The organism is Namhaeicola litoreus, from assembly GCF_042679565.1.
GTDB classification, from domain to species: Bacteria; Bacteroidota; Bacteroidia; order Flavobacteriales; family Flavobacteriaceae; genus Namhaeicola; species Namhaeicola litoreus.
Genome location: NZ_JBHTMY010000003.1, coordinates 173,015 through 288,357, shown reverse-complemented (window position 1 = coordinate 288,357; position 115,343 = coordinate 173,015). Strand labels below are relative to the sequence as shown.

At 35.2% G+C, this 115,343-nt stretch carries 107 protein-coding genes and 1 other RNA gene (1 of these 108 cut by a window edge); 43 read left to right on the top strand and 65 right to left on the bottom strand.

The window, feature by feature from the left end:
• Positions 1 to 319: the 3' portion of an NUDIX domain-containing protein gene (locus ACFQ39_RS08600; protein WP_377178064.1), read on the top strand. The gene continues 113 nt to the left of window position 1, outside the view; only the last 319 of its 432 coding nucleotides appear in the window; its start codon lies beyond the left edge, outside the window; the stop codon is at positions 317 to 319.
• Here ACFQ39_RS08600 and bshC read toward each other — a convergent pair.
• The 7 genes from bshC to ACFQ39_RS08565 all read right to left on the bottom strand — a co-directional run bounded on the left by bshC (position 311) and on the right by ACFQ39_RS08565 (position 6,365).
• Positions 311 to 1,906 carry a bacillithiol biosynthesis cysteine-adding enzyme BshC gene (bshC, locus tag ACFQ39_RS08595; RefSeq protein WP_377178062.1) on the bottom strand — a complete coding sequence of 532 codons (1,596 nt, stop codon included), beginning with the start codon at positions 1,904 to 1,906 and terminating at the stop codon, positions 311 to 313. The two genes, ACFQ39_RS08600 and bshC, sit on opposite strands and share 9 nt — an antisense overlap.
• A gap of 78 nt (positions 1,907 to 1,984) precedes the next feature.
• A complete protein-coding gene (gene rimO / locus ACFQ39_RS08590; protein ID WP_377178060.1) occupies positions 1,985 to 3,301 on the bottom strand; it encodes a 30S ribosomal protein S12 methylthiotransferase RimO in 1,317 nt (438 codons plus the stop codon).
• A gap of 52 nt (positions 3,302 to 3,353) precedes the next feature.
• Positions 3,354 to 4,304 (bottom strand): signal recognition particle-docking protein FtsY, encoded by a 951-nt coding sequence (ftsY, locus tag ACFQ39_RS08585; RefSeq protein ID WP_377178058.1) that lies wholly within the window; start codon positions 4,302 to 4,304, stop codon positions 3,354 to 3,356.
• A 145-nt stretch (positions 4,305 to 4,449) separates the two neighbouring features.
• Complete coding sequence (locus ACFQ39_RS08580; RefSeq protein WP_377178056.1) at positions 4,450 to 4,602, bottom strand: DUF4295 domain-containing protein; 153 nt, start codon at positions 4,600 to 4,602, stop codon at positions 4,450 to 4,452.
• Between the two features lie 7 nt (positions 4,603 to 4,609).
• A complete protein-coding gene (gene rpmG / locus ACFQ39_RS08575; protein ID WP_377178054.1) occupies positions 4,610 to 4,798 on the bottom strand; it encodes a 50S ribosomal protein L33 in 189 nt (62 codons plus the stop codon).
• A 6-nt stretch (positions 4,799 to 4,804) separates the two neighbouring features.
• Positions 4,805 to 5,044 carry a 50S ribosomal protein L28 gene (gene rpmB, locus ACFQ39_RS08570; protein WP_377178052.1) on the bottom strand — a complete coding sequence of 80 codons (240 nt, stop codon included), beginning with the start codon at positions 5,042 to 5,044 and terminating at the stop codon, positions 4,805 to 4,807.
• Between the two features lie 73 nt (positions 5,045 to 5,117).
• Positions 5,118 to 6,365, bottom strand: a complete 1,248-nt coding sequence (locus ACFQ39_RS08565; protein ID WP_377178050.1) for a competence/damage-inducible protein A — start codon at positions 6,363 to 6,365, stop codon at positions 5,118 to 5,120.
• A 131-nt stretch (positions 6,366 to 6,496) separates the two neighbouring features.
• On the opposite strand from ACFQ39_RS08565, the gene ACFQ39_RS08560 reads away from it, so the two are divergent.
• Positions 6,497 to 7,972, top strand: a complete 1,476-nt coding sequence (locus ACFQ39_RS08560; protein WP_377178048.1) for a M28 family peptidase — start codon at positions 6,497 to 6,499, stop codon at positions 7,970 to 7,972.
• Here the strand turns inward: ACFQ39_RS08560 and ACFQ39_RS08555 are convergent.
• The 6 genes from ACFQ39_RS08555 to ACFQ39_RS08530 all read right to left on the bottom strand — a co-directional run bounded on the left by ACFQ39_RS08555 (position 7,969) and on the right by ACFQ39_RS08530 (position 13,276).
• Positions 7,969 to 8,448: a CYTH domain-containing protein gene (locus ACFQ39_RS08555; protein ID WP_377178046.1), complete on the bottom strand. Its 480-nt coding sequence runs from the start codon at positions 8,446 to 8,448 to the stop codon at positions 7,969 to 7,971. The genes ACFQ39_RS08560 and ACFQ39_RS08555 overlap by 4 nt on opposite strands.
• A 4-nt stretch (positions 8,449 to 8,452) precedes the next feature.
• Positions 8,453 to 10,195, bottom strand: a complete 1,743-nt coding sequence (locus ACFQ39_RS08550) for an inorganic phosphate transporter (RefSeq protein ID WP_377178044.1) — start codon at positions 10,193 to 10,195, stop codon at positions 8,453 to 8,455.
• Between the two features lie 12 nt (positions 10,196 to 10,207).
• Positions 10,208 to 10,858: a DUF47 domain-containing protein gene (locus ACFQ39_RS08545; protein WP_377178042.1), complete on the bottom strand. Its 651-nt coding sequence runs from the start codon at positions 10,856 to 10,858 to the stop codon at positions 10,208 to 10,210.
• A gap of 75 nt (positions 10,859 to 10,933) precedes the next feature.
• Positions 10,934 to 11,542 (bottom strand): fumarylacetoacetate hydrolase family protein, encoded by a 609-nt coding sequence (locus ACFQ39_RS08540; protein WP_377178040.1) that lies wholly within the window; start codon positions 11,540 to 11,542, stop codon positions 10,934 to 10,936.
• 11 nt (positions 11,543 to 11,553) lie between these two features.
• A complete protein-coding gene (gene purU / locus ACFQ39_RS08535) occupies positions 11,554 to 12,423 on the bottom strand; it encodes a formyltetrahydrofolate deformylase (protein ID WP_377178038.1) in 870 nt (289 codons plus the stop codon).
• 13 nt (positions 12,424 to 12,436) lie between these two features.
• Positions 12,437 to 13,276, bottom strand: coding sequence for a 1,4-dihydroxy-2-naphthoyl-CoA synthase (locus tag ACFQ39_RS08530; RefSeq protein ID WP_377178036.1), 840 nt, complete (start codon positions 13,274 to 13,276; stop codon positions 12,437 to 12,439).
• Positions 13,277 to 13,397: 121 nt separating this feature from the next.
• Here ACFQ39_RS08530 and ACFQ39_RS08525 point away from each other — a divergent pair, with 121 nt between their 5' ends.
• The gene (locus ACFQ39_RS08525) at positions 13,398 to 14,633 is read left to right on the top strand and encodes an alpha/beta hydrolase (RefSeq protein ID WP_377178034.1); all 1,236 of its coding nucleotides are present in this window, start codon (positions 13,398 to 13,400) and stop codon (positions 14,631 to 14,633) included.
• A gap of 29 nt (positions 14,634 to 14,662) precedes the next feature.
• On the opposite strand, the gene ACFQ39_RS08520 is transcribed toward ACFQ39_RS08525, so the two are convergent.
• The 5 genes from ACFQ39_RS08520 to ACFQ39_RS08500 form a co-directional block, all read right to left on the bottom strand.
• A complete protein-coding gene (locus tag ACFQ39_RS08520; protein WP_377178032.1) occupies positions 14,663 to 14,995 on the bottom strand; it encodes a DUF2853 family protein in 333 nt (110 codons plus the stop codon).
• A gap of 73 nt (positions 14,996 to 15,068) precedes the next feature.
• Positions 15,069 to 16,766 (bottom strand): 2-succinyl-5-enolpyruvyl-6-hydroxy-3-cyclohexene-1-carboxylic-acid synthase, encoded by a 1,698-nt coding sequence (menD, locus tag ACFQ39_RS08515; RefSeq protein ID WP_377178030.1) that lies wholly within the window; start codon positions 16,764 to 16,766, stop codon positions 15,069 to 15,071.
• 21 nt (positions 16,767 to 16,787) lie between these two features.
• Complete coding sequence (locus ACFQ39_RS08510) at positions 16,788 to 17,756, bottom strand: chorismate-binding protein (RefSeq protein WP_377178028.1); 969 nt, start codon at positions 17,754 to 17,756, stop codon at positions 16,788 to 16,790.
• A 104-nt stretch (positions 17,757 to 17,860) separates the two neighbouring features.
• Positions 17,861 to 18,733: an alpha/beta fold hydrolase gene (locus ACFQ39_RS08505; protein WP_377178026.1), complete on the bottom strand. Its 873-nt coding sequence runs from the start codon at positions 18,731 to 18,733 to the stop codon at positions 17,861 to 17,863.
• Positions 18,734 to 19,099: a PaaI family thioesterase gene (locus tag ACFQ39_RS08500; protein WP_377178025.1), complete on the bottom strand. Its 366-nt coding sequence runs from the start codon at positions 19,097 to 19,099 to the stop codon at positions 18,734 to 18,736. It lies immediately after the preceding gene.
• A 130-nt stretch (positions 19,100 to 19,229) separates the two neighbouring features.
• On the opposite strand from ACFQ39_RS08500, the gene ACFQ39_RS08495 reads away from it, so the two are divergent.
• A complete protein-coding gene (locus ACFQ39_RS08495; RefSeq protein WP_377179982.1) occupies positions 19,230 to 19,739 on the top strand; it encodes an IS1096 element passenger TnpR family protein in 510 nt (169 codons plus the stop codon).
• Between the two features lie 5 nt (positions 19,740 to 19,744).
• Here the strand turns inward: ACFQ39_RS08495 and ACFQ39_RS08490 are convergent, their stop codons facing one another.
• Positions 19,745 to 20,806 carry a hypothetical protein gene (locus ACFQ39_RS08490; protein WP_377178023.1) on the bottom strand — a complete coding sequence of 354 codons (1,062 nt, stop codon included), beginning with the start codon at positions 20,804 to 20,806 and terminating at the stop codon, positions 19,745 to 19,747.
• A 110-nt stretch (positions 20,807 to 20,916) separates the two neighbouring features.
• Here ACFQ39_RS08490 and ACFQ39_RS08485 point away from each other — a divergent pair, with 110 nt between their 5' ends.
• From ACFQ39_RS08485 to ACFQ39_RS08470, 4 genes are read left to right on the top strand one after another with little or no spacing between them, the layout of a single operon-like run.
• On the top strand, positions 20,917 to 21,813 hold the full coding sequence (locus ACFQ39_RS08485) for an ABC transporter ATP-binding protein (RefSeq protein ID WP_377178021.1): 897 nt from the start codon (positions 20,917 to 20,919) through the stop codon (positions 21,811 to 21,813).
• Positions 21,813 to 22,652 carry an ABC transporter permease gene (locus ACFQ39_RS08480; RefSeq protein ID WP_377178019.1) on the top strand — a complete coding sequence of 280 codons (840 nt, stop codon included), beginning with the start codon at positions 21,813 to 21,815 and terminating at the stop codon, positions 22,650 to 22,652. Before ACFQ39_RS08485 ends, ACFQ39_RS08480 begins: the two co-directional genes overlap by 1 nt.
• A gap of 57 nt (positions 22,653 to 22,709) precedes the next feature.
• Positions 22,710 to 24,623, top strand: coding sequence for a DUF294 nucleotidyltransferase-like domain-containing protein (locus ACFQ39_RS08475; protein ID WP_377178017.1), 1,914 nt, complete (start codon positions 22,710 to 22,712; stop codon positions 24,621 to 24,623).
• Between the two features lies 1 nt (position 24,624).
• Positions 24,625 to 25,299: a 3'-5' exonuclease gene (locus ACFQ39_RS08470; RefSeq protein WP_377178015.1), complete on the top strand. Its 675-nt coding sequence runs from the start codon at positions 24,625 to 24,627 to the stop codon at positions 25,297 to 25,299.
• 9 nt (positions 25,300 to 25,308) lie between these two features.
• Here ACFQ39_RS08470 and acs read toward each other — a convergent pair whose 3' ends face one another.
• The 4 genes from acs to ACFQ39_RS08450 form a co-directional block, all read right to left on the bottom strand.
• Entirely contained in the window at positions 25,309 to 27,219 is a 1,911-nt protein-coding gene (gene acs, locus ACFQ39_RS08465; RefSeq protein ID WP_377178013.1) for an acetate--CoA ligase, read from the bottom strand.
• A 119-nt stretch (positions 27,220 to 27,338) separates the two neighbouring features.
• On the bottom strand, positions 27,339 to 29,117 hold the full coding sequence (locus ACFQ39_RS08460) for a sodium:solute symporter family protein (protein WP_377178011.1): 1,779 nt from the start codon (positions 29,115 to 29,117) through the stop codon (positions 27,339 to 27,341).
• Between the two features lie 24 nt (positions 29,118 to 29,141).
• Complete coding sequence (locus ACFQ39_RS08455; RefSeq protein WP_377178009.1) at positions 29,142 to 29,402, bottom strand: DUF4212 domain-containing protein; 261 nt, start codon at positions 29,400 to 29,402, stop codon at positions 29,142 to 29,144.
• A 9-nt stretch (positions 29,403 to 29,411) separates the two neighbouring features.
• Positions 29,412 to 30,629 (bottom strand): hypothetical protein, encoded by a 1,218-nt coding sequence (locus tag ACFQ39_RS08450; RefSeq protein WP_377178007.1) that lies wholly within the window; start codon positions 30,627 to 30,629, stop codon positions 29,412 to 29,414.
• A gap of 243 nt (positions 30,630 to 30,872) precedes the next feature.
• On the opposite strand from ACFQ39_RS08450, the gene uvrB reads away from it, so the two are divergent.
• A complete protein-coding gene (gene uvrB / locus ACFQ39_RS08445) occupies positions 30,873 to 32,861 on the top strand; it encodes an excinuclease ABC subunit UvrB (RefSeq protein WP_377178005.1) in 1,989 nt (662 codons plus the stop codon).
• Here the strand turns inward: uvrB and ACFQ39_RS08440 are convergent.
• From ACFQ39_RS08440 to ACFQ39_RS08430, 3 genes are all read right to left on the bottom strand, one after another.
• Positions 32,858 to 33,778 (bottom strand): mechanosensitive ion channel family protein, encoded by a 921-nt coding sequence (locus ACFQ39_RS08440; RefSeq protein WP_377178003.1) that lies wholly within the window; start codon positions 33,776 to 33,778, stop codon positions 32,858 to 32,860. The genes uvrB and ACFQ39_RS08440 overlap by 4 nt on opposite strands.
• 117 nt (positions 33,779 to 33,895) lie before the next feature.
• Positions 33,896 to 34,735 (bottom strand): sulfurtransferase, encoded by an 840-nt coding sequence (locus tag ACFQ39_RS08435; RefSeq protein WP_377178001.1) that lies wholly within the window; start codon positions 34,733 to 34,735, stop codon positions 33,896 to 33,898.
• Between the two features lie 3 nt (positions 34,736 to 34,738).
• The gene (locus ACFQ39_RS08430) at positions 34,739 to 35,692 is read right to left on the bottom strand and encodes a carbon-nitrogen hydrolase family protein (RefSeq protein ID WP_377177999.1); all 954 of its coding nucleotides are present in this window, start codon (positions 35,690 to 35,692) and stop codon (positions 34,739 to 34,741) included.
• A gap of 243 nt (positions 35,693 to 35,935) precedes the next feature.
• On the opposite strand from ACFQ39_RS08430, the gene ACFQ39_RS08425 reads away from it, so the two are divergent.
• Positions 35,936 to 36,808 (top strand): carbon-nitrogen hydrolase, encoded by an 873-nt coding sequence (locus ACFQ39_RS08425; protein WP_377177997.1) that lies wholly within the window; start codon positions 35,936 to 35,938, stop codon positions 36,806 to 36,808.
• A 15-nt stretch (positions 36,809 to 36,823) separates the two neighbouring features.
• Positions 36,824 to 38,119, top strand: coding sequence for an agmatine deiminase family protein (locus tag ACFQ39_RS08420; RefSeq protein WP_377177995.1), 1,296 nt, complete (start codon positions 36,824 to 36,826; stop codon positions 38,117 to 38,119).
• An 8-nt stretch (positions 38,120 to 38,127) separates the two neighbouring features.
• On the opposite strand, the gene ACFQ39_RS08415 is transcribed toward ACFQ39_RS08420, so the two are convergent.
• The 8 genes from ACFQ39_RS08415 to ACFQ39_RS08380 are packed head-to-tail and all read right to left on the bottom strand — an operon-like array spanning position 38,128 to position 47,749.
• The gene (locus ACFQ39_RS08415; RefSeq protein ID WP_377177993.1) at positions 38,128 to 39,681 is read right to left on the bottom strand and encodes an amidohydrolase; all 1,554 of its coding nucleotides are present in this window, start codon (positions 39,679 to 39,681) and stop codon (positions 38,128 to 38,130) included.
• 15 nt (positions 39,682 to 39,696) lie between these two features.
• A complete protein-coding gene (locus ACFQ39_RS08410) occupies positions 39,697 to 41,034 on the bottom strand; it encodes an aspartate aminotransferase family protein (protein ID WP_377177991.1) in 1,338 nt (445 codons plus the stop codon).
• A gap of 6 nt (positions 41,035 to 41,040) precedes the next feature.
• Positions 41,041 to 42,393: an NAD-dependent succinate-semialdehyde dehydrogenase gene (locus ACFQ39_RS08405; protein WP_377177989.1), complete on the bottom strand. Its 1,353-nt coding sequence runs from the start codon at positions 42,391 to 42,393 to the stop codon at positions 41,041 to 41,043.
• A 7-nt stretch (positions 42,394 to 42,400) separates the two neighbouring features.
• Entirely contained in the window at positions 42,401 to 43,051 is a 651-nt protein-coding gene (locus ACFQ39_RS08400; RefSeq protein WP_377177987.1) for a GNAT family N-acetyltransferase, read from the bottom strand.
• Between the two features lie 6 nt (positions 43,052 to 43,057).
• Positions 43,058 to 44,536, bottom strand: a complete 1,479-nt coding sequence (locus ACFQ39_RS08395) for a Na+/H+ antiporter NhaC family protein (protein ID WP_377177985.1) — start codon at positions 44,534 to 44,536, stop codon at positions 43,058 to 43,060.
• 13 nt (positions 44,537 to 44,549) lie between these two features.
• Positions 44,550 to 45,974 carry an aldehyde dehydrogenase family protein gene (locus ACFQ39_RS08390; protein ID WP_377177983.1) on the bottom strand — a complete coding sequence of 475 codons (1,425 nt, stop codon included), beginning with the start codon at positions 45,972 to 45,974 and terminating at the stop codon, positions 44,550 to 44,552.
• Complete coding sequence (locus tag ACFQ39_RS08385; RefSeq protein ID WP_377177981.1) at positions 45,967 to 47,274, bottom strand: aspartate aminotransferase family protein; 1,308 nt, start codon at positions 47,272 to 47,274, stop codon at positions 45,967 to 45,969. Before ACFQ39_RS08385 ends, ACFQ39_RS08390 begins: the two co-directional genes overlap by 8 nt.
• Position 47,275: 1 nt before the next feature.
• Positions 47,276 to 47,749, bottom strand: coding sequence for an Lrp/AsnC family transcriptional regulator (locus ACFQ39_RS08380; protein WP_377177979.1), 474 nt, complete (start codon positions 47,747 to 47,749; stop codon positions 47,276 to 47,278).
• A gap of 246 nt (positions 47,750 to 47,995) precedes the next feature.
• Here ACFQ39_RS08380 and ACFQ39_RS08375 point away from each other — a divergent pair, with 246 nt between their 5' ends.
• From ACFQ39_RS08375 to ACFQ39_RS08360, 4 genes are all read left to right on the top strand, one after another.
• Positions 47,996 to 49,699 carry a glycoside hydrolase family 9 protein gene (locus ACFQ39_RS08375; protein WP_377177977.1) on the top strand — a complete coding sequence of 568 codons (1,704 nt, stop codon included), beginning with the start codon at positions 47,996 to 47,998 and terminating at the stop codon, positions 49,697 to 49,699.
• A 161-nt stretch (positions 49,700 to 49,860) separates the two neighbouring features.
• Entirely contained in the window at positions 49,861 to 50,943 is a 1,083-nt protein-coding gene (locus tag ACFQ39_RS08370) for a hypothetical protein (RefSeq protein WP_377177975.1), read from the top strand.
• A gap of 10 nt (positions 50,944 to 50,953) precedes the next feature.
• On the top strand, positions 50,954 to 51,862 hold the full coding sequence (locus ACFQ39_RS08365) for a TolB family protein (protein WP_377177973.1): 909 nt from the start codon (positions 50,954 to 50,956) through the stop codon (positions 51,860 to 51,862).
• A gap of 6 nt (positions 51,863 to 51,868) precedes the next feature.
• The gene (locus ACFQ39_RS08360) at positions 51,869 to 52,291 is read left to right on the top strand and encodes a hypothetical protein (protein WP_377177971.1); all 423 of its coding nucleotides are present in this window, start codon (positions 51,869 to 51,871) and stop codon (positions 52,289 to 52,291) included.
• A 5-nt stretch (positions 52,292 to 52,296) separates the two neighbouring features.
• On the opposite strand, the gene ACFQ39_RS08355 is transcribed toward ACFQ39_RS08360, so the two are convergent.
• The 4 genes from ACFQ39_RS08355 to fsa form a co-directional block, all read right to left on the bottom strand.
• Complete coding sequence (locus ACFQ39_RS08355) at positions 52,297 to 52,968, bottom strand: NAD(P)H-binding protein (RefSeq protein WP_377177969.1); 672 nt, start codon at positions 52,966 to 52,968, stop codon at positions 52,297 to 52,299.
• A gap of 6 nt (positions 52,969 to 52,974) precedes the next feature.
• Positions 52,975 to 54,213 carry a DEAD/DEAH box helicase gene (locus ACFQ39_RS08350; protein ID WP_377177967.1) on the bottom strand — a complete coding sequence of 413 codons (1,239 nt, stop codon included), beginning with the start codon at positions 54,211 to 54,213 and terminating at the stop codon, positions 52,975 to 52,977.
• Between the two features lie 72 nt (positions 54,214 to 54,285).
• Positions 54,286 to 56,532, bottom strand: a complete 2,247-nt coding sequence (locus tag ACFQ39_RS08345; protein ID WP_377177965.1) for an FUSC family protein — start codon at positions 56,530 to 56,532, stop codon at positions 54,286 to 54,288.
• A 117-nt stretch (positions 56,533 to 56,649) separates the two neighbouring features.
• A complete protein-coding gene (gene fsa, locus ACFQ39_RS08340) occupies positions 56,650 to 57,303 on the bottom strand; it encodes a fructose-6-phosphate aldolase (protein ID WP_377177963.1) in 654 nt (217 codons plus the stop codon).
• A 148-nt stretch (positions 57,304 to 57,451) separates the two neighbouring features.
• Between fsa and ACFQ39_RS08335 the strand changes: the two genes are divergently transcribed.
• Complete coding sequence (locus ACFQ39_RS08335; RefSeq protein ID WP_377177961.1) at positions 57,452 to 58,141, top strand: nitroreductase family protein; 690 nt, start codon at positions 57,452 to 57,454, stop codon at positions 58,139 to 58,141.
• Positions 58,142 to 58,149: 8 nt separating this feature from the next.
• Here the strand turns inward: ACFQ39_RS08335 and ACFQ39_RS08330 are convergent, their stop codons facing one another.
• Together ACFQ39_RS08330 and ffs are read right to left on the bottom strand one after the other, a co-directional pair.
• The gene (locus ACFQ39_RS08330) at positions 58,150 to 58,950 is read right to left on the bottom strand and encodes an SDR family oxidoreductase (protein WP_377177959.1); all 801 of its coding nucleotides are present in this window, start codon (positions 58,948 to 58,950) and stop codon (positions 58,150 to 58,152) included.
• Between the two features lie 52 nt (positions 58,951 to 59,002).
• Positions 59,003 to 59,101, bottom strand: an RNA gene (ffs, locus tag ACFQ39_RS08325) — signal recognition particle sRNA small type.
• A gap of 125 nt (positions 59,102 to 59,226) precedes the next feature.
• Here ffs and ACFQ39_RS08320 point away from each other — a divergent pair.
• From ACFQ39_RS08320 to ACFQ39_RS08285, 8 genes are all read left to right on the top strand, one after another.
• Positions 59,227 to 59,754, top strand: a complete 528-nt coding sequence (locus tag ACFQ39_RS08320) for a DUF4199 domain-containing protein (RefSeq protein WP_377177957.1) — start codon at positions 59,227 to 59,229, stop codon at positions 59,752 to 59,754.
• Positions 59,755 to 59,763: 9 nt separating this feature from the next.
• Positions 59,764 to 60,720 (top strand): glycosyltransferase family 2 protein, encoded by a 957-nt coding sequence (locus ACFQ39_RS08315; protein ID WP_377177955.1) that lies wholly within the window; start codon positions 59,764 to 59,766, stop codon positions 60,718 to 60,720.
• 29 nt (positions 60,721 to 60,749) lie between these two features.
• Positions 60,750 to 62,471: a phospho-sugar mutase gene (locus ACFQ39_RS08310; RefSeq protein ID WP_377177953.1), complete on the top strand. Its 1,722-nt coding sequence runs from the start codon at positions 60,750 to 60,752 to the stop codon at positions 62,469 to 62,471.
• 41 nt (positions 62,472 to 62,512) lie between these two features.
• The gene (locus tag ACFQ39_RS08305; RefSeq protein WP_377177951.1) at positions 62,513 to 64,342 is read left to right on the top strand and encodes an ABC transporter ATP-binding protein; all 1,830 of its coding nucleotides are present in this window, start codon (positions 62,513 to 62,515) and stop codon (positions 64,340 to 64,342) included.
• Positions 64,343 to 64,351: 9 nt separating this feature from the next.
• Positions 64,352 to 64,996, top strand: coding sequence for an NAD(P)H-dependent oxidoreductase (locus tag ACFQ39_RS08300; protein ID WP_377177949.1), 645 nt, complete (start codon positions 64,352 to 64,354; stop codon positions 64,994 to 64,996).
• A 94-nt stretch (positions 64,997 to 65,090) separates the two neighbouring features.
• On the top strand, positions 65,091 to 66,539 hold the full coding sequence (locus ACFQ39_RS08295; protein WP_377177947.1) for an aminoacyl-histidine dipeptidase: 1,449 nt from the start codon (positions 65,091 to 65,093) through the stop codon (positions 66,537 to 66,539).
• Positions 66,540 to 66,658: 119 nt separating this feature from the next.
• Positions 66,659 to 67,333, top strand: coding sequence for a hypothetical protein (locus tag ACFQ39_RS08290; protein ID WP_377177945.1), 675 nt, complete (start codon positions 66,659 to 66,661; stop codon positions 67,331 to 67,333).
• A 94-nt stretch (positions 67,334 to 67,427) separates the two neighbouring features.
• Positions 67,428 to 68,249, top strand: a complete 822-nt coding sequence (locus ACFQ39_RS08285) for a hypothetical protein (protein ID WP_377177943.1) — start codon at positions 67,428 to 67,430, stop codon at positions 68,247 to 68,249.
• Here the strand turns inward: ACFQ39_RS08285 and ACFQ39_RS08280 are convergent, their stop codons facing one another.
• Positions 68,250 to 68,915, bottom strand: coding sequence for a uracil-DNA glycosylase (locus ACFQ39_RS08280; RefSeq protein ID WP_377177941.1), 666 nt, complete (start codon positions 68,913 to 68,915; stop codon positions 68,250 to 68,252).
• Positions 68,916 to 68,985: 70 nt separating this feature from the next.
• Here ACFQ39_RS08280 and ACFQ39_RS08275 point away from each other — a divergent pair, with 70 nt between their 5' ends.
• The 6 genes from ACFQ39_RS08275 (at position 68,986) to cobA (ending at position 75,616) form a co-directional block, all read left to right on the top strand.
• The gene (locus ACFQ39_RS08275) at positions 68,986 to 71,244 is read left to right on the top strand and encodes an endonuclease MutS2 (protein WP_377179980.1); all 2,259 of its coding nucleotides are present in this window, start codon (positions 68,986 to 68,988) and stop codon (positions 71,242 to 71,244) included.
• 61 nt (positions 71,245 to 71,305) lie between these two features.
• Positions 71,306 to 71,710 (top strand): RrF2 family transcriptional regulator, encoded by a 405-nt coding sequence (locus tag ACFQ39_RS08270; RefSeq protein ID WP_377177939.1) that lies wholly within the window; start codon positions 71,306 to 71,308, stop codon positions 71,708 to 71,710.
• Positions 71,711 to 71,813: 103 nt separating this feature from the next.
• The gene (locus ACFQ39_RS08265; protein ID WP_377177937.1) at positions 71,814 to 72,077 is read left to right on the top strand and encodes a DUF2061 domain-containing protein; all 264 of its coding nucleotides are present in this window, start codon (positions 71,814 to 71,816) and stop codon (positions 72,075 to 72,077) included.
• Positions 72,067 to 72,696 carry a phosphoadenosine phosphosulfate reductase domain-containing protein gene (locus ACFQ39_RS08260; RefSeq protein ID WP_377177935.1) on the top strand — a complete coding sequence of 210 codons (630 nt, stop codon included), beginning with the start codon at positions 72,067 to 72,069 and terminating at the stop codon, positions 72,694 to 72,696. Before ACFQ39_RS08265 ends, ACFQ39_RS08260 begins: the two co-directional genes overlap by 11 nt.
• 48 nt (positions 72,697 to 72,744) lie before the next feature.
• Positions 72,745 to 74,850 (top strand): HEPN domain-containing protein, encoded by a 2,106-nt coding sequence (locus ACFQ39_RS08255; protein ID WP_377177933.1) that lies wholly within the window; start codon positions 72,745 to 72,747, stop codon positions 74,848 to 74,850.
• Positions 74,843 to 75,616 carry a uroporphyrinogen-III C-methyltransferase gene (gene cobA / locus ACFQ39_RS08250; RefSeq protein ID WP_377177931.1) on the top strand — a complete coding sequence of 258 codons (774 nt, stop codon included), beginning with the start codon at positions 74,843 to 74,845 and terminating at the stop codon, positions 75,614 to 75,616. Before ACFQ39_RS08255 ends, cobA begins: the two co-directional genes overlap by 8 nt.
• A gap of 4 nt (positions 75,617 to 75,620) precedes the next feature.
• Here cobA and ACFQ39_RS08245 read toward each other — a convergent pair whose 3' ends face one another.
• The gene (locus tag ACFQ39_RS08245) at positions 75,621 to 75,845 is read right to left on the bottom strand and encodes a hypothetical protein (protein WP_377177929.1); all 225 of its coding nucleotides are present in this window, start codon (positions 75,843 to 75,845) and stop codon (positions 75,621 to 75,623) included.
• Positions 75,846 to 75,983: 138 nt separating this feature from the next.
• On the opposite strand from ACFQ39_RS08245, the gene ACFQ39_RS08240 reads away from it, so the two are divergent.
• The gene (locus tag ACFQ39_RS08240) at positions 75,984 to 77,921 is read left to right on the top strand and encodes an AMP-dependent synthetase/ligase (RefSeq protein ID WP_377177928.1); all 1,938 of its coding nucleotides are present in this window, start codon (positions 75,984 to 75,986) and stop codon (positions 77,919 to 77,921) included.
• A 31-nt stretch (positions 77,922 to 77,952) separates the two neighbouring features.
• Here ACFQ39_RS08240 and asnB read toward each other — a convergent pair whose 3' ends face one another.
• On the bottom strand, positions 77,953 to 79,626 hold the full coding sequence (gene asnB / locus ACFQ39_RS08235) for an asparagine synthase B (protein ID WP_377177926.1): 1,674 nt from the start codon (positions 79,624 to 79,626) through the stop codon (positions 77,953 to 77,955).
• Between the two features lie 243 nt (positions 79,627 to 79,869).
• Between asnB and ACFQ39_RS08230 the strand changes: the two genes are divergently transcribed.
• Complete coding sequence (locus tag ACFQ39_RS08230) at positions 79,870 to 80,487, top strand: hypothetical protein (RefSeq protein ID WP_377177924.1); 618 nt, start codon at positions 79,870 to 79,872, stop codon at positions 80,485 to 80,487.
• Here ACFQ39_RS08230 and wecB read toward each other — a convergent pair.
• Genes wecB through ACFQ39_RS08200 form a run of 6 tightly spaced genes read right to left on the bottom strand, consistent with a single transcriptional unit; the run spans position 80,484 to position 87,300 of the window.
• A complete protein-coding gene (gene wecB / locus ACFQ39_RS08225; protein WP_377177922.1) occupies positions 80,484 to 81,572 on the bottom strand; it encodes a non-hydrolyzing UDP-N-acetylglucosamine 2-epimerase in 1,089 nt (362 codons plus the stop codon). The genes ACFQ39_RS08230 and wecB overlap by 4 nt on opposite strands.
• Positions 81,569 to 82,849, bottom strand: coding sequence for a glycosyltransferase family 4 protein (locus tag ACFQ39_RS08220; protein ID WP_377177920.1), 1,281 nt, complete (start codon positions 82,847 to 82,849; stop codon positions 81,569 to 81,571). Before ACFQ39_RS08220 ends, wecB begins: the two co-directional genes overlap by 4 nt.
• On the bottom strand, positions 82,846 to 84,042 hold the full coding sequence (locus ACFQ39_RS08215) for a glycosyltransferase family 4 protein (protein WP_377177918.1): 1,197 nt from the start codon (positions 84,040 to 84,042) through the stop codon (positions 82,846 to 82,848). Before ACFQ39_RS08215 ends, ACFQ39_RS08220 begins: the two co-directional genes overlap by 4 nt.
• Positions 84,039 to 84,560, bottom strand: a complete 522-nt coding sequence (locus ACFQ39_RS08210) for a methyltransferase (RefSeq protein WP_377177916.1) — start codon at positions 84,558 to 84,560, stop codon at positions 84,039 to 84,041. Before ACFQ39_RS08210 ends, ACFQ39_RS08215 begins: the two co-directional genes overlap by 4 nt.
• A 6-nt stretch (positions 84,561 to 84,566) precedes the next feature.
• Positions 84,567 to 86,978, bottom strand: a complete 2,412-nt coding sequence (locus ACFQ39_RS08205) for a YfhO family protein (RefSeq protein ID WP_377177914.1) — start codon at positions 86,976 to 86,978, stop codon at positions 84,567 to 84,569.
• 55 nt (positions 86,979 to 87,033) lie between these two features.
• The gene (locus ACFQ39_RS08200; protein ID WP_377177912.1) at positions 87,034 to 87,300 is read right to left on the bottom strand and encodes a DUF4834 family protein; all 267 of its coding nucleotides are present in this window, start codon (positions 87,298 to 87,300) and stop codon (positions 87,034 to 87,036) included.
• A gap of 96 nt (positions 87,301 to 87,396) precedes the next feature.
• On the opposite strand from ACFQ39_RS08200, the gene ACFQ39_RS08195 reads away from it, so the two are divergent.
• From ACFQ39_RS08195 to ACFQ39_RS08170, 6 genes are read left to right on the top strand one after another with little or no spacing between them, the layout of a single operon-like run.
• On the top strand, positions 87,397 to 88,578 hold the full coding sequence (locus tag ACFQ39_RS08195; protein ID WP_377177910.1) for a transporter: 1,182 nt from the start codon (positions 87,397 to 87,399) through the stop codon (positions 88,576 to 88,578).
• 9 nt (positions 88,579 to 88,587) lie between these two features.
• Complete coding sequence (locus tag ACFQ39_RS08190; protein WP_377177908.1) at positions 88,588 to 89,709, top strand: GNAT family N-acetyltransferase; 1,122 nt, start codon at positions 88,588 to 88,590, stop codon at positions 89,707 to 89,709.
• Positions 89,710 to 89,727: 18 nt separating this feature from the next.
• Positions 89,728 to 90,432, top strand: a complete 705-nt coding sequence (locus ACFQ39_RS08185) for a 16S rRNA (uracil(1498)-N(3))-methyltransferase (RefSeq protein WP_377177906.1) — start codon at positions 89,728 to 89,730, stop codon at positions 90,430 to 90,432.
• Between the two features lie 19 nt (positions 90,433 to 90,451).
• Positions 90,452 to 91,105, top strand: a complete 654-nt coding sequence (locus ACFQ39_RS08180) for a DUF4159 domain-containing protein (protein WP_377177904.1) — start codon at positions 90,452 to 90,454, stop codon at positions 91,103 to 91,105.
• 17 nt (positions 91,106 to 91,122) lie between these two features.
• Positions 91,123 to 92,031 carry a bile acid:sodium symporter family protein gene (locus ACFQ39_RS08175; protein ID WP_377177902.1) on the top strand — a complete coding sequence of 303 codons (909 nt, stop codon included), beginning with the start codon at positions 91,123 to 91,125 and terminating at the stop codon, positions 92,029 to 92,031.
• Entirely contained in the window at positions 92,028 to 93,041 is a 1,014-nt protein-coding gene (locus tag ACFQ39_RS08170; RefSeq protein ID WP_377177900.1) for a 1-acyl-sn-glycerol-3-phosphate acyltransferase, read from the top strand. The genes ACFQ39_RS08175 and ACFQ39_RS08170 overlap by 4 nt, the downstream gene beginning before the upstream one ends.
• Before the next feature lie 2 nt (positions 93,042 to 93,043).
• Here the strand turns inward: ACFQ39_RS08170 and ACFQ39_RS08165 are convergent, their stop codons facing one another.
• The 11 genes from ACFQ39_RS08165 to hemA form a co-directional block, all read right to left on the bottom strand.
• Entirely contained in the window at positions 93,044 to 95,959 is a 2,916-nt protein-coding gene (locus ACFQ39_RS08165) for a glycoside hydrolase family 3 N-terminal domain-containing protein (protein ID WP_377177898.1), read from the bottom strand.
• A gap of 72 nt (positions 95,960 to 96,031) precedes the next feature.
• A complete protein-coding gene (locus ACFQ39_RS08160; RefSeq protein ID WP_377177896.1) occupies positions 96,032 to 96,517 on the bottom strand; it encodes an ABC transporter ATPase in 486 nt (161 codons plus the stop codon).
• A 1-nt stretch (position 96,518) separates the two neighbouring features.
• The gene (locus tag ACFQ39_RS08155; protein ID WP_377177894.1) at positions 96,519 to 97,334 is read right to left on the bottom strand and encodes an exonuclease domain-containing protein; all 816 of its coding nucleotides are present in this window, start codon (positions 97,332 to 97,334) and stop codon (positions 96,519 to 96,521) included.
• Between the two features lie 10 nt (positions 97,335 to 97,344).
• The gene (locus tag ACFQ39_RS08150; protein ID WP_377177892.1) at positions 97,345 to 98,673 is read right to left on the bottom strand and encodes a dihydrolipoamide acetyltransferase family protein; all 1,329 of its coding nucleotides are present in this window, start codon (positions 98,671 to 98,673) and stop codon (positions 97,345 to 97,347) included.
• Between the two features lie 107 nt (positions 98,674 to 98,780).
• The gene (gene hemN, locus ACFQ39_RS08145; RefSeq protein WP_377179978.1) at positions 98,781 to 100,142 is read right to left on the bottom strand and encodes an oxygen-independent coproporphyrinogen III oxidase; all 1,362 of its coding nucleotides are present in this window, start codon (positions 100,140 to 100,142) and stop codon (positions 98,781 to 98,783) included.
• On the bottom strand, positions 100,142 to 101,161 hold the full coding sequence (gene hemE, locus ACFQ39_RS08140; RefSeq protein WP_377179975.1) for a uroporphyrinogen decarboxylase: 1,020 nt from the start codon (positions 101,159 to 101,161) through the stop codon (positions 100,142 to 100,144). Before hemE ends, hemN begins: the two co-directional genes overlap by 1 nt.
• Positions 101,162 to 101,186: 25 nt before the next feature.
• A complete protein-coding gene (gene hemL / locus ACFQ39_RS08135; protein WP_377177890.1) occupies positions 101,187 to 102,500 on the bottom strand; it encodes a glutamate-1-semialdehyde 2,1-aminomutase in 1,314 nt (437 codons plus the stop codon).
• Between the two features lie 3 nt (positions 102,501 to 102,503).
• Positions 102,504 to 103,472: a porphobilinogen synthase gene (hemB, locus tag ACFQ39_RS08130; protein WP_377177888.1), complete on the bottom strand. Its 969-nt coding sequence runs from the start codon at positions 103,470 to 103,472 to the stop codon at positions 102,504 to 102,506.
• Positions 103,465 to 104,127, bottom strand: coding sequence for a uroporphyrinogen-III synthase (locus ACFQ39_RS08125; protein ID WP_377177886.1), 663 nt, complete (start codon positions 104,125 to 104,127; stop codon positions 103,465 to 103,467). Before ACFQ39_RS08125 ends, hemB begins: the two co-directional genes overlap by 8 nt.
• A 3-nt stretch (positions 104,128 to 104,130) precedes the next feature.
• A complete protein-coding gene (gene hemC, locus ACFQ39_RS08120) occupies positions 104,131 to 105,054 on the bottom strand; it encodes a hydroxymethylbilane synthase (RefSeq protein ID WP_377177884.1) in 924 nt (307 codons plus the stop codon).
• 17 nt (positions 105,055 to 105,071) lie between these two features.
• Complete coding sequence (hemA, locus tag ACFQ39_RS08115; RefSeq protein WP_377177882.1) at positions 105,072 to 106,304, bottom strand: glutamyl-tRNA reductase; 1,233 nt, start codon at positions 106,302 to 106,304, stop codon at positions 105,072 to 105,074.
• 239 nt (positions 106,305 to 106,543) lie between these two features.
• Here hemA and hemH point away from each other — a divergent pair, with 239 nt between their 5' ends.
• Positions 106,544 to 107,563, top strand: coding sequence for a ferrochelatase (hemH, locus tag ACFQ39_RS08110; RefSeq protein WP_377177880.1), 1,020 nt, complete (start codon positions 106,544 to 106,546; stop codon positions 107,561 to 107,563).
• Between the two features lie 6 nt (positions 107,564 to 107,569).
• Complete coding sequence (locus tag ACFQ39_RS08105) at positions 107,570 to 108,130, top strand: CopD family protein (protein ID WP_377177878.1); 561 nt, start codon at positions 107,570 to 107,572, stop codon at positions 108,128 to 108,130.
• A 3-nt stretch (positions 108,131 to 108,133) separates the two neighbouring features.
• Here ACFQ39_RS08105 and ACFQ39_RS08100 read toward each other — a convergent pair whose 3' ends face one another.
• A complete protein-coding gene (locus tag ACFQ39_RS08100; RefSeq protein ID WP_377177876.1) occupies positions 108,134 to 108,892 on the bottom strand; it encodes an SDR family NAD(P)-dependent oxidoreductase in 759 nt (252 codons plus the stop codon).
• A gap of 289 nt (positions 108,893 to 109,181) precedes the next feature.
• Between ACFQ39_RS08100 and ACFQ39_RS08095 the strand changes: the two genes are divergently transcribed.
• Positions 109,182 to 109,778, top strand: a complete 597-nt coding sequence (locus ACFQ39_RS08095; protein WP_377177874.1) for a 2-oxoacid:acceptor oxidoreductase family protein — start codon at positions 109,182 to 109,184, stop codon at positions 109,776 to 109,778.
• On the opposite strand, the gene ACFQ39_RS08090 is transcribed toward ACFQ39_RS08095, so the two are convergent.
• The 4 genes from ACFQ39_RS08090 to ACFQ39_RS08075 are packed head-to-tail and all read right to left on the bottom strand — an operon-like array spanning position 109,770 to position 113,103.
• Positions 109,770 to 110,897 (bottom strand): glycosyltransferase family 2 protein, encoded by a 1,128-nt coding sequence (locus ACFQ39_RS08090; RefSeq protein WP_377177872.1) that lies wholly within the window; start codon positions 110,895 to 110,897, stop codon positions 109,770 to 109,772. The two genes, ACFQ39_RS08095 and ACFQ39_RS08090, sit on opposite strands and share 9 nt — an antisense overlap.
• Positions 110,898 to 110,935: 38 nt before the next feature.
• The gene (locus ACFQ39_RS08085) at positions 110,936 to 111,343 is read right to left on the bottom strand and encodes a hypothetical protein (RefSeq protein WP_377177870.1); all 408 of its coding nucleotides are present in this window, start codon (positions 111,341 to 111,343) and stop codon (positions 110,936 to 110,938) included.
• Positions 111,344 to 111,349: 6 nt separating this feature from the next.
• A complete protein-coding gene (recR, locus tag ACFQ39_RS08080; RefSeq protein WP_377177868.1) occupies positions 111,350 to 111,973 on the bottom strand; it encodes a recombination mediator RecR in 624 nt (207 codons plus the stop codon).
• A gap of 17 nt (positions 111,974 to 111,990) precedes the next feature.
• Positions 111,991 to 113,103: an acyltransferase family protein gene (locus ACFQ39_RS08075; protein ID WP_377177866.1), complete on the bottom strand. Its 1,113-nt coding sequence runs from the start codon at positions 113,101 to 113,103 to the stop codon at positions 111,991 to 111,993.
• Between the two features lie 91 nt (positions 113,104 to 113,194).
• Between ACFQ39_RS08075 and ACFQ39_RS08070 the strand changes: the two genes are divergently transcribed.
• Both ACFQ39_RS08070 and pdxH read left to right on the top strand, forming a co-directional pair.
• Positions 113,195 to 114,658 (top strand): sodium:solute symporter, encoded by a 1,464-nt coding sequence (locus ACFQ39_RS08070; protein ID WP_377177864.1) that lies wholly within the window; start codon positions 113,195 to 113,197, stop codon positions 114,656 to 114,658.
• Between the two features lie 7 nt (positions 114,659 to 114,665).
• Entirely contained in the window at positions 114,666 to 115,313 is a 648-nt protein-coding gene (gene pdxH / locus ACFQ39_RS08065; protein ID WP_377177862.1) for a pyridoxamine 5'-phosphate oxidase, read from the top strand.
• Positions 115,314 to 115,343 lie beyond the last annotated feature (30 nt).

Below are 115,343 nucleotides of genomic sequence, written 5' to 3'. Positions count from 1 at the left end.
GGAACCAAAAGAAGATTTAATATGTGGTATTAAACGAGAATTACGTGAAGAATTAGATTATCATCTCGATGAGCAATATATCCTTTCCATCTATGAAGAAAAAATTAATTATCCATTTCCTCCCGATTGTCATCCTGTATGGATGGGGCAAGAATTGTCAATTGTAAAGATAAGGTTTGACCATACTACAAATATAATTCCACAGGATGATGAATTTGATGAACTGCATTGGATTTTACCTCATGAACTTCCTAATTTTGAGACAGAATACAGAGCACAAGCCTATTGGAGGGCTTTAGAAATCGCAGGACTAATCTAGCTCAATAATATAAAACTCCTGTAAAAGTGGATCAAATGTTTCTAGCAATAATTGCACAAAAGCTTGCCCACTTTCTTCGTAAAAAGTAGAAAAATTAGTTATTCTTTCTTGCAAAGAACCTTTCGGGAAAAGTTCGCTTTTAATCAACTCTATTCTATTTACAAGATCTTTATGCTTACGAGCTTCGGCTCTGAGTAGTTTCTTTTCTAAATTAGCTAAGCCATTCAATTGCTTTTTATGTTGGGCTCTCACTGCTCCTGAAAAAGATCTGTCGGTTTTATTAGATAGTTCTTCTAATGTAGAAAACATCTGTTCCAATAATGCCCTTTGTTCAGAAAAATCAATTTCTATGCTAGATTCTTCTTTGATCTTCGTTTGAATCAATTTATGCGTTGGAAAAAAGAGTTCCTCCATAGAAATATCTAATTTCCTTAGTTTTTCACTTTGCTTTTTATTGAGGATTAATGCTGAATTTCTTAATAATAAAATGGGAAATGGAACTTTTTGCGATTCAAAAAAATCTTTTAACTGTAACCAGTAAGCCAACTCACCTCCTCCTCCAATGTAACAAAGATTAGGTAAAATAACCTCTTGGTACAAGGGTCTCACTAAAACGTTTGGACTGAACTTCTGAGGGAAATTTTCGAGCTCTGTTCGAATTTCTTCTTTAGTAAAAACTAAATTCGTTTCATTTACTTTAAAAAGTCCATTTTCTTCTACAATGCGCTCTCTAAGCCCATCTTCGATATAAAAAAGATTAATTTCTCTTGGGTTTACCTGAGTATCGTACTGTTCACTCAACCTCTCGGATGTATCCAAAACCCTTTCCGCACAAATGTTTTCGAACAACTCATTTGCCATATAAGGTTGAAAAAGTCTTTTGAGATTTTTATCGTCGCCATCAACAATCACTAAACCTTCTTCACCAAAGAGCTCATTTGCCAAAAAACGAGTAGCCATAGCTAAATTTTCATGATCTAAATATGCCATTTTGAACATCCCTTTTAACTTTTTGGCATGACTACTTTTACCCAAAAGCTCAGAAAACTCATTCAATACAATATCTAATCCATCATTTTTAAATCGACCCACAGGCCCACCTGCCGCTCTTTTCCATTCAATTTTTTCATTCTTATATCTGAAATAATTTATCTCTTCAAAATCATGATCCTCTGTTGCCATCCAATATACAGGTACAAAATTAAAATCTGTGTATTCCTTTTTCAATTTCTTACACAAGTTAATTGTTGAGGTAATTTTATACAAAAAATATAGAGGTCCTGTGAACAAGTTTAATTGATGTCCGGTAACTACCGTAAACGTATTATCCTCTGACAATAAATTTATATGATGCATGGTCAATTCTGAAACCGGTGTTTCAAGATATTGAGCCTTCACACTTTTTACGAGTACTTCTCTGTTTTGGTTGGGATATGAACTAAGCTTTTCCTCTATTTGACCCTTAAAATCTTCTATGGTTTGGAAACGATTATAAAATGACCTGATATTTTCGTCTTGATTAAGATAATCGCGAATGATTTTAGTTGAATAGCCCGTTTTATGATGAGGTAAAGTTGAAAAAGTCAAATCTATAGTGATAAAAATTTGACGTAAAAATACGGTTTTATCTTCAAAAATTTCTAACCTTATAAACTCTGAGGAACCTTATTTACGTACAGGTATTCCGTAAAGGTCAAAATCACTAGCCTCTGTTATCTCTATATCGATAAATTGACCTATTTGAATATAATGATTCTTGGCATCTACCAATACTTCATTATCTACATCGGGACTATCAAACTCGGTTCGGCCAATAAAAAAATCTCCTTCTTTTCTATCAAATATACATTTAAATACTTTCCCTACTTTTTCCTGATTAAGATCAAAAGAAATTTGACTTTGAATTTCCATCAATTCATTTACTCTTCTTTCTTTTACTTTTTCAGGCACATTATCTTCCAATAAATAGGCCGAAGTATTCTCCTCATGTGAATAAGCAAAACAACCCATTCTATCAAATTTTGAATCGATAACAAACTGTTTAAGTTCATTGAATTGCTCTTCAGTTTCTCCAGGATACCCGACTATCAAAGTCGTTCGCACAGCCATATTGGGCACTTTTTCTCTAAAACTGGTCAATAACTGTTTTGTTTTTTCTGCTGTTGTTCCTCTCTTCATTGATTTCAATATTTCTGTATTGACGTGTTGGAGAGGAATATCTATGTAATTACATACCTTTGGCTCATTTTTCATTACATCCAATACATCTATCGGAAATCCGGTTGGGAAGGCATAATGCAACCTGATCCATTCAATACCATCAACTTTTACCAATGCCAAAAGCAATTCTGCCAAAGCTCTTTTTTTGTAGATATCTAGTCCATAATAGGTTAAATCTTGGGCAATTAAAATCAATTCTTTGATCCCCTTTTGTGCGAGTTTTTCAGCCTCCGTTACTAAATCCTCAATGGGTGTAGATACATGTTTTCCACGCATCAAAGGAATTGCGCAAAAAGAACACGGCCTGTCACAACCTTCTGCTATTTTTAAATAGGCATAATGCTTCGGTGTAGTTGTTAATCGCTCTCCTACTAATTCATGCTTGTAATCTGCCCCAAGCGCTTTTAGTAAATTGGGCAAATCGTGTGTTCCAAAATAACTATCAACATCCGGAATTTCCTTTTCTAAGTCGGGCTTGTACCGTTCACTTAAACAACCTGTAACAAATACCTTATCTATTTCACCCAACTCCTTTTTTTGAGCATAATGCAAAATTGTATTGACAGATTCTTCTTTGGCTTTTCCTATGAATCCACAGGTGTTGATCACAACAATATTCCCTTCATCATTTTCATCTTCATGCACTACTTCTTTGTTATTCGCTTTTAATTGACCCATTAAAACCTCACTGTCGTAAACATTTTTAGAGCAACCTAAAGTAACTACATTGATCTTATTCTTCTTCGTGGATTTTGTCCTCATACTACTATAAATTATGTGATTACTTTGTTTTAAGTCAAAGCTTACTTATTGATTATTTAAAAAATGAATCCACAAATTCTACTTTATCAAACATCTGGAGATCATCAATTCCTTCTCCAACCCCAATATACTTCACAGGTATTTGAAATTGATCTGAAATACCAATGACCACACCACCTTTTGCAGTACCGTCCAATTTAGTGATCGCCAAGGCAGTCACCTCTGTTGCTTTGGTAAATTGTTTGGCTTGTTCAAAAGCGTTTTGACCTGTAGATCCGTCTAAAACCAGGAGCACCTCATTGGGCAAATCAGGTTTAATCTTTTGCATAACTCTCTTGATCTTCGACAATTCATTCATTAAATTGACCTTATTATGCAATCGACCTGCCGTATCTATGATAACTACATCTGCATTTTGCTTTACAGCAGATTGAACAGTATCATAGGCTACCGAAGCAGGGTCACTTCCCATATTTTGTCTTATCAATGTAACACCGACACGATCTGCCCATATTTGTAACTGATCTATTGCAGCTGCTCTAAAAGTATCTCCAGCACCAAGAACAACAGATTTTCCTTCTTTTTTGAATTGGGCCGCAAGTTTACCTATTGTTGTAGTTTTCCCAACACCATTTACCCCAACAACCATGATTACATATGGTTTTGGCAAACTATCAACAGAGTCGATATTTCCACCTTTTTCAGATTCAATTAAAAGTGTTGTTATTTCTTCTCGCAATATTTTGTTGAGTTCGTCAGTGCCAAAATACTTATCTTGCGCTACCCGTTTTTCAATTCTCTCAACTATTTTTAAAGTAGTATCAACACCAACATCAGAAGCGATTAAGATTTCTTCTAGATCATCTAAAACCTCATCATCAACTTTAGATTTGCCAACAATAGCCTTTGATAATTTATTTAAAAAGGAACTACTGCTTTTTTCTAAACCTTTGTCTAAAGTCTCTTTTTTTTCTTTTGAAAAAAACTTTTTAAATAAACTCATTTGGATCGTATTTTGGGGTAAAACGAATAAAAAATGGGGCCATTCCCATAGTCATCTTTTTTATTTCAAAAAGATTACAAATATAAAAAAGAAAAAGCTACTTCCTTGATGGAAAGTAGCTTTGTTATATTTTTAAAGTAAGAGATTATTTCTTATTTAAGAAGTCATTTACTTTGTCAGGATCCATAATGCTCTCTTCGAAAGTGTAAGCTCCTGATTTAGGCGACTTCACCATTTTGACAACTTTTGTCAATCTTTTCGAACCTGTTTGTAACGATGCTACTGCTTTCTTTGCCATGATCTAATTATTTTATCTCTTTGTGAACAGTTACTTTCTTCAAAATTGGATTGAATTTTTTCAATTCCATTCTGTCTGGAGTATTTTTCTTGTTTTTTGTAGTGATATACCTAGAAGTTCCAGGCTGTCCAGAAGTTTTGTGTTCTGTACATTCTAATATCACTTGGATTCTATTTCCTTTGCTCTTCTTTGCCATTTCTTTTTATTTTTTCAAATAACCGTTAGCTTTTGCTTCTTTGAGCACAGCATCAATTCCTTTTTTGTTAATTGTTTTTAAAGCATTGGCAGAAATTTTTAATACAACCCATCTATCTTCTTCAGGAAGATAAAAACGCTTTTTCAGCAAATTAACCTTAAATTTTCTCTTCGTACGATTTAACGCATGCGACACATTGTTTCCAACCATCGCTCTTTTTCCTGTAAGCTCACAAACTCTTGACATCTCTAACTTATTTAATGTAGATTCAAAACGAGGTGCAAAAATAACATTTATTTTGGATGTAGCAAACTATTTTTTAATAGTTTTTTCTTATTTCATTTTTTAAAATTTCCAAGGCTTTATTGGCGGCTTTATTTATGACTTTTTCTCTAGGTTTTCCAAAATTAAATTCTTCGACCAAAACACCATTTTGTGAAGCCAGCGCGATAAACACGGTACCGACAGATTGATCTGTATCATCTTTCCCCGGACCGGCATTTCCCGTTGTGGCCAGGGCAAAATCTGACTGAAAAATTTTTTTGCACTTCAAAGCCATTTCTTTAGCTACCTCAGCACTTACCACAGAAAATTCTTCTATGATATCCGGCTGAACCCCTAAAACTTGCTCCTTTATTTCTTTTGAATAAGCAATAACGGATCCTTTATAAAAATTTGATGCACCAGGAATTGCCGTAATCATTTGAGCAATTTTACCTCCTGTACAACTCTCAGCTGAACTTAAAGTCAATGTATTATCTATACAAAGCTTATGTACAATTTGCTCAATATTTTCAGATTCCTCATAACCGACAAAAATATCTTCAAGTAATTCTTCCAGTTTTGTCATTTGATCATCTATAGATTTTTTGAGCTCTAATTGATCAAACCCTTTCCCACTCAATCGCAAACGCAACTTACCAAATGAAGGCAAATAAGCCATTTTAATGTGCTTTGGCAATGAACCTTCCCAATCTTCAAGTCTTTCGGCCACTCTACTCTCACCCAATCCATAGGTCTGCATTGTCTTGTGGATAATAAATGGGAGTTTTAAAGATGCCTGCAATTTTGGAATTACAGTTTCAGACATCAAACCTTTCATTTCAAATGGAACTCCTGGTAGCGAAACAACTATTTTCCCGTTTTCGTTGAACCACATGCCACTAGCCGTTCCGTATTGATTTTTAAGTACTACCGATTTTGAGGGCAACATTGCTTGATGATCGTCTAAATGTGTAACCCGAATTCTAATTTTTGAAAAAAGTTGCCTGATATGCTCAGCAACATCAGGTCTATAAATCAACTCATCCTGAAAATATTCTGCTAGCGTATTTTTCGTAATATCGTCTTTTGTTGGACCCAACCCCCCCGTTATGATGATTAAATCAACATTTTTCTCTGCTTCTTTTAAGGTTTTTAAAATATGCTCCTTATCGTCTTGAATTGAAGTGATTTGATATACAGAAATACCAATTTCATTTAATCTTTCAGCTATCCATTTAGAGTTAGTATCAGTAATTTGACCGATTAAAATTTCGTCTCCTATTGTAATGATTTCTGCTAACAAGGTCTTGATTTTTAAGTTATCGCAAAGATACACTTGTATTTTCAGAAAAAGAAAACAATCATCATCTGCAAATTATCAACAGAATTCAATTAAAGGTTTTTACTACATTCGCAATATTCTAAAATTAGTATATGAAAATAGTATTTCTAAGTCTTTCACTTTTAATTACCCTACTTTGTTCTTCACAAACCGAAAAAGAACTTGTAGAAAGCACAGTAAATAAGTTTAAAATTGAGGGGCAAATATATTTTTTAGCTTCAGACGAATTAAGAGGTAGAAAAACCGGGACCCCAGAAATTGATATTGCAGCAGCCTATTTGGCAAATGCTTTTAGAAGTTATGGCGTCGAACCGGGTGATAAAGAAAATGGTTATTATCAAAACGTCCCTTTTGAAAAAACAAGTCGTGCAAAAAGTCAGTCTATCAATTTAAATGATGAAATATTAAATGACCTCATCCTATTTGATAAAACAAATATAAACTTTAAAGGTGAGGCCATTTATGTGGGTTTTGGTTTGAGCGATGATTATAAAAATAAAAATGTCAACGGAAAAATAGTTTTGTTGGAGGCCGGATCATCAGAAAAGAATGAAGTGAGATCGGCTTTGAGGTTTAGAAAAGAAAAAACAAAACTAGCCAAAGAGAATGGGGCTTTAGGAATTATTGAACTGATCTCTGCGGAAGATGAAATGTGGTCTAGGTTAGATCATAACTTTAATGATGAACAACTGGTTATGAAAAGCGACCTACCCAATGATGACCTATTGTATATTTGGTTAAGAAAACCTGAAGGAAAAAATGTTTTTTACGATAATCAAAAAGCAAATCCTGTCCATATTAAAATGGATGGAATTAGTAAAGAAATTATTCATTCTAAGAATGTTATTGGAATCGTAAAAGGAACTGATGAAAAATTAAAAAATGAATTTGTTATCTATTCTGCTCATTATGACCATAATGGCGTTGGAAAACCAAACGGTACAAAGGATTCTATTTACAACGGTGCCCGTGACAATGCCGTAGGAACTGTGACAGTGCTGAGTGCAGCAGAAAATATCGCCAAATTTCCCACAAAAAGATCGGCTCTTTTTATCCTTTTTACTGGTGAAGAAATGGGCCTGTTGGGAAGCAAATGGTATGTTGAACACCCTGTCGTTCCGCTCAATCAAAGTGTATTTTGTTTTAATAGTGATAATGGGGGTTATAACGACATTTCAAAGGCAACTATTATTGGATTAAACAGAACATCTTCTGCTAAACATATCGTGGGTGCTGCAAAAACTTTTGGCTTAACAGCTATTGATGATCCAGCGGCTGAACAAGGATTGTTTGACAGGTCTGACAATGTAAGTTTTGCTGCGAAAGGAATTCCAGCACCTACTTATAGTATGGGCTTTACGTCTTTTGATGAAGAAATAAATAAATACTACCATCAGGTTACAGATCATCCTGAAAGTCTAAACTACGATTATCTGGAAAAGTTTTTTAAATCTTATGTTTTGTCCTGTAGATTGATTGCCAACGACCCCGAAACGCCATTTTGGATAAAAGGAGACAAATACTATGAAGCGGGTGTAAAATTATTTGAAAAGAAACTAGCAAATTAAATGCTCTTCCAGTTTTTATAAGGGTTTCTAAGGAGTTCGGAATTGTAATACTTAACTTCTCCTGTCACTTCTTTATCAACCCAATCGGGCTTTTCAAAAGATTCATCTTCACTACTAAGTTCTAGTTCTGCGATGACTAATCCCAGATTTTCATTCAAGAACTCATCTACTTCATACACATGCTCTCCATACTTAACGATATACCTTTTCTTTTCAATTTTACCCGGTTCACAAATATCTAATAGTGCTTTCGCTTCTTCAACGGATATTTCCTTTTCCCATTCGAACCTTGTAACTCCGGTTTCATTTCCTAATCCTTTAACAGTAATAATTCCTTTATTGCCATTAATTCTTATTCGCACATTTCTTTCGGGGACAGATGACAAATATCCTTGTCTGATTTCAACCATCTCCTCTGCGTGATTTTTGTAACTATCATTTTTTACCAAAAATTTTCGCTCAATTTCCTGTCCCATGGATTTAAATATTTTTCAAAACTTTATTCAATTTCTCACCCTTCAAAACATTCATTCTTTTCTTCAATATCTTAATTACCTCTTTTACTTCTTCTCTCGTAGAATTGACAATAGTCGCGATATCAGCTAGTTTATAATTTGAACGAATTAATGAAGCAATCCGTTTTTCAAATTCCGTTAATCCGGAATATTTTTGATCCAATTTCTGGTAAAACTCATCCTCCGTTTCTGTCAAATATTTCTGAAGCAAAGCCCTGTCTTGTTTAGAATCTAGAACCTTATGAATGATTTCATCCATTTTTTCAATTTTTATTTTGCTCTGCTCTGAAAGCATGTCCTTGTCAATATCCAACAAAATTGATTTAAGTTTTTTTAACAAATCATTTTTTTTAACAATATTTAAGGCTAAACTTCGCTGGGCAACATTTTTTCTTTCATTCTCTTTAATAAGATCTTCAGTAACAAGTTCTTTTAATCTAATTTCATTTTCTAAAGTTTTTTGTTGTAAATCGTATTTTTCCATTTGACGAATAAAATTCTCTTCTTTTACTTTATTATTCTGTCTTATCAACCTAATGAATAAATAGACGACTAAAATTATAAGAACCGTAGTGATGATCCAAAATATAGGTTGAGATAAATCTACCTTATCAAAATTTTGCTGAAAAGCAGATAATTCTTTATTCGATAAATTTTCTAACCGAACACCTGAAGTCACTTGGATTTTAAAAACATTGCTCATGACAAACAAGGCAACAAAGGTTAAAAAACCAGCTATTAGAGGGGTAAGAATCCATCCAACAAATATTTTACCAATAACATTTGCCTGAATATTTCTTCCTCCTTTGAGTAAACCAATCCCTATAATGGCGCCCACTATAGCTTGTGAGCTAGAAACCGGAACCAGTGGTATTGGTGGCAGGCCAATATACGTTACGAGTTGCGACAACCAAGGGGAAGAAAAAACAAAAAGGACAAGCGAATGGGCAAGGACAACAATTAAAGCCGTTTCGGAGTTTAACTTCATCAGAGAACTGCCCACCGTTTGCATAACTTTTTTTGAATATGTAATTATTCCTGCAGCAATTGACAAGCCTCCCAATAAAAATAATACTTGAATAGAATTCAAAGTAAAAAAACCAAAGTCAAACGTGAGTTTTGGCAAAGATGGGACAAACACCCCAACAACATTGGCAATATTATTTGCTCCCAAACTAAAAGAACCGAACGCACCTACGATGAATAGACCAAATTTGATAAAAGCATCTAACCGTATAATGTGAATCTTACTTTTTTGCAATACTTTTTTGGTGATCAAATACAATAAGACAGCAAAAATACCACCTAAAATAGGGGCTGTAAACCAAGTACTCACAATCTTTATCAATTCACTCGTCTCTATTGGATTATGCGTATAATAGTTCCAACCAATGATTCCTCCTACGATAGCCTGTGATGTGGAGACAGGTAATTTTGCCTTGGTCATCCAGTAAACGGTCAGTCCTGCACAAAGCGACACTGTAAAAGCTCCACCGATAGCATCAACAGCACCTAGTTTTCCCAAAGTTTCAGCACCTCCAAATCCTTGCAAGACAGAGCCAAGTACAACAAAGATCGACGCAACAATAGCGGCATCTCTAAATTTGATCATTTTTGAACCAACGGCAGAACCAAATACATTTGAGGCATCATTCGCACCCAATGTCCAACCCAAGAAAAGACCGCTTGTTAAAAAAAATAAAAACATAAAAGAGTTCGTTTACATTTTTATTTTTATTACTAATGAAGATAATTGATGTGCCAAGATTTTAGCCTTATCAGACATTGACTCAATATTATTTACAAAATACCTGAGGTGAACTTTTTCGGCCAATTGTAGTGAATTCATTTCCTGAAAGATCTTTTTCTTCGTTTTATTGCCATAGGCAGTACATTCACGGTTATAAAACAATACTTTTTGAACCCTGTCTTTAACCTCGTTGGGTGAAGTAAAGAAAATTCTTGCCGCCGGAATAACATCTTTCACAGAATTTGAAGCCAAATTATTTAATTCTATAAAATCGTTTTGCAGGCTTTGAGGAATATGAGGATTTTCAACATCAAATTGGGTAAGTACATTGTTGGCAATATCAATTAGATCATCTGCATTCTCTAAAAGTAATACAATATCGCCTGCATAATTAGGCATAAGCGCATGCTGATAAAAATCGTTTTCTATTTTTCTCTGAATGGCATCTGCCTCCTTTTCAAGTTGATTCAGTGTCTGTAAGTTTTGACTGAATTGATCCAGATCATTTCTCAAATAGTAGGCAATTCCCGAAGAAAAATTAAGTGAAGCGGTTTCTATTTTATCAAAAAACTCATCAATATTAAATGCCACTTTTTTGGAGCGCTTTAGGATTTTAATCATGACCTTTTTTTGGTTAAGGTATGAAAAAATAAGAAATGGAGGTTTGAAAATTGGTATCCTAAAACAAAATATTGTCTATCTCACTTTAATTGAAAAAAGCATTTTTTGATCTAATTTTCCCTCTAACATATCACCTGTATTTACCTGTGCAACTCCCTCCGGTGTACCTGTAAAAATAATATCTCCTTTTTTTAGGGTAAAGAACTGTGAGACATAGGCTATAATGTCATCTATTTTCCACAGCATATGTTTGGTATTTCCATCTTGAACTATTGCTCCATTTTTATAGAGTTGAAAAGAGAGATCATCAAGATCAAAGTCTTTTTTATCGATAAATTCTCCTAAAACAGCACTTCCATCAAAACCCTTAGCCTTCTCCCACGGTAAGCCTTTTGATTTTAATTCATCTTGAATATCTCTGGCCGTAAAATCAATTCCCAAGGAGATCTCATTGTAATATTTATGTGCAAATTTTGGTTCGATAAATTTACCAACCCGATTAATCTTTACGAGTACCTCTATTTCATGATGTACATTTTGAGAAAATGCAGGTATCACAAAAGGTTGCTTTGGCTGAAGAATAGCCGAATCTGGCTTTAAAAAAATAACAGGATTCGCTGGTTTTTCGTTTTTTAATTCTTCTATGTGTTTAACATAATTTCTTCCGATACAAATGATTTTCATAACTATTATTTTTATTCTCCGGCTTCGGGAAAAACAATCGCCCGATTATCAGCCACTATAATTTGATTTTGTAAATGACATTTTACTGCTTTGGCTAAAACCAACCTTTCTATATCTGCTCCAATTCTTTTTAAAGTAGCTGGAGTACTTTCATGCGTAACTCTTTCAACACCTTGCTCAATAATTGGACCTTCATCTAAATCAGTGGTCGCATAATGCGCAGTAGCACCAATCAATTTAACACCGCGCTCATAAGCTCTCTGGTAAGGATTTGCTCCCTGAAAGGCTGGCAAAAAAGAATGATGAATATTAATGATCCTTTCAGGGTATTTCTCTATGAATTGAGAAGAAAGAATCTGCATATAGCGCGCCATGACAATGAGGTCTATATCATTTTTCTCTATTAGCTCAATCATTTGCTGCTCCTGCTCACCTTTTGTCTTTTTTGATACGGGTAAATAATGATAAGGCAAGCCAAACATATCGGCAATAGGTTTCAATTTTTGATGGTTACTGATGACCAATCTAATATCACAATCCAAATCTCCCTCTTTATTTCTTTCAAGAAGATCGTATAAACAATGACTGGTGTGTGAAACGAGAATTGCCATTCTCTGCTTTCTCTCACCATAATGAACAGACCATGTCATGTGTAAAGGATTTGCCAAATAAGCAAATCTCTCCTCTAATTCTTTTTTGGTGATACCTGTCCCATCTGCATTCAAACGAATACGCATAAAATAAGTATTCTGTACCGAGTTTACATATTGCTGACAACTTAAAATATTGAATTCATTCAGATAAAAGAAATTAGTCACTTTTGCCACTAACCCTTTTGCGTCGGGACATTTGATTAAAAACGTTACTGTTTGCGAAATCATAAAAAATAAATAGCTAGGGAATCCATTTGATATTTTTAAAATTTGGTTTCCGCTTTTCAATAAAAGCATTCCTACCCTCCTTGGCTTCTTCTGTCATGTAAACTAACCTCGTTGCTTCACCGGCAAAAACCTGTTGTCCAACCATACCGTCGTCTGTCAAGTTCATAGCAAATTTGAGCATTTTTATAGAAGTTGGAGATTTTTCTAAAATTTCCTGAGCCCATTCATAAGCCGTATTTTCAAGTTCTGCATGTGGGATCACTGCATTGACCATTCCCATTTCCATCGCTTCCTGTGCGGAATAATTTCTCCCTAAAAAGAATATTTCTCTGGCCTTTTTCTGACCCACCATTTTAGCTAAATAGGCAGATCCATATCCGCCATCGAAACTTGTGACATCTGCATCTGTCTGTTTGAATATGGCATGTTCTTTACTGGCTAAAGTGAGGTCGCAAACCACGTGTAAACTGTGGCCACCACCAACGGCCCAACCCGGGACAACAGCTATAACAACCTTTGGCATAAAACGAATCAAACGTTGAACTTCGAGTATGTTTAATCGATGCATACCATCATCTCCAACATAACCCTGATGTCCTCTTGTTTTTTGATCGCCTCCGCTACAAAAAGAATAGACACCATCTTTTGGAGAGGGACCTTCCGCAGAAAGAAGCACAACTCCAATACTTGTATCTTCCTGAGCATCGTAAAAAGCCTGGTATAATTCTGCTGTTGTTTTTGGCCTAAAAGCATTTCTAACTTCTGGTCGGTTAAATGCAATTCTTGCAACTCCACTTGATTTTTTATAGGTTATATCTTCAAATTCTTTAACTGTTTGCCAATTCACTTTCATAAAAGATTTCTTTGAGATAATAATTCAAACAAATTTTCGTTGAATCATTGAGTTTCTGCGACGAAAATAAACATTTTTACGCAAGAAAGATTTAATTTGTACGGTACAAATCAATTGAAACATGAAGAAAATCGCCTTGTTTTTACTTCTGACATGCTTTTTTGCGAAGGGTCAGGAAAACATTTCTATTAAAAAATTCAATTCTGCTCTACTCAACACAGAGCGATACCTGAAAATTTACATCCCTGATTCCTACGAATCTAATCCAAAGAATACCTATCCCGTTGCTATTGTTTTAGATGCAGAGTATCTTTTTGATATCTATGTAGCCAATTCAAAAGTTTTTGCTGCGGAACAAAATGCCCCTGAGCAGATTGTTGTGGGTATCTTTCAAAATCAAGAAGGTGAAAGAGCCAATGATTGTGATTTTAGTGTTGATACAGGTTTACCCACAGAAGAGAGTACAAAATTTTATGGTTTTATTAGGCAAGAACTTATCAATTTTATCGATGACAATTATCGAACGTCACTTTTTAAAACCATTGTTGGAAATACATTAACAGCCAATTTTGCTAACTATTTTTTCTTAGAACCCAATCATATATTCAATGCATATATCTTAATCAATCCGACTACACATGCAAGTATGCCAGAAAAACTTGAAGCGAAGTCGCAAAGCTTATCGGATCAAGTTTTTTATTATTTATGCAACAGCAATAACAACCGAGCAGATAATAAAAAAGAGATTAACAATATCAACAATCTTTTAAAACTTTCTGAGGTAGAGTCTTTTCACTACAAGTTTGAAAATTTTGAAAACGATTCAAAGCCAGCCGTTATTGGGCAGGCGATTCCGAGTGCCATGGACATGATTTTCGCACTATTTTCTTCCATCTCTAAAGAAGAATTTGATGAGCAGATTGCTGATTTATCGCCGCCAGAAGCCATTGCATATTTAGAGAAAAAATATGTCGAAATAGAATATTTGTTTGGTTCAAATATGAAAATTCGAGAATCTGATATATTTAGGGTAGAACCAGTGGTCATTGACAAAGAAAATGGTGATTATTTAGAAGAATTTGGAAAGATGATTTTGAGGTTGTATCCAGAATCTCCTATTGGTGACTATTACATTGGTTTGTATTATGAAACAGGCTATGATTATAAAAAAGCATTGAAATATTATAAAAACGGATATGCCAAAATTGGTTCAGATAATCCGAATGCCGATGCGTATTATGGAAATATTGAAAGGGTACTTGAAAAGCAAAGAGCTCAAAAACTAGGTTTACCGGTTGACGGTGAAAACAACGACGAACCTATTGATGATGGCAATGAAGAGGATCAAGGTAATTAAAAAAAACTCCGCGGATGCGGAGTTTTTGCTTAAAGGGAGTTAATCCCAAATTCTTTACAAAGTAAATAATAGAATGCAGCTCTTCGTTTCAAAGGATTAGATGAACCGAGTGCATCACAAGCTTTCTTTATGGCAGCATCTAAACTAGCACCATCCTTTAAGCCTAATTTTTTGAACAAAAAACTTTCTTTGATTGTTTTTAATTCAGATTCCTGTTCGCAGGAAACCAAAGAAGCGTCACCACCCATGGCTGCAATACCTAAATGCTTTACTATTCCTTCCATCAGCGCTGCATCTGCGTCTATGTTACACTTTTCTTTTAATTGCTTTGTGCTCAATGCAATATATTCTTCTTTACTCATCTTAAAATATTTATGGTTTGTATTAATTTTCTCAAATTTAAGGAATAAACCATATTTTGCCAAAGATGATAGACTACAATTGTTCAAAATATTTTGTTAATACTTGATCATTATGCTCTGTCGGAGTAAAAACCTCCAATAATTTTGGTTTTGCCGATTGATCAAAAAAAGATGTCAACACCTTATTTAAATCAACTTTGTTTTTCGCTACAAGGTATTCCATACCATGCATTTTACACAATTGCTCTGCTGTAAGTTGATGTGGCGTTTCAAAAAAAGATAGGGCTTTTGTATTTTTGGGCCCGGGTAAAATTCTAAAAATTCCCCCACCTCCATTATTGATTAAGACAATTCTAAAACTATTCGGAACATAATTATTCCACAGTGCATTGCTATCATAAAAAAAGCTTATATCACCAGTTATAAACACAGTTTGACCTTTGTAGACCGTGGCTGCACCGACTGCTGTTGAAGTGCTTCCATCAATACCACTAGTTCCTCTATTGCAATAAACCCGAACCGTTTCATTTAGTTGAAAAAGCTGTGCGTAGCGCACAACCGAACTATTTGCCAATTGTAAATGACTGTTGATCGGCAAACTGTCCAGTAAGGTATCAAAAACAGACAAATCAGAATAAGGAACTAAATCCATATAGTTCTGGTGCTTTTGCAATCTTTTGCTTTTTACATCCAACCATGTCTTTTGATAGGTGGAAGTCTTTTGCTTCGTTAAAAAGAAAAACTGACTAAAAAACAATTGTGGCGTAACCTTGAAATGATGATCTAGACAAAAATAAGTGTTCGGCGCATTCCATTTATCGATATGCCAATGATACTCTGGCTTAAACTCTCTAATGAATTGTTTAATTCTTTTTGAGACAACCATGCCACCAAAAGTGAGTAATATTTCCGGTCTCAATTTTTCGAATTCCATCTCATTTAGCGGCGTAATCAACTGGTCTATAGAACAGATCAATTTTTCGTGATGAAGATTAGAGATAGTTTCTGTCATAATCAACACAGAAGGATCTTTTATTAAATGATCAATCTGTTTTTGAATTAATTCATCGGGAAAGCTTGAACCGATTAACACTAATTTTCTATCTGCTTTATTCCAAATATTTGCAAAAACTTGTAATTCTTCAACTTTCAGAGGAGTTTCACCCTGCAGTGGATCATTTGAAATGGGCAAGGATGATGCTAAATCAAAATCGATTAATTTTTCAGTTAATTTATACAACGGCTCATCAAATGGTATATTAATATGAACCGGACCGGATTGTTGAATTACTAAATCCAGAGCCTTTTTAAGTAATCTTTTATTCTCCTTTTCATAAGTAGTCTCATCTAGGCCTTCAAATTCCTTCAAATTTGCAGAAAAAAGAATATGATTGTGAAATACATTTTCTTGCCTTATAGTTTGTCCGTCACCAATATCAATCATTTTTGCCGGCCGATCTGTTGATAGAATGACCAAAGGAATGTGGCTGTAAAATGCTTCAGCAATGGCAGGATAATAATTTAATAATGCAGACCCCGAAGTGCACAATAAGGCCACGGGTTTTTGTTTTTGCTGTGCTATGCCCAAAGCAAAAAAACCAGCAGACCTTTCATCTACAATTTGATAAGTCTCAAAATCTGGATGATTAACAAATCCTATAATGAGCGGGGCATTTCTTGAACCCGGTGATATAACAACATCAGTAATCTGATTAACTAAACAAGTCTGAAGCACTAGTTGTGCCAACTTTTTTTCCGGATATAGAATCATTAAGAAATTTCTTTAAAAAATTTATGACAATACACTGCGCATGGTCATCGTTTTTGCTACAGTTTCCTCCCATTCCTTTTTGGCACTGCTTTTAGAAGTTATACCTCCACCAACATAAATAGCAACCTGTTCTGGAAAAATCTGCATGCACCGCAAATTTACAAAGAGTTCTGCAGAACACTTCCCTGCTCCCATATTTAGTTCACCTAAAAATCCGGAATAAAATTCTCGATCATATCCTTCATATTTATGAAGAAAATCTAAAGCCAAATCCTTAGGTAAACCGCAAACTGCAGGCGTAGGATGAAGTCGTTCAATCAATAGTTTTAGATCATTCATGTCATCCATTTCCCCTCTAATCATCGAACAAATATGCAGTAAACCTCCTGCTTTCGATGTAAAAGGCTGGCTAACAGATGTCACTAGAGATCCCAAAACATCTACAATATAATCTGTTACTAATTGTTGCTCCTCTCTCTCTTTCTCCTGCCATTTTACCCGCATACTTCCTTTAAACTTTTGGGTTCCTGCTAGGGACATGGTTTCAAATAGATTGTTTTCAGTTTTAATTAACTTTTCCGGACTTGCACCCATCCAACAACCAATTTCCGGATGAAACCACAAATAACAAAATGCCGATGGATATTTAAAAATGAGTTTATTAAAAACAGTGAACACCTCTTCTCTTTTAAAATGAACCATCTGTTTTCTCGACAGCACAATCTTGTTACATGCGCTCTCCTTGATGTAATTAATACAATGCTCAACACGACGCTCATAAACTTGTTTATCCGAAAATAATTGCTCTGAAGATACTTTAGAAATGACATCTGTTTCAATGAACTCAATTTCATTTTTCCAATCAAATTCTAAAAAATTTGAATTCTCTGTTGAAAAAAGAACTTTTTTACCATTCACTTCAAATGGCACAAAAACAAATCCGGCTTCATCAAAATTTTCAATTAAATCGAGCTGATCATTATTTTGCAAAAAACAACTCAACTTTTGCTCTAGAGGTTTTTTATATAAAACAAAAGGCAAATTATTTCGAAAGTGTTGTTTCGGTAGTTCTATGAAATTTTCAAAATTCATATCTAGTTTTCATCTATAAAATTGATTATCTCTTTTTTTATCAAATCAAAATTTGTCCATAGCAGAGCATGGCCGGTATCACTTAAGGTTATTAATTTCACTCTTTCATCTCCTAATTTATCCTTTAAAAAAACAGAATTTTGATAAGGAACAATATCATCCTCTATACCATGAATCAATAAAAATGATGCATTATCCAAACCCCAAATATCCTCAAATAAAGGCAGTTCATCAACATGATGCAGCTTTTCTTCCGCAGCATGTTTAAAGACTACAGGAATAAGATTTCTGGTTGGTTTCCAATTATAAAAACCAAGTATCCAAAACATCGGTTCTAATTCACCTTTTAAAGCTGGAGCTAGCAATATTTTCTTTTTTACAGATCCATTCAAAGCAGCAGTAATCGTACCTCCGTAAGAATAACCCACCAAATTTACTTTTTTTAGTGCTTTTGATTTTATTAAATAATGAATTAAAGAAGTTTCCTTTTTAAGGTCGTTTAGAACATCTTGATCCTGAGATTTTCCATAACCCGGTCGATCATAGGTCACCAAATTAAATCGATGATTCAATTCACTATCAGCAAGGTATTTTTTAAAATCTAACGCAGAACCAGGGGAACCGTGTACAAAAAGTAGTGTTTGTTTGGTCGAATCTAACTCTTCATTCATTTGAAGTATTCTGATCTTATATCCATCATAATTTAGGTAAGAAATAAAAACATTGCTGTTTGAAGAATTAAAATCCTCTATTATTTTTTTATCTGATTTTGGTTTAAGAAACTGAAAAACTAGGAACAATGCCACTATGAACAGAACACCAATAGAAATTATAATTCCCTTAATCCAACGTCTTATTCGACCTTTATTTGGCATCTATTTCCGTTTGGGTAGAACAATATTGGTGAGTTTACAAAGGCTGATTAAATCATCTTGTTCGTCAACAATTCGAATCTCCCATAAATGAGTCGTTTTACCTTTATGAATATTTTTGGCTATGGCACGAATAACTCCCTCTTTTTTACTTTTTAAATGATTAGCCGAAATTTCGATGCCACGAACTTCAAAGTTTTCAGCATCTATGGACAACAGAGATGCAAAACTACCCACACTTTCTGCCAAAGCGACACTGGCGCCTCCATGCAACAAACCCATAGGCTGATGAACCCTTGAATTAACCGGCATCGATGCAACCACCTGATTTTCTGATATTTCTATAAACTCAATATCTAATGTCTCCATCAGAGTATTTCGACATTTTTCGTTTATTCTTTTTAAAAGGTTTTCAGATTCCATAGCTTAAATAAAGTGCCTGTAAAAATAAGACTTTTCAAATTAAATGATAATTTTGCAGCTCAATATTACCGTACAAATGAGTTATAAGATTAGAGTCATTTTAGATGCAGAGGAAAATGTAGTTAGAGATATTATTATTTCTAAATCTTTGCTTTTAGAGGATTTACACAACGCCATTACCAACGCTTTTGGATTTAATGGTGCGGAAATGGCATCATTTTATCTAGCAGATAAGGATTGGAATGAGGGTGAAGAATTTCCTCTTTTTGACATGAGTGAAAAGCCTGGACAGATCACTCAAATGAGCGAAATTTCAATTTCTGATGTCATGACAGAGGTTGGTGACAAATTGATCTATGTTTACGATTACTTGAATATGTGGACATTCTTTGTAGAGGTAATGGAAATTACTCAAGATTTTTTAGCCGAGAACTACGCAAAAGTTGCTTTTTCCTTAGGGCACTTGCCACAAAACGCTCCTGAGAAACAATTTGAAGCAGATGATTTTAGCGAATTTGATATGGATGAGGATGAAGATGAGTTAGATGATGATTTTGACCCGGACGGTTTTTCAATCTATGAATAATTTTTCTACTTGATCAAATAAAGGTTTACACTTTCATAGTTTCTTACCACAAAATCAAAAACCACCTGCAGAATTTCTCCCATTGATTTACACTTTTTAAACTCCTTGTCTTTGGTATATTTTACCAAATCCATTTTCAGGTTTTCTATATTCTCATCGGTAGATATTTTATCATTTTTCATGACCGTCATCAAATCTTCGATACGTTCTTTATAACCAATTAATTTTTTCGCCAAAATAGACCTTTCCTCTTTTTTATATTGATCAATAGATTCAGGGCGTAAATGCTTTTGAACCATTTCTACATAGTCAAAATTGTCTTTAAAGAATTGAGGTCGGTATACTTTTAAATTCCCTTCATAACTCTGTTGGTCAAAATCCATCGAACGAATTCTATATTGTACCTGATCAAAATCATAGGTTGGAGCAATGACATAATTATATGCTCTCATATCACCCAACAAGCGCAAAGTGCAGCGTTCATTAAATTTTACAAACTCTTTTGAAAGTCTTTGCATATCTTCTTTGCTGAGCAACTTTAAGTTCTGCTCTATAAAGACATCTCCCGGAATACCAATCACATGTTCTTCTATTAAAGTATCTTTATGCACCAAAAAATTGATGTGATTTGGCGATAAAATATCTTCCAATTCCAAACCGTAAACCCTTGAAGCATCCGCCTTCTTTACATACAAATAGGTGTAATTATCATTCAAAATATTCCTCACCTTAACTCTAAAAGGTTTTGAATTTCCAAAAGTACAGAAGTCAATTTCATCAATACTTAAATAATCAAAATTATCTTCACTACCATCCGCATGAAGAATGGTGTACATTCTTTTTAAACTGAGGTGAATTTCTTCTTGCTCAAAAGTTGGATAGTAAACCCTGATCCAAAGAGTATCATTGCCTTGTTTATCATACACATTGACAGAACCGGCAAAGCGCAATAGATCATCATAAAACACCGGAATTTTAATAATTCTATTGTACTCTGTCAAGTACTGGTATAACTCTGAGGTAATAGGAAATGAGGGTTTTCGTTTTGAAATTAAATTATCTTTCATGCCGTTCTATCTTGGCTTAAATTTACAAACAAAATTTTAGTCGGTTCTTATTTTGTTTTAAGCTTCGTAACAAATTTGATTTTCACTCGTCATATCTAAAAATTCAGCTTTTGGACACGCTCTTGACCATTGAACATTTACACAAAAAATTTGGAAGTTTACATGCGGTAAACGATGTTTCTTTTACCATAAATAAAGGATCTGTCTATGGCATCCTTGGTCCGAATGGAAGTGGGAAATCTACTACGCTCGGGATTATTTTAAATGTTGTGAATAAAACTTCGGGTAACTTTTTTTGGTTTGATGGAAATATATCTACCCATGAAGCACTTAAAAAAGTAGGGGCCATCATAGAAAGACCAAATTTTTACCCGTACATGACTGCTGTCGATAATCTTAAATTAGTCTGTAAAATAAAAAATATTTCTTACGAGAATATTGAAAAAAGACTAGAGCAAGTAAATCTTTTGGAACGAAAAGATAGTAAATTCTCAACTTTTTCTTTGGGAATGAAACAGCGCTTAGCCATAGCATCTGCCCTATTGAATGATCCTGAAATTTTAATTCTAGATGAACCTACCAATGGATTAGACCCAAAGGGAATTCATGAAATTAGACAAATTATACAGCAAATTTCTAAAACAGGTACAACCATCTTATTGGCTTCACATTTATTAGATGAAGTCGAAAAAGTTTGTGATCATGTAATTGTTTTACAGAAAGGGAAAATGCTCTATTCCGGCCCGGTTGATGAAATGGGAATTCATAGTGATACGATTATCATAGAAACTGCTGAAAAAGATGAAAGAGTTTCTAAATTACTATCACAGATCAACGGAGTTTCTAAATTCGAAAAGGATCAAGAAAAATGGGTGCTTGATGTAGATAAAGACATAGAAACAAAATTCATCAATCAATTTTTTATTGATCATGATATTATTTTATCTCATTTGGAAAAAAGAAAAACCAAATTAGAGGAAAAATTCCTTCACTTAACCGACAAATAATGTTCAGATTACTCGATATAGAATTACACAAACTTAAAAAAAGTAGAGCGAGCAAATGGCTTATCATCATTTACTTTGTGCTGTTACTATCTATTGCATTAATCGCTTCGATAAAGTTTGATATTGGCCCTATTCAATTCCACTTGGCAGAACAAGGAATTTTTAATTTTCCATATATCTGGCACTTTAACACCTTTATTGCGGCTTTTTTTAAAGTTTTTTTATTATTGATTATTGTTTCAATGATCTCTAATGAATACAGCAATAAAACGCTCAAACAAAATCTGATAGATGGTTTGAGTAAAAAAGAATTTATTCTGAGTAAATTCTATACAGTCGTATTTCTTTCGGCAATTTCAACCCTATTCGTGTTTGTAATTTCTCTGGTGCTAGGATTAGTTTATTCGGATTATAACGAATTTTCGATCATTTTTTCAGACCTCGAATTCCTATTGGCATATTTTGTAAAACTACTTGGCTTCTTTTCTTTTGGATTATTTCTAGGAATGCTCATCAAAAGATCAGCCTTTGCTGTAGGAACGATGATTATTTGGTTTTTTGCAGAAATCATTTCTTTCAATACCTTAAAGTGGAATATTTTAGATGGTAAAAGTGAATTGGCAGATCAGATTTATCAGTTTGCGCCTCTCATGTCTATGTGGAATTTGATCAATGAACCATTTAGTCGTTTGAATGCAGTAAGAACTTTAGCCGACCAAGTAGGTGAAAATGTTAAATTCGACTACCACGTTCATATCTACGAAATCCTTATTGTTTTGGGTTGGACGTTTATCTTTATTTACGGATCATATTTGTTGTTAAAAAAACGCGATTTATAATTCTGCATACCTCTAATCATCTCATTTTCTTGCTGTTTTTTTGGTAACTTCGTTACAATGAAAAATACAATATCAGAGCGGATTTTTGATTTTATTAAAAATATCCCCCCCTTTTCCTATTTAAAAACTGAGGATATTTTTACTATTTCTGAGCATATTATTGTTTATTATTTCCCGGAAAACCAAATTATTTTTAAACAGAATGATCCTGTTCACGATGTGTTTTATGTCATTAAGGAAGGTGCAATTCTATTAATTGATGAATTAAATCCTATACCTGTTGACCAATGTGACGAGGGAGATATATTTGGGTTAAGGGCAGTGATCAGAAAGAAAAATTATTTGTTAAAAGCAACTGCGTTTGAAGAAAGTATTGTGTATGGTATTCCTTCGACTTATTACGAAGAATTCATTCAACCCAATAAACTTGCTAACAACTATTTGTTGAGCACTTTTGCAGGTAATTTACCTTCGAACTCTTCAAAAGAAGATCATGAACTTTTAGAAAAAGCTCCTTTACTGCAAAATATCAATCCTTATGTTCATCAATTTATTCCAGTCCAATATTCAAAAAACCCTTTGACCTGTTATGCCAATTTAGCCATACGTGAAGCAGCAAAAAAAATGTCTGATTGCAATGTAGGATCTATGATAATTTCTGATAAAAAAAATAAACCTATCGGCATAGTAACAGACAAAGATTTACGTAAAAAAATCGCAACAGGCCTTGTCGATATTAATGAAAGTGTGAATAAAATCATGTCCTCACCAGTGATTACAGTTTCTCCAAATTTGAACCAATCAGAAGCTCAAATTAAGATGCTCTCAAATAAAATCAAGCATTTATGCGTAACTGAAAGTGGCAGTCAAGACGCCCCAATTGTAGGTGTTATCTCTGAACATGACATTTTACTGAATTTGGCAAACAACCCTTTATCAATTCATAAGAGCATCAAAAGAGCAAAATCTGTTTCTGAATTAAAGGAAATTAGAAAAAAAACAAGTTTTTTATTAGAAAATTACATTCAGCAAAAAGTACCGATTGATTTTATAACCTCCATAATTTCTCTGGTGAATGAGGGCATCACTGCAAAAATTATCGACTTTTCAATTGAGGAAATGAGAGAAAAACCTCCCGTTGCTTTCGCTTGGATTTCATTGGGAAGCCAAGGAAGGAGAGAGCAAATTTTACTATCTGATCAGGACAATGCTATTATTTATGCTAATAGGACATCTGAGGAAAATGCAATCAATAAAAATTACTTTTTGTCTTTGGCGAATAAAATTAATATTGGCTTGCATGAAATCGGCTTTGAATATTGTCCTGCAGAAATGATGGCAAACAATCCCAAATGGTGTTTGACTTTAGAAGAATGGAAGGCTAAATTTCATGATTGGATTACACTTCCCGACCAAGAAAAAATGATGCTTTGTACCATATTTTTTGATTTTCAAACCATATATGGCGATGAGAATTTGACCTCAGAGCTCTCAGAAAGTATTCTTAAATCATTAGACGAATATCCAATTTTTTTGAATCATTTTGCGCTGAACGCATTAAAAAATCCTCCGCCTCTCAGTTTTTTTAGACAATTCTTAGTGGAACAATCCGGTGAACACAAAGATCAATTCGATATAAAACTAAAAGCCATTATGCCTTTGGTAGACGCTGCACGAGTGCTAATTTTCTCGAATAAAATCACTGCAATAAATAACACACTTAAAAGATTTGCCCATTTGATAGAATGTGAACCTCAAAATTCAGAAATATATGATCATTGTATGGAGTCTTATACAACCCTACTTTCTTTTAGAGCAATACAAGGTATGATGTATAACAATACCGGCCGGTATATAGATATCCAACAATTGAATAAAGCCGACCGCCTTAAATTAAAGAACTGTTTCAAGGCGATTAGTGAGGTTCAAAAATTAATGCAAACTCGTTTTCAGCTTGCTCAATTGATGTAAGATGATAAAAAATTGGTTTAAAAAACATACATATCCCGAACAATGGAATGATTATAGTAAGACTTTTACATTCTCTCATTCATCTATCATAGACGAAGTGAGTTTCGTAGTGCTCGATACCGAAACAACGGGTCTTCAAATCGCTAAGGACAGAATTCTCTCTCTTGGTGCGGTTAACTTAAAAAATAATAGAATTATCGTCAAAAATGCGCTTGAAATATATGTAAAACAAGAAAAATTTAATCCAGAAACTGTACCAATTCACGGGCTATTGAAAAGCGGTAAAAAGGAAAAAATCGACGAAACTAGTGCTGTTTTTCAATTTTTAGCATTTGTGAAAAATAGCATTATTGTTGGGCACCATATTGGATTTGATATAGCTATGATTAATCAGGCATTACTTAGAATAGGACTGCCTAAATTGAAAAACAAAACGATAGATACAGCTGATCTCATTGAAAAGATGACAGACTACGAAAATTATGGTAAGCCCAAATCTTTGGACGATTTATGTAATCAATATGGAATAAAAATGGATGACCGACATACTGCTTTGGGAGATGCTTATTTAACCGCTATTTTATTTCTAAAAATCATTCAGAAAATAAAAAAAGTAAATCCTTCGGTTGAATTGAAGGACTTACTTTTTAAAAAACCTCGAAGAGGGCTTATATAAAAACATTTTTTAATCGATTTTATTGTCGATTATTTCTTGTACCACTTCCGGATTTAACAATGTACTTGTATCACCTAAGTTTCCTATTTCATCACATGCTATTTTTCTCAAAATTCGACGCATAATTTTACCTGATCTTGTTTTGGGAAGGCCAACGGTGAATTGGATTTTATCCAATTTCGCAATAGGACCGATATGCTCTGTAATGATTTGATTGATTTCCTTTCTCAGGTTGGTATGATCCCTGTATTCTCCAGTTTCCTTTAAAATCACAAATCCATAAAGTGCATTTCCTTTTACATCATGTGGGAATCCAACAATAGCAGATTCGGCCACTGCAGGATGTTCATTTACAGCATCCTCAATAGGAGCGGTGCCTAAATTATGCCCTGATACGATGATAACATCATCTACTCTGCCCGTTATTCTGTAATATCCAACTTCATCGCGTAAAGCACCATCCCCTGTAAAATACATGTTTTCAAAAGCTGAAAAATAAGTTTCTCGATACCTATCATGGTTACCCCAAATTGTTCTCGCCATAGAAGGCCAGGGAAATTTAATACACAACCTTCCATCAACTTGATTACCTGTAATTTCCTTACCGTTTTCATCTAACAATGTTGGTTGAATTCCTGGCATGGGTAAAGTAGCATAGGTAGGCTTCGTTGGTGTAACAAATGGAATCGGCGAAATCATAATTCCACCTGTTTCGGTTTGCCACCAAGTATCCACAATCGGGCATTTTTTCTTGCCAATATTATCATTGTACCAATGCCACGCTTCTTCATTGATGGGTTCGCCAACAGAACCTAAGGTTTTTAATGACGAGAGGTCATATTTTTCAACAAAGTCTACACTTTCCTTTCCTAAAGCTCTGATGGCTGTTGGGGCAGTATAGAACTGAGAAACTTTATGTTTATCGACGATCTCCCAAAAACGACCAAAATCTGGATAACTTGGCACTCCTTCAAACATCACTGTTGTAGCTCCATTCAACAAAGGTCCATAGACAATATAACTGTGTCCTGTAATCCATCCGATATCTGCCGTACACCAAAAAATATCATTCTCTCTGTACTGAAATACATTCTTAAAGGTAAAAGCTGTGTAAACCATATATCCGCCCGTAGTATGCATCATTCCCTTTGGCATACCAGTTGATCCTGAAGTGTATAAAATAAACAACGGATCTTCTGCGTCCATCACTTCAATTTCGCACTCCTCATCAGCTTTGTCTAACAAAGGTTGTAACCATACATCACGACCTTCTTTCATTTCGATTGTTGATTTGATCCTTTTTGCTACCAAAACAGTTTCAACACAAGGAGTTTTAAGAAGCGCCTCGTCGACAATGCTTTTTAGATTAATAGTCTTATTTCCTCTAAACCCACCGTCTGATGTGATGACCATTTTACAAGATGAATCATTAATTCTCGTCGCTAAAGCGGAAGAAGAAAATCCGGCAAAAACTACAGAGTGAATAGCGCCTATTCGGGCACAAGCCAGCACAGAAATGGCCAATTCCGGGATCATAGGTAAATATATACATACCCGATCACCCTTTTTAATACCTTGGCTTTTTAATACATTCGCAAATTTATTGACTCTTTTGTATAGTTCTTTGTAAGATATGTGTTCAGCAGCTTCCTTAGGATCATTAGGTTCAAATAAAATGGCAGTTTTATCTCCGCGAATACGCAAGTGTCTATCAATACAGTTTTCGGTAATATTGAGCTTACCTCCCTCAAACCATTTGACTTCAGGTTTTTTAAAATCCCAAGACAATACATTATCCCAGCGTTTTCGCCATAAAAAATGCTCTTCGGCTACCTCTTCCCAAAAATTCTCAGGATTTCTAATTGACTTTCTATAGACGTGAAAATATTCTTCAAAATTTTTGATGTGATAGTTACTCATAATATAAATTCATTTTTATTCTTCTGTTCAATTTTAAGAAAAGTTTCCCGAAGTTCAACAAATAGTTTTATTTATTCTATGTTCACTAAATATTTTCTTAGAAAAAAAATAAAAAAGATCTATGAATGATGAGTGGCGTCTCCTGCTCCGCTTGGAATTCTTATGTTTTCTACAATTTCCTGTACACTTGCGGGTGGTTTTGCAGTTAAACGGGAAACAACAATAGAAACAAAAACGTTGAAAAGCATAGCAATCGTACCAAAACCTTCTGGTGATGTGCCTAACCACCATTCAGAAGAAGGCCTGGGTTCCATGACACCAACAAGCCCTGTTTTATAACGAATCATATAAAAGAGCATGAATGTAATCCCCACAATCATACCTGCTATCGCCCCTTCTTTATTCATTCGTTTGTCGAAAATACCTAAAATGATCGCTGGAAAAAATGAGGCTGCTGCTAACCCAAATGCCAGTGCCACCACAGCAGCAACAAATCCTGGCGGATAAATACCAAACAAACCTGCTATAATTATCGCAATTAAAATACTGATTCGTGCAGCTAACAATTCATTTTTTTCAGAGATATTGGGGTTAATCTGTTTTTTGATGAGATCATGTGAAATAGAAGTAGAGATTACGAGTAACAAACCTGCGGCAGTAGACAGCGCGGCAGCTAGACCTCCTGCGGCTACAAGGGCTATCACCCAATTGGGCAATTTTGCTATTTCCGGATTGGCCAAGACCATAATATCGCGGTCAACATAAAGTTCATTTTTGTCTTGACTGGGATTACTAATTTCTCTTTCGCCATATTCACCTCTTGTTTCTTTATACAAGGGTTTGGCTCCCTCTAGAGCATTTCCTGCTACATATTGAATTTTTCCGTCTTTGTTTTTATCTGTCCAGGAAATTAAACCTGTATTTTCCCAGTTTTTAAACCAAGCAGGAATATCCTTATAGGACTGATTGTTGACGGTTTCGATTAAATTTGTTCTTGCAAAAACAGCAATTGCTGGTGCGGTTGTATAGAGTATCGCAATAAAAACCAATGCATAACCCGCAGATTTTCTGGCATCTTTTACTTTCGGAACAGTAAAAAATCTCACGATAACATGTGGTAATCCTGCTGTACCTGCCATGAGTGCTAAGGTAATCGCAAAAACATCCCAAGTCGATTTTGTTCCGTTGGTATATTCATTAAAACCCAATTGTGTATGGAGTTTATCCAGATTATCCAACAAATATGCACCATCTTCAATTCGGCTTCCCATTCCTATTTGAGGTATTGGATTTCCCGTCATTTGAATTGAGATGAAGATGGCTGGAACCATAAAAGCAAATATCAATACGCAGTACTGAGCCACTTGCGTGTAGGTGATTCCTTTCATTCCACCTAAAAAAGCAAAGACAAGCACAACTGCCATGCCTATAATAACACCTAAGGAAATATCGACTTGTAAAAATTGAGAAAAAACAATGCCCACACCGCGCATCTGACCAGCGACATAGGTAAAGGAGACAATTAAAGCACAGATGACTGCCACAGTTCTTGCGGTATTTGAATAGTAGCGATCTCCAATAAAATCGGGAACCGTAAATTTACCGAATTTTCTAAGATAAGGGGCTAATAATAAAGCAAGTAACACATATCCTCCTGTCCAACCCATCAAAAAAACCGAGCCATCATAACCCATAAACGAGATCAATCCTGCCATGGAAATAAAAGAAGCTGCACTCATCCAGTCTGCGGCTGTTGCCATACCATTTGCTAAGGGTGAAACACCTCCTCCGGCAACGTAAAACTCCTTCGTAGAACCAGCCCTAGCCCAAATAGCTATTCCAAAATAAATAGCAAAAGTAATACCCACTAAAATCCAAGTCCACAACTGAACACTCATAGTAATTAATTAATAATGAAATGCTTATTCGTTAAATCCGTATTTTTTATCTAGCTTATTCATCAATCTCACATAAACAAAAATCAAGATGACAAAAACATATATTGATCCTTGCTGAGCAAACCAGAATCCTAATTTAAATCCCCCTAAACGAAATTGATCGAGAAAATCCTTAAAAAATATACCGGCACCATAGGAAACAAGAAACCAAATTGATAGCAATATAATTAAGTACCTCAAGTTCTCTTTCCAATAGGCACTTGCCAGTTTTTGCTTTTCATTCATGAATAAATTTTATAATGCGATTTGTGCTTGTAATGTAACAAAATCATTTGAATTTATCCAATCTTCATGAAGGTATTCTAAAGTGAATTTTAAATTTTTCCCGCTGAGTAATGCATTGATACCGATGCCATATTTGTTCCTGTCTTCAGGTGTAGCATCAACTTTATTGATAGCTAGATGGACATAGGGTTGAAAACGCAATTGATGTTCTTTACCAGGAATGAGATAACCCCAATGGGTATAAAACATACTACCAGTAGCATAGGCCAGATATAGATAGTCTCTTCCGTAATCTTGAAATTGCAGAACTGCGTAAGCTGTAAGGGCAGCACCATTTTGCCCAAGAGGTTTGTCGTAAAATACATCTACCGCATAAATATTGACATCTTCCCCGCTATAAAGTCCAGGTTCATCGGATACAACGGATCCATTGGGATGTAAGTAGAATCCTGCTCCTATGTTAAACACTTCTTTACTACCCAAATATGTACCTGTTTTAAAGGCAAGCATACTATTTTCCATTTCTTTAAAACAGTATTCAAAATATCCTCCATATGAAAAACCAGCTTCTTTAGATCCCAAAATCCTTCTTCCTCCATAAACGGCAGGTCCATTTAGTTCTGGCGTTCGATCATCAAGACCATTTTTTTCTACATCATTGATAGATACACGGTAGGTAAATTTTCCAAAATTTCCCTTTGCATAAATACCTAAATGTCTACCAATTTGATCAGACAAACCCAAAGTAGCCCATGATTGTCTGTTGTTATCTAGCGCAAGAGAACTTGTTGCGCTAAAACTGTTCAACCGGGTAATTCCATTAAAAAAATGAAGTCCAGCCCCTATGGAATGTTCTTTATTCAAATTGTATTGCCCATAAAAATCGTGTAACCTGATCTGAGACCCGTCTCCTTCGCCTAGAGGACTTAAATTTTGAGAATTTAAATTATTTAATCCGATTTGTGTCACGATGAGAAAGTCATCATTTATCTTAAAATAACTGTTAAAGCGTGCACGTCTTAAGTTAAATGTAAATTGATTTACATCTTCCGGCACATCGTTGGTATAAATAGTTTGAAATTGCCCCCAGGTCGAAATTCCCATTACTTTTTTACCCTCATCATCTAATTTAAAGACAAATCCCCCTTTATAATCAGGAGACAATTGTGCATGAATTATGTGGGTCAATATAAATAAACTTAAAAAGAAATAGAATTTATGTCTCATTTAAACTAAATTTTGCAATTAAAATTTGCCAAAAGTATTATTTAAAAAAAAAGTAATGACTGATATTTAACATAAAAAGTAAATTTTTTAAAGTTTTACAACATTTGAAAAAGTTTACCTAACGTTAAAAATGGCAGAAATTTGGTTGCTTGGTTTTTTTACAAAACCGAACAGTCTTTTGAATTAAACCTTTTTCTAACCCCTCTTTCTTCAAATGAATTCAATTTAGGTTATTTTTGTACCATGCAATTTAAAATCGAATCAGACTATAAACCTACAGGTGATCAGCCCCAAGCCATAGAAGAATTATACCAGGGTTTGCTAGATGGAGAGCGATATCAAGTTTTATTGGGAGTAACAGGTTCTGGAAAAACATTTACGGTAGCCAACGTGATTGAAAAAATAGAAAAACCTACCTTAGTTTTAGCCCACAACAAAACCTTGGCTGCACAACTTTATTCAGAATTTAAACAGTTTTTTCCTAAAAATGCGGTTGAGTATTTTGTTTCTTATTACGACTATTATCAGCCTGAAGCCTATATTCCAACAAGCGGATTGTACATTGAAAAGGATCTTTCTATCAATGATGAAATAGAAAGGTTGAGATTAAGTGCTACCTCTTCTTTGCTGTCCGGAAGGAGAGATGTGTTGGTCGTCGCTTCGGTTTCCTGTTTATATGGAATAGGTAATCCGGTCGAGTTCAAAAAAAATGTCATCAGTATAGAGATCGATCAACAAATTCCAAGAACAAAATTCTTGCACCAATTGGTAACCAGCTTATACGCCAGAACAGATGCCGAAGTGAAAAGTGGTACTTTTAAAGTTAAAGGAGATACTGTATCAATTTATCCTTCTTATGGTGAAATTGGTTATCGCGTACATTTTTTTGGTGATGAAATTGAGGAAATTGAGAGTTTTGATTTGATCAGCAATCAAACTTTAGACAGATATGAGCAGCTGAATATTTATCCTGCAAATTTATTTGTTACCTCACCAAATGTACTCCAAAATGCCATCAAAGAAATACAGGATGATCTCGTAAAACAAGTGGATTATTTTAAGGAAATAGGAAAGCATCTGGAGGCCAAGCGCTTATTGGAAAGAACTGAATTTGATCTCGAAATGATACGTGAGCTCGGTTATTGCAGTGGTATCGAGAATTATTCTAGATATTTAGACGGAAGAGCCCCTGGAACGCGTCCATTCTGTCTATTGGATTATTTTCCTTCAGATTATTTGATGGTTGTAGATGAAAGTCATGTGACAATTCCTCAGGTTCATGCGATGTACGGCGGAGATAGATCAAGAAAAGAAAATTTAGTAGAATACGGATTCAGATTGCCTTCTGCCATGGACAACAGACCTTTGAAGTTTGAAGAATTCGAGGTATTACAGAATCAGGTGATTTATGTAAGTGCCACTCCGGCAGATTATGAGTTAAAATTAACCGAAGGTCTTTTTGTCGAACAGGTAATTCGCCCTACAGGTTTGCTAGATCCGGTCATAGAAGTTCGTCCAAGTTTAAATCAAATCGATGATTTGATGGAAGAAATCCATCGAAGAGTTGAAAAAGACGAGCGTGTTTTGGTCACAACTTTGACCAAAAGAATGGCAGAAGAACTTACGAAATATTTAACTCGAGTTCAGATCAGGTGCAGATATATCCATTCTGATGTCGACACCTTGGAGAGAGTAGAAATAATGCAGGATCTACGTAAAGGACTTTTTGATGTACTTATAGGTGTTAATTTATTGCGAGAAGGCCTAGACCTTCCGGAGGTGAGTTTGGTCGCTATATTAGATGCTGATAAAGAAGGTTTTTTGCGGAGTCATAGATCTTTGACCCAAACTGTTGGGCGCGCAGCAAGAAATTTAAACGGAACTGCCATAATGTACGCGGATAAGGTGACGAGAAGTATGCAATTAACCATTGACGAAACGAACAGAAGAAGAGAAAAACAAATCAAATACAATACAGAGAATAACCTCATACCAACACAAATCAATAAGAGTATTGATGGGTCTCTCACCAAAAATCAGATTGCATCTTACCAATATGACCAAGCCAACCAAAAGGCAGCTGAGGTTGATCTGGATTATCTTTCTAAACCCGAAATTGAAAAGCGAATTCGTGAAAAAAGAAAAATGATGGAAGAAGCAGCTAAAGCATTAGATTTTCTTGTTGCTGCAAAATTTAGAGATGAAATCAAAGAATTACAAACACATCTTTAATAATTTTTAAGATTCACATTCAAATCAGGCATATCTACCATAGAAAATGTCGCAGACGCTAATTTAACTTTTGGTTCATTGATTTTAAACTGCTTGTAAATTTCTTTATACAACTGATCTTTGGTTATTCTCCTTTTTTTATAATCTACAACATACCTAAAATTAAATTCTATCCAATTATCGGTAAGTTTTAAAGTCAAAGTAGGTTCTACATTGGCGTTTTCTATCAGGTAGTTTTTAACTAAATGCTTCCATTCCTCTTTTGCAATTTCGGTGTAATCCATCAAATTCTCTTGAGCAGTTTGTCGAATAATTTTATCTACCAACACTAAATCTGAATCATATTGCACCGGTAAATTGATCTCATCCCAGACAAATGGAAAATCTGTGGAATAATTATGAACAGTGCCCTTAAAAACAAAAGCGTTGCTCACCTGTACAATCCTGCCGCTGTAATTATCACTGCTCACCCAAACACCAATTTCCATCAAAGTTGTTCTTGTCATTCCAATATCGATTACATCTCCTTTGATCTGGTTGATCTCAATTCTATCACCTGTTTTGTATATATTGGATGTAAGTATAGCAATCCACCCGGCAAAACTTAAAATTACTTCTTGCAATGCCAAAGCAACACCTGCGCTCATAATACCAATGGCGATAGTAAAGTACTTTATCTCGCCAACAAAGGTGAAAATGGCTAATAAAAAAATCAAAAAATAACTCAGATAACGCGTAATTTTTCTTGAACGATATAGTAAAATTTGATCGGTAGTAGTTCTTTGAATCATTTTCCTCGCAAACCAGCCTAGAAATAAGATAAAAACCGACCAAAGTATAAAACGTATGAGATCAGAAAACCAAGAATCCAGATTTTCACTATCGATAGAACCAAAGAAATCTGTTATACTTTGCATCGATTTTTGACTTTAATGTAACTACTATAAATATACAAAAACTAAAGTCAATTCTCATGAAAAGCCAACCTTGATTTTTAATCAAAAAACTGATTCACAGGTTATTTATCTTGCAATTTACTTTATTTTATCAATAGGTCTTTCATCATTGTGTGCCCATTCGGTCCAGGACCCGTCATAAACGGATTTTTTAACTTTCGCTGCAAGTTCATTTGCTAAGTATAAAATACAAGCTGTCACTCCCGAACCGCATGAAAAAATCATCGGATTATTCTCCGGATTTAACTTTTCAAATAAATGTTGTAATTCTTCTTTAGGCTTAAATTTACCGTCTTTTAAAACTTCTGTATAGGGCAAATTCACAGAACCTGGAATATGCCCGCTAGACAATCCTTCTCTCGGCTCGGGGGCAGTCCCTTTGAACCTGCCTTCAGACCTGGCATCGACAATCAACTCGTCTTTGGATTTGATCTGTGCTAAAATATCCTTTGTGCCTTTTACTTCATCAAAATGTAGATCCGCTTTAAAGTTTCCTCTTTCATAGGTTTTAACAACAAAGGGTTCAACCTCAAAATTCTTTATTAACCATTCTGGCAATCCGCCATCTAGAACAGCTACTTGGCTATGTCCCATCGCTTTAAACATCCACCAAACTCTAGGGCTCGTATAAGCTCCCAGATTATCATAAACAACAATTTTACTTTTATTATTTATGCCCAATGATTGTGCGGCAGATTCAAAAATTGTGACATCCGGAAAGGTATTCGGAAAACTAGAATTCACATCGCTAAATACATTTTTCAGATCAACCCATCGCGCTCCTGGTATTTGGAGTTTGTATAATTCTTCATTTTCCACATTCTTATTTTCTGGCTGACTTGCATTTAAAATAATCAAATCAGGATTTTTCAAATTTTCTTGCAACCAATCTACAGTTACGAGTGGTGTATTTTTCATAATTTAAAATTTTTCGAATGAAACCGATGTTTGTCTTTCTCTGTTGACTAAAAGTTTGGTCACATCTGGTCTAGAATAATGTCCTACCGGATCAAAATTTTGACGCTCTTCCAACACTCTATCAAAAACGAGCGTTTGTGTGATTAAACCTTCTTTTTCAATTATTATAGGAATAATCCATTCTCCATCTGGTCCGGCAATACAAGAACCACCATTAGCAGCTATTGTTGGAAAATTTTTGATGATCTTGTCATAATGAGGAATGTCTTTTGGTATATCTTTTTTAAACATCAAACTTGAAACCGACACAACAAAAGACCTCGATTCTCTTGCGATAAACCGTGTAATATCTTTAGTATTAGCTTCAGAACCGGGCCAAACGGCGATATGTAAATCTTCGCCCAAACCGTACAATGCAGTTCGTGTTAATGGCATCCAGTTTTCCCAACAATTCAATCCTCCGACGGTAAATTGTTTTAAAAGATGAACCTGCAAACCATGACCATCACCGGGCGACCAGGTTAGTCTTTCCTCATAAGTAGGTTGTAATTTTCTGTGAACAGATTGAATAATTCCTTTTTGATCGATATAAACCAAAGAACAATACAAACTATGTCCCCCTCTATTTTTAGCTCTTTCGATGACCCCAATATACAATGCCATGTGACCTTCTTTCGCAGCTTTGCAGAAAACTGTTAAATCTCCCGTTTCAATGTTTACCGCATTTTTGACATAATGCGCATGAATTTCTTTTTGAATTGGATCATCAAAGGAAGCCCCGTTCGTATAAGACAACCAAAAAGGATAACCAGGTAGTAAACCTTCTCCAAAAACTAACAATTCACAAGACTTTTCTTGCGCCTCTTTAACGGTTTGCAACATTTTGTTTATGGTTGCTTCCTTATTGAGCCATACTGGTGAAATTTGAGCAAGTCCAATTTTTAATTTATTTTCCATTAAATCGGTTTAGATCTTAAAATTACTAATTGCTTTTGAATGTTTAACCGAAAAAACAAGTTGGTTTTATGAAATAAACATTTTGAGTATGTCTTTCTTATAATATTCTAAAAATTAGATTAGCCTATCTTGGATTTTTATTATTTGCACAAAAAACCACTTCTTTAAATATATTTATTCGTAACAAGCTTTTATTTTTTCTTTTTTTACATAAATTTGGTTTTTTATCAAAAATTATATTTTATGTCAGAAGTAAAGGTTGGATTTGTTCAAATGTCCTGTACCGAGAATGTTCAAGAAAACATTAAAAAAGCGAAAGAAAAAATAGTTGAATTAGCCAGAGATGGTGCTCAAATTATTTGTTTACAAGAACTCTTTGCATCACTTTACTTTTGTGATATCGAAGATTATAGCAATTTTGACTTGGCAGAAACTGTTCCAGGCAAAAACACTGATGATTTCGGTAAAATTGCAATGGAACTAAATGTGGTTTTAATCTTATCTCTTTTTGAAAAAAGGGCACAAGGTTTATACCACAATACGACTGCTGTGATTGATGCAGATGGAGCTTATTTGGGAAAGTACAGAAAAATGCACATACCGGATGATCCGGGATTTTACGAAAAATTTTACTTTACTCCCGGTGACCTAGGCTATAAAATGTTTAAAACGAAGTATGCCAAGATTGGTGTTTTGATTTGTTGGGATCAATGGTATCCGGAAGGAGCTAGAATCACTGCTTTGATGGGAGCTGAAATTCTATTTATTCCGACTGCGATTGGTTGGCACGAACATCAAGACGAACAAACCAACAAAGACCAATATGACGCTTGGCAAACTATTCAAAAATCGCATGCCGTAGCCAATGGCGTTTCTGTGGTTAGCGTGAACCGAGTGGGTAAAGAAGCTGGTGTGCATTTTTGGGGTGGTTCTTTTGTTACGAATCAATATGGACGAGTGTTGCATCAGGCCTCCCACACAAAAGAAGAAACACATATTGAAACAATCGATTTAAATCTTTCTGATCATTACAGAAAATACTGGCCTTTTTTAAGAGATCGCAGGATTGATTCCTACGCGCCTATTACAAAAAGATTTATTGATACAGAAGAATAAAACTTAATTTAGCTCATGTCTTCAAAAATAAAATCACCTCTTTTCTATGTATTCTTATTCGTCGGGATTTCCATTTTTTCTTGTAAATCTTTAGAACAAAAAGAAACAATCTCCAGTGTTCGATTTCCCGGTGAATTCGAAAAACAGGAATCAATTTGGTTAATATGGCCCACTGAAGACCACATAAAAGGTATGTCGAATGAAGAAGTCTCTGCACAAATCATTCTAGCGCTTCATAAAAGTCAAAAAGTAAATATAGCTGTTGCAGATGAAGAAGTAGAAAAAAATGCAAAAACCTATCTCGCTAACAAATCCATTCAAAGTGAGAATATCAGCTTTAAAATCATACCTTCTATTCAAATGTGGATCAGAGATATGGGACCGAATTTTGTGATCAGCCAGAAAGGAGAAAAAGAAATCGTTGATTTTAATTTTAATTCTTGGGGATATGCTGAGGTAAAGGACCCGGATAATCAAGTGGAAGAAAAATTTGACGAAATGGTTGCCAAAAAGACTAATTTAAAGTTGATATCTAGCGAATTAATCAGTGAAGGAGGCAACAGAGAGTCAAATGGGGAAGGAGTGCTCATGACAACAGAAAGTGTGGAGTTAGGCAGAAATCCGGGGTGGACAAAAAAGCAAATTGAAGCCGAATTTCAAAGAACCCTCGGAATTAATAAAGTGATTTGGCTTAAAGAAGGTGTTAAGGAAGATGACCATACCTTTAAAGGACCAATTGTAACAAAATCAGGTGAAAAGGCCTATACCGTAGTAACGACTAACGGGCACATAGATGAATTTGCAAGATTTGTGAATGACCATACAATTCTTTTAGCAGAAGTAGATTCAGAAGAATTAGATGATCCTATTGCTCTTGAAAACCACAGAAGATTAGAAGAAAATTACAAGATTCTAAAAGAGGCGACGGATCAAGATGGAAAACCATTTGAAATCATAAGAATACCCATGCCAAAAACTATTTTGGGCATCATGAAACCAGGCGATCCTGTTTACGATTATATTGCTACTTTGGATTATCAAGATGGCTCTTCTTTTCCAACTGGTGAACCTATAAAAGTGATTATGGCGGCCAGTTATTTGAATTTTCTTATAGCAAATGAGGTTGTTTTAATGCAAAAATACTACAGTTACGAAGAAGATTTATCATTAAAAGAAACCGATGAAAAAGCAAAAAAAATATTGGAATCTCTGTTTCCAATGAAAAAAGTGATTGCCATAGATGCAAGCGCAATTAATTTCGGTGGAGGAGGAATTCATTGCATCACTATGCAAGAACCTGCTGCGAATTAGGTGAAATTTTATATTACCTTTTCGCCACCCACAAAAACGGCATCAGGTCGAATAGCTTTCCCATGCTGCACAACTTCCTCGAGGGTTTTTCCTGAATAAACAATAAAATCGGCCAAAAATCCCTTTTCAATTTTGCCTTTTTTGAAATTCTTATCGCCATATTCCAAATCATGGGTATAGGCTAAAATACTCTCTCTAAATCCAATTTTTTCATTTTCTCCAATTACCTGATTTCCGGTTGTCTTTCTTCCCATGGCCGAAAAAATATTTATCCAAGGATTAATTTCTTTGACAACAGGAGCATCCGTAGAAAAATAAACCGGAATGTCATTTTGTAAAACTGTCTTAATCGGATAGACTTCCGCCAGTTTATCTGGGCTCAAGGCATTTATAAAATTCGCTCCCAATTCTCGGACAAAAATTGGCTGCATCACAGCTACCGTTCCCAAGTTTTTCATTCTACTTAAATTTTTAGAAGAAATAAAACCCAAATGCTCTATTCTATGATTGAAAGGTTTGCTTTGAATGGCTTCATAAACGTCCAATGTAAGCTCGATTGCTCGATCTCCAATGGCATGTGTGGCAATTCTTAAACCCGCATCGATACTTTCTTTTGCTAAGGCATAAAATTGCTCAAAATTCAAGCGTAAAATTCCGTGGGTATCAGAATCTTTATACGGAAATGAAACAGCTGCCGTTTTTCCACTTAGACCGCCATCTGCAAAAAATTTTACTGTATCAATACATAACTTTTCTGAATTATATTTTTGCGGTAACCCTTGGGCTTTTTTTGCGCCATCCGGTAGTCGAATAGCAATAGCATTTATCCTGATTTTTAATTCTCCCTTTTGCTCCATCTCTCTGTATACTTCTAGTAATTCTGCATGAACAGCAGGATCAGTTGCAGAAGTAATTCCTTCGTAAAGCAACAATTCTTGCGCTGCCAAGATCATTGTCTTGTATTCTTCCTTTGAATATGGAGGTAAATGCCTCTGGACTAACCCCAGTGCGGTTTCACAAAAAACTCCATTCGGATTGCCGTTTTTATCAAACCTCATTTCTCCGCCATCCGGCACAACGGTAGTCTTATCAATATTTGCCAACTTCATAGCTAAAGTACTGGCAATACCAATATGGGCGCAGCTTCTTATAACAAAAATAGGTCTGTTAATACCTAATCCATCGAGGTCTTTTGCTGTTGGCAATTCTTTGTCGTTAAAATTAATCTCATTAAATCCACGTGCCAAAACCCAAGAAGTATTTCGGTTTTTGATAGAAAAATGCTCGATTTTTTTTAACATTTCATCTTTGGAACTCACTCCTCTCAGATCGAGCATCATGGTCGTTAAATTGCCAACTTTCCAAATATGAATATGATGATCGTTGAATCCCGGTAAAATAAGAGATTCGCGCAAATCTAAAATTTGGGCGTGTTTATACTTTATCAAAAAATGGTCGAAACTACCGGTGTCAATGATATATTTTCCCTCGATTACAAAAGAATCAAAAGAATCGTTTATATCCGAAAAAATCCGATTCGAACGAACAATAGTAATGCTCATAGGATAAATAATTCCTTATATATTATATTTAGCGATAGCATTTTCAAGTACATCTAAACCTTCTTTAAGTTGTTCTTCCGTCATAACAATAGGCGGCAACAATCGAATACAATTGCTGTATAAACCAGCTCGAATCATGATCAAACCATTACTTACACAATCCTTAATAATAGATAAAGTTCTGTCTCCATCGGGTAATTTAGTATCGCGATCTTTTACAAATTCCACAATTTGCATGGCACCTAAGCCTCTTACGTCTCCTATGATCTCATATTTTTCTTTCCAAGTGGTCAGGGTAGAAGAAATAATTTCTCCCATTTTCACAGCTTTATGTTTAAATTCGTCCGAATTCAAAATTTTGATCGTTTCAATAGCTGCTGCGCAAGCTACAGGACTTCCTCCATAAGTACCCCCTATTCCACCTAAATGTACAACATCCAGAATTTCTGCTTTACCGGTTACTGCACTAATGGGGAACCCGGAACCAATAGATTTTGCCAAACAAACAAGATCAGGAACAACTTCAGCATGCTCAATAGATAAAAATTTGCCAGTTCTACTTGATCCTGCTTGTATTTCGTCAGCAATAAAAACAATCCCATGTGTATCACAAATACTGCGAAGTTTTTCCAGATATCTTTTAGGTACAGGAATAAACCCTCCCTCGCCAAGAACTGGTTCAATGATAATTGCCGCAACAGCACTTGGATCTACCTGTGCGATAAATGCATGATCTAATTGCTCAATACAATAATCAATAAACGCTTCTTCTGTCATTTGAGCCGGACGACGATATACATTTGGAAATGGCAATCGATAAACATCTGAAACATAAGATCCAAATCCTTTTTTAAACAAACCGTATTTAGATGTGAGGGATAGGGTTAGTGTACTCCGACCGTGATAAGCTCCTTCAAAGCATATAACCGCATTTCTTTTGGTGTAATATTTGGCAATATTTACTGCATTTTCTACAGCCTCTGTTCCGGAGTTAGCTAAAACCGTCTTTTTAGGAAAATTGCCGGGTACAATGCTATTTAACAATTCAGCCAACTCTACATACGGCACAATTGATGTAACAATATTACAAGAATGAATATACTCATCTAACTGTTTTTTAACTGCATTCACGACTTTATCGGGACAGTGACCTAAATTGAGCATACCAATCCCACCGGCAAAATCGAGGAATTGATTGCCATCTACGTCTGTAACCAAAGCGTCTTTTGCAGAAGCTACCACAACATCTGTTGCTCTGGCAAGACCATTTGCTAATGCATCACTTCTTCTTTCCAATATTGCTTGGGCCTTTGGTCCCGGAATAGCTGTTTTAATTTTGATAAATTTTCCCATAATTTTTTATTCGATTACCACTGTTTTCATGTTCATAAATTCTCTAATACCTATACCACCTAACTCTCTGCCGTATCCCGATTTTTTTATACCTCCAAATGGTATTCTGGAATCTGAGCGCACCAGTGAATTAACAAAAACACTACCTGCTTCTATATGTCTTGCGAGCTTAAAAGCTCTTTCTCTATCCTTTGTCCAGATTGAAGATGCTAATCCATATCTGTGTGAATTAGCTAATTCTATGGCGTGGGATTCATTTTTAGCACGAATCAAAGTTGCCAAAGGTCCAAAAGTTTCTTCCCTAAAGGTGATGTTCTCTGGACTTACTCGATCTAGTAGAGTAGGCTGAAAATTACATCCTTCTACTCCTCCGCCAACAATCAATTTTGCACCCTGATCTAATCCCTTTTTTATTTGATTATCTAATTTATTCGCTAAGTCTAATCTAGCCAATGGCCCTATATTAACGCCATCCAACATGGGATTGCCTTGAATCAGTTCTCTTATATTATTACTAAAAATTTCCAAAAACTCATCGGCTATTTTTTCGGTAACAATAAACCGCTTGGCGCTGATGCATACCTGACCAGCATTTAACATGCGAGATTGTGTTGCCACTTTGGCGGCTGCTGCTAGATCAGCATCATCCAAAACAATAAAGGCATCCGATCCCCCTAGCTCCAATACAGATTTTTTTATATGTTTCCCTGCAATTGCTGCCACAGAAGACCCTGCAAATTCGCTTCCTGTAAGGGTAACTCCTTGAACAATATCCGAGGCGATTACCTTTTCTACTTGCGGAATATCAATGGTCAGTTCTTGAAAAACACCTTCCGGAAAACCTGCTTCCAAAAACACTTTTTCTATGGCTTTTGCACAACCAATTGTATTAGGAGCATGTTTGAGCAAGGTCACATTTCCTGCCATGATAGCCGGTGCTGAGTACCTTAACACTTGCCAAAATGGAAAGTTCCATGGCATAATCGCGAAAATAGCACCCACAGGATCATACACCGCAAAACTTTTAAAGGGTGTATCTAGCTGCTCATCCGCCAAATATTTTTTGGCGTATTGTGCATAATGCCTGCAGTTCCCCGCCGATTTTTCTATTTCTGCTCGACTTTCAGCCAGAACCTTTCCCATTTCTGAAGTGATCAATGTGGCTAATTCATCTTTCTTTTCGATTAAAATTGAGGCCACTCTATTCATTTTTTCAGCCCTTTCTTCAAAGGAAGTCTTTCTCCAATTTTTATAAGCACTGGCTGACATGCTTAATTTTTCATCTAACTGCTTATCACTTAAAACTATGTGTTCTAAAAATATATTACCATTAAAAGGATTGATAGATTGAAAGATCATACTATACTTATTTTAATTTTGTTTGAGGATCTATAGGCCTATACATAAGAATTGAGGCATTTCCACTTCTCGGATCATCTAAGTAATCAAATAATGGTTCTACCAAAGTAAAGCCACACTTTACTTGTGCCGTTACAGTCGGATCTGTTAAATCACCTCTAATCAGGGCATCACAATAATCCGCAATTGTCATTTCTTTTCTAAAACGATCATAACCGATAGGCATTCCCGCTGTCAATTGTCCTTTACAACCCAAGTTTTGGGCAATTTCCTGACGAGCGTTATATATAGCTCGCCCAAATCCTTTTCCGCGATAATCTGGATGAACAGAGACATCTAATCCATATAACCAATTTCCACCTGGATCGTGCGTACCCATCCACAAATTATCAGAGATCTCTAAAAAAGTATGATGACCCTCATGATAATTTTGTCGCATGGTGGTTGAAGAAGCGATCACCTTTTCTCCATCCAGAATGATCAACTGACCTTCAGGAAAAATTTCTAAATGCCTTTTGTACTGTTCCGCTGTCATTAATTCTTCTTCAGACAAAGTAGGAAAAACAATTCTCTGTAATTCAGCCTGACTATTAGCGTGTTTTTTTAAAGGTGTTCTTAAGATATAATGATTGGATAGTTCTTGAAAATAATTTATCATGGCTTTTTAAAAAATAAATCCTAAAATGAGAAATAATAAGGCTGAGATACCCCCCGCAATCATCACATAAGGAAATTGAGATTGAGCCTGTGCAGTCATATTACTTTCTGTGGAAGCTGCAATTAAAATCCGTTGATCAGAATAAAAGCAAGAATTCACTCCCCAAACCCCCGCACTGATTAAGGCTCCCATCAACAATAAAGTATTTGCACCGGTTTCTTCTCCCAAAGCAAAAACAATTGGTGTTATGATGGCATAAACCCCCCAAGCAGATCCTGTTGCGATGGAAATGGGCCCAATAAACAGAAACAACATTACTGGTAAATATTCTTTCGGAAACGACCTCACACCGGCTACAACAAAATCTGTTAAACCGAGTTCATCACAACATTGTTTAAACAAATAAGTGATAACCAAAACGGTAAGTACGAAGGTCATGCTTTTAAATCCTGTTTCGAACAATTCAACAATTTTACTGAATGGCAGAATTTTCGCAAGCCAGTAATACAATAACAAAAAGGTCAGTGCCAATGAAATACCCATATAAACATCAAAATCGAAAAATACAGTGGCTAAAACCAATACGAACATGGGTAATATAAAAGCCCAAATAGAAGCATTTTCATCACTCACTTCTTGTTTTACTTCCATAGTCAAAGATTCAGAATCTGGCGCTATTGTTTCATTGGTTTCTACAACTCTTTCATTAGCTTTTCTCATTTGTTTAAAAATGGGGAGCCAACCCAATGCGAAGAACAGCCCTAATACAAGAGCCACCCATGCATAAATATTATAGGGAATTGTTCCGAGAAAAATTTTAAGTGCAGAAGCGTCTTCTGGGTAATTACCGTATTCTTTCATCAAACCACCCACGTAAACTGTCCAGGTAGAAATAGGAACAACAACGGTTAGAGGTACGGATACAGCTCCTATGATATATCCTAAATATTCTCTTGGAATTTTATTTTGATCTGTAATATTTCTCATGGTTGCGCCAACTGATAGAGCACTTAAATAATCATCCACAAAAAATATTATACCTAAAAAATAGGTCGCGAGCAATGAATCTTTCTTAGTTTTTAAAAACCTTGTCGCTTTTTGTCTTAGGGCAAAAACACCCCCAGACGCGATCAATAGTTGGATAAAGGGTCCAAATAAAGCACATACGATCAATACCCAAAGTAAACTGTTAAAATAAGTACCATCTGATCTTTCATTTGTCATTAACACCTTGTAAAGACCATTTATAAAGTTTTCTGGAAATGTCAGAAGTGTTTCTTTGATCCGTGTTGATGTTGGTTCACCTTCCAAATTCTGTATTTCTTCTATGCCAAAACTTATTGCCCCCGTGACCTCATCCACATGCATAAAAGCCAACATGATATATCCAATCACACAACCGGCCAAAAGAGGAATCAAAGAGGATTTAGTTCTGATGGCTAAAATAACAACAATAAGTGGTGGTATCAATGAATAAATTCCCATAACATATTATATTTTAGGCATCAATTCCACCAATACTAATTAATTTAAGCTCTAAATATTCTTTCAATCCTTCTGCTCCAGATTCATGACCCAACCCGCTTTGGTTCCAACCTGAGAAAGGAAGTTCTGTACCATGGGGTGCCCATTCATTAATTCCAACAATTCCAAAACGAATATTTTCTGCAAAAAAATAGGCTCGGTTGAGATTGTTAGTGAAAATATAGGCCGCGAGACCATAAGAAGTTTCATTTGCCCATTGCACCACTTCTTCTTTAGATGAAAATGAAATTACTGGTAAAACAGGTCCAAATATTTCTTCTTTTATAAAATCTTGGGCTTGAGTTGCTTTTATTAAAGTAGGTTCTATAAAAAAGCCTTTTTCACTTACAGTTCCTCCGGAAATAATTTTCGCACCCTGATTTTGTGCCGCTTCAATTATGCCCTTTACATGCACTTGTTGTTTTTTATTAATAAGAGGGCCTAAGCAAAGTTCATCTCCTGTATTTATTCCGGTTTTTATTTCTTTCATGGTTTTTGTGGCCTCTTCTAAAAAGTTATCAATAATCTCTTTATGCACATAATATCTTTGAGGTGCCACACAAACTTGCCCACAATTTCTAAGTTTTGCTATGACAGCCATTTTTGCCATCTCAGCAACATTTATATCCTTATCAATAATAACAGGTGCATTTCCTCCTAATTCCAAAGAAAGTTTTGTATGAGTTTTTGATGCGCCATCCATCAATATCTTACCAACACGTGTACTACCGGTAAAGCTTATTTTTTTTAACTCAGGTGAATCTAACATCGCTTCGCCTATTCTAACAGCATCTCCGTTGATTACGTTGACCACGCCATCGGGAATACCTGATGCTTTCATGGCACTTGCCAAATTAAAACTGGTCAGTGGTGTAAACTCAGAACCTTTTAAAACAACTGTGCAGCCAGCCGCTAGCGCTGCAGCTACTGCCCTTGCCGGATTATAAGCAGGAAAATTCCATGCGGTGATCACGCCTACAACCCCCATGGCTTGGTATATCACTTGTGACCGTTTATCTTTTCGGGTAGATGGAATTACTCTACCGTAATTTCGTTTTCCCTCTTCCGCAAACCATTCAAATAAATTTGCAGCTACTAACCACTCACCCTCTGCTTCATTCCTCGGTTTGCCCGTTTCCAAAATTGTATCCGTCCCGAACTGTTTTACATTTATTCTAATATATTCTGCGGTTTTCTTTAAAAAGTCTGCTCGAAAATAGGGCGTTTCTCTACTCCACTGATCAAAAGCCAGATCTGCAGCCTTTAGCGCAAGTTTAAAATCCTTATCATCACCATATGGTACTTCTTTAACCACTTCTTCCAATGCGGGATTAATGACTTCCCAAACTCCTTTAGATACTGCATCAACCCAATGTCCATTAATTAATTGTTTATGCATTTCCGATAATTTTTGTTATTGAATTCTTTAAAATCGCTAATCCTTTTAAAAGAACTTCATCCTCAATCACCAGCGGACTCAGCACACGAATACAATTGCCATGTGTTCCTGCAGTTATAATAATTAACCCGTTTTCTAGACAATCTAACATGATTCTTTTTGTGATTTCTCCATCAGGATTTCCTGATTTTGGTTGAACAAATTCTATGGCTAACATGGCCCCTAGACCTCTGATATCTTTTATATGATCCGGAAATGTTATTTGGAGTTCTTCAAAAACATTTCTCACCATTCTACCCACATATAATCCTCTTTCATTAATTCTTTCTTCTTGCATGTATTGAATCGTGGCTAAAGAAGCTGCACAAGCAACTGGATTTCCTAAATAAGTACCTCCAATGGTTCCCGGGAGTGCTTTGTCCATTATTTCTGCCTTACCCATTACTGCACCGATTGGCATTCCACCGCCCATTGATTTTGCCCAAGTTGATAAATCAGGAAATACATCGTAGTGATGAAAAGCAGCCCATTTACCCGTTCTGCCAAAACCAGACTGCACTTCATCAATAATCAATAGAATACCGTGGTTATCACAGATTTTTCTAAGATTTTGAATATAGCTTTTAGGGGCAACGGTAAAGCCACCTTCACCCTGCACCAATTCAATTATAATAGCTGCTACCTGTTTTGCAGGCACATAACTGGCAAAAAAATCCTCTAACTTTTTTATATGAACATCAGAAAATTCTTCTTCCGACATTCCTTCTGATTTGTTTTCTGTATAATAAGGAAAATCCAAACGATAGACCTCAGGAGCGTAGGGCCCGCATTGCTGTTTGTACTTCACATTTGACGTCAAAGTCATAGCCATTAAAGTTCTGCCATGAAAAGCACCGGAGTAACAAATAACAGCAGATCTACCTGTGGCTTGTCTGGCAATTTTAATACTATTTTCAACAGATTCTGCTCCAGAACCCGTGAGCATTACCTTTGTATGTTCACCATGTGGAATTAACTCAACTAATTTTTCGGCAAGATCGAGATACTCTTTGTATATTGAAACATTAAATCCTACATGCGTAAACCTACTGGCTTGTGCTTGGATGGCCTTTACAACCGCTTCAGGACTATGCCCTGCATTCATCACCCCGATACCTCCGGCAAAATCAATCAATTCTCTACCATCTGCATCTATAATGATGGCACCTTTCGCCGATCTAACACTTGATGGATTAAAAATCCCAAGGGCATTTGGGACCAATTTCTTTCTTCTTTCGTATAATTCTTCGGTATTTGTCATGTTACTGGTGATGTTTTGCCAAATCGAGATCTAAATGAGTAAACTTGTGTACTTTTAAATAGAAGTTGATAACGGTATGATCTACTCCTTCCAAATTATTTATATAATCGTGCATCATCTGGGTTAAATGATTGGTGTCTTTGCACATTACGTTTACTTCTAAGTCAAATTCACCCGAAACTGAAGCCATAAAACTGATTTCCCTCAGTTCTTTTAACTTTTCAATGACCTCGGTAATTTTATTTTTAGGTCGAACACAAATCGAAATTCTGGCATAAGCATTAAGTCCCACCTTTTCCGGATTTATTCTTCCGTAGATCTTTAAAATATCCTGACTGATAAAATTATTATAACGATTTCTTACCGTACTCACAGCGACATCTAATTCTTTAGCAATGTCTGTAAAAGACACCCTACCGTCTTGTTGAAGTATTTTTAGTATTTTTAAATCGAGTTCATCGTCTAGTACACTCATAATGACATTTTTTACACATGCGAATATAATTTTTTTTATCTATTTTTAATTATAATTGAAAAATATTTATTCCAAAATGATTATTTAGTACTAAAAAATGCATTTTAAAATAGTCTACTTCAATTTCAGTTATTTCGATTTTCACATAAACTTGATGCATTATTTAGAAATTGACCCATCTCATTTTCTTTTATTTTGAGTAATTTTGAACATATTGGTTTATTAATATCAATCCATTTACACAAGATGAAAAACTGCGCCTTACTACTCTTCCTTATTTCAACACTTTTTTATGCTCAAAATCCATCAGAACAAATTCGCATCAATCAAGTTGGTTATTTAGAAAAAGGTGAAAAGATATTTGTGGTATCAGACCTACCAGATAAGATATTCGAGCTATTAGACGAAAGTAAAAAAGTTGTTTTCAAAAGAAATTTAGAAGAAAAAGGAGTTTGGGATAAATCTGGAGAAAAAGTGACATTGGGTAATTTTTCAACGTACAGCAAGCCTGGAAAATATACAATAAAAGTTGGCAACCACGTTTCATATGCATTTGAAATAGGCAACGATATTTATAGAGGAGTTAAGAATGCTGCATTAAAATCCTATTATCTCCAGCGTATTTCGATGCCCATTGAAGAACAATACGCAGGTATATTTAAACGAGAAAAAGGCCATGATGATATAGGTCTTTTATTTCATTCCTCTGCCAATAAAAGTGGATCTTTGGATACTCCAGGAGGTTGGTATGATGCAGGTGATTATGGAAAATATATGATTAATGCTGGAATTGCCACAGGAATTATGCTTTCTCTTGCAGAAAATTACCCCGATGCTTTTCCTGATAACAGTTTAAACATTCCTGAAAGTGGAAACAATATTCCGGACATCCTAGACGAATTAAAATATGAAATAGATTGGATGCTCACGATGCAAGATGAAGATGGCGGAGCTTTTGTAAAAGTTACAACACTAAATTTTTGCGGTATGGTGATGCCCAGTGAAGCTCCCAAGGACAGATTGGTGATTGGCAAATCTACAGCCGCAGCATTACATTTGGCGGCAATTGGAGCTATGGCCTCAAGAATTTACACTCCCTATTTGCCCGAATATGCTAATAAATGTTTGCTGGCCGCAGAAAAAGCTTGGGAATGGGCAAACAAGAATCCTACGAAATATTACGCTCAAAATCCTGAAGATGTAAAAACGGGTCCATATAATGATACCGATTTAAATGAAGAGTTTTTTTGGGCGAACTCAGAATTATACGCCACAACGAAAAAAGGGATTTATTACAATAAAATTAAGTCAAAACTGAGTCATTTTACTTTAAGATTAGAAGAGAATTGGAGAAATTATAACGATAATATTGGTTATTATTCTTTGGTCAACAAAAAAAGTCCTTTACCGGAAAATGATAAAAAAGTAATTGAAAACCGACTTGTTTTTGTAGCAGATTCTTTAGCGTCTGTTCAAAAATCAATTCCTTATCAAATTCCAATAGATCATTTTGTTTGGGGATCAAATAGCGATGTACTTGATGCCGCAATTATTTTTGCTCAAGCCTATGAACTGACGAAGAGGCCAAAGTACCTAAAAGCAGTGAACGAATGTTCGGACTATGTTTTAGGGAAAAATGCAACGGGTTATTCATTTGTCACTGGATTCGGAAGTAAACAGGCCATGCGTATTCATCATCGACCATCTGTAGCTGATGGAATTGACGCACCTTATCCTGGGTTTTTAGTGGGTGGACCCAATTTTCACATGCAAGATAAAGGAAGTCTAGCTGCTTCGGGTTTTAGCTATGCGTCTGAATTACCGGCAAAATCATATATTGATGAAATCCCGAGTTTTGCTTCTAACGAGATTTGTATCAATTGGAATGCTCCTTTGGTTTACGTATCTGGATTTTTAGATCATTATAATGATCAAAACCAATCTCCCTAATCCAAGCCCTTAATTAAAGCTCAATTCAATTCATCGATTAAATTTTAATTGCTTATTTGAGCAGGAATACAAGCGAAGTTTTAATTAAGATCTTTAGTTTTTTGCCATAATTAAATTCCGTTGTAATTTATTTCATACTTTTAAGGTAGATTACAGAATAAATGAGAGTTTTGCTAATTATTTTGCTACTTACCGTTGGGGTGATATTTTCATCTCATGGGCAAAACATCGATGACAAAAAGATTGATAGTGTGACAGAAGTGAACGACACTATTATTAAGAAGCCAAAGAAAAAAACAAATTTACTTCCTATCGCCATCCCAATCACAGAACCTGCAGTAGGTATTGGTATAGTTTTAAGTGGGTTATATTTTGTCCCTAATAAAGATACGACCGAAACTCAAGATCTTGCGGTGCTCGCAGCCGGATATACATCTAACAAAAGTTGGTTGGCCGGTGGGCAATACCAGGGTTATTGGAAGCATGATCATATCAGATATACAGGTACCATTGGATATGGCGTGGCCAATCTAGAATATTATGCATTTGGGGAAAAACCCATTAATTTTCAACAAAGATTTGCCATAATTATGCAACAGTTGCTTTTTAGATTAGGCGACAGTAATTTTTTTCTTGGAGGGAACTTAAAATTTTCAAAAGTGACTATACCAATTGTACTTGGCGATTTTGATTTTGACGATTTCGAATTTTATAATAACGGAATTAGTGCTGTGGTACAATATGATGATCTCGACAACTATTTATCGCCAACGGATGGAAAAAAAATTCATCTGGGCTATACACAGTTCATGGAAGTTTTGGGTACGAAGCGCAATTGGGGCAAAATGTCATTTTACGCGTGGTATTACAAAACAATCTCTGAAAAATGGATACCTGGCTATCGTTTTGAATCCTTCTATGCCACAGGGAAACCACCTTTTTATGCCAAACCATACATCAGGATGAGAGGGATTCCTGCATTGCGTTATCAGGGAAATCTCACAGCCTTATTAGAGACAGAGCAATTGTATCATTTTAAACCAAGATGGGGAGCACTTGTATTTGCAGGGGTTGGAGGGGTTTTTGAAGCAGCGAATGAGGAAATTCAAAATGAATTTGTCTGGGCCTTTGGTTTTGGTGGACGTTATCTCGCCTTAAAATCTATGGGTGTAAAGTTGGGCATTGACATCGCACGCGGTCCGGAAGAATGGGCCTATTATGCAACTGTAGGGAAAGCCTGGTAAAGTAAAGTTTATGAAGAAAATATCTATAATATTTATTTTTAGCCTTGTATTGACAAATGTTTTCGGACAATATGAAAAAGACATGAATAGTATTTTAATAGATTTGGAAATCACATCAGGGAAACAGAGGATCGTTCTTACAGAAAACAGACATTTTGAAGCCCCAAACTGGTCAAGAGACGGAGCGTATTTCATCATTAATTCAAATGGCAAACTTGAAAAAATTAGTTTAAACGGAGACAACTTAGGCCTTATACCAACGGGTTTTGCTGAAAATTGCAACAATGATCATGGACTAACTTTCGATGGAAAAACGCTGATCATTAGCCACAACGACAAAACTGTGAGTGATGGCGCTAATTCAAGAATCTTTATTTTACCAGAAAAAGGAGGTACTCCAACCTTGGTAACAAATAATTTTCCGAGCTATTGGCACGGGGTTAGTCCTGATGGTAAAAAATTGGTCTATTGCGCTGAAAGAAATGGAAACTGGGATGTCTATCAAATAGATAGAGATGGGAAAAATGAAACCCAATTGACAAATTCTGAAGGCTTAGATGACGGTCCCGAATACAGTTATGATGGACAGTGGATTTATTTTAATTCTCATAGAACAGGCAGAATGCATATTTATCGGATGAAACCTGATGGTACCCATCAAGAACAACTCACTTTTGATGATTTTGACAATTGGTTTCCCCATCCTTCACCAGATAACAAAACAGTTGCTTACATATCCTATTTAAAAGATCAAAAAGGCGCGCATCCTTTTGGAAAAGATGTAAAAATTAGGTTATTGGAAATAGAAACCGGAGAAACCAAAGATTTGACCGATGTTTTCTTTGGCGGACAAGGCTCCTTGAATGTGCACAGTTGGTCGCCAGATGGTAAACATCTGGCTTTTGTAAAATATAAATAAGAATAAATGAAAGTTTACTTAACTATTTTGATGGCAATTATGCTCACCACTTGCGACAACAATAAAGAGGAAAAAATAGATTGTACAGATACCATTTGCACGATGGATTTTAGAACGATTGCAGTTTCTTTAAAAGATAACAACGGAAATCCTATTTCTCTTGATAAATTCAAGGTCACTTCACTTGATAATCAGAAAGATATTACAAGAGATCTAGATAATTTCAATTTGGAGGAAGCTAGAAAGTCTGGGGCTTATCCTGTTTTTGGAGATGAGCTTAGGGAAAAGTATCAAAGCAAAGAAGTAGAGGTACTTTTTGAAGGTTATATAGAAAATAAAAAAGTAGCCAATCTAACATTTTTAGTTGGCGCAGATTGTTGTCATGTGTTCCTAATTGAAGGTCAGTTAGAGGTTGTGCTGAATATTTAACTCTCTTAATTATCATAGCCTAATTCTGCTACCTCGTTAATCTCTTCAGCAAATATTATTTTCGAAGGAGGTCTGTTCTGTGCTAATTGCCTCATTTTTTGTGCGATATTCTCAGCAGGATTTGGTCGATATTTTTTTAACGGACCCATAAATATAAAACTCAGTTCTTCAAACAAAGTCTTTGCCCAAGATTCAGCCAATCTTTTTTCATTTCTCTTTCCTAAGATTAAAGAAGGTCTTAAGATATAAGTAAATGGAATGTTGACTTTTAAAACTTCTTGTTCCATTTCTCCTTTGGTCTTATTATAAAATATGTTGCTTTTTGCATTGGCACCCATAGCCGATACAACGGCAAAGAAATTTATATCATTAAGCTTAGCTAGCGATGCCGCGTTTACTGGAATTCCATAGTCGATGGCTTTGTATATGGTTTTATCAGGTGTTTTTTTTGCAGTTGTTCCAATGCAGCAAAAAACTTCATCCGCTTTAAAACTTTGTGAAAATTCTTCTAACTTGAATAAATCACCAATAAATTGCTCTAGTTTAGGATGGTTCTCTTCGAGTCTACTCCTGCCAAAAACTTTTACTTTCGTATAACTCTCGTCTTCTAAAAGAATTTTCAGTAGTTCAGATCCTGTTAGTCCACTAGCTCCTAAAATAATTGCTGTTTTATCCATAAAAAATTATTGATACCAGCGCTTTTTATTTTTTTTAGATGCGGCTGATTTTCGACCTTTTTTATGCGCGCTACCCTTTTTTTTATGGACCTCAGGTTTTGCCTTTGGATGAAGTGGATAAGGATGACTCTCGTCTACCTGAATCTTCTCACCTAACATTTTCTCAATATCTGCGAGATACATCTTTTCATCTGCCGAACAAAAGGAATACGCAACTCCTTGTTTATCAGCCCTTCCGGTTCTACCTATCCTATGCACATAGGTTTCAGGAACATTTGGAATGTCAAAGTTGATGACTGCATCCAATCCGCTAATATCAATCCCTCGTGAAGCAACATCTGTAGCAATTAAAATATTTACTTGTCCGTCTTTAAATTTCTGTAATGCCTCCTGACGAGTATTTTGAGACTTATCTCCATGAATACTATCGACGAGGTAACCATTCTTTTTTAAGGTTTTTTCTAACTTATCTACACCGTATTTAGTACGTCTAAATATGAGAATATTACCCTTGATGGTATTTCTAAGTAAGTGTAAAGCGAGTTCAATTTTCTTTGGTTTTGGCGTAAAATATAAGACTTGCTCTATTGCCTCTGCGGCTTTAGAATGTGGAGTGATCTCAATCCTTTCGGGATGATTCAAAATGTCTTTGGCTAATTCTGTAACTTTTAAGGGCATGGTTGCAGAAAAAAGTAAGTTCTGCTTTTCTCGAGTGCACAATCGTTCAATCTTTCGCACATCATCAATAAATCCCATATCCAACATCAAATCGGCTTCGTCTAAAACCAACACTTCCACATAGTCTAAATTAACCTCATCTTGTTTATGTAAATCAAGTAATCTACCAGGTGTAGCGATTAAAATATCGACACCTTTATTCAGTCTTTCTATTTGAGGCTCTATGGGAATGCCTCCATAAACTACTGTTGTTCTGAGATTTGTATGTTTACCGTATTTTTTAAAATTTTCTTCAATTTGAATGGCCAATTCTCGTGTTGGACTAATCACCAATGCTTTAATTTTTTTACCTTTCTTTGGCGCATCTTGTCTATCAAATAATATTTGTAGAATAGGTAGGGCAAAAGCAGCAGTTTTCCCTGTGCCGGTTTGAGCAGAAACAATGACATCTTTCTTTTCGAGAACCAAAGGAATTGTTCTTAACTGAACAGGCGTAGGGTTTTCATACTTATTTTCTGCCAGTGCTTTTAAAATTGGCTTGTTTAGTTGAAGATCTTTAAAAGACATAAAAATTATTTTTATGCAAAGGTATACTTTAAATGTCTTTCTGTGTAAAATTGAAAAAACACAAATGAATCGCTATTCATTATTAACATATTCCGCTGTGACATTTAACAAATCTTGAGACAAATTTTTCAACCAGACCAATTGGTTATGCATCAAATGAGCCTCTTGTAAATTAATGAGCATTTCTTGTTTCACATCGCGCATCCCTCGTTCAATTTCTTCATCACGAGCCCTTTCCAGTCCTTTATAATGTTTGAGTAATTCTTCTTCCGCCAGATGTGCTTTCTGATTGTAAAATAACTCGTCTTGCAAACCACTCTCCAAAATTTCTTGTGATTTGCGCAGAAGGTCTTCAACATTGTCAATTAAAACATCAAAATCATTGAGCACATAAGATCCCTTTTTGTTTTGGATAAAACTACCTAAAGAAGCAATGGCCGAAAGAATTGTGTTGTTTAATGTTACCATTTCATAGACCCATTCGAACTCCTTCTGTTTAGATTTTGGATCCTGGGTCATACGTTCAAAGCTGGCATTTAAATTACTCATTGCTAAAAAAGCTTCTTTTCTTGGCTTTCTATAACCGAGCTGGCTTATTTTTTTAGAATGATAGAGCTGATGGACGGCTTCTAAATAACCTCTGTTTTTCTTTAGAGTATCACTCAAATATTGCTTCATAGATAGATACTCCCAATTTGGGAGGATAAAATAATTTGCCAGCATAGCAATAAATGCACCAATCATGGTGTCGAGTAATCTGAATTCTATGACATGAAATGCATCCTTTTCTATAATGGCAAATACAAAAATGACATGTATGGTTATAAAGGCTGCTGCAGTGCGATAATTTTTTTTTACCATAGCAAACCCAATGGTTAAGGCACTGATGGCGAAAAATAAATAGACATATGTATTTTGGGTAAAATAAATAATCAACAAAGAAAACAAACCCCCAATAATTGTTCCGATAAATCTATTGATGGATCGTTGTTTTGTCAGGCCATAATTTGGCCGCATAATAACAATGATGGTTAAAATTATCCAATGCATGTGTTGTATACCAAAGAAACTCCCCAATAAAAAACCAATGATCACAGCGATGGTAATTCTAAGAGCATGCCTGAAAATAGGTGATTTTAAGCTGAAATTTTCTAAAACGATAGACCATCTATATTCTTGATGCGTAATAAACTGACTTGCCTCTTCCCTTTTAAGCACTATTCTTGAAGAATTTTTTACATTCGCTAGCGCTCTTCTAATAGATCTGATTTCGTTAACTTGACTCTCTTGATAGGTTAAAATATTTCTCAAAAGAAGGGCTCCATCTCTAGCTTTTGGAAGGCCTACTTCGTGGACATATTTTTCTACAGCAGCATCTGCCTTTGTCAAGGCATTGAGTAATACTGATTTATCTGGAATGGGATCTTTTTCAGCAAAAACCTTGGCCAAAACTTTAAGATGATTCCCGAGAATCTGATTGAGTTCTGCAAAAGGTTCAAGTGTTTTTTGATGTTCCTTGAATAATAGATCTACCTTATTATAATCTAAAGTATTTGCCAAAGAATATTCTAAAATATCAACCAGAGATATAAAAATAAGTAGCCTTTTCTCATCAAAATGTGATCGACCTGAACTTTTTCGAGTTGTCAAAAGGATCTCACGCAATACCTCATGCTTATCACTAATTTGCGTTTGTAATTTTAATTGATCAAGTTGAATTTCCTTTCTGTCTTTTTTTTCAGATAGAAGTCCTGCTCTTAATTTGAGATAATCTCCTGTTAGATTTAATAGCTCGGTCAACAATTCGTCCTCATCCTTTTTGGGTGTCACTACAAACAAAAAAGAAGAAAATATTAAATACCAGACCCCACCCAAACCCAATAAAAGAATATGAGTTAAAGGAGGTATTCCTGCGGAATTATTATATGCCAAGGCTAAAACAATCGCAAAAAGTCCTGAAAAAGCGAGCAATGAGCCCCTAAAACCATACACCGCAAAAAGTGAACACAGAAAAGTAAGAAGGGTAATTGTAAGAGCCAGCGATATAAAATATGGTTTCACTAAAATTACCAAGGTCGATACAATAAGGGTAAGGCCTATTGAAAATAAAATTCCGTAGACCTTCCTTTTCCTACTTCCTTGAATATCATTGGGTGCACTTAACAAAACACCAAAGGCGACTGGCAAAGCATAATAGATATTCCCAGCATAATAGAAGAAAATAATGGGAATTAGTATGGCAGCTGTAAGTATAAATCCCCTGTAAAAATCAGCGCTTTTAAAAAACTTTACAAGAGTCTTTAAATAGTCCAATATCATCTCATCAATTATTTAAAAACAATTTAACTAATAGTACAGCTAAAAAAAAGAGTTGGCACTGTAATGCCAACTCTTCAAAATTTAATATAAAATTGAACTTTTAAATAAATAATTCAATTAATTTCCCTTATTATGATCTGCCAAAAAAGTAGCCAAACCAATATCAGTTAATGGGTGCTTTAACAAACCTTTAATGGCACTTAAAGGACCTGTCATGACATCAGAACCAATTTTTGCACAATCAATAATATGCATGGTATGACGAATAGAAGCAGACAAAATCTGAGTGTCAAAACCATAATTGTCATAAATCAATCGTATTTCTGAGATTAAGTTTAAACCATCAGTTGAAATGTCATCCAGTCTTCCTAAAAATGGAGAAACATAAGTTGCCCCCGCTTTTGCGGCCAAAAGGGCTTGTCCTGCAGAAAAAACAAGCGTGACATTAGTCTTAATACCTTTCTCTGAAAAATACTTACAAGCTTTTACGCCATCCGCAATCATTGGTAATTTTACTACGATCTGTGGGTGAAGAGCTGCCAGCATTTCACCTTCTTTTACCATTCCCTCAAAATCAGTTGCTATTACTTCAGCACTTACATCACCATCAACTATGTCACAAATAGCTTTGTAGTGATTTAAAATATTTTGTTCTCCGGTGATTCCTTCTTTAGCCATTAAAGACGGATTTGTAGTAACACCGTCTAAAATACCCATAGCCTGTGCTTCTTTAATTTGATCTAAGTTTGCTGTGTCGATAAAAAACTTCATAATTGTAAATTTATTTTCGTGCAAATATAATCCAACTTAAGCTTTATCAAATTTATTTATACAATGATTATGAAGATTTAACAATAATTAGGTCCTAAGTAATCTTTTTAACTTTCGTAACTTTGTAGTTGTTATCAATTTTAAGTTTATGAGTTCCCCCAACATAATAAAACTTTACGGACATGAACATGTTCTCTACACTCCCCAAAATTATACCGAAAGGGAAATTGCTGAATTGAGCAAAGCCAATTTTGAGCTTATGGATAAACGAAGGTCAATCAGGTCCTTTTCTGATAAGCCCGTTGATAAAAAAATAATTGAAAATATTATTAAAACAGCTTCAACCGCGCCTTCAGGTGCCCATAAACAGCCTTGGACGTTTTGTGCTATTTCTGACCCTGGAATTAAAACGAAAATAAGGATTGCTGCAGAGGCAGAAGAAAAAGAGTCTTATGAAAGGCGGATGAGCGAAACTTGGCTTAACGATTTAAAACCGATGGGAACCAATATGTACAAACCTTTTTTAGAAATTGCACCATGGTTAATTGTGGTTTTTAAAAGGGTGTATGAACTTGGTAAAGATAGAGATACTAAAAGCAATTACTACGTAAGCGAATCAGTAGGAATTGCATGCGGAATGCTAATTACTGCCATTCACCAAGCTGGCCTGGTTACTTTAACACATACACCTAGCCCTATGCAGTTTCTTCATACCATTTTAGAGAGACCAGAAAATGAAAGACCCTTTTTATTATTGCCAGTAGGTTACCCCGCAAGTCCTTGTTATGTGCCTAATCTCAAAAGAAAAGAGTTAAAAGATGTCGCCGTTTTTTATTGAAGAAATCATCATAAATTAAAATGATTCATCAGCATTTTTTCATACCATTTATCTGGTAGCACACGTTTAAGGATAATCGAGAATTTCTGTAAAAAATCACCTACTTTATAGTGTATTGCGGGATTTTTTTTGCAGATGATCTTTTCAATTGCTTTCGCAAAGATAATTGGATCGTCCCCTTTATCCACGTGAGTATTCATTAAATCCAGACTCTTTTTATAAGAATGTGCATAGGCAGACATTGACTCTACCGGGGTCGTTACTCTACCCGAAGCAATGTTTGTAGCAAAATCCCCGGGGGCTACATTTGTAATCTGAATACCGAAAGACTTTACCTCCATTCTCAATGACTCAGTAACCAATTCTAAGGCTCCTTTGGAAGCCGAGTAAATTCCCCGAAAGGGCAAACCCATATATCCTGCAATAGACGTAACGTTAATAATAAGACCGGATTTTTGTTTTCTCATCTGAGGCAAAACTGCCTTCATTGTCTCAATTGCACCAAAAAAATTAGTTTCAAAAACATCCCGCATACCATTTGTAGACGTTTCTTCAATAGGTCCGGTTATTCCAATCCCGGCGTTATTGATGAGTATGTCGATTGATTTTTCCTTGGAAAGCACAAAGGAGATGGCATTTTCAATAGACTTTTTGTCTCGAACATCCATTTTGACTAGTTCAAAGGACTGATTACTTTTCGGATTCCTACCTGTACCATAAACCTTAAAACCAATACCTTGCAGGTGTTTAGCCGTAGACAGACCCAGTCCCGAAGAAGCTCCGGTAATAAATACAACTTTCTTTTGCATAAATGCAAAGATGTAAAAAACCAATAAATACTTTGAAATAAAATAGAAGAAAAAATGGCAAGCTACCTGCATCACACCGCTACGACCTAATACCTTTGCTGCGTTCCCGCCCTGGAGGATTCAAAGGGAGCTGGTTGTGCAGGACTTGCCGCTGCAAATTTACAACCCTTTTACAATATTGCAACTATTTTTTTGTAACTTTTTTAAACCTTATTTTACTAATCCTTTAACAATTCATTTTAAGTATTATATTTGTTATCATTAAAACCAAAAACCATGGAAAACCAAAGTGCCCAACCCAAAAATGTAATGATTACTTACGGAGTAATTTTAGGTGTTTTATCTGTTATTTTTGCTCTTGTTTATTATGTTTTAGGTAAAACTTACGAACAAGATTCACTTCGATCTATTTTATCTTTTGTACTTTCTGCTGTTGTTATTTTTCTTGGCTTAAAAAAGTTCAAAGAACTGAACAACGGATATTTAACAATTGGACAAGCCATAAAAACCGGATTAGGCATCGCCATGATATCCGGATTGATCTCTGTAATTTACACAATTTTATTCATGACAGTAATAGAGCCTGAGTACGTAAATAATGTAGTTGAAGTATCAAGACAAGCAATTTTAGAAAAGTACCCGGATTTCTCTGATGAACAATTAGAACAGGCCTTGGATATGACAAGAAAATTCTCTTCACCCGGAATGATGGCTGGTATCATCTTACTTTTCTCTGCTATATTTGGCTTTATTATTTCTCTAATTGAAGGATTAATTTTAAAAAACAATCCGGAAACAGTATAAAATTTCTAAATGGATCTATCCATAGTAATACCTTTATTAAACGAGGAAGAGTCTTTACAAGAACTATATGATTGGATTTCAAAAGTGATGGAATCCAATCATTTTAGTTATGAAATAGTTTTTATTGATGACGGTAGCACTGACCGTTCTTGGGATTTAATTGAATCATTGGGATTAAAAGACCCGAGAGTTAAAGGAATTAAATTTCCGAGAAATTATGGAAAATCTCAAGCGCTGAACGCTGGCTTTAAGCAGGTGAATGGTGATGTTGTTATCACAATGGATGCTGACCTTCAAGATAGTCCTGAGGAAATTCCTGAACTTTTTAAGCTTATCAAAGAAGAAAATTTCGACCTGATATCTGGTTGGAAAAAAGTGCGTCACGATTCTAAAATAAAAAAGAACTTACCCTCTAAATTATTTAATGCTGCAGCTAGGAAAACTTCAGGTTTATCATTGCACGATTTTAATTGTGGCCTAAAAGCTTATAAAAACGAGGTTGTGAAAAGTATTGATGTGTATGGAGAAATGCACAGATATATTCCTGTTCTCGCTAAAAATGCAGGCTTTAGTAACATCGATGAAAAAGTTGTAGCCCACCAAGCGCGAAAATATGGAAAAACTAAATTTGGCATGAATAGATTTGTCAATGGTTTTTTGGATCTCCTCACCATCAATTTTTTATCTCGATTTGGGAAAAGACCCATGCATTTATTTGGCTTACTTGGGACATTGATGTTTGCAATAGGTTTTTTTGCATCACTCTACATCGGGATTACCAAACTGATCAAATTATATCACCATGAACCAACCATTTTGGTAACGGACAACCCTTGGTTCTATATTGCTTTGACAGCTATGATGATCGGTTCTCAATTGTTCCTTGCCGGATTTCTCGGAGAGCTTATTACTCGCTCAAAAAATCAGGAAAAACGCTATTCTGTGAGCAAACAAATTAATTTTTAAAAGTATATTTGTCTAACAAACTGAATACCATGAATCAAGACGAAATTCTTCAAAAAGCCAAAACTTGGCTTACTGTTACATTTGATCAATCTACTCAAAAAGAAATTAAAGATTTAATTGACAATAAACCTTCTGAATTAATGGATCGTTTTTACAAAGATCTAGAATTTGGAACAGGTGGAATGCGCGGTACCATGGGTGCCGGAACGAATCGCATCAACAAATATACGCTCGGAAAGAATACACAAGGACTTTCAAATTATTTGCTCGAACACAGTAAAAAAGATCAGCCAAAAGTTGTCATCGCATACGATTGTAGAAACAACAGTGAATTATTTGCTAAAGAAGTGGCCAATGTTTTCTCTGCAAATGGTATTTACACGTATTTATTTGAATCTTTAAGACCCACACCAGAACTATCTTTTGCTGTTAGAGAATTAAATTGCGATGTAGGAATAGTCTTGACTGCTTCGCATAATCCCCCGGAATACAATGGTTATAAAGTTTACTATGACGATGGAGGACAAATTGTACCTCCGCAGGATAAGGCTATTGTAGATGAAATAAATTCATTAAAATTTTCAGATATCAAATTTAACGGAAATGAAGATTTGATTGAAATTATTGGTGAAAAAGTGGATGAAAAATTCATAGAAGCCTCAGTTAAAAACTCCACTTTTGCTTCGACAAAAGGTAGAGAAAATCTAAAAATAGTTTTCACGCCACTACACGGAACTTCCATAACGATTATACCCCAAGCCCTCAAACAAGCAGGTTTTTCTGATGTACACATCGTCGAAGAACAAAGAGAACCAAACGGAAATTTTCCTACCGTAAAATCTCCAAATCCCGAAGAACCGGAAGCCCTAAAAATGGCAACCGAGCTAGCCAATAAAATAGGAGCGGATATTCTGATTGGTACGGATCCTGATTGCGATAGATTAGGGATCGCTGTTCGAAATAATGAAAATGAACTCGTCCTATTAAACGGAAATCAGACTTTCTGCATTTTAGTTTCTTTTTTGATGAAAAAATGGCATGAAGAAGGAAAAATCAATGGAAAACAGTTTATTGGGTCGACCATTGTGACAACAGATCTGGTTAAAAAAATAGCTGATCATTACGGTGTTGAAACCAAAACCGGGTTAACAGGCTTTAAGTGGATTGCAAAAATGATTCGAGATGTAGAAGGTGTTGAAGATTTTATTGGAGGCGGCGAAGAGAGTTTCGGATTTATGGTTGGTGATTTTGTAAGAGATAAAGACGCAGTATCTTCAACCTTATTAGCTTGCGAAATAGCTGCTGAGGCTAAAAGTAAAGGAAGTACCCTTTATGATGAGTTAATGAATTTATATGTTGACCATGGTCTTTATAAAGAACATTTAATTTCGGTGGTAAAAAAAGGAATGGAAGGCGCAAAAGAAATAAATCAAATGATGGTGAATATGCGCCAAAACCCATTACTAGAAATAGATGGAGAAAAAGTAAAAACCTTGAATGATTACCAAAAATCAACTTCAAAAAACTTTATCAAGGGTACGCAAAGCAATATAGACCTGCCAAAATCTGATGTATTGATCTATGAAACAGAAAACGGAACCAGAATTGCAGCTAGACCCAGCGGTACTGAGCCAAAAATTAAATTTTATTTTAGTGTAAATACTGAGGTGAAAAATAGAGAGGAAATTGCCTCAGCTGAAAAACGACTGGACGAAAAAATCAAAAGAATTATTAAAGAACTATCTTTGTAGGCATTTTTGAAAAAATCAATCTTGCCATTTAAAAGACTTAGATGAATTATTTTTTAAAAACACTTCGTTTTGCCAAACCTTATACCAAGTATGCATGGCTCAATGTTTTGTTTAATGCACTTTACGCGGTTTTTAATGTCCTTTCGGTTCTCGCTTTTATTCCTGTTCTAGGTATTCTTTTTGGCAGCGAAGAAAAAGTGACGGAAAAACCTGTTTTCAAAGGTATTTCCGGAATTTATGATTACGTTCAAAACAGTCTGAATTATTTAGTGTCACATACGATAGAAACTAGCGGAGTGGAAAAAGCACTTTTAATTATTTGCTTGATAAGTTTTGCTCTATTCTTCCTAAAGAATCTCTTTCGCTATTTGGCAGAATTTGTTTTGGCCTATTTCAATAGCGGTATTGTAAAAGACCTGCGAGATGCGCTCTACGATAAGATTTTGGAGCTGCCTATCGCCTATTTTTCCGAAAAGAAAAAAGGTGATACCATTGCCAGAATGACAAGTGATGTACAAGAAATCGAAAACTCTTTTCTGAACTCTTTGGAAGCCATTGTAAGAGAGCCGCTTACCATTGTATTTACGTTAATTTCTATGTTTGCCATTAGTGCAAAATTGACTCTTTTTGCTTTTGTTTTACTTCCTGTTTCAGGGTTTTTGATTTCATCAGTAAGCAAAAAATTAAAGGCAAAATCGTTACTCGCCCAGCAAGAAACAGGGAATTTTCTTTCCTTTATTGAAGAAACTTTAAGTGGATTAAAAATCATCAAAGGATTTACTGCAGAAGATAAGATGAAAAGTAAATTTCACAACTCTACAGCCAGATTTAAAAAATTGATGATCAGTGTTTTCCAAAGAAAAAGTTTAGCTTCTCCAATGAGTGAATTTTTAGGATCTGCAACGATTATTGCGATTTTATGGTTTGGTGGACGATTGGTTTTAAGAGGTGAAGACGGCATGAAGCCTCAGGAATTTTTAGGTTATATCGGTTTGTTTTACCTCATTTTAAATCCTGCTAAAGCCATTTCTAAAGCTATTTTTTCTGTACAAAAAGGAAACGCTTCAGCAGAAAGAATTTTGTCAATTTTAGAAACAGAAAATACGATTGCCGACAAACCAGATGCCCTCGTTAAAACTTCTTTTGAGGATACAATAGAACTCAAAAATATCTCTTTTAAATACAAGGATGAATACGTTTTAAAGGATTTTTCTCTCAAAATCCCAAAAGGTACAACCGTGGCATTAGTTGGACAATCCGGAAGCGGAAAATCCACGATTGCAAATTTGGTTCCAAGGTTCTATGATGTTAATATTGGAGAAATTCTCATTGATGGCATCAATATAAAAGACCTCAAAAAGGAATCGCTAAGAGACTTGATCGGCTTGGTAACACAAGAATCAATTTTGTTTCATGACTCCGTTAAAAATAATATTCAACTGGGCGTCAATAAGGCTACAGAGGAAGAAACAATCGAAGCAGCTAAAATTGCCAATGCACACGAGTTTATTGTTGATCTACCCCAAAAATACGATACAAACATAGGTGATAGTGGCAATACCTTATCAGGCGGGCAAAGACAACGACTTTCGATCGCGAGGGCCGTATTAAAGAATCCTCCTATCATGATTTTGGACGAGGCTACTTCAGCTTTAGATACAGAGTCTGAACAACTGGTGCAATCGGCATTGGAAAAAATGATGCAAAACAGAACTTCACTTGTGATTGCACATAGATTATCGACCATCCAAAAGGCAGACCTTATCGTCGTGATGCAAAAAGGAAAAATAGTAGAACAAGGCAGACATGAGGAATTGTTAAGCAAAGAAGCGGCTTATTACAATTTAGTGAACATGCAATCTTTACAATAAATGGTGAAAATGGATATTATTGACAGTTTAGAATGGCGCTATGCGTGCAAAAAATTTGATGAAAAATTAAAGCTTAGCGATGACCAGTTGAATACATTAAAAAAAGCTTTTAACCTAACGGCAACATCTTTTGGTTTACAACCCGTAAAAATGTTGATCATTACTGACAATGAGACCAAGGGAAATATCTTTAAATACAGTTATTTTCAGAAACAGATAACCACCTGTTCTCATCTATTCGTTTTGTGTATTAACACAGTAATGGATGACGAAACAATTGACAGTTATTTTGAATTAGAAAAAGAAATTCGTGGTACTTCAGAAGAAATAATTTCCAAATTCAGAAATCAACTCAAGCAAATTTATAAGGGGAAAAGCCAAAATGAAATTGAGCAATCTGCCATCAATCAAGCCTATATAATTTTAGGAAATTTAATGACCGTCTGTGCCGTTGAAGGAATAGATTCTTGCCCTATGGAAGGTTTTATTCCTGAAAAAGTGGATGAAATATTAGGTCTGGCTGATAAGAATTTAAAATCTATACTGATGCTTCCTGTTGGCTTTAGAGCCGAAGACGATTTTATGAAAAGTTTAAAAAAAGTTAGAAAACCGATCGAAAATCTCATTTTTGAGGATGTATTGATCAAATCATAGCCTTACAGGATTAGAATTATAAGATAACCAGCAAAGAATCAAATTTTTTGTTGGTTTTTTTATTCCCTAACTTTGTTCTTTAAAAAATGTTCAAATGAATATAGAACAATTAGAGCCAAAATCAATCTGGAAAAATTTTTCTTTCATCAATGCCATCCCGAGGGCATCAAAAAAAGAAGACAAAATTGTTCAATTTATGATCGATTTTGGTAAGAAGCTCGGCTTAGAAACACAAACAGATGCTATAGGTAACGTACTTATCAGAAAGCCGGCAACACCGGGAATGGAGAACCGTAAAACAGTGGTACTGCAATCACATCTCGATATGGTTCATCAAAAAAATAATTCGACAGAATTTGACTTTGACAAACAGGGTATCGAAATGTATATTGATGGCGATTGGGTAAAAGCGAATGGGACCACTTTAGGTGCTGATAATGGTTTAGGTGTAGCGGCGATCATGGGGGTTTTGGAAAGCAAAGAGATTGAACATCCTGCATTAGAAGCGCTCTTTACCATTGACGAAGAAACAGGAATGACGGGTGCCAAAGGTCTGAAAGGCGGGTTTTTAAAGGGCGATATTTTACTTAATCTCGATACTGAAGAGGATGATGAAATTGATATTGGTTGTGCCGGAGGAATTGATGTAACAGCAACAAAAACCATCAAAAAAGTGAAAAACAATTCTGATTCTGTTTCTTATGAATTAACCTTAGGCGGATTAATGGGGGGGCATTCAGGGATGGATATTCACAAAGGTTTAGGAAACGCAAATAAACTTATGAATGAAATGCTACTTACTGTTGAAAATTTCATTCAGCTTTCAACATTAAAAGGAGGTAGTTTAAGAAATGCCATTCCAAGAGAAAGTGTTGCTGTGTTTTCATGTAAGCAAAAAGATAAAGAAATTGTCATTTCTACCCTAGAAAAATCATTTGCAAAACTTAAAAATCAATTTAAGAAAATTGATTCAAAATTAAATTATACCTTAAAAACGCTAAGTTCTATTGAAGATGTTCTCACTAAAGAAGACCAAAAACAATTATTTACCTCAATAAAAAATGCGCATAACGGTGTTTTTAAAATGAGTGAGTTTATGGATGACTTAGTAGAAGCATCCAATAACATTGCCAAGGTGACAGTCGATAATGATCAAATGACCATTGAATGTTTAACAAGGTCTTCTGTAGAAGAAAGTAAAATGGAAGTGGCAAACCAATTAAAAAGCACCTTTGAAGATCAAGGTTTCAAAGTCAATTTTTCGGGAGACTATCCGGGATGGAGTCCGAATCCCGATTCGGCTATTTTATCCGTATTAGAAAATTTATATGTTGAAATCTTTGACAGAAAACCAAAAGTAGTAGCTTGTCATGCCGGTTTGGAATGTGGAATTTTAGGTAGCCATTATCCTGAACTAGATATGATTTCATTTGGACCTACTATTCGTGGGGCACACTCACCTGATGAAAAAGCTAGTATTTCATCTTCTCAAAAATTTTGGAAATACCTAATTTCTATTTTGAAGAATATACCGAACAAGTGAAATTTTTAGCTTTTTATAAGGTTTGATCCGATGAAATTTATGAATTCTTTAATAAGAAATTTTTGTTCAAATCTGTCTTTTGCACAATATTTGCTATCGCAGATTTACAGCTTATACCGATGAAGAAAAGTTTATTTTTTTTAATTCTTTTGATTCCAATACTATTCTATGCTCAAATAGACCAGGGCAAATCAATTAAGCTGGAGGGTTTTAACTATTCAAATATACAATCGGACAATGAAACCCCTGCTGTAGAAAATCAATTTGATATCAAAATACCCCAAAACTATAATTTTAGCCCTGATTATAATCCGAATTTTGATCCAAATAAAACTGAATTCGACTTTTTAAAAAGTAATACCAAGAAGTTACCAAATTTTATGGCACAATCTGAAACAGAAAAGGATGTCTTAAAATTAAGATACTTTAATGGTAAAGACATGAGTAATCCTACCATGAGAACGAATCAAGAATTGGGTAAACTCAGTACAACCTCAAAAAAGATCAGAATAGAATGCCGTGACCACAGTTATGTAGATGGAGATCGGGTGCGCGTTTATCTCAACGAAAAGGTTTTGTATAAAAATGTAGGTTTAGAGGGCCGTTATTTCGTTATCAATATTGATTTGGAGGAAGGCTTTAATCGCATAGATATTGAAGCACTAAATCAAGGTTCTTCGGGACCAAATACCGCAGCATTTCTCGTCTTTGACAGAAATGGGTACAAGCTCGCCGATAAAGAATGGAACATGGGAACCGGGCAAATTGCAACGCTTGTTGTGATGAAAAATTAATGTATACGCATTCGTAATATTAATTTCTTGAAATTTGATTTACTTTTTTAGCCTTATAAAGATGTAAGTTTTATCTTCGTATAAAACTTATTTCATGAAGGAGAAATTTTACTTACTATCATTTTTTGTCCTGTTCTCTTTTTTTGCTCAAGCTCAAGATGAGGTGGGGTATGCAGAATCTGAATTTACCGAATCATCTGCGCGAAGAGATTGGCGCTTTAAACTCGCGCCTTACGCTTGGTTGGCAGGGCAGGCGACTGATGTAAATGATGAACGACTCAGACAGTCATTCAATGACTTAACTTCTTTGACAAATTTTGGTATGCAATTAGCGGGAAAGATATACTATAAAAAATGGTTCGTAAGTTCCAATCTTACCTATGCAAAGTTAGGAGATGATGGTCAGGAAAGTTTTGTGCAATACGACCTCGGTATCAATCAAATTATTCTTGATAACAAGATTGGCTATGTCTTAATAGACCATCTCGATTATGATAATAACGATATCATCGATGGATGGGCAATGGAAGTTACATTAGGAGCCATTTATTGGTTGAATGATATTAACTTCAAGTATACCATTCCCATAGGTGATATCCTCCCCCCTATCACAGGAAATTTAAGTGAAACTCAAAAATGGTGGGATCCGGTAGTTGGTACAAGTTTTAGATTAATATTAAGTAAAAGCGTATTAATGAGCTTACAAACAAATATAGGTGGATTTGGTCTGGGTAATGCTTCTGATTTTTACTATGATCTGAGTTATCTCAATACATTCAAAGTTTCGAAATTACTCACCGTTACTGCCGGTTATAAAACGTTCCAGTATAAAAGAATTGAAGGTTCTGGAGAGGAAAGAATCAAAACAAATGTAACAACATTTGGTCCACTGCTAGGTGTAACAATGAATTTTTAATTACCAAGTTATGGGCGTTTTTCCAATCTGAATGAGGTAATCGTTAGCCTTACTAAAATGCTTATTACCAAACCAATAACCCCTATTAGCACTTAATGGGGAGGGATGACCCGAAGTAAGAATTAAATGTTTATTTCTATCTATTTTAGAACCCTTTTGTTTGGCAAAACCACCCCATAGCAGAAAAACGATGTTTTGCTGGTTTTCAGATAAAGAAGCAATTACAGCATCAGTAAATCTTTCCCATCCTTTTTTCTGATGAGATCCTGCTTGACCTGATCTCACTGTTAATGTTGCATTTAGCAATAATACACCTTGTTCTGCCCAAGATGATAGATCTCCGTTATCGGGATAAGATTTTTGGACATCGTTTTCGAGTTCCTTAAAAATATTAATGAGAGAAGGCGGATGTTGTATTCCCTTATGAACAGAGAAGCATAAACCATTGGCTTGGTTTGGTCCATGGTAGGGATCTTGACCGATAATGACAACCTTTACTTTGTCAAATGGGCATGCGTCAAAGGCTTTGAAGATTTCCTTTCCTTTGGGATAACAAGTATTTTCTCTGTACTCATTTTTAACAAATTCAATTAAAGAAATAAAATAATCCTCCTCAAATTCATCTTTTAAAATTTTATACCAACTTCGTTCAATTTTTATATCCATTTGATTCGTTATAATCGATATTTGCTCTGATTAGATTTTTATATTTTTGCACATAAAATAGCCCACTTTGATAAGCAAAATAACGCAAAATACTTTAAACGATCTCGAATTTGAACAGGTTCTGAAAATTATTTCAGGGTTTTGTCTTACTGATTTAGGAAAAGAGCAGGTATTGCATATTAAACCGTTTGCTAATATCAAAAAACTGCTTACGGAATTGGCTATCACCAATGAATACCTCAGTTCATTTCAAAACAATAATAGAATTCCAAATCACTACTTTGAAGAAATAAGCAAGGAATTATTGTATGTAAGGATTGTTGATAGCTATTTGGAAGGCAAAGCTTTGTTAAAATTATCTGCAGTCTCCAAAACAGTCCTCATTCTAAAACAATTCTTTGAAAAGTTCAAGGAGATTTATCCCAATTTACATGAACAATCGCTTGAAGTAGCATACGAGCCTGCAGTCTCAAAACTAATCGAAAAATATATTACCAATTTTGGCGAAGTAAAGGACGATTCAAGCATTGAGTTAAGCGTTATAAGAAGGCGGATCAATCATGCCCGGGGTCAAATTAGTGCTAGTTTTAACAAGTCTTTAGGTCATTATTCTAGTCTTGGCTATTTAGATGACATCAAAGAATCTGTAGTAGAAAATCAAAGAGTTTTGGCAGTTCAGGCCATGAATCGTAAGAAAGTAAAAGGTTCTATTCTGGGTAGCTCAAAAACCGGGAGCATTGTTTATATCGCTCCAGAATCTACTTTGAAATTTACTCGAGAGCTAAATATTCTTGAGTACGAAGAAAAAGAAGAGCTCATTAAGATACTGAGAAAACTAACGGATGAATTACGCCCTTTTGAAGATATTTTAAGAAATCAACAGACTTATTTAACAGCTCTTGATGTTTCTGGGTCCAAAGCAAAGTATGCACATGATATAAATGCCTGTCTTCCAAAAATATCTAAGGAAAAAATTATCGACCTACAAAATGCCTACCATCCGTTATTATGGGCGGAAAATAAAAAAAAGAAGGTTAAAACCATACCACAAAGTATTCGATTAGACGCCGAACAGAGAATCATTGTCATTTCGGGTCCAAATGCGGGTGGTAAAAGTATTACCTTAAAAACGGTTGGTCTTTTACAGGTGATGCTGCAAAGTGCCATTTTGATACCTGTAAATGAAAAAAGTAGGGCTACGTTTTTCGATAAAATTCTGACGGATATTGGAGATAATCAATCCATTGAAAATCATTTGAGCACCTATAGTTATCGTTTAAAAAATATGCGCCAATTCCTCGAAAAATGCAACAAAAATACTTTGTTTTTAATCGATGAATTTGGAACAGGAAGTGACCCCGAGTTAGGTGGTGCATTAGCCGAAGTATTTTTAGAAGAATTCTATGAAAACGGATCATATGGGATAATAACAACGCACTATGCCAATTTAAAAGTATTGGCCGATGAACTCCCAGAAGTCCTAAATGCCAATATGCAGTTCGACCAAAAAACTCTAGAACCTCTATACAAATTAATTACAGGTCAGGCAGGAAGCTCTTTTACTTTTGAGGTGGCACAGAAAAATGGGATTCCCTTTCGCTTAATCAACCGAGCAAAAAAGAAAGTAGAAAGAGAGAAAATTAGATTAGATAAAACGATTGCAAAATTACAAACCGAAAGAAATGTTTTGAGAAAAACTTCGGAAGAACTTGAAAAAGAAAAAGCCTTGGCAGAAGAGAGTTCGCAAATTTTAGCAGAAAAACAGGCAAAGATTCAGGCAAAAGTCAACCAGTTTCAGGAACTCTATGATCAGAATCAAAAAATGTTGATGTATGGGCGACAGTTAAACCAAATTCTTCACAAATTCTTTCAAAGTGAAAATAAAAAAGAATTGAAAGATCAATTGATGAAATGGGTGGGAATGGAGCATGCCAAACACAAAAAACAAATAGAAGAAAAAAAATCAAAAGTAATTGATAAAGTTGATCTCTCTCAGGCAAAACCGATTTCAAAACGAGAGCGAAAAAAAATTAACGAACAGGTACGAAAAGAAGAAAAGATTAAAAAGGATGCCCTTTTAAAAGTAGAACAGGAAATTTTGGAGGAAGTAAAAAAAGTGCGCAAAATAAAAATAGCCAAAGAGAAAAAAATTGCGAGAGAGCAAAGTGATTATGAGTTCAAAGTAAATGATAGGGTGAGAATGATAGAAGGTACAGCCAAAGGCACCATAGAAAAAATTGAAAAGAATGTGGCTACAATTAATTATGGTATGTTTACCGCCAAAACAAATGTAGATCAATTGGAATTGGTTGAGTCGGGAAAAAAGTAGTTCACACCAATTATTGACAAAGATCATCGAAATAAATATGCACATTCCTTATATTTAAGCTATGATATCGAAAAAGACCAAATACGGACTAAAAGCCTTGGCCTACATAGCCAGACAAGAAAACAAAATGGTTCAGATCGCAACTATAGCTGAACAAGAAAACATTCCTCATAAATTTTTGGAGAGTATTCTATTATCCTTGAGGAAGACGGGCTTTTTGGGTTCAAAAAAAGGTAAGGGCGGCGGATATTACTTACTAAAAAAACCTTCCGAAATCCCAATGACCGACGTGATTAGAATCTTAGAAGGACCTATTGCCATGCTACCCTGCGTTAGCTTGAACTACTACGAGCGATGTGAAGATTGTCCTGATGAAAATGCATGTGGCGTTCACAAGCTAATGATTCAAGTAAGAGACAGTACACTTAACATCTTCAAAAACAATACGTTAGAAGATATTAAATAATTTTTTTATTTTTTTTATCGCTTTTTATTTGCTCATCAAAATATTATTTCTTTATATTTGCTTTATTATCCTATTATTCCGATAGACTTATAGTATTTAAGAAATGATTTTAGATAAAGTACTTGATGTAGATCACAGAGAAGCGAGTCAGAATTCTCCTTTGGAGAAAACATCCCGCAGCATAGCCAAATCTATCAGTTGGCGAATTGTAGGCACGCTAGATACCATTGTCATCTCATACCTAATTACCGGAACCTTATCATTGGCCTTGTCTATCGGTGCAGTAGAAACAATTACAAAAATTCTTTTATACTTTTTTCACGAAAGAGCTTGGAACTTTATAAAATGGGGAAAAAATGAAGCCTAATTTTTCATACATAGATTTGTCAATTTTAAACGCAGAATTAAGGGAAAAGGATCCTTTTGAGATTATCAAATGGGCTATTGATTCAGCAAAAAGACCGATACTGACAACCAACTTTGGACCTTATTCGGCTTCATTAATTCATGCAGTTAATTCAATTAAAAAAGACATTGAAGTGGTTTGGGTGGATACAGGTTACAACACACCTCAGACCTACAAATATGCCAATAAATTGATTAATCGATTTAATTTGAATATGCAGATTTTTGTACCCAAAACTACCACTGCATTTAGAGATGTAGTCTATGGAATACCTGAAGTAGGTACAGAGGCTCATAAGCAGTTTACAAAGGAAGTAAAATTAGAACCTTTTAAAAGAGCTCTATCTCAAATTGCACCAGATGTTTGGTTTACAAATATCCGTAAAGGGCAAACTGAACATAGAGATTCATTAGATATTGTTACTATGACAAAAGATGGTATTCTTAAAGTAAGTCCATTTTTTTATTGGAATGATACGGAAATAGAATTGTATTTAAAAGCAAACGAATTACCTAACGAATTAAAATACTTCGATCCGACAAAAGTTTTTTTAAACAGAGAATGTGGGATTCACCTATAGTGCTACAAAGGTTTCCCCCTTCTATAATTTCTAATAAATCCATACATCATGCAAAGTTTCAGAACTGAAATAGAGAATCCTATTGTCCAAAAAGATATCATCGATCTAGAAAAAAAGATTCGATTATTTAAAGAAGGAAAAATTGATGAAGAGCGTTTTAGAAGCCTTCGTCTAGCCAGAGGTGTTTATGGGCAAAGACAAGAAGGCGTTCAAATGATTCGGATTAAATTACCTTTTGGTAAATTAACTGCTGAGCAATTGAAACGTATTTGTGATGTTTCGGAAGAATATTCAACAGGTAGGTTACATATCACTACTCGTCAGGACATACAAATTCATTATGTCAGTTTAGATAGAACTCCCGAGTTATGGGCTGAATTGGAAAAAGATGAAATCACATTGCGTGAAGCCTGTGGAAATACTGTGAGAAATATAACGGCTTCAGAAACGGCAGGTATAAATCCAGAGGAGCCATTTGATGTTTCTCCCTATGCAGATGCCATGTTCCGCTTTTTCTTAAGAAATCCAATTTGTCAGGAAATGGGAAGAAAATTTAAAATTTCTTTCTCGGCTACAGAGGCTGATGACGCGCTAAGCTATATGCATGATTTGGGCTTTATTGCTAAAACTAAGTGGATCGACAATAAAGAAGTTCGGGGTTTTAAAGTATTGATTGGCGGCGGATTGGGATCACAATCACGCCATGGAGATCTCGCACATGAATTTCTACAAGAAGACCAAATAATCCCATTTACGGAAGGTGTTTTACGCATCTTTGATCGCTATGGAGAAAGAGCAAAAAGAGCAAAGGCAAGGCTAAAATTCTTGCTCGAAGAAATCGGAGTGAGAAAGTTCTTGGACTTCGTGAAAGAAGAACAAAAAGCTTTGGCATATCAATCTTACCCTATTGATTTATCTTCATATGATAATACAGTCCGTTTAAAAGATGTACTGGTCCCAAAAATTGACTTGGATAGGTTTCCGGAGTACGAAACTTGGTTAAAAACAAACGCTTTCAAGCAAAAACAAGAGGGTCTTTTTGCCATTGGAATAAAAGTGCAATTGGGTGATTTTTACTTGGATCAAGCGAGAAAATTAGCAGATTTAGTCAAAACTTATGCCGGTAACGAAATACGTTTGTCTCTAAAGCAAAATATTCTAATCAGGCATGTCCGAAAAGAATTTCTACCATTTTTCTATAGTGAACTAAACCAGCTAGGTTTTACAGATCTTGGTTACAACAGTACTTTGGATATTACAGCTTGCCCGGGTACAGATACCTGTAATTTGGGTATTGCCAGTAGCACAGGCATCTCTAGAGTACTCGAAAATGTTATCAAAACTGAGTATCCTCAATACATTTATAACAGCGATATTACTATCAAGATAAGTGGCTGTATGAATTCTTGTGGACAACACAGTATGGCACAAATCGGTTTTCATGGGATGTCTATAAAATCAGGAAATCTTGTTGCGCCAGGATTGCAAGTTCTACTCGGCGGCGGAACTGTTGGGAACGGCCTCGGAAGACTTTCAGAAAAAATAATTAAAATACCGAGCAAAAGAGGTCCGCAGGCTTTGCGAGGACTGCTGAATGATTATGAATTGAACAAATTCTCTTCTGAGTTGTTCAATGACTATTTTGACCGGCAAGGAAAGAATTATTTTTATCAATTGCTTAAACCACTCTCTAATTCTGATGACCTAGTTCAAGATGATTTTATTGATTGGGGACATGAAAATACGTATGTAAAAGCTATAGGTGTAGGTGAATGTGCAGGTGTGGTGATTGATCTTGTTGCTACCCTATTATTTGAAAGTGAGGAAAAATTAGATAATGCTGTGCAAGCCATAGAAAATAAAAAGTATGCCGATGGAATATATCATGCATACGCCTCAATGATTAATACGGCTAAGGCTGTACTTATTGGCGAAAATTTTAAAACAAATACCCATAAGGGAATTATAGATGAGTTCGACACTGCTTTCGTTCAAAGTGGATTAATAAAAATGCACAAATCATTTAAAGAATTAGTGTATCAAATCAACCAAAATCAACCTAATCAAACCTTTGCACAAAATTATTTAAATGAGGCAAAAGATTTTTATCAAAAAATTGACGAACTAAGAGCAATCAGTATAGCAAATGGATAACTTTTCATGCACTTTATCTCTTGTAGGCGCAGGACCCGGAGATCCTGAATTGATTACTTTAAAAGGAATTAAATCTTTACAAAAGGCTGATGTTGTATTATACGATGCCTTAGCCTGTAAAGAGCTATTGACCTATGCGCCGAATGCCTTAAAAATATTTGTAGGTAAAAGAAATGGTTTTAAAGCCTTTTCACAACTTGAGATTCAAGAAATCATTGTTAATCTCTCCAAAAAATACAGGCATATAGTGCGATTAAAAGGTGGTGATCCCTTTGTTTTTGGCAGGGGTCTCGAAGAATTAGACCATGTTGAACCATATGGAATCAATGCGGAAGTGATTCCTGGAATTACCTCAGCCATATCTGTGCCTTCGCGTTTTGGTATTGGGGTGACAAAACGGGGTGTTTCTGAAAGTTTTTGGGTGATTACCGGTACAACTTCTAGCCATCGATTGAGCGCTGACCTTAAACTAGCAGTACAATCCTCGGCAACAGTCGTGATCCTAATGGGAATGTCTAGATTAGAACAAATCGTAGAAATCTTTCAGCAGGAAAATAAAGGAGATAGGCCGATTGCCATCATTCAAAATGGGACAACTTCACAAGAAAAAATTGGCTTCGGGTTAATTGATAATATTCTGGGTATTGCAAATGAACAAGAATTATCTAACCCGGCCGTGATAATCATTGGAGAAGTGGTTCGTGAAAGTTTAAAACTAAAAGAATTTTATAAACACAACTACACCTCTTTCGAATATGCAGTTTAATCAATTACTCAGAATAACGTTCCATTTCGCGGTCATAAAAGATTCCTGCTAATTCTATCAATTCAGAAACCTCATTAGCCAATTCTGTTTCATCTCCTTCCAAATCGTCAAACCACTCCACCTCATCATTTACTAAGTTAATGACAAAACGAGGAAACTCGGTATGGATAACAAAAATATCATCCGGACAATCCGTATTATCTCCTAGCATAAACTTGGGTAAATCCATTTTTTTTCTTTTTTTGACAAAGGTACTGAAGTAAATGAAATATCGCAGGTCTATTCTTTATTGTTAAACAAGACAAAACTCCATTTTTCATCAAATTGATACCAAAAAGTGTATTTTTATCGCCCAAAATAAGAAATGATGAAAACGCGCACCATTTTTAACATGCTCGACAGAGCTGCCAATACTTATGCTCAATCCCCATATCTCAATCAAAAAGAGGACAATGGATGGAAGTCTACAACCTTTTCTGATACCCGGAAAAAAGCTCTACACTTATCTTCGGTTCTATTGGATTTAGGAATAAACTATGAGGATAAAATTACCATTCTATCTGAGGCAAAAGCCGACTGGATCATTTCTGAATTTGCCATTCTATATGCCGGTGCGATCTCAGTTCCACTTTCCATAAAATTATTACCGGAAGAGATTCCTTTTCGAGTGAATCATTCTGATTCTAAAATGATTATTGTATCGGAAAATACATTAGAAAAAGTTATTAGCCAATGGAATAAGTTTGAGTATAAAGACCTGCAACTAGTCATTTTGGATAAGCCCTCAAAAAAGATTACGGAGATTTGCAAACAACTTGATTTTGATGAAAAGCGAATTTTATACATTGAAGATCTTTATGAAATAGGCAGAGCAAAATTCAATGAAAACAGTAAAAAACTCAGTAATTTAAGGGAAAGTATAACAGAAAATGATGTAGTGACCATCTGTTATACCTCAGGTACTACAGGTAATCCCAAAGGAATTATGCTTACACATTTAAACTACTTCTCCAATAGTCACGAGGCGGTGAACACTTTTCAAATCCGGGAAAACATACGAACATTGTTGATCTTACCAACAGATCATTCTTTTGCCCATACAGTAGGTATTTATACTTCGCTTGTAAAAGGCTTGGCGCTTTATTTTGTAGATGCCAGAGGAGGCGGAATGAATGCCCTTAAAAACATTCCCATTAATTTAAAAGAAGCCAATCCAAATTTTTTATTGACGGTGCCAGCCTTAACAGCGAATTTCATCAACAAAATTCAAGAGGGAATATCGGCTAAAGGCGATGTAATCGAAGGTATTTTTGAGAGAGGTTTAAAAGCCGCCATAAAAAGAAATGGCAATGGTTTCAATAAACCAGGTTTATCCACACAACTCTCCACCTGGTTTCATTATAGTTTGGCAAAACTTCTTATTTTTAAAAAACTGAAACATATTTTCGGCAGCAATATCGAGTTTTTTGTGGGAGGAGGTGCGCTCCTCGATATCAAACAACAACAGTTTTACAAGGCCATTGGCATACCAGTATATCAAGGTTATGGACTTACAGAAGCAACACCTATCATTTCAACCAATACGCCCTTTTTTCATAAAATGGGTACCTCCGGAAAACTACTAGATAATATTAAATGCAAGATCGTAGATGAAAATGCCATTGAATTAGCTAAAGGACAAAAAGGCGAGATCATTATTAAGGGTGATAACGTGATGAAAGGCTATTATAAAAATGAGGAAGCTACCTCAAAAGCTCTTAAAAATGAATGGCTTTATACAGGTGACTTAGGTTATTTTGATGAAGACGACTTCCTTGTTGTTGTGGGTCGAGAAAAGGCCTTACTGATTTCAGAAGATGGTGAAAAATACTCTCCTGAGGAGATTGAAGAAGCTATTGTTAATTCTTCCTCATTTATTCATCAATGCATGATTTATAATGACCACAAAAAATTTACCACCGCTTTGGTTACTTTAAACAAACCTGTTGTCTCGGACTGGATCAAAAAAAATAGGGTAACTGATTCACAAGTAATTTTGGATAAAGTAAAGTCGGAAGTACTGGCTTTTAAAAATCAAAAAGAATTCAAAAACAAGTTTCCTGAAAAATGGATTCCTTCTAATTTTCAAATAATAGAAGAAGAGTTTTCTGAAGCTAATAAAATGATCAACTCAACATTAAAAATGGTTCGTTTTGTGATTACAGACACTTATAAAGAGAAATTAAATCAATTGTACTTACCTAATAGTCAGGCAACTGCTCATACAGAAAATAAAAAAACGATTGATAAAATATTCAATCTATAAAAAAAGGGAGCTGAGCTCCCTATTTTTTATTTTACCCCTTGACATAGGCATCGGTATGTACGTTGGCAATGGCCCTACCCGATGGCTCGTTTGAGTTTTTAAAACTTTCATCCCACTCCAAAGCAATTTTCGTGCTGCAGGCAACAGAAGGTTCTTGAGGCACACATAACGCAGCAGTATCCGAAGGGAAATGCTCTTCAAAAATAGAACGGTAGTAAAATTCTTCCTTTGTGGTCGGTGTTTGAATAGGAAATTTAAAATGCGCATTCGCTAACTGTTCATCAGAAATTTTTTCATTGACCATTAACTTTAATGTATCTATCCAGCTATAGCCTACACCATCAGAAAATTGTTCCTTTTGTCTCCAGGCCACACTCTCAGGCAAATAACTTTCGAAAGCTTTTCGAACAACCCACTTTTCCATTCGTTCCCCGTTGATCATTTTATCCTGAGGATTGATTCTCATGGCCACATCCATAAATTCCTTATCTAAAAAAGGCACTCTACCTTCAATCCCCCATGCAGCTAATGATTTATTCGCACGCAAACAATCATACATATGTAGCTTTTCTAATTTTCGCACTGTTTCTTTATGAAATTCTTCTGCATTTGGTGCTTTGTGGAAATACAAATACCCTCCAAATAATTCGTCCGCTCCCTCTCCCGATAATACCATTTTTACTCCCATTGATTTGATTACCCTGGCCATCAGATACATGGGAGTTGATGCTCGAATAGTAGTTATATCATAGGTTTCAAGATTATAAATTACATCACGAATAGCATCTAAACCTTCTTGTATCGTAAATTTTATCTCATGATGAACGGTTCCAATATGATCTGCCACTTTTTGAGCTGCAGCTAAATCCGGTGACCCCTCTAAACCTACAGAAAATGAATGCAGCTGCGGCCACCAGGCAGCTTGAGTATCATCCGATTCTATTCTCTTTTCTGCATATTTTTTCGCAATAGCAGATGTAACAGATGAATCCAATCCTCCGGATAGTAAAACGCCATAAGGGACATCCGACATCAATTGGCGGTGAACAGCAGCCTCAAGTGCTACTCTTAACTCATCTATACTGGTTTGGTTCTCTTTGACGGCCTCATAATCCTTCCATTCTCTGTCATACCACTTTTTTAGCTCGCCATCTTTACTGTGTAAATAATGCCCCGGAGGAAATAGTTCAATCTTAGAACAATATCCTTCTAAGGCTTTCAACTCAGAAGCCACATAAAAAGTTCCGTTTTTATCCCAACCCATGTATAAAGGAATGATACCCATATGATCTCGTGCAATAAAGTACTCGTTTTTATCTGCATCATAAAGTGCAAAACCAAAAATTCCATTCATTTCATCAATGAATGTTGGCCCTTTTTCTTTGTATAAAGCCAAAATCACCTCACAATCAGAAGCAGTTTGAAAATTGTATTTACCTTCAAATTGTTTCCTCAATTCTTTATGGTTATAGATTTCTCCATTTGCGGCAAGAACTAGCTTTCTATCTTCACTGAACAAGGGTTGCTTTCCTGAAGCCGGATCTACAATTGCCAGACGCTCATGGGCCAAAATTGCATTATCATCGGCATAAATACCGCTCCAATCTGGTCCACGATGTCTTATTTTTTTTGACATCTCTAACAGTTTTGGTCTTAAAATTTCCGAATCTTCTTTTAAATCAAATGCACAAACAATTCCACACATATCTTTTATTTTTTACTATTCTTATTTTTCGAATGCAAATATTACTTTTCACTTTCTATAATTAAACACAAATATAGTTTTTAGTTTCATTTATAAACTAATATTTATGTATTTAATTACATATGTAATTTATAAACCCCATATTAATTACAACAACTTATACTTTCCCAAATTATTTTGATGAATGATTACCACGGGCACATGATTATACTCGAATGATTATATTTGAGCCGGAAAAATAATATGGAAATAATCGATCGAAAAACTTTTTATCAAATTCTTATAAAGGCACTGCTTAAATTAGTACTTGCTGGTCTTGTAATTGGATTGCTACATCAATTCGACATCTTAGTTGCGGGAATCCTTTTTGTACACCTGTTAAGAAAAGTCATTCCCATCATTAAAATAGATGGAACAAAAAATTATGTCTTGCTAACAGGAATGATCTTGACTGGAATTTTTGGTGTAATGGCCGAAAAATGGGGCATTTGGAATGGTTATTGGGAATATCACGACCTGTCTAATCATAGGGCATTTCCATATTGGCTGCCTTTTGCATGGATGTTAAGTTTCTATTTTATCTATGACCTTGAACAAAAACTCTTGGAGGTTGTCAAAATAAAAAGACTTTTTAACAAAATTATTCTGGCTTTGGTTATTGCTGCCATTTTTCCGGCATTTGGTGAAATGATCACTATCGCATTAGGAGTTTGGACCTACTCTTGGCCTTGGCAACTTTTTGGCGTGCCCATATATGCCATTATTGCTTTGGTCATTTTACATTTATTTGTTCAAATCTTACTCGTTTTTTATTGTAAAAAATACCAAGTCTCTGATCCTGTCTATTCTATGATCGATTAATTCAATCCAAGTTTATTTTTTAGATGAAAATAGATGGTTTCACCTACATTGTCTCCGTATAAATTCATTTCAAAATTGGACTTAGCCTTTAAAAAATGGTCATAAGCGTCTAACATTTTACCCGCATCAGTTCCCACAATTTTAGCAAAACCATTGTCTACCAATTCTTTCCATTCTGTTTCATCTCTAGCAATTATGCAGTGTTTTTTATTAAAAAAACTCTCCTTTTGTAGGCCTCCACTATCTGTAACTACCATTTTACAATGGGCCAATAACTTGAGCATGTCGAAATAACCAACCGGGTCAATCAGTAATACTTTTGTGGATAACTCAAACTCGGCAATTCTCTTTTTAGTTCTGGGATGCAAGGGCATGACTACTTTTATCTCTTCAGAAATATCATCAAGGCCTTTTAGTATATTCTTTAACTTAATTGGATCATCAGTATTTTCCTGACGATGTATCGTAGCTAGAACGAATTTGTCACTGTCTAGATCAAATTGCTCCAATATGGTTGAGTTGGCTTCTGCTTTTTGATTGTAATAAGACACGGCATCTTTCATGATATCCCCGCTTAAAACAATGTCGATACCAAAATGATCAAAACCCTCGCTCTTTAAATTCTCCAAAGCTTGTTTTGTTGGACAAAACAATTGATTAGAAATGCGATCTGTAATAATCCTATTAACTTCTTCAGGCATCTCCATATTGAACGACCTCAAACCCGCTTCGATATGGGCCACTTGAATATGCATTTTATTAGCTGCCAAAGCACCCGCCAAAGTGGAGTTCGTATCTCCATAAACTACAACTGCATCGGGGTTTTCCAAAACTAGTACCTTTTCTATTTTTTCCAGCATTTTACCGGTCATTGCTCCGTGCATCGATTCATGGATATCCAAGTTATATTTTGGGATTGGTAAATCCATTTCATTAAAAAATATTTCGCTCATATTCTGATCGAAATGTTGACCGGTATGTACTACAATTTCTTCAAACTCATTTTTCTCCACAATAATTCTGCTCAAGACAGCAGCTTTTATAAATTGTGGACGAGCACCAACTATGGTAACAATTTTTTTCATTCAGCATTAATTTTATTCAGTAAAGCATATAAGTTCTTTGCTATTTCCTTCCTATCATATTGATCTATGTTTTCAGAATCAACAAACAAATTCTTTGCCTTATAACTTTTGTAAAATGACAATATTACTTCCTTTAATTTTTCTTTTTCTCTGAAGTCAATTACTACGCCCGATTTAGTTTCATTTATGATCTCTGCCAGATCACCCTCTTTTGGGGCAATCGCCAAAATCGGTCTTTTACTCTGTAAATATTCAAAAACTTTTCCAGTGATAATTCCTTTGGCAAAAGGAACTTGATTTATCGGGAGTAAAAGCACTTGCGCCGAATTCTGATTTTTAACAACCTCATCATAAGGAAGGTAATCTACATAGTTTGTCTGCTTTTCTAGATTATTTTTTTTGATCTGATCTTTGACTTTAGAATCTACCTTGCCTATTAAATTGATCGATAAATCATTGGAAAATTCTTCATCTGCCTTGATTAGATCAGCCAATACATCCCAAAGTATTTCCGGATTCCTGTCAGCATTCATGAGCCCGATGTGAGTCAAACTGAAAGCTGTGTCTAATGATGACATTTTACCCATATTCTTAAAGGCAAACCCATTGCTCAAGACTTCTGAATTGTCATTAAATTGCTTGAAATAATCCTTCATGCTTTTACCCACTACAAGCAGTAAATCCGCCTTTTCTGCGACTTTCTTTTCTAGTTCTGCATGTTTCCTTTTACTTTTTTTTGATAGTGGTAATTGATGAAAATAATCAATATCTAGCCATGGATCTCTAAAATCAGCTACCCATTTTACACCCAATTTTTCTTTAAGCGCGAGTCCAATTAAATGCATGCTATGCGGCGGACCTGAACTTATCACCACATCTACATGGTTATTTCTTAGGTAATCCGTTAAAAAATCTACGGAAGGTTTTACCCAAAACTTCCTCGCATCTGGTATAAAAAAATTCGCTCTGATATATTGCAATTGACGCTCTAAAAATCCGGGGTTAGGATTTAAAAAGCCGGCACTTTCTTGTTTTTTACTCCTGTTGAAATATGTCAAAATCTGGTTTGGTTCAAAAATTTTTGTTCTAATGACTTCCAAGTTATTGGGAACTTCATTTACCAGATTCTGATCTACGATTGCATATTCCGGATTTTCAGGCGTGTAAACCACCACGTCGACACCCATCTCCGTCAAGTATTTCGTAAAATAGAGCCATCGCTGGACTCCACTTCCACCTGCTGGCGGCCAATAATAAGTAATTAAGAGTACTTTCACGATGGTGATTTTATTTTCTGATAATAATCAATCATAGATTTTGACGTTATTTCCCAATGAAAATGATCCTTTACAAAGGCCTTACCGCGCAGACCCATTTTATTTAGTTCTTGTTTATTTTGATACATCCAAATCAACTTCTCCGCAATATCCATTTCATCATCTTCTCTATGCACCAAACCGCAAACCACCTCTTCGACAATATTTTTTTGCGCCAGACAATCACTCACTAGCACAGGTTTTTCCTGACTCATATATTGAAAAATCTTATTGGCATAAGTCGTATCGTGATGCATATTTCTCAATAAAGGAGAAATACATACCGAACTTGCAGCAATATACGACTGAAAAGTCTTTGGCTCTTTCCAACCTTCAAAAACAACAAAATCACCAAGATTTAAATCTTCGACAACCTTTTTTAGATCAGAATCTGAAGAACTCTTACCAACGATAACCAGTTTAAAATTAGGAATAATTTCGACCACATGAGGAATAGATTTAATCACTGAAACCAATCCTCTTCTCAAGCCGGTATCTCCGATATATAGCGCCATAAAATCATTAGAAAACCTTTCCCTAATTTTATTGTCAAATTGAACATTTTCAAAAAAATCTCTAGCCACAGTATTGGGAAGCACGCTGATTTTATTTTCATCTATTTTGCATCGCTCTGAAATTTCTGTTTTGGCTTCTTCAGTAACCACGAAAACGCCATCCGCTAAATGTGCCATTTTACATTCAGCTTTTTTCCATCTTTCTATGGAGATCAAATACTTGCCCAAACCACTATTTACAAAAGAATAGTGCCGCATTATTTCAGGCCTATTCTCGTGAAGATCGAGAACAACTGGAAGCTTAAACGATTTATTCGCATCAAAAACTGCATTTGCAACCGGCAGGTCGTGAATATGAATTACTTCAATCAAGTTATTTTTTAAAAAGTGCCTAATTTTTTTTTGAATAAGGCGATGGTATAGCGGAAAATCATAGGCCAAGGCCGATGATTTATACATTAATTTAGATGTAGGATACCTCCTTACTCTTATACCCCCAACATTTTCCTCGGCAATCGGATTTTTACTTTCTAAACAGAATAGAAAAACTTCATGACCATGTTCAATCAAAGACTTCGCTTCATTTTGCACCCTTGGATCAGGCGGAAATTCTTTGTCTAAAATCATTCCAATTTTCATGGCATCCTTTCAGCATAAACGGCATAATACCTTGGTGTAAATTGGCGTAATACAGGTCGGAATCCAATCTTTTTAACCGGACTTGTCCATTTCGATGATTCTTTGATCTGCCAGCCCGACTTTTCCAAAAGCCAGTCGAATTGCCAGTCTTCAAACTCGTGGTAATGCCTGTCCCACTTATCTGTATTACTTCTATAGGCTTTAGCAAACCATAAATTAAGTGGTACTGTGGTGATGAGTTTATGAGCCTGTACAGCGCTCAAAACATTAAACGGAGCGATTAGATGCTCGAATATTTCAAATGCGGTTACTGCATCAAAATTTTCTTTCACAATAGAAAAGTCAATATCTAAATCTTCTCCTGTAGTATTTATAACCGTATACCCGGCTTCTTCCATCAAAATACTGAGTTCATTGCGAACACCCAAATCTAAAATTTTCGCTGGAGCAGGTAAGACGCGCTGTAAAAATTCAAGCGTATGTGCGAAGCGTTTTTTGGGTGTTACTTTATACTCCATTATGAGCTACTTTCTTTTTTTTAATAAAAAATATCCAGCAATAGTTAAAAAAACAAAAGCCAAATAGGAAATGAGGGAGATGGTTGTACCTGTTCTTATAATTTTCGGTTCGAATTTGAATAAAACAGTGTGATTTCCTGCTGGTATATTCATACCTCTCAAGACATAATTCGCCCTGAAATGAGGTTGAATTACGCCGTCAACATATGCATTCCAACCGTTTTTATAATATACTTCGGAAAAAATAGCCAATTGATCTTTTATTGATGAACTTTTATATTCTAATTTATTGGGTGCATAATCGATTAATGTAATGGTTGCAGAGCTGTCCTTTTGTTTATTTAATTCTCCCATCAAATTTTCATATTCTCGATGAACAACAACCTCTTCCTTTGTTTTTAAACTATCCAAAGATAAAATCTCTTCATTCGCAGAATCTACAAGCTTTACCTTATTTACAAACCAAGCATTTCCATTGGCTTCTTCATTGATTTGTACTTGTGGCGTATTATTCTGATCGGGGTAAATAAAGTATTTTGTATTCAGCATATTCAGTACTTCCATATTGTTCTTGGCAATTTGAAAGTCAAACAACTCCTGATATCTTCTGGGTTTTGCTGCGTGGTAACCACCGATTGAATTGTGATAAAAAGAAGTACTGCCATCATTCATTGGATTTACAGTAAAATTCATCACACGATAATGACCCTTATCCTCTGTGATCAAATCGTTGATTTGTGTTTTAGGAAATGGATTTTCTAAATTCTTACTCGTAACAAAATCCTCATTATTTACGTACCTCCTATCAACCACAACCAAATCCGTTAGGGTGATTACCAATATTCCGATCCAAAAAACATTTTTATTAAGCCTACCTTTAACAAAGAACCAAGCTAATGCAGCTGTTAAAAAAACAAAGATGAAAGAGCGAAAACTGTCATTTCTAAAAATTTCCTTCCGATCTTCTATGATTACATCTGATAATCCAGGTAACATGCTTTCATAAGACGCATCTCTAAAGCTCTCAAAAGAAAAGAATCCGGTTCCAAAAAGTGCAAAAAACAATGCAATTCCACCAGTAATATAGAAGCTTAAACGAACTGCCCTTAGTTTTTGTTCAGAAGAAATATCCTTTTTAAAAAGCGCTTGTAGACCCAATATAGCGAGTAAGGGTATCGCCAATTCTGCGATGACTTGAATAGAGGATACTGCCCGAAACTTATTGTATAACGGCATAAAGTCAATAAAGAGATCTGTAAGCAGACCAAAATTCTTACCCCAACTCAGCAATATCGAAAAGACCGCGCTAATAATTAGCCATTTTTTCCAGGGTTGATTGACTAAAAAAACACCAATCACAAAAAGGAAAATCAATACAGCACCAATATAGGCCGGAGCAGCCACGATGGGTTGATCTCCCCAATACATGGGTGCGTTTTCAGCAAATCCAAGGGCTTGTTTTCGGCCGGCTTTATCCTTTAAAAAATTATAAATATTTGAGTCTGTTCCCAAATTTTCATTATTAGACCCACCTTTAAATCTCGGAATAAACAAATTGAATGTCTCAACAATTCCATAACTGTATTCTGTAATATACTCTTTTGATAATCCACCCGTTGCTTCCTTTTCTGATCCATCCGGATTAATCGTCAATTCACTTTTACTTCTCGTACTTTCTGCAGCATATTCTTTAGTGGCCAACAAGGATGTGGCATTCATACCCAAAGCCAAAAATGAAGCCACAAAAAACACAGTTAATGATTTAAAATAATCCGCCAAGCTTTTCTCCTTAATGCTTTCAAATAGCTTAACCAGTCCGAATATTGCTCCGAAAAATAGTAAGTAATATGTCATTTGTGGGTGACTGGCTGCTATTTCTAAAGAAAGAGCAAGAGAGGCTGTGATAAATCCGAGTACGTATCGTTTATCAAAAATTAAAACGAGACCGGCTAAAACCAAAGGCATGTATCCTATGGCATGAGCCTTGGCATTGTGGCCCACTCCCAAAATAATGATCAAATAAGTAGAAAAACCAAAACCGAGAGCTCCGATAACAGCTGTCTTCCAATTTACTTTTAAGCTGAGAAGAAGAACAAAAAAACTAATAAAATATAAAAACAAATAATCAGCCGGACGTGGTAAAAATCGTATCCAACCATCTAATTTTTTGATATAGTCGTGCGGATAATAAGAACTGAGTTGATAAGTAGGCATTCCACCAAAAGCTCTATTAGTCCAATAAGGTTCTTCTCCTGTTTTTGCTCTGAAGTCTTGAACTTCTTTGGCCATTCCCCTAAACTGGGCAATATCACTTTGAAAAAGCTCTTTCCCATCCAATACAGGCGAAAAATAAGCCAGTGAAGCAATAATAAAAATTGAAATGGCAATAAAAAAAGGAAGTGATTTTTTAAAACTCATGGGTGATTGCTAGTTAAAGCAACAATATTACAAAAAATAAAGGTTGTTAAGAGAATTAATCAACTTCTTCATAATCTACATATTCGCCCACAGACTTGCTCGTCTCCTTCATATCCGGCACTTTGTCAACGATAGTTTCTCCAACTTTTTGATTGGGTTGAGGCTGGTTATTTTGATATTGATTGGCCTGTTTTTCAAAGTTTTTGACCATTTTTTTAAAGAAGACAGGAAATAAAATTCTACCGACCAATTTCATCCCGTAATACAGCAACATGATGATCAAAATTGTTCGAAGAATCCCTTGTAATGAAGCCTCTTGCATATTTTTTTCAATTAAACGTCAAAAATAACAATTTGAGAGCAAGTTAAACGTTAATAAAAAGAAAAACTTACTTTTGACTAAAACCCATTGAAAAGGATGCCTCGCTTTTTAAAACTCTTACCTTTTATTTTATTTGTTCAATTTGGCTTTGCCCAATATACAGAATTGATCAACTCAAAACGGCCGGGATTTTCGGATAGCCCCTATAGTGTTGGAACGAAAGTCTATCAAGTGGAAAGCGGTTTTTTCTACAAAAATGTAGGGAACTATTTATACTATGATGAATTTAACAAGCCTTTTGAATATAGTTCTGATGGATACGGTTTAGATGTTTTTTTACGATCAGGATTATTTTTTGAAAGATTAGAATTAAATCTTGATATGGCTTTAGCCAATGAAGAACGATACTATACTCAACCTCAAGATTCTACTGCATCCGGTTTTGGATTGAGTAGGATGACTATTGGAGCAAAATATTTGGTGTATATGCCCAAGTACAGAGATAAATCTAAGGAAATAAGGAGCTGGGAAGAAAGGCACAAATTTGACAAAAGAAGGTTGATACCAGCAGTGGGTATTTATGTAGGTTTAAATACCAACTTATTGATGGATATGTACAAAAGTAAATTTGGTGTGAGTCCGAGATTTGCAATTTTTACTCAAAATGATTTAACAGACAGATGGATTTTATTAATGAACTTTATATCTGACAAATGGAGTTTTCCTGATGAAGGTGAATATGATTATATATATGAAAATTCAATTATTGTTACATCAACTTATACTTTAACACCAAAAGTTTCTGTCTTTGGTGAAATCCAATTATTTAATCGCGCCGATTTACCTGACGATTTTCAATTTGGAGCAGGAGGCGCTTACCTCATAAATCCAAATTTACAAGTTGATCTGTCTGCAAGGATGATTTATGACCAGTACGAAAAGTCCACATACCTCTTCAATACAGGTGTTTCTTGGCGCTTAGACAGACACAAGGATAAAATCATTCAAGCTGAGGCCAATAATGATGATCTTGCACTGCCACAGGAGAAAAAAGGATTTTTAGGCGGGTTATTTGCCGGCTCCTGGTTTGCCAAAAAATCCAACGACAAAAAAATGAGGGAGGTAAAGGTGAAAGAAGCAAAATCCAGATCCGGACTTCAAGCTCCTGTAAATAAAAAAGCAGAAAAAGCGAGAAAAAAGAGAAATAAACAGCTCATTAAAGACCAAAAGCAAAAAGAAAAGGCACAAAAAAAATACAGCAAACAAGAAAATGGCTAATTTTGGCCAATGATTACGATTGAAGAAATATATGGAAGAAAAGATTTAAAAAGATTCGTAAAGTTTCCATTTCAGCTGTTCAAAAATAGTCCTTATTGGGTGCCACCTATAATTTCTGATGAATTAGACTCTTTTGATAAAGATAAAAATCCGGTTTTCGAACATGCGAGTGCCCGTTTTTTTTTAGCCTTTAAAAACGGAAAAATTGTTGGTCGGATAGCAGCTATTATGAATCAACTGGAAATTGAGGAGCAGAAAATTAAAAAAATGCGCTTTGGTTGGTTCGATGTAATTGATGATATTGAGGTGAGCAGGGCATTATTAAAAAAAGTCTATTCTATAGGTAAAGAAAACGGACTTGAATTTATAGAAGGGCCAGTTGGTTTTTCTAATCTTGACAAAGTAGGTGTATTGGTGGCAGGGTTTGACCAGTTAAGCACTAGTCTTACATGGTACAGTAAACCTTATTACAAAGAACACCTGGAGCAATTAGGATATACTCCAGAAAAGACTTTTAGAGAAAGCTTTTTGTTTTTTGATGATCTGGATATTGATCGTTATCACCGTTTTTCCAAAATTGTTCAAGAAAAATACCAAGTACGAGCCTTAAATTTCAAAAACTCAAAAGAAATCTTTCCTTTCGTAGATGAAATGTTTGAGGTTTTTAACAAGTCTTATGCACGACTTTCCTCTTTTGTACCCATCACAAAAAGTCAGATCAATTTTTTCAAAACGAAGTATCTCAGCTTCATTAATCCGGAGTATATCAAATTCGTCATAGATAAAAATGACAAAATAATAGCTTTCGCTATTACTATGCCTTCCTATGCTAAGGCAATGCAAAAAGCGAAAGGCAAACTCTTTCCATTTGGTTTTTGGCATTTATTAAAAGCTCGAAAATCAAATGATGTTGTTGATTTCTACTTAATAGGTGTCTTACCCGAATATCAAAACAAGGGTATCAATGCTATAATTATGAGTGAATTTTATAAAACCTACAAGAAGAACAATATAAAAATCGCCAACCAAACTCCCGAATTAGAAGACAATACGCAAATACATTCCATGTGGAAAAATTTTGACATCAAAGTCACTAAAAGAAGGTGTACTTATAAACTTCCGATAAGCTAATCAATTAAGTTGTCGATTATGCAATTATTTTTTCAACCCACCATAAACAAAAACAGCTCAGTCCATGTTTTCGATAAAGAAGAAAGCAGACATTTAATTAAGGTTTTGAGAAAAAAAATCGGTGATCAAATTTTTATAACGAACGGAAATGGGCTCTTATTAACAGGGGAAATATCCGAAGCGAACGAAAAACGCTGTTCTGTGGACATTGTCTATGTACAAGAGAAAGAAAAGAATCGGAATTACCATTTACATATTGGAATAGCGCCAACAAAAATGAACGATCGGTTAGAATGGTTTATCGAAAAATCAACCGAAATTGGGATAGACGAAATTACCCCCATAATTTGTGACAGATCCGAAAGAAAAGTAATTAAGCTAGATAGGCTTGAAAAAGTAGCTATATCGGCAATGAAACAGTCCTTACAAACCTTCTTACCCAAAATAAATCCAGCCATTGATCTTCGTGATTTTATAGAGAATTCCAGCGAAGAATGTAGACTCATTGCACATTGTGAAAATCAGAAAAGAATGGAGCTAAAAAATATCCCGGCAGCTTCAAATTATAATATATTGATTGGCCCTGAAGGCGATTTTAGTCTAGCGGAAATTGAACTTGCTTTGCAACATCAATATAAACCTTTATCTTTGGGAATAAACCGTTTGAGAACTGAAACGGCGGGCATCGTAATTTGTCAGGCCATCTCAATGAATAACAGCTAATTAACTAAATGATTCTGATTTGATTTTTGCTCGTTTTCAATTGATAACCTTGCTTTTGGTTATTTTTTCGTCTGTTGGTCTATCAGCCCAACAATTGGCAATTCTCAAATATGAAGGTGGTGGGGATTGGTACGCAAATCCAACTGCAGTTCCTAATTTAATTAAATTCTGCAACGAAAATATCAATACAAAAATAGACTTAAAAATAGCTACAGCCGATCCTAGTAAAACAGATATTTATGCCTACCCTATTTTGTTTATGACGGGCCATGGAAATGTTTTTTTTAATGATGAAGCTGTTAAGAATTTAAGAGCGTATTTGAGCAATGGTGGGTTTTTACATATTTCAGACAATTATGGTATTGATCTCGCTTTGAAACGAGAAATGAAAAAAGTTTTCCCCGACTTGGATTTTATCGAATTGCCCAATAATCACCCTATTTATCACCAGAAATATAACTTCGATCAATTACCCAAAATACATGAACACGACAATAAACCTCCGCAAGGACTCGGATTAATACTTGAGGGAAGATTGGTTTGTTTTTATGATTATGAATCTGATCTGAGCGATGGCTGGGAAAATGAAGAAGTCCATAATGACTCCTTTAAAGTGAGACTGGAAGCACTGAAAATGGGTGCAAATATAGTTTCATATGCCTTTACCAATTAAATTTTGAACGAGTAGCTATGCATATAGACGACATACGTATAAATTTTAATGCCGATAATCTATGGCTGGTTAATTTTGCATTGGCACTAGTCATGTTCGGTGTGGCACTCGATATCAAGGTATCTGATTTCACAAGCCTTTTCAGATCACCAAAACCTGTAATCATCGGAATCGTTACACAATTCATCCTTATACCATTGGTATCTTTTCTTTTTATTCTTGTCATACAGCCCCAAGCAAGTGTGGCGTTAGGCATCATGATGGTAGCAGCTTGCCCCGGTGGAAACGTCTCTAATTTTATGACTAAAATGGCAGGGGGAAACACAGCTTTATCTGTAAGTTTAACAGCTTTCGCAACTTTAGCCGCATTGATTATGACTCCTTTGAATTTTGCACTTTACGGTAATTTATATGCTCCCACAGCAGAAATTTTAAAGAGCGTATCCTTAAATCCTTTAGAAGTAACTAAACTAGTACTCCTCATATTAGGTATTCCACTTTTTTTCGGTGTTTTAATCAATCACTATAAACCAAAACTATCTAAAAAAACCTCGAAAATCCTAAAACCTGTCTCTGTTATTATATTTCTATCCTTTATAATCATAGCCTTTTTAAACAATTTTGAAATTTTTATTAAGCATGTCCATTTGGTTTTGTTCATTGTACTTGGGCACAATGCGATTTTACTCTTAACAGGATATTTATCCGCTCGTTTTGGAGGTCTTGATTATGTTGATCAAAAAACAATCAGTATCGAATCTGGAATTCAAAATTCCGGATTGGGCCTTATGCTGGTTTTTACTTTTTTTGATGGTTTAGGTGGCATGGCTCTTTTGGTTGCATTTTGGGCAATTTGGGATATAGTTTCGGGCTTGTTGGTTGCATTTTTATGGTCTGATAAAAGGGTCAAAACAGCCAAGGCATGAAAAGTATTTGGTATTTATTTTTGCGTACTTATGCCAAATTAGGATTCTTCTTCTTTTACAAAAAGATCATTGTAAAAGGCACCGAAAATATTCCAGCAAACAAACCAATCATGTTTGTATCTAATCATCCAAATGCCTTAATAGATCCTCTACTGGTTGCTACTACGAACCATAGAACCATTTATTTTTTTACACGTGCCGCTGTATTTAAACCCGGACTAGTTGAATGGTTTATGAGATCTGCAAACATGCTACCGGTTTACAGAATAAGAGATGGGATAAGTACAGTAAAGAAGAATGAAGCAGTTTTCGAGTATAGTTTCACTTTACTTAAAGAAAAACTCGCTCTATTGATTTTTGCAGAAGGAAGCCATAGTTTAGAGCGAAGAGTTAGGCCCCTTAGTAAAGGTTTTACTCGGGTAGTATTTGGTGCTTTAGAAGAATATCCCGACTTAGATATAGCCATCGTTCCAATAGGCATTAATTATAATTCGCCAACTCAATATGGGTCTAAAGTTAGTCTGCTATACTCACCTCCTATTTACGTAAATGATTTTCGGTCTGAAGATCCAAATATTCGAGCAATTGAATTGACAAAAGCAACCTCCGATGCTTTGAAAAAGATAGTTTGTCATATAGAAGATCCTGATTTTGATGCATCTTCAATAGATACAGAGGAGTATTTAGACCCAGTAGAATTTAACCAAAAACTATCGTCGGGAAACCTAAAGCGTGTTCCGAATATCAAGAAAAGGCAATTCAATTTTTTTGGAGTACTTTTTAAAATCAATAGTTTTCTGCCCCTTTTATTTTGGAAAAAGAAAGAAAAAGAAATTGAAGAAGCCGAATTTATTGCAACTTATAAATACAGTATCGGGATTACCGCATTTCCAATTGTTTACCTGATACAAGCCCTTATTCTAGGTGCTTTTTTCGGAAAAGAAATTGCATTGCTTTATTTTATTGCTTCATTACTAGTAGCATTAATCTATGTTAAAACCAAACATTAGTCTTATTCTATTATTGCTTCTTGAATCAATCTTTGTACTTCTGGTCTGATGTTATTTGTTGCGAGTTTGGTGTTTTCTCTTGTCGGATAGACTCTATTTGAAAGGAATACGTAGACAATTTGTGTCTCCGGATCTACAAAAGTATAAGTTCCTGTATAACCACTATGACCGAAACTGTGCATAGAAACACAACCACAAGTCGCCTTTTCACGTTCATCTAATTGAGGTTTATCAAACCCTAAACCTCTTCTATTCCCTTTATTCTGAAAATACCTATGGTTAAATTTTTCTAATGTTTCCGTTTTCAAATAACTTTTTCCCCCATAATATCCATTCTGAAGGTACATCTGCATCATCTTTGCCACATCGTTCGAATTGCCAAATAATCCTGCATTTCCACTTACGCCACCTAACATGGCGGCTCCTTCATCATGTACAGTTCCGTGTAACAATTGATAACGGAAAAATTGATCGTCTTCTGTGGGTACTATTTGACTTTTATTAAACTTATTCAAAGGATTGTAAGTCAATGTTTTTGCACCGAGTGAAGCGTAATAATTTTCATCAACCAATACATCCAAAGGCTTCTGATATGTCCTTTCCAGATAATCTTTAAAAAGATGAAAAGGTAAATCACTGTATTTGTAAGATAAAGTTCTGTTTTGAGGCGCCTCAGCTATCTCTTTATAAATTTGATCATAGTAATCGTTGCGCAAATACATATGATCTGCCACTTTTACATTGTACAAACCCCCGGGTTGCGTTTTATAATAAGTGTCAAGCGGTTTATTAGTTTCAGGATCCAAGGTTTCTTTATAAAAAGTAATATAGGGTTTGAGTTTTCCGTAATGCGACAAAACTGCCTTCACACTGACATCCTCTTTATTACTTCCCTTGAGCGAAGGAATTATTTCTCCCAACTTAGTATCTAAGGTAAATTTCCCCTCCTCCTCTGCTTTCATGATCATAGGAAGCGCGGCTAAAATCTTGGTCACAGAGGCCAAATCATAAATGCTTTCATTGGTCACTGGTTGTTCTTTATCGTAGGTATAATAACCAAAACTCTTCCTATACACTACTTTACCATCTTTAGCCACCAATACCTGAAGTCCGGGAGCCATTTCATCCTCAACGACAACTTTTGCGATTGAATCAATTCTTGTTAATTTATCTGAATCTAAACAAACCTCCTCAGGAATAGAATAGCCCAATCTTTGAATTTGCGAAATTTCCATTCCAGTTCCAAAACTAAATTCATCGTTAATTTGAACCGGAAGTTTTCCTTTAAAATCCATAGCTCCAAAAATCATTTGTGCGGATAAATCTTGGAAAATAGGAATATTTTGGTATGAAACGATGATGGCATCGATATTCTCTGTCGACTTCAGTTGTAATAGACTATATGGACTAGCAAATATATCGAGTATAACCTTGTGCTTTCTTGCAATTTCTTGAATCCAATGAAGTTCTGTATCACTAATTTTATAGCTGGAATAAGCACTTGCTCCGTTGCTGTGAAATCCTATTATAACAGTTTGATACGATTCTAATTTATCTAGCACAACATCAATTGTTTTTCCAGAAATCACATCTACCGTAGCATAATCTTTTAATCTTGAAACAAAAGTGTCATTTTGATATTCACCTAATTTTACATAGGCAATTTTATTACTCTCTAAATGAGTTATTGGCAATAATTCATTGTCATTTTTTACTGCGGTAATAGAATTAGCCACCAACTTTCTCATTAACAACTCATCTTGAACGTTAGATAAATCTTTGTTAAGTCCATTTAAATTAATGGGTTGATAGTTATTCAGACCGGCCCAATATTTTGCTTTTAATATTTTTCTGACTGAGTAATCTAATCTATTTTCATCAAATTTCTTTTCTTGAAATGCCTTTTTGATTAATTCATGTCCTTTGCCTACATTCTCTGAAAATAATAGTACATCATTCCCAGCTAAAAAGGCGGCTAAATCAATTTCACCTGGTTTGGCAAAATTTGCTGCGCCTTTCATATTGAGCGCGTCAGTATAGATCAATCCTTGAAAATTCAACTTATTTTTAAGTAAATCAGTAATTGCCTTTTTTGAGATTGAAGTTGGTAATCCATTTGTTGATTCGATTGCAGGAACATTTAAATGCGCAACCATTACTCCGGTTAAACCCTTATCAATAAGATATTTATAGGGATAAAGTTCTACAGAATCCAATCTATCCATATCAAAATCTACAGTTGGTAAAGTTTTGTGTGAGTCTTGTGCGGTATCTCCATGGCCGGGAAAGTGCTTGGCACTCGCTAATATCCCTTCTCCCTGCATGCCTTTTAAAAAACTTTCAGCTTTCAGCGCCACATTATTTTTATCGACACCAAATGATCTATTTCCGATTATCGGATTAGCCGGGTTAGTATTGATATCTACACTAGGAGCAAAATTAATATGCATACCTAAACGCTTGAGCTGGTGCCCCACGCTCCTGCCATATTCCTCAATCAATCGATTATTTTTTATAGCACCAAGGGGCATATTATAGGGAAAGCGCGTGACCTCTGGTAAACGCATATTCAGACCCCATTCCGCATCTACACCAATGAGCATTGGTACTTCTGAGATTGCTTGATATTGATTAATTAATTTTGCATGCCCTTCAGTCGTACCCTGAAAAAAGATCAACCCACCAATTTGGTACTTCCTTACAATGTTTTCTATTTCATTGATATGGGCTTGATCTTTGTTCGAATAAGCTGCCACCATAAATAATTGAGCGATCTTTTGATCGACAGTCATTTTATTCATGATACTATCAACCCATTTTAATTGATTGATACTATCTCTGGTAATAAGTGGATCTTTTTGCGCCCATGAATTAGCGATGATCGACACAAAGAAAAATGTCAATATGTTTTTGAACATTGGAAAATATTTAAAAGTTAAAAGAAAATTGAGAGATAGTTTGTTTCAAATATATTCCAAATATAGAAATTGTTAGTTGAAAAATCGACTATGCCAACTTTTCTCGCCTTCAATTTCCCATGATGATTCTAATTCTTTTTTAGTTCCTATCATGTTATTAAATACGATTGTTTTCGGATTAACCTTTTGCTCTGAGGCAAATTGTTTAAAATCGTTGAGGGTGACAACATTAATATGTTCACCTGATCTGAATGCTGTTTTCATTTTATTCAACAATTCGATTTGATATTTCTGTTCAATTTGTTTGATGAGGTGTGTAGAGGCGTCTATTGAACAACCTGAAACCGGATTGTAAGATTCATCGACAGAAAGAATAATAAAATGATTGTACTTTATTTGAAATGAAGCCTTTAGATCCTCACCATGTCTCTTCCATTGTTGGGTGAATTTTTCCAGCTCTTTACTAATTTCCTCCGCTTCATGCTCAGTAAGCGCCCGATTGGATTGATAAACCCAAACCCTTGCAGTCTCTGATAATTGATCAAATTGCACCAACATACTATATCTTTTTGAATTTATTTTTTAAATCGTCTAGCGTATATTTTTGAGTCTGATTCGCCATTCGCTCTTTAATCCCTTTTAAAACTTTTTTTGTATACAACGGAAAATCAGCATTTTGTATCCAGCTGTAATAACCCGGATCACTTCTAAATATTTCTTCAACGGTTCTTCCTTTATGTTTACCAAAAGTTAAAATCTCCTCATCCTTATCATTGTACATAACAAAGCCAGCAAAATCTGCTCTTTCTCTTTGTGTTGAAAACTCACTTAAAAAATCTATAGAATTTTCAATATCATCATATTTTTCAACTTGAGCTTCTAAGATTTCATAAGTGGCCTGGGTGTCTGCTTTAGCAGAATGCGCATTTTCAAGTTCTTTACCACAATAAAAAGAATAACCTGCAGCGAGGTTTCGCGGCTCTTTTTTGTGGAAAATAACCTGCACATCTACAGCTTTTTTACCATCCATTTCAAAATTGATGCCTGCTCTCAACATTTCTTCTGCCAAAAGAGGAATATCAAAACGAGTTGAATTAAATCCTGCCAGATCTGCTCCTTCTAAAATTTTGCTAATTTCGGGAGCAATTTCCTTAAACTTTGGTTCGTTGGCTACTTTTTCATCCGTAATTCCATGGATATCTATTGACTGTTGGGGAATTTTCATTTCCGGGTTAACCAACCATGTTCTACTCTCTTTATTTCCATTTGGATATAATTTGAGAATAGAAATTTCCACAATTCGATCAGTAGCGATCTGAACACCCGTAGTTTCTAAATCAAAAAATATGAGTGGTCTATCGAGTTTTAAATTCATTTATTCTTTTTTAAAAATCAGCGTTGGTATCCCAAGCCTCTAAATAATCTGCCACTTTTCTGGCAAACATGCTACCCAAAGCACCATTTACTACGCGATGATCATAGGAATGAGAAATAATCATTTTATGACGTATTCCGATAAAATCACCATCTGGAGTTTCTATCACAGAAGGTAATTTTCTGATTGAGCCTAGAGCTAAAATTCCTACCTGAGGTTGATTGATGATGGGCGTACCCATAATACTGCCAAAAGTTCCCACATTGGTTACCGTGTAAGTACCTCCTTGAATGTCATCCGGATTCAATTTTCCATTTCTGGCGCGAACAGCCAAGTCATTAACAACCTTGGTCATCCCAATTAAACTCAATGTATCAGCATTTTTAATCACTGGGACAATCAAATTACCATCAGGTAATGCCGCTGCCATGCCCAGATTGATATTCTTTTTTTGAATAATCTTTTCTCCATCTACGGAAATATTCATCATCGGAAAATCTTTCAAAGCTTTTGCGACCGCTTGCATAAAAATAGGCGTATAGGTAATTTTTTCACCTTCGCGTTTTAAGTAAGCATCCTTTACTTTGTCTCGCCATTTCACAATATTGGTTACATCCACTTCTACAAAACTCTGCACATGGGCAGAAGTTTGTTTAGAATCTACCATATGTTTGGCAATTAATTTACCCATTCTGGTCATTTCTATGACTTGGTCAGATCCAGTATATGAAATTTGCGGAGTTTGAACAGCTGCTTGCTTTGGCGACTCGGTACTTGAGACAATTGCGATCTTTTCTGGTTTAGTACCCTTGTTTCTATTTTCAATATAAGCGAGTATATCTGTTTTAGTGACTCTGTCTTCTTTACCTGTGCCTACTATAGACTCGAGCTCTTCCATTGAAATATTCTCTGCTCTGGCTATATTTTTAACTAATGGCGAGTAAAATTTTCCTGAAGAATTTTTGAACTCAATCTGTTCTTTTACTCCTTCTATGTCCTTTTCTATTTTCTCGGCTATAGGCTCCATCGCTTCCAATTCTGCTTGGTCGTCTTGGTCTACTTTGTCAGGTTTATCAACAGATAGGTTTTCTCCATTGGAATTGATCTCGATAACCGCAATGGTTTCTCCAACTTTTACCACATCATCTACATTAAATAGCCTCTCCAAAAGTACACCTTCAACTTCACTTGGCACTTCAGAATCTACCTTATCAGTGGCAATTTCTACAACAGGTTCATCTAATGAAATCTTTTCTCCTACCTCCTTTAACCAAGATGTAATGGTCGCCTCAGCAACACTTTCGCCCATTTTTGGTAACTTTAATTCGAACTTCGACATATAAAAAAAGATTTGTCCACAAATTTATGAAATTAATTACATTCGATTTCCTAGAGTTTGGATTTTCTGAAATCGATAATTATAGATCTGAGTAAAAATAAGAAATACTAAATGGTCATTGAAAAAATTCTGGTTTCAGGTTTATTTTCTATCAATCTCAAGTCAAAGGCCATACATATATTTCGTACAAACATACGACCTTCTTCTTTGACGAAAACCCCACTATCCGAAAGTTCTAACAATCCATCCTCCACCAAACTTTTCAATCTATTTTTGATCCCATTTTTTGTTTCCTCAGTAAGTGAAGGATGCCAGGAAGTTTCTAAATGACACATGAGATCTAAAATGCTCTTTCTAATCACCAAATCCTCTTCTGTAAGTAAATGTCCTCTAAAAATAGGTAATTTCCCCTCTTCTACCCTTTGGGTATATTCCGAAACACTTTTTTCATTTTGAGCGAAAGCATACCAAGAATCACTGATCGAGGACATTCCCAATCCAACCATTAAGGCTGTTTTACCGGCAGTATAACCCATAAAGTTTCGGTGAAGCTTTTTATTTTCCATCGCTTTATACAAACTATCAGTTGGTAATGCGAAATGATCCATTCCAATTTCTACATAACCATTGTCAAAAAATAATTGCTTACCTAGCTCGTACAAATGCCTTTTTTCTTTGTCTTGTGGTAAATCGCCCTCATCAAAACCTCTTTGTCCTACACCTTTTATCCATGGCACATGGGCATAACTGTAATAGGCTATTCTATCTGGTTTTAACGCTATTGTATTTTTAATTGTATTTCTGATACTGTGTTCATGTTGAAAGGGCAATCCAAAAACCAAATCATGACTTATTGATTGGTATCCTATTTCCCTTGACAATTCGTGTACCTTTTTGACCTGCTCAAAACTTTGAATTCTATTGATGGCTTTTTGAACAACAGGATCATAATCTTGAATTCCAAAACTATTACGTTTAAAACCCAAATCAAACAAGCCTTTTAATTGCTCTTCACTCGTGTGGTTTGGATGTCCTTCATAGCTAAATTCGAAGTCCAGACATTTCTCAGAAGTACGTAAAATTCCCTCGATGAGTTGTGTTAAATGTTCGATAGAAAAAAAAGTTGGGGTTCCACCACCTAAATGAATTTCTTTTATCCTTGGTTTTTCATCAAAAAGTTCACAGTACAACGCCCATTCTTTTAATAGCGTAGCAATATAAGGTGCCTCTACACCGTGTTGCTTTGTGATTTTTTTATGACAAGCACAAAATGTACAAAGACTCTCACAAAATGGTAAATGAATATATAAACTGATGCCCTCTGTTTGATTGCTTTCTTTAAATGCCTTAACAACAGTACTTTTCCAATCTTCCATATCAATTCCGGCTTTGTCCCAAAAAGGCACCGTGGGATAACTGGTATATCTCGGACCTGGAATATTGTATTTTTGAATAAGGGCAGAGTTCATCATGAATATTCTTTTACAGCATCAATAAAAGCTTGGGCATTTTCTAGTGGGACATGTGGCAAAATGCCATGACCTAAATTTACGATATATTTATCTTTACCGAACTCATCTATCATTTGATGTACTAGTCTCTTGATTTCCGCCGGTGGTGATAATAACCTTGAAGGATCAAAATTACCTTGAAGTGTTATCTTATTACCGGTGAATTGCCTTGCTAATTTTGGAGTGATGGTCCAATCTACCCCAAGAGCAGAAGCATTAGATGCTGCCATTGCTTCTAATGCAAACCAACAGCCCTTACCGAAAGCGATGACTGGTGCATGGTCTTTTAAGGCCTCAATGATTTGATTGATATATTGCCATGAAAACGTTTGATAATCTGTAGGAGATAACATTCCCCCCCATGAATCAAATACCTGAACCGCATTTACCCCGGATTTTACTTTTTCTATTAGATATAGAATAGTGAGATCCGTAATTTTTTGCAACATTTCATGTGCTGCTTTTGGTTGTGTAAAACAAAACTCCTTCGCTTTGTCAAAAGATTTAGATCCTCGTCCTTCTACACAATAGCATAAAATTGTCCAGGGAGAACCAGCAAAACCTATCAACGGAATCTCATCGTTTAACATCTCTTTGGTCAACTTAATCGCATCCATTACATAGCCCAAACTCTCATTCACATCGGGTAATTGTATGTTATCTACATCCTTCTGACTGCGAATGGTATTAGGTAAATAAGGACCAAAATCCTTTTTCATTTGCACTTCAATCCCTAAAGCTTGCGGAATTACTAGAATATCTGAAAATAAAATAGCGGCATCCATACCGTACCTTCTAATAGGCTGAACAGTAATTTCAGCGGCTAACTCTGGCGTTTGGCATCTTGTAAAAAAATCATATTTATCACGTAAAGCTCTAAACTCAGGTAAATATCTTCCTGCCTGACGCATCATCCAAACCGGCGGCCTAGGCACAACTTCTTGCTTTAATGCTCTTAGAAATAGGTCGTTTTTTATCTTATTCACTTGTTTAATTTAATGGTTAACGAGTAACTTTTACAGTTTCAGCCACTTTCTTAAGCGCTGTATGAATTCCAGAGGTTACTTTTTTTATTTCATCTTTCGTCATAGAACTACACAAAAACCAAGATTCAAATTGCGATGGCGGAATAAATAATCCTTCTTGTATCATTTCCCAAAAGAAAATTTTAAACATTTCCGTATCGCTTTTTTGCGCTGAAGGAAAGTCAGTGACAGGTTCTTTTGTAAAAAAAGGATTGACCATAGAACCAAAGCGATTTACCTGAACAGGTAAATCAAACTCTTTAGACCCTTTTAAAAATGCTTTTTCGATTTTCGCAGCTATCTTGTTAAACTTTTTATATGGATTTTGCTTTTTTAGTTCTTTCAAAGTAGCAATTCCTGCAGCCATAGCAATAGGATTTCCTGACAAAGTACCGGCTTGATAGACAGGTCCTAATGGAGCGACCATTTCCATGATCTCATTTCTAGCACCATAGGCACCCACCGGAAAACCTCCACCAATTACTTTTCCCAAACAAGTGATATCGGCATTAAGGCCAATTAGGTCTTGAGCTCCGCCAAATTTTGATCGGAAACCGGACATTACCTCATCAGCGATAATTAATATCTTATGCTCTTTAGCTAATTGATTTAGCCCTTTGATAAAATCTTCATTTGGCAAGACAACACCCATATTTCCCGGTATTGGTTCAATAATGATTGCCGCAATATTGTGGTTTTCTTTGATATGGTTTTTTACAGATTCAATTTGATTAAACTCTGCAACTAAAGTATTCTTTACTGCATCTTCAGGTACCCCTTTACTGCCAGGCAAACTCAAAGTTGCTAAGCCTGAACCTGCAGCCACAAGCAATGCATCAGCATGACCGTGATAGCCTCCCGAAAATTTGATGATTTGATCTTTTCCTGTAAATGCTCTTGCCAATCGGATAGCACTAAAAACGGCTTCGGTACCTGAATTCACAAAGCGAATTTTGTCCATTGAACCAAACGCAGAGCAAATCATTTTTGCCAATTTCAATTCTCCTTTACTAGAAGCACCAAAAGAATAGCCGTGCCTTAGCGCCTTTTTTATTTTTTTTTCCACAGCAGGAAAACGATGCCCTAAAATCATAGGGCCATAAGAAAGCACCAAATCGATATACACATTATCATCTACATCGATGATTTTACTTCCCTTTGCACTCGAAATAAACAAAGGTGATCCTCCAACAGATTTAAAAGCTCGAACAGGAGAATTGACGGCTCCTACCAAATGAGCTTGTCCGCGTTCGTACAATTCTTGTGAATTCTTAAATTTTTTTATCGACATTTTCTACTCTTTTTTATTTAACAATTTAGCTGCATCTTTTGCAAAATAGGTAATGATTAGATCAGCACCAGCTCTTTTCATAGAAAGTAAACTTTCCATCATTACGCGTTTTTCATCAATCCAACCTTTTGCAGCTGCTGCTTTTACCATGGCATATTCGCCACTTACATTATAGCAGGCCACTGGTTTGTCGGTTTCATTTTTTAGATCTCTGATCACATCTAAATAGGATAAAGCGGGTTTTACCATTAAAATATCGGCTCCTTCAGCTTCATCAATTTCTGCTTCTCGCAACCCTTCTAGCCTATTTGAAGGATCCATCTGATAAGTGCGGCGGTCTCCAAAGCTTGGCGCCGAATCTGCAGCATCTCTGAACGGACCATAAAAGGCAGAAGCATATTTTATCGCATAAGACATAATAGGCAAATTGTAAAAACCTTCTTGGTCTAAAGCTTTGCGTATGGCTTGAATCATTCCATCCATCATCCCTGAGGGTGCAACCATATCTGCACCAGCTTTTGCATGTGAGACAACTTGTTTTTGTAAATTAATTAATGTAGCATCATTCACCACATCACCATCTTCAATCACTCCACAATGTCCGTGATTGGTGTATTCACAAAAACAAACATCTGTAATGACATATAAATCAGGAAAATTTTTCTTGATATATTGAATGGCTTTTTGAATAATGCCTTGGTCATTCCATGTTTCACTGCCAACCTCATCTTTATGAGTAGGAATCCCGAATAAAATGACCGCAGGTATATTGAGGTTGGTAATTTCTTCTAATTCGTTATGTAATTGATCTAATGAATATCGAAAAACACCGGGCATGGAAACAATTTCAGTACAAACATTCTCTCCTTCCTCAATAAACAAGGGATAAATAAAATTATCTACACTGAGTCTATTCTCGCGCACCAACCTTCTAATGCCTTCTGTTTTCCTTAGTCGTCTAGTTCTATGCATAGCCATACGTTTCGTTTAAGGTATTAATCAAACCATCTACAGATTGCTCTTCTGCAACAAAAACCTCTTCAAAAAAATCAGTCGCAGTAATTGCTGTCGTATTACCCAAGCAAAAAGCAATCGCTTCTGGTTTATTCTTTTGACAGAAACTCCGAACACCAGAGGGACTGAAAAATAAAATACCATCAAACTTTTGAATAAATTTTGGTTTTAACAAATCGGTTTGATAGACCACCTGTTCATCAACCAAAATTTCATTTTCCTTCAACAAAGCCGGCAATTCATTTCTTCTGAGGTTTCCACAAAAAAAAGTGATCTTTTTGGGTTTTTCCAAAATCAAAAAATTGGCCAAATCGAAAGCATTTTCAGCAACAAACTCGGCATTAATATCTAATTGCTTTAGAAATTCAGCCGTTTTTTCTCCAACACAATAGACCTTTACACCCTTTAAAGCACCTATTAATCCGCCTTTTTCTAGTGCTTTAACAGCATTTTTGCTAGAAAAAACAACAAAATCAGATACATGGTCTAATTTGAACTGATCATTTATTGTGATTTGTATCAATTCTTGTTCGATCAAATCGAAATTTGCCAGTTTCATCTTTTGCTCAGAAGAGAGTAACTTTGTGACTAGAATTGATTTCTTTTTCGTCATTATTTAGTGAGACATTTGAGATTTAATCTTCTTCATCAAGTTAGAACCTCCCGAATTTAATAACTTCAAGGCACAATTCTTCCCGAAATTTTCCCAATTTTCTAATTTCTCTTCTTCGTGTATTTCAAAACTTTGACTACCGTCCAAATCAATCAAAATACCATCAAAAGTTATGTTTTCATCCTCAATTTTGGCATGTGCCCCAATTGGCGCAGTGCATCCTCCTTCAAGCGTTTTCATAAACGCCCTTTCTATATAGGTAGCTTTCTCTGTTTTTTCGCAATTCAATTTTGCCATTTCAGATAAAAAATTAATATCTCCATCAAGGGCGACGACCATAACGGCTCCCTGTGCCGGTGCCGGTATCATCCAATCTAAAACTTCAAAATTTTTAGGTAATAAATCTATTCTTGTCAATCCTGCCTCCGCAAAAACAGCACCTTGCCAATTACTCTCATATAACTTCCGCAAACGCGTGTTGACATTCCCTCTTAAATCGACTACTTTGTATTCAGGATACTTTTTTAACCATTGGGCCTTTCTTCTTAAACTACCTGTTGCAATGGTCAAAACTTTTTCTAAATCTGAAGTATCTTTTTTGTTATTAAAAACCAGAATATCTTTAACAGGCCCTCTTTTCATTACTGCCACCTGAACAATTCCTTTCGGAAGATCCGTAGGCACATCTTTCATAGAATGTACGGCAATATCTATTTTACCTTGCAAGAGTGCTTCATCTAAAGATTTGGTAAACAAACCTATTCCTCCAATTTCGTGCAGAGGCTTATCAAGAATTTCATCCCCCTTGGATGACACCTCAACAATTTCTGAGGTAATTTGTATTTTAGAGAGATTTTGCTGAACCAAATGCGCTTGCCATAAAGCTAACTCACTTGATCTTGTTCCTATCCTAACGATTTTTTTCATGGAATATGTGGAGCAAATTATTTGAAAACCTGCTCGATTACCTGAATACTCAAATCAGCCTGTCCATTGTGTTCTCTCATATGTGAGGCGAATTTTGAGATGATCTTATTAATCATGGTTGTAGTTACTTCTTCTATTTCACTAGGACTGAATTGCTCAAATTTTTTCTGATTTACTGCAATAGCATCCTTTTGAATATTTTCGAGAGATATTTTTAACGAATTCAATGCTGGAGAACTCTTTCTGAAAGAAACCCAATTATAAAATTCATCTTTATATTTCTGTATAATCTCTAATACTTTTGGGATCTGAAGTTTTCTGTTTTCAAAGGTAGATTTGGTCTTTGCGGACAATTTATCTACATCAACAACCCGCTTGTTTGAAAACTCTCTCACTTTTTCATCGACATTATTTGGTATCGACAAATCAATAATCAATTGTTTTGTATCAGGGTCAAACATGGAGGATTTAACCGTATGACCTTGAGCGCCTGTTGCAACAATGATTACATCCGATTTTTTTATTTCATTTTCCAAGTCATCCACAGAAACCACATCAACACCTAAACTTTTGCTGAGCACATAAGACTTTTCAATTGTTCTGTTCACTACGGTGAGCGACGCGTATTCCAAATGATTCTTTAAACCTTTTGCAGTATTCTCACCAATCTCACCTAAGCCAAAAAGAAGTATCTTAGGATTCGGATACTTTTTCGAGCGCTCTTTAATATATTGAACGGTCGCATAAGAAACCGTTGTTGTTCCGCTGCTAAGCTGTGTCTTGTTCTTCACTTCTTTACTTGCCTGTAGCGCTGTATTATACAATCGTTCCATGTAGGCACTCATGGTTCCTGCCCCTTTAGCTATGTCATAGGCACTTTTTAATTGGTTGACTATCTCATAGTCACCAAGTATCTGACTATCTAGACCAGTTGCAACAGAAATAAAATGCTCTGCGGCTTCCATATTCTTATAGACAAAAGAGTATTTCGCAAATTCATCAACCGTACCTTCGCTATATTTACAAAGCTGTGAAATAAGTTCATATGGGTGCTTGGCAAAACCAATAATTTCTGTTCTGTTGCAAGTTGAGATGACCATCAAATCATTAAACCCAGCAATTTTAGCCTCTTCCAACAAAGAAGTTTGTTGTTCTTTAGATAAGCTAAATTTACTGCGAATGGTAACATCGGCCTTTTTGTAGCTCAGACCAATTGCATAAAAGTTGTTTCCTTTCAAAAAACTATCCATAAATTCATTTAAAATTCTGCACTTTTTGCTCAAAATTAACTGATTTTCAATGGTTTTGAATGTACCCTAATTATCAATTAATTACAATGCTAAATTACTACATATAATCGCCTATGATGTCGAATTTCAAAAAAAAAATACCGAAAGAAAACATGATAAAAGTCAACAATTACAAGGAATTAAATAAAAAAATAACGATATAAAAATCTATCTTTGTAACCAAAATAACATAAAAAACCGTGAATAAAAAAGGCGTATTATTAGTGAATTTAGGTTCACCGGATTCAACGAGCATAAGAGATGTAAAGAAATATTTAGGAGAATTTTTGATGGATGAACGTGTCATTGACATGCCCTATTTAAAAAGGTTATTTCTGGTCAAAGGAATCATCCTAAATGTTCGGCCTAAAAAAACTTCCGCGGCATATCAAAAAATTTGGTGGAAGGAAGGATCCCCCCTTATTGTCTTGTCCCAACGATTTTTCGATAAATTAAAAAGGAAAGTAGACATTCCCATGGCGTTAGGTATGAGATATGGCTCTATGTCCATCGAAAAAGCTTTACATCATTTAAAAGAAGAAGGAGTAGACGAAATATTATTAATTCCTCTATATCCTCATTACGCCATGTCTTCTTTTGAAACGGTCGTGGTAAAAACAGAAGAATTGATGAAGGAAAAATATCCCAATAAAAAACTTACTGTTTTACCTGCTTTTTACAATGAAAAAAATTACATTAATGCCATGTCTGCATCAATTAAAGATCAGTTAGACGGCCATAATTTTGATCATATTTTATTTTCTTATCACGGAATTCCAGAACGACATATTTACAAGAGTGACACAACTGGAAATCACTGTAAACTAGACGGTACTTGCTGCGAAAAAAAATCAAAAGCACATGAAACTTGCTATAGACATCAATGTTTTGAAACAACTAAAGAGATTGCAAAAAATTTGCAATTAGAGGAAGGGAAATACAGTAACTCTTTTCAATCTAGGTTATTAAGAGATCCTTGGTTAAAACCCTACACAGATTTTGAATTAAAAGCACTTGCCGAAAAAGGTGTAAAAAAATTAGCAGTGATTACGCCATCATTTGTCACAGATTGCCTTGAAACTCTTGAAGAAATTGCAATGGAGGGTAAAAGTGAGTTTTTAGAGGAAGGTGGGACTGAATTTAAGCATATTGAATGTATGAATGACGACGATCGATGGGTTGATGTGGTGAAACACTGGATTTTGGATTGGAAAAAATAGTGAATCATGGAATACCTTTACGTGAAAGCATTGCATATAATCTTTATTACCACATGGTTTGCAGGTCTGTTTTATATCATCAGATTGTTTATTTATTTTAAAGAATCTGATGATAAGCCACAACCCGAACAGCAAATTCTAAAAGATCAATATTTTTTAATGAGCAAAAGACTTTGGTATATCATAACCTGGCCTTCTGCAGTACTTTCAACTATTTTTGCTGTTTGGTTGTTGGTTTTAAATCCCACTTGGCTCACGCAGAATTGGATGTTGGTGAAATTGGGTTTTGTAGCCGCCCTTTATGCCTATCATTATTCTTGTCAAGTTATGCTCAATCAAATGGAAAAAGATGAGCTTAAAATGAGTGGCAACAAATTGAGAATTTGGAATGAAGTGGCTACCATCATTCTTTTTGCTTGTGTCTTTTTAGTCGTACTAAAAAGTGCCGTTAGTTGGATTTACGGAGTAGTGGGCATACTGGGACTATCTTTTATCCTAATGGCGGGAATTAAGTTATACAAAAATATTCGAGCAAAAAATAGTTGGGATAAATCTGATCAGAAGTAAACATCATTTTCTAAATACATGCGTACTATTCGCCTGTGCCAAAGCAGTGATTTCCAGTTCATTGATACAAACATGATCGGGCAAAGTAGCTGTGTAATAAATAGCTGATGCCACATCTACTCCTGTTAATGGTTGATACCCTTCATAAGTTTTTTTCGCTAAATCTTTATCTCCCTTAAAGCGAACCATCGAAAATTCGGTTTCCGCTGCACCTGGAGATACCTGTGTAACTTTTATTCCATGGGGTAATAAATCTATACGCATGGATTTACTCAAAGCATCTACGGCAAATTTTGTAGCACAGTATACATTGCCTTTTTCATAGACCACCTTGGCAGCTGTTGAGGCTATATTAATGATTTGTCCTTTACCCCTCTCAATAAAGTAAGGCACTATTTGCTTGGTTATATACAAGAGCCCTTTAATGTTTGTGTCTATCATCGTGTCCCAATCTTCTGTCTTTCCATCCTGAATTCGATCAAAACCTGCCGCTAAACCTGCGTTGTTGACCAGTACATCCAAACGTCCTAATTTATCTTTGATATTTTCTAAATTCTCTTTTACTTCTGCCAAATTTCTTACATCAAAACTCAACACATCAACTTCATTTTTATATGCTTTCCTCAGATGGTCTTGTAAATCATATAATCTTTTGCCTCTTCTCCCTACAATGATTAAATCCCAACCATTTTGTGCAAATACTTCAGCCGTAGCTTTACCAATTCCTGATGTGGCACCTGTAATAAAAACTGTCTTTGTCATAAAAATTTAATTTAATACCCTCATAATTTGTTCGCATGAGGAAAAATAAAATTACCAACATTTTATCTAAAAAAAAGAACTTTTTTTTGTGAATTTCAATTTTCTTGAACAATTATCTTACATATTGATCGCTAATTTTGGTAGACTGATAAAAATCATATAATTAAACAAATGAGATTGATATTTTTGATCAGATAAATGAAAAGTTTTTTCAATAGGTAATTTCATTTGTTGAGCAACTTTCAAAGAAACACTGACCAAAATAACTTAATTAGTTAGAAATCTCAAAATGAAATCTAATATCCACATCGTTGGTTTATCAAAACATTGTGCAAAAACAATGCTAAGTGTCATAGAAGCCGCGGCGGCCAGCGAAAAAGTGCACACCAACAGATTTGATGTGTATGATGACAATCATGAAATCATTTCTTGTTTAAAAGCAATTAGCGTTCATCATGAAAGTGGTTTACAAGACCCTTCTGCAAGAAATATTGTTGATATATTTATTACTTCGGCTCCTCTTCATTGTGAAAACGCTTTGAATTGCCTCAACGAAAATAGCTGGTTAATTACAGATGCCAATGCTTTTGAAGATATATTGAATCACCCAGAAAAAGTTGATGTTTACAAGAAAATTAAATCCCATGATCGACATATCATGATTACGGCCCAAGAAATAGCCTCTGAGCATGGTGATGAAAGGGTTTGCGGCTTGGTTTTATTAGGTGCAGCATCAAAACTTATCCCAATCTCAGAATCAGGTTTGGTTAAATCCATCTATAAAATTCTTCTTAATAAAAAAGAATCTATCATTCGATCAAACATTGAAGCATTTAGGGAAGGAAAAAAAGCCTCAGAAGAATATCTTTCTTCTGATTTAAGTTAATTGATGAATCATAAGAATCTCCCCTTGCTGATCAGAATCATCGCTACCTAAAACTATATTTTTCCCTTTTAGAACGATTCTTTTTTTCAGGTGAAGCAATTTTTTTTGTTGAAAGAAGTCAATGATCTGATCAAAACCAAAATAATCTTGATCAATTAGAAGGGTATCGTATTCACCCAAATCTTTTTCAATATCAAACGTATAAATCCATTTTTTTGGTGATAAAGTAGATCTTATCTGCTCGGATCTTTCACTTCTGTTACCCAAATAAATAATATTCTCCTTTTTTGTGCTTTTTAGCTTTCCACTTTTTCTATATGTTTTTGAAACAATTAGACTTTTCACTAAGAACTTGTTTAAATGTCTCAAAACCGCATAATTATTGTAATGTTTTTCAAAATAAATCTGAAGAGCGCCGTAAAAATTTTTGTAGTAAACAGCATCTTTTCTGGTACTTTCTCCTTTAAAATGAATCATAGTACCGTATCCGAAATAGTAATTCTTAAAGCCCTCTTTTAACAATCTAAAACACAGGTCTATATCTTCACCATACATGAAAAAGTCCTCACTAAATCCGCCAACATCAACATAAACTGATCTTTTCAAAAGCATACAGGCACCGGGTAAAACATCAACTTCTCCCACATCCTTATTGTTTAAATCATCTGCATAATACGCCTTATTCTTTCCTAAAAGCTTTTTCAATGCAATGAACGGAGTGGGAATATTTCTCTTACTCTCAGGCAAATACAGCCCGCCTCCATCTATCATTTTTAATCCGATTACCCCAAAATTATTTTTTGTTGAGGCAAAGCTGATGAAAGATTCAATACTTTTTTTAGATAAAACTGTATCGGGATTTAATATTAGTACATACTTACCTTTTGCCTTGTCAACTCCTTGGTTGTTAGCCTTTGCAAAACCTAAATTCTCTGTGTTTTGAATCCAGTGTAAATTCTTAAAATGACCAACAATAAAATCCTGGCTTTCATCTTGAGACGCATTATCGACAACAATAATTTCATAAGAGATACTTGCACATGCTTCTTGCAGGCTCGATAAACAAAGCCATAAAAATTCTTTCACTCGGAAATGAACAATGACAATTGAAAGATCCAATAATTACAGTTTATCGATCCGGGTATGGCAAATTTTTGCTAAAGCCATTTCACTTTATGATATACCACTTGATCTGGTGAGACTTTTTGTATCAAATAAATGTTAGAAAACGCTTCATGTTTGCCTAAACCAGAGGCTTTCCATTCTTGTTTAAGTTCATGAATATCCAAGACTCTGAGGTCTTCTATTTCAGAAATAGGATGAATTTCTAATTTATTTTGGTTTCTTTTCAAATAAAAGCGTTCTCCACAAACAAAAAAGGTAATACTGGATTTATTTTCTAGCTTAAAAAAGCTATCCATTTCTGAAGAACTACCATCCTCATTTTTTATGATACATTTTTCATCGTTTTCAGCACCATAATACAGGTACACATTTTCACTACTTTGAGCTGAAACGGTGAAACAGAAAGCTAATAAAAATAAACCGAAAAAAATATTTTTCATAGAAAATCAATGTGTGTTTTTAATACTTTGTTCAAAAGGAACCCGATTGATAATGCTCCTTCCCAGCGTAATTTCATCGGCGTATTCTAATTCTCCCCCTACAGATATTCCTCTTGCTATTGCCGACATTCTTATCGGAAAATCCTTTAATTTCCTATAGATATAAAAATTGGTTGTATCTCCTTCCATGGTAGAACTTAGGGCAAAAATAATTTCTTCCACCTTTCCGGCCTTCACTTTATCAACCAGACTTTCAATGGTAAGTTGATGGGGCCCAATTCCTTCCATCGGTGAAATTTTACCTCCCAGAACATGGTAATGCCCTAGAAATTGGGAGGTGTTTTCAATTGCCATAACATCTCTAATATCTTCGACCACACATATAATTTCAGTTTGTCTCTTGTGATTGGAACAGATTTCACATAGATCAACATCTGAAATATTATGGCAATTTTTACAAAGCTTAATATTCTCTCTAAATTGAGTAATGGCTTTTGCAAATTCTTCCGTCTGATTCTTAGGTCTTTTTAATAAATGTAAAACCAATCTCAAAGCGGTTCTCTTACCAACTCCTGGCAATTGAGCCATTTCATTCACGGCATTTTGCAATAATTTCGAAGAAAATTCCATGCCGCAAAATTACATTTTTAAACCTTAATAAATATCTTCTTTTTATATAAAACATAAGCTATGCCGTAATAGAAAAGAATAACAATTACAGCGTAAATCAACGAACTCAATTTTGGTATTGTAATGACAGAAGATAAAGTATCATATAAAAATCCGTGTATCGATTTTCCATTTGGCAAATGAATCATCCCAAAACATTTGCTTATAAAGCTGGATAAAAAATAAACTGTAATGGCATTTGACCCGAATATGATGGCTGGTTTACCCCAATTCTCATACCCAAGTATATCAGCGAAGTAATAAATAATCCCATAAACGATACAAGCCCAACCTCCTGTTACAAGTACAAAACTACTTGTCCATAGCGCTTTGTTGATTGGAAAAATCGTGCCCCACGCATAGCCGATGACAAGTGCCAAAATACCAATTGAAATGATTTGCTTTAATTTTTGATTTGGTTGAGAATTTTTATTCAACAGAATCATCCCTAAAAACATACCAAAAATACTTGTTGCAATTGCGGGTAATGTGCTCAAAATACCTTCCGGATCATAATTGGTTTTCCATGTGTGGTTAGAAGTTAAAATCTTTAAATCAATAACTGCTGGTAAATTTGAATCTACCGTGAGTAAAGGTGCTACTCCGTTAATAGGAATCTGTGTAAGCAATAACCAATAAATAATTAATATCGACACAAAAATTCCTAATAAAACTTTCCAATTAAACTTGATAAATAAAAGAGATGCAATAAAGAAAACGACACCAATTCTCTGAAGCACTCCCGGAATTCTAACCGTTGATAGATCTTTAAAAAAAGGAAAATGTACCGTAAATGCAGAAAGAAAAAGTCCTAAGAAAATCAACTTTAAAGTGCGGGAAATAATTTTCTTGTACACATCAGATGTGATACCTCCTTCTTTTTTAGAACTATAGGCAAAAGTGATTGACATACCTACAATAAACAAGAAAAAAGGAAAAATTAAATCAGTTGGTGTAAGTCCGTGCCAATCCGCGTGCAATAAAGGTGCGTATACGTGGCTCCAGGTTCCCGGAGTGTTGACTAATATCATTGCAGCGATGGTAATCCCGCGGAAAATATCCACAGAAAGAATTCTTTTATTTGCCCCCATTATAAAAAATTTTATTCAAATATAAGGGATTAATATTTGCAGCAAAAGGTATCTTTGCTTTTTTTAATCACCTACATTTTCCAATCGAATAATGCGTCCTTTACAGCTCATTCTGATCATTTTATCCTACTTCGCTTTAATCATTTTTATTTCATGGTTGACAAGTAAAGACGATAGCAATCTGGCATTTTTTAAAGCTTCTAAGAAATCAAAATGGTACATGGTTGCTTTTGGAATGATAGGCGCTTCTCTCTCTGGTGTTACCTTTATTTCTGTACCTGGATGGGTTCAAAGTACACAGTTTAGTTACATGCAAATTGTTTTCGGTTATTTGTTAGGTTATTTTGTGATTGCCATTGTTTTGATCCCCTTGTATTACAGCTTAAACATCACCTCTATTTACGAATATCTATTACAACGATTTGGACTGATCAGTCAAAAAACAGGTGCCATATTTTTCTTTATTTCGAGAATGCTCATCGCTTCATTTCGACTCTTTTTAGTGGCCTCTGTATTACAGTATTTTATTTTAGACGCATGGAAAGTTCCTTTCGAAATAACCGTAGTTGTTTCCGTTTTTTTGATTTGGCTCTATACCTTTAAAAGTGGAATAAAAACCATTGTTTATACAGATGTTGTGCAAACCATTTTTATGCTTCTTGCTCTTGTTGGATCTATCGTTATTATTCTTGACAAACTAAATCTGTCTTTTTTAGAAATCATAAAAACAGAATCTTATCAATCATACAGTCAATTGTTTTTTTGGAATGACTGGCATGATCGTAAATACTTGCTTAAATCTGTGTTTGGAGGAATGTTTATCGCCATAGCCATGACAGGTTTGGACCAGGATAATATGCAAAAAAATCTGACTTGTAAAAATACGAAAGAGGCACAATGGAATGTTGTTTCTTTAGGCTTTGTTCTTATTTTAATTAATTTTCTTTTCCTTTTTTTAGGCGCCTTGCTTTTTATGTATGCCGAAAAAATGGGTATAGCCATTCCTGAAATGAATGGAAATATCAAAACCGATTTGCTCTATCCTGAAATTGCACTTAATGGCAGTCTTGGGCTTACCATCGCTATACTTTTTATAGTTGGCTTAATTGCTGCAGCCTATTCTAGTGCCGATAGTGCTTTGACCTCTTTAACCACCTCATTTAGCATAGATATAATGCGGTTTGACGAAAAGAAAGCCATTTCAAAAAAAGTAAGAAAGCGAATTCACTTCTTACTATCGATAATGCTTGTCCTAATTATTATAAGTTACAAATACTTACTTAAAGATAACGTTATAAGCAGTTTACTCACTGTTGCTTCATATACCTACGGTCCTTTGTTAGGTTTATTCGCCTTCGGTTTACTCACAAAAAAAATGATCAAAGAAAAATACTTACCTATCATTTGCATACTTTCTATCCTGTTCACTTATTATATCAACAACAATATTGAAGTTTTTTTACCAGGCTATCAATTTGGATATGAAATTTTAATATTCAACGGACTATTTACTTTTTTAAGTTTATTTTTGATTACTGAGCCAAAAAAAGAATAATAAATTGATGGAAAAAGATTTGAGCCATTATCGGATGAACTACAATAAGGATGAATTATTGATAGAAAATATTTCAGAAAATCCCATGGAGCTTTTTCAAAAATGGTATATAGAAGCGGAACAGTTTGATGGGATAAAAGAATCAAATGCGATGCATATTTCAACCTTAGGACTAGATGGTTTTCCGAAAACTCGCGTTGTTTTACTCAAAAGATTCACTTGGGAAGGATTTATTTTTTACACTAACTATACTTCAGAAAAAGGGAAAGCAATAGAAAACAATCCAAAAGTCTGCTTGTCTTTTTTCTGGGAAGGTTTAGAGAGACAGATCATTATTAAAGGTGAAGCCGAAAAAATTGCTCCTAATTTATCAGACGGATATTTTGAAACTCGTCCAACTGGTAGTAAACTGGGCGCCTGGGCCTCAGACCAAAGTAAAGTTGTTGCCTCGCGCGAAGAACTGGATAAAAAATTACTTTTTTACGGAAAGAAATATGAAAACAAAGAAATTCCCAGACCTCCGCATTGGGGAGGTTTCTTGGTAAGGCCAATTTCTATTGAGTTTTGGCAAGGCAGGCCAAACCGGATGCATGACAGAATACGATTTGAACTGCAAGAAGATTACAATTGGAAAATAGAGAGATTAGCACCTTAAATTGAATTTAATGTATGATTTCTTTCTTCA

Bases quoted from the DNA above. Each gene is read 5' to 3' on its own strand.
- rimO (WP_377178060.1), bottom strand. From the start codon at position 3,301: ATGAGGACAAAATCCACGAAGAAGAATAAGATCAATGTAGTTACTTTA.
- ftsY (WP_377178058.1), bottom strand. From the start codon at position 4,304: ATGAGTTTATTTAAAAAGTTTTTTTCAAAAGAAAAAAAAGAGACTTTA.
- ACFQ39_RS08580 (WP_377178056.1), bottom strand. From the start codon at position 4,602: ATGGCAAAGAAAGCAGTAGCATCGTTACAAACAGGTTCGAAAAGATTG.
- rpmG (WP_377178054.1), bottom strand. From the start codon at position 4,798: ATGGCAAAGAAGAGCAAAGGAAATAGAATCCAAGTGATATTAGAATGT.
- rpmB (WP_377178052.1), bottom strand. From the start codon at position 5,044: ATGTCAAGAGTTTGTGAGCTTACAGGAAAAAGAGCGATGGTTGGAAAC.
- ACFQ39_RS08560 (WP_377178048.1), top strand. From the start codon at position 6,497: ATGAAAATAGTATTTCTAAGTCTTTCACTTTTAATTACCCTACTTTGT.
- ACFQ39_RS08555 (WP_377178046.1), bottom strand. From the start codon at position 8,448: ATGGGACAGGAAATTGAGCGAAAATTTTTGGTAAAAAATGATAGTTAC.
- ACFQ39_RS08550 (WP_377178044.1), bottom strand. From the start codon at position 10,195: ATGTTTTTATTTTTTTTAACAAGCGGTCTTTTCTTGGGTTGGACATTG.
- ACFQ39_RS08545 (WP_377178042.1), bottom strand. From the start codon at position 10,858: ATGATTAAAATCCTAAAGCGCTCCAAAAAAGTGGCATTTAATATTGAT.
- ACFQ39_RS08540 (WP_377178040.1), bottom strand. From the start codon at position 11,542: ATGAAAATCATTTGTATCGGAAGAAATTATGTTAAACACATAGAAGAA.
- purU (WP_377178038.1), bottom strand. From the start codon at position 12,423: ATGATTTCGCAAACAGTAACGTTTTTAATCAAATGTCCCGACGCAAAA.
- ACFQ39_RS08530 (WP_377178036.1), bottom strand. From the start codon at position 13,276: ATGAAAGTGAATTGGCAAACAGTTAAAGAATTTGAAGATATAACCTAT.
- ACFQ39_RS08525 (WP_377178034.1), top strand. From the start codon at position 13,398: ATGAAGAAAATCGCCTTGTTTTTACTTCTGACATGCTTTTTTGCGAAG.
- ACFQ39_RS08520 (WP_377178032.1), bottom strand. From the start codon at position 14,995: ATGAGTAAAGAAGAATATATTGCATTGAGCACAAAGCAATTAAAAGAA.
- menD (WP_377178030.1), bottom strand. From the start codon at position 16,766: ATGATTCTATATCCGGAAAAAAAGTTGGCACAACTAGTGCTTCAGACT.
- ACFQ39_RS08505 (WP_377178026.1), bottom strand. From the start codon at position 18,733: ATGCCAAATAAAGGTCGAATAAGACGTTGGATTAAGGGAATTATAATT.
- ACFQ39_RS08500 (WP_377178025.1), bottom strand. From the start codon at position 19,099: ATGGAGACATTAGATATTGAGTTTATAGAAATATCAGAAAATCAGGTG.
- ACFQ39_RS08495 (WP_377179982.1), top strand. From the start codon at position 19,230: ATGAGTTATAAGATTAGAGTCATTTTAGATGCAGAGGAAAATGTAGTT.
- ACFQ39_RS08490 (WP_377178023.1), bottom strand. From the start codon at position 20,806: ATGAAAGATAATTTAATTTCAAAACGAAAACCCTCATTTCCTATTACC.
- ACFQ39_RS08480 (WP_377178019.1), top strand. From the start codon at position 21,813: ATGTTCAGATTACTCGATATAGAATTACACAAACTTAAAAAAAGTAGA.
- ACFQ39_RS08475 (WP_377178017.1), top strand. From the start codon at position 22,710: ATGAAAAATACAATATCAGAGCGGATTTTTGATTTTATTAAAAATATC.
- ACFQ39_RS08470 (WP_377178015.1), top strand. From the start codon at position 24,625: ATGATAAAAAATTGGTTTAAAAAACATACATATCCCGAACAATGGAAT.
- acs (WP_377178013.1), bottom strand. From the start codon at position 27,219: ATGAGTAACTATCACATCAAAAATTTTGAAGAATATTTTCACGTCTAT.
- ACFQ39_RS08460 (WP_377178011.1), bottom strand. From the start codon at position 29,117: ATGAGTGTTCAGTTGTGGACTTGGATTTTAGTGGGTATTACTTTTGCT.
- ACFQ39_RS08455 (WP_377178009.1), bottom strand. From the start codon at position 29,402: ATGAATGAAAAGCAAAAACTGGCAAGTGCCTATTGGAAAGAGAACTTG.
- ACFQ39_RS08450 (WP_377178007.1), bottom strand. From the start codon at position 30,629: ATGAGACATAAATTCTATTTCTTTTTAAGTTTATTTATATTGACCCAC.
- uvrB (WP_377178005.1), top strand. From the start codon at position 30,873: ATGCAATTTAAAATCGAATCAGACTATAAACCTACAGGTGATCAGCCC.
- ACFQ39_RS08440 (WP_377178003.1), bottom strand. From the start codon at position 33,778: ATGCAAAGTATAACAGATTTCTTTGGTTCTATCGATAGTGAAAATCTG.
- ACFQ39_RS08435 (WP_377178001.1), bottom strand. From the start codon at position 34,735: ATGAAAAATACACCACTCGTAACTGTAGATTGGTTGCAAGAAAATTTG.
- ACFQ39_RS08430 (WP_377177999.1), bottom strand. From the start codon at position 35,692: ATGGAAAATAAATTAAAAATTGGACTTGCTCAAATTTCACCAGTATGG.
- ACFQ39_RS08425 (WP_377177997.1), top strand. From the start codon at position 35,936: ATGTCAGAAGTAAAGGTTGGATTTGTTCAAATGTCCTGTACCGAGAAT.
- ACFQ39_RS08420 (WP_377177995.1), top strand. From the start codon at position 36,824: ATGTCTTCAAAAATAAAATCACCTCTTTTCTATGTATTCTTATTCGTC.
- ACFQ39_RS08415 (WP_377177993.1), bottom strand. From the start codon at position 39,681: ATGAGCATTACTATTGTTCGTTCGAATCGGATTTTTTCGGATATAAAC.
- ACFQ39_RS08410 (WP_377177991.1), bottom strand. From the start codon at position 41,034: ATGGGAAAATTTATCAAAATTAAAACAGCTATTCCGGGACCAAAGGCC.
- ACFQ39_RS08405 (WP_377177989.1), bottom strand. From the start codon at position 42,393: ATGATCTTTCAATCTATCAATCCTTTTAATGGTAATATATTTTTAGAA.
- ACFQ39_RS08400 (WP_377177987.1), bottom strand. From the start codon at position 43,051: ATGATAAATTATTTTCAAGAACTATCCAATCATTATATCTTAAGAACA.
- ACFQ39_RS08395 (WP_377177985.1), bottom strand. From the start codon at position 44,536: ATGGGAATTTATTCATTGATACCACCACTTATTGTTGTTATTTTAGCC.
- ACFQ39_RS08390 (WP_377177983.1), bottom strand. From the start codon at position 45,974: ATGCATAAACAATTAATTAATGGACATTGGGTTGATGCAGTATCTAAA.
- ACFQ39_RS08385 (WP_377177981.1), bottom strand. From the start codon at position 47,274: ATGACAAATACCGAAGAATTATACGAAAGAAGAAAGAAATTGGTCCCA.
- ACFQ39_RS08380 (WP_377177979.1), bottom strand. From the start codon at position 47,749: ATGAGTGTACTAGACGATGAACTCGATTTAAAAATACTAAAAATACTT.
- ACFQ39_RS08375 (WP_377177977.1), top strand. From the start codon at position 47,996: ATGAAAAACTGCGCCTTACTACTCTTCCTTATTTCAACACTTTTTTAT.
- ACFQ39_RS08370 (WP_377177975.1), top strand. From the start codon at position 49,861: ATGAGAGTTTTGCTAATTATTTTGCTACTTACCGTTGGGGTGATATTT.
- ACFQ39_RS08365 (WP_377177973.1), top strand. From the start codon at position 50,954: ATGAAGAAAATATCTATAATATTTATTTTTAGCCTTGTATTGACAAAT.
- ACFQ39_RS08360 (WP_377177971.1), top strand. From the start codon at position 51,869: ATGAAAGTTTACTTAACTATTTTGATGGCAATTATGCTCACCACTTGC.
- ACFQ39_RS08355 (WP_377177969.1), bottom strand. From the start codon at position 52,968: ATGGATAAAACAGCAATTATTTTAGGAGCTAGTGGACTAACAGGATCT.
- ACFQ39_RS08350 (WP_377177967.1), bottom strand. From the start codon at position 54,213: ATGTCTTTTAAAGATCTTCAACTAAACAAGCCAATTTTAAAAGCACTG.
- ACFQ39_RS08345 (WP_377177965.1), bottom strand. From the start codon at position 56,532: ATGATATTGGACTATTTAAAGACTCTTGTAAAGTTTTTTAAAAGCGCT.
- fsa (WP_377177963.1), bottom strand. From the start codon at position 57,303: ATGAAGTTTTTTATCGACACAGCAAACTTAGATCAAATTAAAGAAGCA.
- ACFQ39_RS08335 (WP_377177961.1), top strand. From the start codon at position 57,452: ATGAGTTCCCCCAACATAATAAAACTTTACGGACATGAACATGTTCTC.
- ACFQ39_RS08330 (WP_377177959.1), bottom strand. From the start codon at position 58,950: ATGCAAAAGAAAGTTGTATTTATTACCGGAGCTTCTTCGGGACTGGGT.
- ACFQ39_RS08320 (WP_377177957.1), top strand. From the start codon at position 59,227: ATGGAAAACCAAAGTGCCCAACCCAAAAATGTAATGATTACTTACGGA.
- ACFQ39_RS08315 (WP_377177955.1), top strand. From the start codon at position 59,764: ATGGATCTATCCATAGTAATACCTTTATTAAACGAGGAAGAGTCTTTA.
- ACFQ39_RS08310 (WP_377177953.1), top strand. From the start codon at position 60,750: ATGAATCAAGACGAAATTCTTCAAAAAGCCAAAACTTGGCTTACTGTT.
- ACFQ39_RS08305 (WP_377177951.1), top strand. From the start codon at position 62,513: ATGAATTATTTTTTAAAAACACTTCGTTTTGCCAAACCTTATACCAAG.
- ACFQ39_RS08300 (WP_377177949.1), top strand. From the start codon at position 64,352: ATGGATATTATTGACAGTTTAGAATGGCGCTATGCGTGCAAAAAATTT.
- ACFQ39_RS08295 (WP_377177947.1), top strand. From the start codon at position 65,091: ATGAATATAGAACAATTAGAGCCAAAATCAATCTGGAAAAATTTTTCT.
- ACFQ39_RS08290 (WP_377177945.1), top strand. From the start codon at position 66,659: ATGAAGAAAAGTTTATTTTTTTTAATTCTTTTGATTCCAATACTATTC.
- ACFQ39_RS08285 (WP_377177943.1), top strand. From the start codon at position 67,428: ATGAAGGAGAAATTTTACTTACTATCATTTTTTGTCCTGTTCTCTTTT.
- ACFQ39_RS08280 (WP_377177941.1), bottom strand. From the start codon at position 68,915: ATGGATATAAAAATTGAACGAAGTTGGTATAAAATTTTAAAAGATGAA.
- ACFQ39_RS08270 (WP_377177939.1), top strand. From the start codon at position 71,306: ATGATATCGAAAAAGACCAAATACGGACTAAAAGCCTTGGCCTACATA.
- ACFQ39_RS08265 (WP_377177937.1), top strand. From the start codon at position 71,814: ATGATTTTAGATAAAGTACTTGATGTAGATCACAGAGAAGCGAGTCAG.
- ACFQ39_RS08260 (WP_377177935.1), top strand. From the start codon at position 72,067: ATGAAGCCTAATTTTTCATACATAGATTTGTCAATTTTAAACGCAGAA.
- ACFQ39_RS08255 (WP_377177933.1), top strand. From the start codon at position 72,745: ATGCAAAGTTTCAGAACTGAAATAGAGAATCCTATTGTCCAAAAAGAT.
- cobA (WP_377177931.1), top strand. From the start codon at position 74,843: ATGGATAACTTTTCATGCACTTTATCTCTTGTAGGCGCAGGACCCGGA.
- ACFQ39_RS08245 (WP_377177929.1), bottom strand. From the start codon at position 75,845: ATGGATTTACCCAAGTTTATGCTAGGAGATAATACGGATTGTCCGGAT.
- ACFQ39_RS08240 (WP_377177928.1), top strand. From the start codon at position 75,984: ATGAAAACGCGCACCATTTTTAACATGCTCGACAGAGCTGCCAATACT.
- asnB (WP_377177926.1), bottom strand. From the start codon at position 79,626: ATGTGTGGAATTGTTTGTGCATTTGATTTAAAAGAAGATTCGGAAATT.
- ACFQ39_RS08230 (WP_377177924.1), top strand. From the start codon at position 79,870: ATGGAAATAATCGATCGAAAAACTTTTTATCAAATTCTTATAAAGGCA.
- wecB (WP_377177922.1), bottom strand. From the start codon at position 81,572: ATGAAAAAAATTGTTACCATAGTTGGTGCTCGTCCACAATTTATAAAA.
- ACFQ39_RS08215 (WP_377177918.1), bottom strand. From the start codon at position 84,042: ATGAAAATTGGAATGATTTTAGACAAAGAATTTCCGCCTGATCCAAGG.
- ACFQ39_RS08210 (WP_377177916.1), bottom strand. From the start codon at position 84,560: ATGGAGTATAAAGTAACACCCAAAAAACGCTTCGCACATACGCTTGAA.
- ACFQ39_RS08205 (WP_377177914.1), bottom strand. From the start codon at position 86,978: ATGAGTTTTAAAAAATCACTTCCTTTTTTTATTGCCATTTCAATTTTT.
- ACFQ39_RS08200 (WP_377177912.1), bottom strand. From the start codon at position 87,300: ATGCAAGAGGCTTCATTACAAGGGATTCTTCGAACAATTTTGATCATC.
- ACFQ39_RS08195 (WP_377177910.1), top strand. From the start codon at position 87,397: ATGCCTCGCTTTTTAAAACTCTTACCTTTTATTTTATTTGTTCAATTT.
- ACFQ39_RS08190 (WP_377177908.1), top strand. From the start codon at position 88,588: ATGATTACGATTGAAGAAATATATGGAAGAAAAGATTTAAAAAGATTC.
- ACFQ39_RS08185 (WP_377177906.1), top strand. From the start codon at position 89,728: ATGCAATTATTTTTTCAACCCACCATAAACAAAAACAGCTCAGTCCAT.
- ACFQ39_RS08175 (WP_377177902.1), top strand. From the start codon at position 91,123: ATGCATATAGACGACATACGTATAAATTTTAATGCCGATAATCTATGG.
- ACFQ39_RS08170 (WP_377177900.1), top strand. From the start codon at position 92,028: ATGAAAAGTATTTGGTATTTATTTTTGCGTACTTATGCCAAATTAGGA.
- ACFQ39_RS08165 (WP_377177898.1), bottom strand. From the start codon at position 95,959: ATGTTCAAAAACATATTGACATTTTTCTTTGTGTCGATCATCGCTAAT.
- ACFQ39_RS08160 (WP_377177896.1), bottom strand. From the start codon at position 96,517: ATGTTGGTGCAATTTGATCAATTATCAGAGACTGCAAGGGTTTGGGTT.
- ACFQ39_RS08155 (WP_377177894.1), bottom strand. From the start codon at position 97,334: ATGAATTTAAAACTCGATAGACCACTCATATTTTTTGATTTAGAAACT.
- ACFQ39_RS08150 (WP_377177892.1), bottom strand. From the start codon at position 98,673: ATGTCGAAGTTCGAATTAAAGTTACCAAAAATGGGCGAAAGTGTTGCT.
- hemN (WP_377179978.1), bottom strand. From the start codon at position 100,142: ATGAACTCTGCCCTTATTCAAAAATACAATATTCCAGGTCCGAGATAT.
- hemL (WP_377177890.1), bottom strand. From the start codon at position 102,500: ATGTCGATAAAAAAATTTAAGAATTCACAAGAATTGTACGAACGCGGA.
- hemB (WP_377177888.1), bottom strand. From the start codon at position 103,472: ATGCATAGAACTAGACGACTAAGGAAAACAGAAGGCATTAGAAGGTTG.
- ACFQ39_RS08125 (WP_377177886.1), bottom strand. From the start codon at position 104,127: ATGACGAAAAAGAAATCAATTCTAGTCACAAAGTTACTCTCTTCTGAG.
- hemC (WP_377177884.1), bottom strand. From the start codon at position 105,054: ATGAAAAAAATCGTTAGGATAGGAACAAGATCAAGTGAGTTAGCTTTA.
- hemA (WP_377177882.1), bottom strand. From the start codon at position 106,304: ATGGATAGTTTTTTGAAAGGAAACAACTTTTATGCAATTGGTCTGAGC.
- ACFQ39_RS08105 (WP_377177878.1), top strand. From the start codon at position 107,570: ATGGAATACCTTTACGTGAAAGCATTGCATATAATCTTTATTACCACA.
- ACFQ39_RS08100 (WP_377177876.1), bottom strand. From the start codon at position 108,892: ATGACAAAGACAGTTTTTATTACAGGTGCCACATCAGGAATTGGTAAA.
- ACFQ39_RS08095 (WP_377177874.1), top strand. From the start codon at position 109,182: ATGAAATCTAATATCCACATCGTTGGTTTATCAAAACATTGTGCAAAA.
- ACFQ39_RS08085 (WP_377177870.1), bottom strand. From the start codon at position 111,343: ATGAAAAATATTTTTTTCGGTTTATTTTTATTAGCTTTCTGTTTCACC.
- recR (WP_377177868.1), bottom strand. From the start codon at position 111,973: ATGGAATTTTCTTCGAAATTATTGCAAAATGCCGTGAATGAAATGGCT.
- ACFQ39_RS08075 (WP_377177866.1), bottom strand. From the start codon at position 113,103: ATGGGGGCAAATAAAAGAATTCTTTCTGTGGATATTTTCCGCGGGATT.
- ACFQ39_RS08070 (WP_377177864.1), top strand. From the start codon at position 113,195: ATGCGTCCTTTACAGCTCATTCTGATCATTTTATCCTACTTCGCTTTA.
- pdxH (WP_377177862.1), top strand. From the start codon at position 114,666: ATGGAAAAAGATTTGAGCCATTATCGGATGAACTACAATAAGGATGAA.